Origin of the sequence: Salipaludibacillus daqingensis, from assembly GCF_029891575.1 — a bacterium.
Lineage (GTDB): Bacteria > Bacillota > Bacilli > Bacillales > Salisediminibacteriaceae > Salipaludibacillus > Salipaludibacillus daqingensis.
On sequence record NZ_JARZHF010000004.1, the window covers coordinates 288,358 to 401,014 of the forward strand.

Consider the following 112,657-nt stretch of genomic DNA (forward strand, 5'->3'; position numbering starts at 1 on the left):
CTTATCCACTTACCTCTATTCCATCGTCATTAGAACCAAGTATCGCTGGTCATCCAAACGCAATAATCTTTTTAACAGCTGATGCATCAGGAGTATTACCTCCAATTAGTAAATTGACACCTGAACAGGCGATGTATCATTTCCTTTCAGGATATACGAGTAAATTAGCTGGAACGGAGCGTGGAATCACATCACCTAAATCAGCATTTTCATCTTGTTTCGGTGAACCATTCTTACCTCTGCCGCCTGCAAGATATGCAGAAATGCTAAAAGATAAAATGTTAGAGCATAATACCGATGTTTATCTAGTGAACACAGGCTGGTCAGGTGGACCTTATGGTGTCGGAAGTAGAATGAGTCTTCCCTACACTCGAGCAATCATCCGAGCTGCTTTGAAAGGCGAACTAGATAATGTGGAAATGACAACTGACCCAATCTTTGGTCTTCACAGTCCACTTCAGTGCCCTGGTGTTCCAGATGAAGTTCTTCAACCAAAAAGCACTTGGACTGATAAAGATGCTTACGACAAAGAAGCGAGAGCACTAGCTGAGAAATTCAAAGAAAACTTCAAAAAATTTAGAACGCTACCTCAAGATATTGCAAAAGGTGGCCCAACAATTTAATTTTTACACCCTAGGCTTTCCGGCCTAGGGTTTTTGTTTTTCTAACAATTTTTCATCCAATCGCATGCATTCCTTGTATACGTTAATTGCTCTCTTACAGACAACAAGTGCCCCCTGTTTGAAATAATCCATTTATCAATTTTTACATTTTCATTATTATCTAATCGATTATAAAGCTGATAAGCATGCTCTACGCCAACGTGCTCATCTATTTCGCCGTGAATAATCAAGACAGGACACGATATTTTTTCCGCTAATGAAATAGGAGACCTAGCTAAGTATGTACCTTTCGATTGCTTTGGATCTCCTGAAAAAGATCGTCGAAGCATTTTTCGCAGGTCTGGCCTCTCTTCGTACATTAACGTACAATCGGACACCCCACCCCATGTAATCATGGATGTTGGGTTATATTCAGCTGCCACTAGTCCTGCCATAATACCACCACGAGAAAAACCGACAACATGAACGCGCTGATTTTCAACCATTGGATGGGAGCGAAGTAATTCATAGGCTGCAAAAGCGTCCTGTCGATCCTCTCCACCAAAATCTTCTTGCCCTTCGCCACCTTCATTTCCTCTATAAAACGGTGCAAAAACAACAAGACCTTCATTTGCATATTGCATGATTCTCGCTATCCTCACCATCCCTACTTTTTTTATCCCACCTCTTAAATAAACCATGCCATCATAGACCGCTTTTTTCTTCGGTTCAATTAAATATCCTTTTACTTTATAGTCTCCTGACCAATATGTCACAACGGAAATACGAAAGGCAGAAGATGGAGAAACGATCGATTCAGAATAGATTAAATGTTTCAAATAAATCCCTCATTTTTTTATGAAAACTATCGTAGTCATGACACACATTACCTTGCCTAATCATAGTTTATCACAATCAATATTGCATTTTTTAAGGAGGAAAACAATGAAAAACATACTTACAGTTATGTCGATCATGTTTTTAACATCCATTATGTTAGTTGGGTGTGGGCAAGATGATGAACAAACAGAAGTCAGAGTTGCCGAAGTGATGAGATCTATTTTTTATGCCCCTCAATATGTTGCGTTGTCGGAAGGTTTTTTTGAAGATGAAGGCTTGGATATCGATCTAACAACGACATGGGGCGGAGATACAACGATGACGGCATTGCTTTCTGATGGCGCCGATGTTGCTCTCGTAGGTGCCGAGACATCGATGTATGTGTATGCACAAGACGCGAACGATCCAGCCATTAATTTCGCGCAACTCACAAAAACAGACGGAACGTTTCTCGTTTCCCGTGAACCAGTAGAAGACTTTTCTTGGGATGATTTGAAAGGCACAACTTTCCTAGGTCAACGACAAGGTGGTATGCCTCAAATGGTCGGTGAACACGTATTAAGGAAAAATGGTATTGATCCACATGAAGACTTAGAATTAATTCAAAATATTGATTTCGGGAATATTCCTTCCGCTTTTGCGTCTGGTACAGGAGATTATGTTCAATTGTTCGAACCACAAGCAACACAATTTGAAGAAGAGGGCATTGGCCATATTATTGATTCTTTCGGCACGCAATCAGGTGAAATTCCATACACTGTATATATGTCAAAACAAAGCTTTATGGATGAAAATCCGGAAACAATCGAGAGTTTCACTCGGGCCATTTACCGCGCACAGCAATGGATTCAAGATAAAGATACAAAGGAAGTAGCAGAAACGCTTGCACCGTATTTCGATGAAACTCCCCTGGATGTCATTGAACAAGTGTTTGTTCGCTACCGTGATCAAGGATCTTATGCCACTTCGCCTCTTTTGGATGAAGCAGCATGGTACGATTTACAGTCCATAATGGATGAGAGCGGCGAACTCCCAATGGCTATTGATTATGACGAACTAGTTGATACGAAAGCGGCTGATAACGTAGTAAAAGAATAAAGTGATAGATGAAAAGGAGGGGCTCGATATGGCCTTTCTTGAACTCAACCAAGTAGAAAAAACATTTTTTTCACTTGAGACATGGACAACAGCAGTAGAAGATATTGAGCTTTCTATTGAAGAAGGCGAATTTATTTCGATTATTGGGCCGAGTGGTTGTGGTAAAACCACTCTTCTTTCTCTTATTTCTGGATTATTACATCCAACTAGTGGAGAAATTTTACTCGATAAAGAAATCATTGAAAGACCAACGCCAGAAACAGGTTACATGCTTCAGCAAGACTACTTATTTCCTTGGCTAAACATTAAAGACAATATTACGTTAGGTTTAACAACAATGGGGAAAACAACGGACGTGGATAGGCAACTTGCTTTTCAATTACTTGAAACACTAGGTTTATCGGACAAAATTGATCATTTCCCTTCTCAATTGTCAGGAGGAATGCGTCAACGAGTTGCTTTAGTTCGTATGCTATCGACTGATCCGAAATTATTACTGTTAGATGAACCTTTTTCTGCTTTAGATTATCAGACAAAATTAAAATTAGAAGACCTTGTTTTCTCAACGATTAAAGAGCATCATAAAACAGCCATTTTAGTCACACATGATATAGGAGAAGCGATAGCAATGAGTGACCGAATCATTCTTCTTACGGAACGACCAGGTAGAATTAATAAAGAGTTTGTCGTCCCATTACATCTAAAAGAAAAGCTCCCTTTCGATGTTCGAACTGACATCGAGTTCAATCCATTATTCCAAACGATATGGAAGGAGATGGAGCCTGATGAAGATGGATCGTAATGAAATGCAACAGCAATATAAACGCGCTGTTCTAAAAACAACACGAAATGTTCGAATGACACAGCTATCGATCCTTCTCCTCTTTTTTGCAGGTTGGGAACTGACAACATACCTACGATGGATCGACCCTTTATTATTCAGCTCTCCATCTAGAGTTTGGCATTTATTTGTTCTTCGTATACAAGATGGTTCTTTGTTTATGCACACTTCCGTTACTCTATTTGAAACGATCCTAGGGTTTTTGTTAGGTACATTTATCGGAACATTTATTGCCGGCCTTTTATGGTGGTCACCATTTTTATCACGTGTGTTAGATCCATATTTAGTCATCTTGAACTCGATGCCAAAAGTAGCCCTTGGCCCCATTCTTATTGTAGGTCTTGGTCCTGGTTTCACTTCTATCATAGCTATGGGTGCTCTCATATCACTTGTCATCACAACGATGGTTGTTTACCATGCTTTCAAAGAGGTTGATGAGAATTATTTAAAAGTCATTAAAAGTTTTGGTGCATCAAAAAAACAAACATTTTTCCGAGTTGTTTTTCCTGCTTCCTATCCAACATTGATATCGACGTTAAAAGTGAATGTAGGCCTCGCATGGGTTGGCGTTATTGTTGGAGAGTTTTTAGTTTCCAAACAAGGTCTAGGATATATGATCATTTATGGTTTCCAAGTGTTCAACTTTACTCTTGTCATGTTAGCACTCTTAATTATCGCCGTCCTTGCTACAGTAATGTATCATCTCGTAGAAATACTTGAAAAAAAACTCATTCGTCATGAATCATGACTGAATGAGTTTTCATTTATTTAACGATTTATTTTCGTGAAAATACCGTCGTTCAATTTCTTTCATACTTAAAGTTAATACATCATCTTTCATAATAAAACTGTATCGGTGATTTGATCGAATGTCATTTGGTAGTTTAAGCATAAGCTTAGGTCCTTTTGTTTCAAAATAGTTCTTTTTTGTAATCAATTCATTAATGATCGCAAAATAAACGTTTTTTATAACGGTTTCACTTTTACCTAATACTTTGTATTGCCCAACATAATATAGGTCTTTCACGATCCCTCCTGTTTCTTCAAACACTTCCCTTATTGCCGCTTCTTTTCCCGTTTCACCTGGTTCTACTTTTCCTCCTGGAAATTCAATTCCACGTGAAGGATGTAAGGTTAAAAGCCAACTTCCTTTATACCAAGCGACAACCCATACGTGTTTAGGTTTGTCCGAATAAGGGTGATCTTGTAACGAAAAGCTCACTTCATTATGATAGTAGTCATGAAATGACTGTTCTTTTATCATTTCTATCTAACCTCCAAACAGTAAGGACATCGCTAACTTATAAAATACTCCACCTGTATTCTAATAAAATGTCAGTCATTTGTCTAATTTTACAGACTTTTATCTAACAGTATAAAGCTTAGAAAACGTAAAAACCAACGCCTCGTATAGACGTTGGTAGAAAAAAATTATTCAAATTATTTTAAGTCATCCGTGAATTTTTTTGCTTCTTTTTTCACATCATCAATTGGTTCTGTTACATCACCAGTTAGTTCTTTCGTTGATTTCTTAAACTCTCTTAACGTTTGACCAGCTGCACGCCCTATTTCTGGAAGTTTTTTCGGCCCAAAAATAATTAACGCTAATACAAGAATCAATACTAATCCTGGAATTCCAATATTAGATAACATCGTAATCCCCCCTTTTCATTGCTAATTTTGTTATATATGGATACCTTTAGAATTTAAATATATATTGGTGATACGTTATTATCTACAGTATAACCGCCAAGTTTATGGACATTCTCTTTAAACGATTCACTATGCAACGTTTGTAATAACCGCTTCCCTTGCTCTCCTTGGAAAAAATCTTTTGTCATAAGCAAATCATAAGACTCTTCTTCAATCGGTATGAAATCCAATTCCATCGCTTTTGCAGCCGAGAAAATCCCCATTCCCACTGCTTTTTCATCCATTTTCACCTCAGCAGCAACACTTAAGTGAGTGAACATTTCTCTTTCATAACCCGTTATGTCACCTGGATCAATATCATTCTTTTTTAATAAATGATCAAACAGTATTCTCGTTCCTGCCCCACGCTGTCTATTCACATAATGAGCTTTTTTCTCTTTAATTTCATGAACAGACGTTAGTCCAAGTGGATTTCCAACTGGAACGATTAATCCTTGTTGTCTTTTTAGAAATGGCAACAGGACTAAATCCAATCCTTTCAAAAATCTTTCCAGATAAGGTAGATTGTACGTTCCTGTTTCCGGATCAAGCAAATGAATCCCTGCAACATGAGATTCTCCTCTTTTAATCGCCATCAGCCCAGCCATACTGCCTGTGTGACTAGCAGTCACCTTCGACCGGAAATTTATTTTTTTCATTTCTGATGACAGAACATCAATAGACAAATCATGGCTTCCGGAAAATAGAATAGATGCTTGAATCTCAGATTTCGGTCTCATTAATTCAGCGACAACTTCTTCACCTTGCTCCACGCCTAATTGACTTGCCGGAATGGTAATAACACCATCTGATTTGACAAGAGACATGGTCACACTTGCTGAACGAGTAAGCGGATTCGCCACGTACTTCCCATTTACATAACCTATATGCACACGAATAAAATCTTCTGATCCCATATTCGATACAATTCTTCTCCCTGCATAGACAGAGAGCGTTTCTTTTTCCGGAACGGCTATTTCAGAGAATTGATGAATAATTGGTTTGACAAACCACTCCATGACAAAGTAGGCAGAAACTGGGTATCCCGGAACCCCTATAACAATTGTTCCATTGATCTTACCAATAATCACTGGTTTTCCTGGTCGAGTAGCAATTCCATGTGTAATCACTTCTCCGAGTTCTTGGATAATATGAGCAGTATAATCTTTTGAACCAGCGGATGAACCAGCATTAATAATAACTAAGTCCGCTTCTAAGCTACCTTTTACTAATGCGGCGCGAATTTTGTCTGGATCATCTTTCACGATAGGATGAAGTTCAGGTTCCCCTCCCCATTCTTTCACAAGTTCAGAAAAAATCGTGCCATTAAATTCAATTAATTTCCCTGGTTGCAACGGTTCATTAGGCGGAACTAACTCACTACCTGACGGGAAAATATGCACTTTCGGTTTACGCATGACGGAAACTCTTTCAATTCTTGCTGCTAAAAGAGCCCCTGCATCAATCGGCCGAATTCTATGACCTTGTGGAAGAAGCATTTCACCAAACGTAATATCCTCTCCAATAGGTCGAATCCGTTGCCATGGAACAGCGGGTGCGATGATCTCTAGAACTCCAGGTTCTACCTCATTGACGTCTTCAATCATAATGACTGCATCAAATTCATGTGGAATTAAGTTACCCGTATCCACGTAAACAAAATCTTTATACTCAGCTAATTGTAATGGCGCACTTTCATGAGCTTCCTCTGTATCACTTGCTCTTACTGCGATCCCATCCATAGCCGAAGCATGAAAATGCGGGTTAGACGCCTGCGCATATATCGGTTCTGACGTTATTCTTCCGACAGAATCTTGTGTCGGAACTTTTTCTATTTTATCTTTGAAATCAATAAGCTGAAAACATTGTTCTAAAGCTTCTTGTCTTGGAGTATCTTCTAAATAAATCGTTCGCTCCCGTTTTGTTTTCATGGAATTCCCTCCCTATAGAAAATAGTGAACAGTGACTACATCCCCTTGCTTAACCCCTTCTTTTTTCTCTTCAATTTCAAGAAGGCCGTCACTTTTCACCAAGGTTTTGATTAACCCAGACTTTCCTAATACTGGGATTGCTTTCGGAAAGGGATTTCCTTCTTCAAGGGTAACACGAACGTAGTCGGTGCGACCGGGAGAAGAAGGAATATTTTGTGACACCACTGCCTTTGTTGAGACTTTTTTATAAGAATTACTTCCTTGCAAACGAGAAACGATTTCTTTTCCGAATAATTGAAAGATGATCATTGCCGATGCTGGGTGACCTGGTAAGCCAATGACTGGTTTTTTTGATGAAACGGACATAATTGTTGGTTTGCCTGGTTTGATAGACACTCCGTGAACAACGATGCCAGGGTCACCATTACCGAGAGATTGAATCACTTCCGTTGTATAGTCTTTTTCCCCAACCGAACTTCCACCTGAAATAAATAAGGCATCACATTCTTCAAATAACTCATTTGCTTTTTGACGAAAATCACTATAGTCATCATTCGCAATTTCACTTACTTTCACGTTTACTCCCCATTGCTCAGCCAATGCTGGAATGGTCACTCCATTAACATCACGAATTTTACCTGGCGATAGTTTTTTAGTGTCGTATGGGACAATCTCATCACCGGATGATAAATAACCGATCGTTAATTTTTTCGTTACAGGTACTTGATTGATACCTAACGACGCAAGAGCTCCTAACTCCTGAGGCCGAAGCCTTTTGCCTTTTTCAAGCAAAACTTCTCCAACTTTTGCATCTTCCCCTTCGCGAATGACGTTTTCGTTTTTCCCAACAGACCTTGTGATATTAAGTAAATCTTGCACCTGTTCACAGTCTTCAATCATGACAACGCTATCGCTACCTTTAGGAATCATCCCACCTGTCGGGACGTAAACCGCCTCTCCTGTTTGCACTACTTCTGTCGAAACCTTGCCCATTTCTACTTCTCCAACAACAGTTAGAAAACCAGGCATCGTCTCACTTGCCCCGTATGTATCTTTTGATTGAACGGCATATCCATCCACAACGGAACGGGAAAAAGATGGAACATTTTCTTTTGCAATAATATCCTCTGAAAGAATACTTCCTAGAGCATCTTTTAGTGAAATAATTTCATTTAAGTCTAATGGGTTGACGTACGTTTTAATTAAATCCATCATTTTAGCTACCGATTGCACTCGAAAAAAATCCATCCTCTAGTCTCCTCACTACTCAAAATTCTGTGAATTTGCCCATTTATAATCTTCTGGATGATTCATATTGAAAAACGCTTTTTCGATTTCTACGTCTGTCATCTTTGCTTTTAATAAATCATCTGTTGTAATCGCTTCCACTCTCAGTTGAGATAAAACGTCTCTAATCCTTCTTTTCCCTAGGCTTAGGTTCTCTTCCACTAATCGTAACGCACTTTTATGGTAAAGGGCATACAATGGATGTTCACGACCATCAATCACAGGCACAATCGCTTGGGCTTCAGGAGCAGCTTTAGCTTTTTCTATTAATACATGCACAACTTTTTCATCAAAAAATGGAAGATCGCATGCAACAATGAGGTTCCAATCCGTTTGACTTGTCGTCAAACCTGCTTCCATTCCTGCAAGAGGTCCTTGTCCTTTTTTTATATCTTCTATCATCGGCAATTCAAGAAAAGAAAAATTCTGAGGATCATTGGTGACAAGAAGCAAAACCTTTGTTATCCGCTCTATTTTCCTTTTCAATCTAACGATATTTCTTTCTCCTTCAATGACTAAAAACGCTTTATTCGTCCCCATTCGACTTGATTTACCACCTGCTAGTAATATGCCTGTTAACTCCATATTCATAATACTCCTTTATAAACCTATTCAGATGGTTCATCTCCATAACCTTCTTCTTGAGCAACAAAGTCAAAATGAATTGTTTCCAAATCAAGTAATGCAGCTGATTTTTTCTCCAGTATTTTTTCCGCTTCTACGATTTTCAAATAATTACTACACGTTTCACACACTTCAATTTTTGCCACGTCATCTTCTTTAATGTTTATATAGAATAAATGCTCTTGACGATCATCCCCACAGTGAACGCACGCCAAACGCTTTTGTTTCCATTGCGTTTCACAACGAGGACAATAAAGATATTTTTGCCCTTTTCCATCGATTTTCGCTAGTCGATGTGGCTCTCCACAACAGGGACAAGTCCCCATCACCTCAAACTCGTCAATAAAAGATTGGCTTTCTTTTGCTAGTAATTGCATAAATGGCCTTAGTGCTTGTTCTGCTAAAAAATGGGGAAGCCATTCCGATAACTCATTTTTTTGAGAATACGTTTGAAAATACACAGTGTTAAAAGTGATCGACTCTTTGATCCATTTCATCGTATCTTCCTCTGTTAAATTCGTCGTGATCTTTGATAATTCCTCTTTTAAACCTGGTTGAAATGGAGAAATAACGTTCGCAATCTCTTCAATAGATTCTCTATATAACTCACCTGGAACAGGAGACGTTTTCATTTGCGGTAAGATAGGAAAATCAAAATCAAATTCATCTTTTGTGATAGCAAGTTTCATTTTTCCACCGAAATACTCCCGTAACTCCTCTTGTTTGTTTATGATAGATTTCTGCAAATTCAAATACTCTTCAGACACAACGTTCGGGTTCATATAAATCCCTCCATGAATTAAATCTACTGCCTATTATATCGTTGTAATGGAAGGCCTGTCCACATGGGACAACCAATGAATGATAGCGGTATTTAGATTTATTATTTTCCTTTTCTTTCATTGTATTTATAGTAGATATTGTTACAATTTAATTAATGTTCAAATTTTTTCTTTCTCAGTGTAAGTTGGCGTTTAAATATAAAGTTAACGACAAACATTTTTCTTAAAAGGAGTCCGATCATGAAATCTCCTAAAGTATTCATTATAACCATTCTTCTCATTACAACTGCTTTTAGCTATCTTTCTCTTAACTATTTCATGGAGACAACCGACGACAGACATTCTTCTCTAACAAATGATGTTAAAACTAGTCGAAGTACACTAGACTTCTCAGAACCTCCATCAAAAATGGTTGAAACAAAAGAGAACACTGAACAATGGCGCAGTAACTTGGCTGATGTTTCTGAATGGGGAGAATTTGTATCTGGAGTAAAATCGAAAATGGAAACAGATGAGAAAGTGATTGCTCTAACGTTCGATGCTTGCGGAGGTCCGTTTGGAAATGAATATGATGAAGAACTGATTCAATTTTTAAGAGAAGAGGAAGTCCCTGCAACTTTATTTTTCAACGCAAGATGGATCAAAGAAAATGAGAAAATATTTTTAGAGTTAGCTGATGACCCCCTTTTTTCAGTACAAAACCATGGTACGAATCATTTACCTTTATCCGTTAATGGAAAAACGGCATGGGGAATTCAAGGAACAAGTTCTGTTGAAGAAGTCATTGATGAAGTCATGGATAATCAAATACTAATCGAGGAATTAACCGGAGAGACTCCTAAGTTTTTTCGTTCTGGCACCGCATTCTACGATGACGTTGCTGTAGAAATCGTTCAAAATCTAGGATTATCTGTTGTGAATTTTGATATTCTTGGAGATGCAGGAGCAACGTATACAGCAGAACAAGTGGAAAAAGCCCTTCTACAGTCTACTGAAGGATCGATTCCACTCTTACACATGAATCAACCTAATAGTGAAACGGCAGAAGGGGTAGCGAATGCTATTCCTATTCTGGAAGCGAAAGGATATACCTTTATCCTTTTAGACGAAAAACCATTACGGGAATAAAGTAACGATCAAAACTTGTCCGTTTACTTGATAACGAGTACATCTACAGTGGAGTAACGGACAATATTTTCTGCCGTACTTCCCATCACTAAATGATCGTAAGAGTCCATTCCATTGGAACCACAAACGACCATATCAGCCCCTACATCTTCAACAAGATCGTAAGTAATAGCAGTTTTCGGATTACCTTTTCTAATTTGAATAGAGTAGTTATTAAAGTTTTCTGCTTCTATTTTTGCTTTCATTATTCTTTTCATTTCCTCTGCATGTTCGTCTGCGAGTTCTTCCACTTTTCCTGGCTTATCTGGGAAAAGATGAGCTTCTCGCATATCAATAACATATGCGACCGTTAATTTAGCGTCATTTCGTTTGGCGATATTTACTGATTTAAACAACGCCTTTTCTGCATCCTCTGATCCGTCATAAGCGACAAGTACATGTTTGTAGTTTTCGTCTACCATTATTGATCCCTCCTCAGTCGTAATATATCCCTTCTCAATTATAACCTTATTCCATCTAAAAATAATGTGCTATGAAGAAAAATATAGATTTAACCACTCATATTTTTATATTTTAGTAAACCAACCTGCTCTTTTAGCTAGAAGGAGTAGGCTTTAAAAAGCCTACTCCTCAGTCCCCATTAGAAATGGAACATTACGTTGGCATCACCCAAATAATTTGCTGTATGCGGATAAAAAATGATGACTCACTCGACTGTACGACAATATGATCTGGTTTCACATCTGTTAATTGCCCACGAATATTCCCGTCACTCGTTTGCACAACAACCGTTGATCCTTGAACGGACTGCAACGTTTGCACGACAAACGGATCATAAGAAGTTACATATTTCACCGTATCCCCTTGTTGTTGTCTCGATTGATCATTATTGTACACTTAAACTCCTCCTTTACTAAGATAAATCCACTCCCATCATATGCCTATGAGACTTAATTAGTTCCTAATCTTTCATTTTCCATTATGAAAAGCCGTCTCCATTCTCAGAGACGGCTTTAAGTTAAACTTTCGATTTGATTGTAAAGGACCGAATGACTTGTTGTAATTCTTCCGCCATTTTAGCAAGTTGATTAGCCGATGCATCAATTTCTTCCATTGACGCATTTTGCTCTTCAGCTGAAGCAGCAACATTTTGTGTATAGCCTGCAGATTGTTCCGCAATCGTGGATGATTCTTTCACAGAAGCTTCCACAGAATGAACACCATCATCTATTCGTTCAATCGATGATGTTACTTCTGCCATTTGAGAAGATACTTGATTTATTGCATGTGTCAACTCTTCAAAAGAGTGACCAGCATCTTCCACAGAGTTCATTCCAGACTGAACAGCTTCACGACCATTTTTAGTGAAAAGCACCGACTCTTTCACATCTGTTTGAATGTGATCAATGAGAGTTTTTATCTCGTTTGTAGCAACTGACGTTTGTTCGGATAACTTTCTTACTTCATCGGCAACAACAGCAAATCCTTTTCCGTGTTCTCCTGCTCTTGCAGCTTCAATGGCTGCATTTAAAGCTAACAAATTTGTCTGTTCGGCGACTCCAGTAATTAATGATACAATCGAGCCAATTTTTTCTGATCTTTCAGCTAATTTGTTCACTGATTCATCGATTTCATCTGTAATGTCATGGATAACTTTCATTTGAGAAACCGCACTTCCAATTACTTCCGTTCCGTGATTTGCCTTTTGAGCAGAATCTTCCGTAGACCTGTTTACTTCTTTAATACTAATCGTTATACGATCAATACTTTTTGACATCCCATTAACCGTTTCTTCATTTTCACTAGCTTTTTCCACTTGTAGTTCTGCTCCTGATGCTACTTGTTGTATCGAATCAGATATTTCTTCCGCAGCACGACTAGTCTCATTGGCACTAGCAAGAAGTTGTTCTGAACTTGCAGCTACTTGGTCAGAAGTTTCTCCGATTTGTGAAATCATCCCTTGTAAACTATCTATCATTCTATTCACTGCTAGACTCATTTTACCTAATTCATCATTTGATTTCACTTCAAGTTTGTCAACAGCTAAATTCCCTTTACTTATTTCGTCTGTTGTAATCACCACGTTGTTTAAAGAAGTCGTAATTCCCCGAGCAACAAACCAGAAAATACTTCCACCAATCAGGATAACTGAAGCTATAATAATGACGAACGTAGTAATATTAGATGAAATGATCCCTATTACGTTCTGCTCAGATGCCTCCGCTTCTGCTAATACCATATCAGAAAGTAGTAACGAATTCTCAGTAATTTCTGACCTAATATCTGCCAATTCCTCAATTCGTCTATTTTGCATCGGACCTACATCATTCGGAATTCGATCAACTTGATCATCAAAAGACTGTACTTGGTTTTGTATTAATTGAAATAAGTCTTCCGTTTCATCTGTATACATTCTCAATTGCAAATCTTCCATATATTCATTAAGTATAGCTGATTGCTCATCATAAAATTGGAGGCTTTCTTCTTCTCCTACTCGTATATAATCTGTAACAGCAATATACTTTGATCGAACGAGAGAAGCAATATCCGTTACAACAACAGCACGTTCACTTTGTTGAGAGTATGTATCCATTTCCTCACTTATTTCTCCCATTTGAAAGTATGTTATCGTAGCACCAATAATAAGTAATAGAACCATTATAAAAAAAGTTCCAAATATTTTTATTCGTACAGAAAGATTCATTTTTTTCATAGCCCTTCTCCCTCTCAAACCTTTTTATGTTAGACTCCTTTAAAACTCCTTATTTAACACACTACATATGAACCATATTTATCATATCACAACATAACATAATGTAGGTACAAAAGACTGACTTAATTACAATTTATAATAGACAAACTGATTTTCCAGGTACTATTTTTTGATCATTATGTCTTAATTACTAGTTGAGTAGATCATACTTTTAAAGTGAAATTTATTTATATTCATCAAACAAGAAGCTATAAGGCTTCTAACCGTCGGTGCGACGGGGATAGCCTAATCAAAACTTTCGTTTACGAAGGTGTTCTTAGGAATCCCCCACTTCAAACAGTTCGCAAGAGCAGTTAAGTGGCGGGTAGTTCAAAAATAGTTATTAGAAGGAATATCTCTTTAGTTACAATTTTTCAAAAATTCAATAAAATAAGGACTACAATACTTATTTAGTTCATTGCTTTTTTTACAAGGAATGTCTATATATTCTTTCGTTTCAATCGTGGTATAATGAAATCACTTTTGATTTTCTATTGAGACAATCGTTTATAAGTAGATTGATTTTTAATACGACGGAAACTACAACGAATAATAGGTGTTAATCATCGGTGATCTTTATTCAAAAACTCTTATTTGAGGTGAATTCATGCAAAGAAATAAATTAATCATATTATCTATTGGTACCGTCATTTTAACGATATTAGTAATTGTTATGATTTTTTTGGAAAGAGGCGAGACAACTTCTAACGGAGCAGGTTCCAACGCCGTTGTAACGGATACTAATAGCAGTACGAATACAGCTTCAAATGAAGATAACGCTCAGCAAGATGACGAATCACTAAATGTTCAATCAGAAAACTCTATTGAAGAAGACGAAAACATCTATGACCTAAGTGAAGAAGAGTTAAGGGAAAAAGCTAGAGAAGCAATTGATTCTTCAACAATAAATGATTCCGAAACTGAGATGACAAAAGACTCTCTTTACAACCATTCTCTTTTAAATCAAAAGTTTAGGAACTCATTAGATGAAGAAACCAACTCTACAGAGGAAGATGTCGAGCAAAATGCCGAATGGCTATCGATTGAACTCATGGGATGGTATGACTACGCTCAAGATAAATATGATTTTAATTATTCAGAAGACCAATTCCTCTCTTTTATTGAAAATGAAAATTATATAGAAGATGAAGAAATGATGGCAATAGCTTTGTTTGAAGAATTAAAACAAATAAATGAAAATGCATATATACGCCAATTAGAAACAAACTATCTAAAAGCATTTATATGGGAAAGTATTCAAGATGATGTAGCATCAGAGATGTCCGATGATGTCTCAGGTATGGATAATGATAATGATAATGATGAAAATGAGTACCGATTATTTTTAGCCTTTGAACAAGAGATTATGTCAGACCTAGTTGAAAAAAATCCAAATTTAGTGGAATAATAAAAGATACCTTTTTCAGTATTCAAAAAACCTCGTCAGTGTGAACGAGGTTTTTTTATTATTCTAACATTATATTTCCGAGTTAGGAGTTTCAAGATCTTTCATTTTCCCTATTAGATCGTCTTGCATTTTAAGACATCGATACTTGCATTATGCATTATTTAAATTCACTGAAATCAACCTTGAACTGAGTTGATACAGAGGAATTTACTTTATCTTCAGCCACTACTATTGCTGATTGTGCAAAATCAAGATCTTCCACTTCAAGATAAATTGTTTTCAGTGTACCCGAACCTGATGTCATCGTGCGAATCGGTTCCACCTCTTCCTCACCTTGCTTTAGATGGATATCATAAACGTACCCTTTATTCTCATTAAATCGAACATGAATCGGTAAATACTGATCCATTAATTCCTGTTTAATTTCTTCTGGAATAGGCCTTCTTCCAAAATGATCATATAATTTTCTTGATTCCTTTATCGCTGAAAAGTAAGGGGTCTCTATATAAGCAAAAACTGCTTCTGAAAGCGTGGCTTCTTCTTCCTTTTCTAGTAAAAAATCTTCTACTAACTCAATGGAAGTTGTTCCTTTTTCAATTGCTTTTCGAATCTCTTGATCAGACAAATAAAAGTAATAGTCTTCATTTTCAAATGTCTTTTCTAGTTTATTTTCTAAAGAGCCCGTTCTTCCTAAAGTGTCCCCTACGGATTCATGAAAAAAATATACTAAACTCCCGACAATAAATATTGTCATGATTATCATGCTAATAAACATTTTTTTAAACATAGTAATCCCGTCCTCTACCGAGTAATTATACTAGAGAGAACGAGATCTGGAAATATTTATTTAGACTGTGATAACATTGATCTCATTAAGTGTTTGCAAAAGAGATTCAGCAAGCTGATCATTATTAGTGAAAATCGCGTCTGGATTGGTTTTCTCTATTGCCTCTGCAACCTCGTCTTCTCCATTATTTGAGAGAAGAAAAATATAATCTACATTCACACTGTCATCTGAATAAGATGAAAGAAGTCGATAACCTAATCGAGCCCACGCTTTTGCTTTCTCATTTCCTTCAATCTCTCCCCCTAAAACAAGAATTGCTTTTCTTCTAGGTCCAGCATCTGTATGTTCAATGGCAGAGCTTTTGGCTTCTGTAATAATCTGCGTTTTATTATCAATCGCACTAGCATCTTCTTTCCCAGTTGCCTGCAATAATGCTTGGTTAATATCTTCATAGATATCTTTGAAATCCTCAAGTCCAACAGATAGTCTAACTAAATCTTCTGTGACTCCTGTTGTCACTAAGTCTTCTTTTGATAATTGGAGGTGAGTTGTACTAGCAGGATGGATAATTAAACTTTTTGCATCTCCTACGTTAGCGACATGTGACCATAGTTTTACGTGTTTTATCAAATCACGCCCTGCCTCTAAGCCACCTTCAATTCCAAAATTCACAACAGCTCCAAAACCATTGTGTAAGTATTTCTTTGCTAACTCATGGGCAGAGTGCTCTTCCAAACCAGGATAACTTACCCACTTCACCGCAGGATGGGCTTGGAGTTTTTTAGCTATTTCTAAAGCATTTTCTTGATGCTTTTTCATTCTTAATGACAATGTTTCAAGACCTTGAAGAAGTTGAAATGCATTAAATGGACTCAAACATGCACCGATATCTCTCATTAATTGAACACGCAGTTTCAGAATAAATGCAAGATCTCCTAGATCTCTCGCATAAACTAATCCTCCATAACTGTTGTCTGGTTCATGAAATTCTGGGTATTTCTCTTTGTTCCATGTAAATCGTCCCCCGTCAATCACAACGCCACCAATAGTCGTTCCATGACCGCCAATCCATTTTGTAGCGGAGTGGATAACGATATCCGCTCCGTGCTGAAGAGGTTTACAATTGGCTGGGGAACCAAATGTATTATCGATGATGAGTGGAATGTTCGCCTCATGTGCCACATCAGAAATGGCTTCAAAATCCAAAACATGAAGACTTGGGTTTCCGATTGTTTCGGCAAATACCGCTTTTGTTTTCGATGTAATGGCTTTACGTACTTCTTCTGGATCTGTTACATCAACAAAGTGAACGTTAATTCCGTATTTCGGAAGAGTAACGGCAAATAAGTTGTACGTTCCACCATATAAATTTGATGCAGCAACAATGTCATCTCCTGCATGGGCTATGTTTAAGATGGATAACGTAATCGCTGACATCCCAGAGGCTGTTGCAAGCGCACCAACACCATCTTCTAAAATGGCCATTCGTTTTTCAAAGGCATCAACCGTAGGATTCATGATTCGACTATAGATATTCCCTGGTTCTTGTAATGAAAAAAGTCTCTCTGCATGATCCGCATCATCAAAAACGTAAGATGTTGTCTGATAAATAGGTACAGCTCTTGAACCTGTTGTTGGATCTGGAGCCTGTCCTGCGTGTAATAACTGCGTCGTTGTCCCGAACTGATTTACTTTTTGCGTCATGTAAACGCCTCCTTAAATTAGTGAATTAGAAAACTCCCTGTCAAAAGACAGAGAGTTGAATTCCCATGAAAAATCATAAAAAGTCATCTCTCTCATCTACCAAAGCAAATGCTTTGCAGGAATTGGCACCTTGCTATCCTTTTGATAGCTGGTTGCCGGGTTTCATCGGGCCAGTCCCTCCGCCACTCAAGATAAGAGCTGAGAATATTAAGGGTGATTTGGTTACATAAATGAGCTGATAATTATTTGAATATTATCACTTTTCAACTATTCCGTCAATGATTATATAATTCCAAAAAAGCTTTTCATTAAAAGAACAATGAAAACGATTGCTAATTTCTGAAAATATAAACTTTAAACGTTTCTCCATTTTGCCTGTTGGGTAGGGCTTGAAGCTGTGTTATACTTCGTCTGACTTAGAACATAAAGGAGGTTGAAGGGTATGGCTAGACTCTTTCAAGGGATTCAATTGAAGCCTATTATTATCATCATTATTGGTACACTTATTTTTGGTTTTGGTATTATCCATTTTAACTTACAGAACGGATTAGCTCACGGTGGTTTTACAGGTATTACATTATTACTTTATTACTTGTTTGAAATCGAACCATCCCTCTCCAATCTACTATTAAATATTCCATTGTTTTTAATTGGTTATAAGTTATTTGGAAGATTAATGCTGATTTATAGTTTGATTGGAACGGTCTTTCTCTCCATTTCACTGCGTTACTTTGAACTAAACCCTGTTACAGAAATACCACTTCAAGATGATATGATTTTGGTAGCAATTTTTGCTGGTGTTTTTGCAGGAACAGGGTTAGGATTGATTTTCCGTGCTGGTGGTACAACTGGTGGAGTTGATATCCTTGCACGTCTCGCTAATAAATATGTTGGAATGAGTATTGGTAAATTTATGTTCTCATTTGATGTAGTGGTCATCTCGCTCTCATTGATCCATTTATCATTAACTCAAGCGATGTATACTCTCGTCACCGTATTTGTTGCTGGTAGAGTAATAGACTTTATTATAGAAGGCGCTAGTGCAGCAAAATCAACGATGATCATCTCATCAAAAACCGATGAATTATCTAAAGCGATTATTCAGCGAATGAGTCGTGGATCCACTGTATTAACTGGTAAAGGTAGCTTCACCAGCGACGAACGCAGTGTCTTGTATTGTGTCGTCAATCGTAATGAACTGGTTCAACTAAAAAATTTAATTAAAGAAGTCGATCCATATGCCTTTTTCTCAATCAATGACGTAAAAGAAGTTTCGGGTGAAGGATTTACGTTTGATAATCAAAGGCAACCGCTTAAGCCAACAACATGATCAAATTCAAAAACCCTCTTAGAGATTCGTCGAGAGGGTTTTTGAAAGTCGCTAAACTCGCTTACTGCCTTTTTATAAAAAAAACTGTTTACAGATTAACTAATTTTCTATACGCTATTGTCTAACTACATAATTGAAGAAATGGAGAGGCTACGATGATCACCACGATATTTTTCGATTTAGACGATACGTTATTATGGGATGAAAAAAGTGTTCAAACTGCTTTCGACGCAACTTGTCAGTATGCGGCTTCCATTTACGACTTAGACCCAAACCAGTTGGAAGAAGCCGTTCGGGATCAAGCTCGTACGTTGTACGCGAGCTATGAAACCCATGCTTTTACGAAAATGATTGGAATTAACCCTTTTGAAGGACTTTGGGGAAATTTTGATGACGAAGGGGATATGTTTCAAAAAATGAAAGAGATCGTCCCTCAATATAGACGAGACACTTGGACACAAGGGTTAGCTAAGCTTGGAATAAATGACCCTCGTTTAGGTGCTGAACTGGCTGAAAGATTCCCTGCTGAAAGGAAAAATGCGCCGTTCTTATTTTATGATGCGCTACCTATTTTAGAACAGCTAAGCAAGGACTATTCTCTTTTGATGCTAACAAACGGTTCACCCGAACTACAAAACGTGAAATTGACAATCACTCCTGAGCTAGCACCTCTATTTAATGAAATCATCATTTCTGGAGATTTTGGTCGAGGCAAACCTGATGTTACGATCTTCGACTATGCATTGAAACAAGTGGATAAAAAGAAAGAGGAAGTCCTTATGGTTGGAGATAATCTCATGACCGATATTTTAGGTGCCAATCGAGCAGGAATTAAATCCATTTGGTTAAATCGTTTTGATAAAAAGGGCAATGACGTTAAGCCACATGCCGAAATCAAAAACCTTCATGAATTATTAGATCTGTTATCTTAACCTGTTACATTTGAATTTGTTTAGCACGATAATAAGCTGCGCTATTTATTTAAAAATAAGAAAAGCGATTGAGAGAGTCTCAATCGCTTTTACTCATTCCTATATTATAGTACAGGTTTTTTCCAGAATCCTATCATTAAAGCTGTTACGGCAGCACCTATCAATATTGCTAGAATATACATAAATGCACTTCCATAAACAATAGGGAAAACAAAAACCCCTCCGTGTGGTGCTGGTAAACCTATTCCAAACATCATCGTTAACGCACCCGCTACCGAGGATCCAACAATAATGGAAGGGATAACACGCCCAGGATCCGCAGCTGCGAACGGGATTGCTCCTTCGGTGATAAATGATGCGCCCATGATATAGTTTGTTTTTCCAGCATCAAGTTCTTGTTTCGTGAATTTATTTTTAAAGAATGAAGTAGCTAATGCAATACCTAATGGTGGCACCATACCACCTGCCATAACGGCTGCGTGTGGTCCAAAGTTCCCTGCATCAATCATCGCAATACCAAATGTGAATGCCGCTTTATTGATTGGTCCACCCATATCAACTGCCATCATCGCTCCTAATATAATTCCTAGGAAAACGATGTTTGTCGTCCCCATTCCATCTAACCAACTAACTAAACCATTATTAAAGGCTGATAGAGGACCAATAATAACATACATAATGAGACCAGTAGACAAAATACCAAGCAAAGGATAAATCAAAATTGTTTTAATACCGTCTAACGATTTAGGTAAATTAGCAAAGAGATATTTTAGTAAAACAACAATATAACCTGCTAAGAAACCTGCGATAATTCCGCCTAAGAAACCTGCCTCCCCAGTGGAAGCCATGAAACCAGCTATCATACCTGGAGCTAAACCTGGTCGATCAGCTATACTCATTGCAATAAAACCAGCAAGAATAGGAATCATTAGACCAAATGCATTCCCACCGCCTATCGTCATGAGTGCCTCTGCAATTGGAGAGTAAGAAGGATGGTCTGGATTTGCAGCTTCAATTCCAAACATAAAGGAAATCGCAATGAGAATACCACCCCCGACTACAAATGGTAGCATGTGTGATACACCGTTCATTAAGTGTTTATAGAAACCACTCTTCTTTTTAGTACCTTCCTCTTGACTCGATGAACCATCTCCACCATAAACTGGTGCATTACCTTTCATAGCTTTTGTAATTAATTCTTCTGGTCGACGAATGCCGTCTGTAACAGAAGCATCGAGTAACTGTTTTCCAACAAAACGTTGTTTTTCGACATTCATGTCCGCCGCAATAATAATTCCATCGGCCCGTTTAATATCATCTTCTGTTAATCTATTCTTCACACCATCTGACCCGTTCGTCTCTACTTTAATCGTTACACCAAGTTCTTTTGCTTTAGCTTTTAATGCATCAGCTGCCATGTACGTATGAGCAATCCCAGTTGGGCATCCAGTAACAGCAAGAATATATGGTTGGTTGCCTTTTGGAGAGGAAGACTGATCTTCGTCTGCTGAATCTAGCTTTTCTTTTTCTTTCTGATCAACCGCTTTTAAAATTTCTTCTTCTGAACGCGCTTGCATTAATGTTTGACGGAAATTTTCATCCATCAATAATGTGGATAATCTAGATAACGTTTGCAAATGAATGTCATTTGCTCCATCACTTGCTGCAATCATGAAAAACAAGTGACTTTTTTCTCCATCTAACGCATCGTAGTCAACTCCAGCTTTTGAACGACCGAATACAATCGTAGGTTCTGTCACTGACGCACTTTTTGCGTGTGGGATTGCAATACCATCACCGATCCCTGTTGAACTTTGTGATTCACGATGATGGATTTCTTCCATAAACGATTGTTTATTTTTCAATTTCCCTGCTTTGTCTAGCTTTGTTGCCAGTTCTTCGATGACATCTGCTTTTGTCGTAGAGACAAGATCCAAAATCATCGTCTTCTTTGTTAATAATTCTGTAATTTTCATTCATCTCACCCTTTCTTATATCATTTCAATTGATACTTCTTGCATCAATGATTGCACTTGATCTAAAGAACAAAATCCATCTGAAAATGCCGTTGCACTTCCTGAAGCAACACTAAAACGAAAAGCTTCCTTGATATCCATTGACTGCATGTAAGCATATAAGAAACCTGCAACCATAGAGTCACCAGCGCCAACAGAGTTTTTCACATTTCCCTTTGGAATAGTAGCTACATACGTATCATCTTTACTTACTAAAGCTGCGCCATCGCCAGCAAATGACATAAGTACGTAATTCACGCCCTTATCCAGCGTCTTTTTTGCTAATGTCACAGCAGAGGGAATATCAGTCACCTTCTGTTTATATAAATCTTCTAATTCCTGCTGATTTGGTTTTATTAAAAAGGGCCCCGCTTCCACTACCGCTTCTAAAGGTGCTCCACTTGTATCTACAAATGTTTTGACACCTTTTCTTTTTACACGTTCCACAATTTGTTGATAGAGATTTGTTGAAAGAATGGAAGGGACACTTCCTGAAAGGACTAATATATCCTTCGTCGTCAACAAATCTAGTTGTTGCAACAGTTCATCAATGTGCTTTTCTTGAATCTCCGGAGCCTTCCCGTTAATTTCTGTTTCTGTGTCGGTTTGTAGCTTCACATTAATTCTTGTTTGTCCCCCTGTCTCTATAAAACGATGAGCAACCGCTTCTTTCGTCAATTCTTCTTTTATAAATGAACCGGTAAAACCAGCAGTAAATCCTAGAGACTCTGAACTAACTCCAAAACGTTGTAGAACTCTCGAAACATTAATCCCTTTTCCTCCTGGCACCATCGCTTGTTCCGTCGCTCGATTGGTTGCTCCCCATTGAAAAGATTCAACACCAACTAAATAATCGACCGAAGGATTAAGAGTGACTGTGTAAATCATCGCTATTCACCACCTCTACTTTTGCAACGTTTGTTAGCTTTTCAAAAAACTCACGATCATCTCCTTCAGTTGTAATTAAAACCGCTTCCTCGAGATCAGCAACTCTCGCAAAAGTTGCATCTCCAAATTTGGACGGATCAGCTAAAACAAAAGATTGTGTCGATTGTTTCATTGCAAGTTGTTTAATTTGAGCTTCTTCAGGATCTGGAGTTGAAAAGCCAAAGTTAATATCAACTCCATTCGTACCAATAAATGCTTTATCAAAGCGAAATTGTTGAATCGAATCAACTGCTCCTTTTCCGATAAAAGCATGCGTACCAGATTTAACATAACCACCTACAACGTACGTTCGAAACTGATGTTGAAGAGCTTCTTGTATAATATTTAAACCGTTTGTAACGATTACGATATCTTTTGCTTGTATATAAGGAATCATTGCTTGTGTGGAAGTTCCTGCATCAATATATAGACAATCACCATCTTGTACAAAGCTAGCAGCCCTTTTCCCCATTTGTTTCTTTTCCTCTGTGAACTGCTGTTGTTTTTCCATCATAGAAGGTTCATCAACTTTGCTTTTCATTAATGAAGCTCCACCATGTATACGCTTTAATTTTTGCTCGTTTTCAAGAATAGTTAAATCTCTTCGTATGGTAGACTCAGATGCTCCTGTTGCTTCAACTAGGTCAGCAAGCTTAGTCACTTTTTGATCTTCTAATAATTGAAGAATTTTTTCATACCGCTCAAAAGTAAGCATATACTTCACACCTTTTCTCTTGTTAACGTTATTATACACAATAAATCAATCAATATCAACTAAAAATAATCAAAAACATTTATTTATTTTCAAAATCAATCAAAAACATTCAGAAGAAGGCATAAAAAAAAGAAAGCCACAAGTTAGGCTTTCTTTTTTATTATCTACTTTTTACTAACATTTTAATTGCTTCTTCAATAACTTCTTCTCTTTCTTCATCAGACTCTGCTTCTTTTCGGAGGCAGGTCTCAAGATTCCTAGCAACAACATATGCAGTAGCGCGGTCTAACGCCGATCGAATGGCCGTCATTTGCGTAATAATTTCTTTACAATCTTTTTCTTCATCCATCATACGCAAAACCCCTCTTACTTGGCCCTCGACTCGCTTTAACCGATTTTTCATATCTGAGGAATATTCCATGGTTACACCACCTTTTTATAATCAACCCAATTGAGTACATATCTAATCATTATCTACAACTCTCATTTAATTACCACCTTGCCTTATCATAATACTATATATTTGTACGTTAATCCAATGATACTAACTGAAATTTTCACAAAAACTTTTCAAAAAATGCTCGAGCCAATAGAATAGCTCGAGCATTTTTTGTATATTATTCTATGATACATTTTATATAAATAAGTTTACATTGCCATCTTCAGCTTCTGCTAAATAAGATGCTACACCAGCATACTCAATGCCGTCCATTAATTCTTCTTCTTTAAGCCCCATAACATCCATTGTCATCGTGCAAGCTACCATTTTCACATCTAAATCTTGCGCCATTTCAATTAACTCAGGTAATGTAGACACGTTGTGTTCCTTCATCATTTTCTTCATTAAGTGTGAACCTGCACCACCGTAATTCATTTTTGAAAGCTTCAATTTCTTAGGCCCACGAGGCATCATTTTCGCAAACATTTTCTCCAAGAAATTTTTATCTTTTATTTCAATGTGTTCTTCTTTTCGCAACACATTTAAGCCCCAAAATGTAAAAAACATCGTTACTTGTTTCCCCATTGCTGCAGCACCTGTAGCAATAATGAAACTAGCAATAGCCTTATCTAAATCCCCATCAAATACGATCATTGTTGCATTATTTTTCTTTTCTTCTGTTGACATGAAAAAATCCTCCTTTTATTTTATACCCATTGCGGTATTAATTACTATAGTCATAGTGTATACCCCACTTGGTATAATGTCAAGGGTTAGAACCAAGATTATTTCATAGCTGCGTGAGAAGAAGAATGAGCGGATTTATCTGTTGATTCTTTATATTTTTTACGTCTATATAAACGGAACAAGACGTAGCAACAAATGGCGACGACTATTCCTGCAAAAATAACACCTTGTGTTTGTTGAAAACGTTCAACGATTATTTCTAAATTTCCTAAAGTTCCCAAGTAAAACATAAGAACTGACAAAGGGTAGAAACCAATAAAAGTAAGTAATGCAAATTTCATTTTATTCATTTTACTTAACCCTGCAATATAAGTGATATAGCCCATACCGATGAACCGTCCGACGGCAATCATCCAATCTCCATATCTATCAATCCATTTTTGTGCAAACTTTAATTTTTGTTGCGGAAGTTTCTTCTTCACAAACCCTTCGTAACGAATGCTAATATAATATGGCACAAAACTAACAACGACATAAATCATTGTGGTAATAATCGAATAAGAAAAAATTTCTAACCAAGAAGGATTTAACAAGTACCCATATACAATGACAAATATAGCTGCTGGAAAAGGGATAGACAGTGCTTCTATCGCTACACCTAGCCCTAAGCCAATCCAACCTAAATTTCTCAACACATCTAATATCCACTCAACCATGAAATATGCTCCTTTTTGTTTTACTTCCAAATCATTCATTTACTGGAATCTACTGATGCAACGTTGGTTGCTTATTCCCGCTATTTAACTTCCTTAACCTTCATTTTATCGTAACGGTTATTTATTGAAAAATCACGGGATCACTCGGGTCGAAAGGTACTATACCCTCGCTTTGCTTCCCTTCGCATGCGATTTTCTGTCTGAAAGGCTCTATCACTATGCTTTGCTTCCCTTCACCTGATAACACTCTGACGAACGTTACTAAAACAAGTTACTAAAACAAAAAAGGATACCTATAAAGGTACCCTTCTCTACTAAATTACATCGACATTTCTACAGCATCATTTAAAGACACTGTAATTGTTTCTTCTTTATGTTTTAGTGTGAGGGATGTTCCCTCAACTAACGTATACGTTACTTTATCTTTCGTTAAACTAACAGACAGTTGTTGACCTTGGTATTGTACTTGAAATTGAAGCGAGTTCCATACCTCAGGTAGTTTCGGTTGAAAAGACAACCCTTGCTGTTTCATTCTTAATCCAGCAAAGCCATAAACTAACGCTAACCACGTTCCACCCATATTAGCCATATGAAGGCCATCTTTCGTATTTTTATGAGTATTGTCTAAATCTAAACGAGCTGTCTCATTAAAATAATGATACGCTTTTTCATCATATCCGAGCTTAGCTGCCATGATGCTAAATACGCAATACGACAAGGAAGAGTCGTGTGTCGTCACCTTTTCATAATAATCGTATGATCGACGAATCGTATCTTCATCCGCTTCATCTTCTAACAAGAAATGTCCAAGAATAGTATCTGCTTGTTTACATACTTGGTAGCGATATAACGTCAGCGGGTGATAATGAAGCAATAATGGAAACTTCTCTTTCGGAGTTGCCTCAATATTCCACACATCTTTATTTAAAAACGTATCATCCTGCGCGTGAATTCCTAATTTCTCATCATAAGGCAAGTACATGCGCTCAGATGCTCGTTCCCACTCGGCAATTTCTTCCTTTGACACAGATAGCTTACTCAATAATTCGTCATAAGCACCCGTGTCATGATCTTTTACGATAGACAACGATTGAACGGCCCAAGCCAAGTTATTTTTAGCCATCACATTCGTATAGAAATTATTGTTAACGATACATGTGTATTCATCAGGCCCTGTCACATCATCAATGCGAAATTTACCATCTTTTTCGTGCCCCATATCTATCCAAAGCCTTGATGTTTCTACTAACAGTTCCGCTCCATACTCTTTCAAAAACTCCCAGTCGCCCGTTACTAAGTAATATTGTACAAAACTATAAGCAATATCTGCACTTATATGATATTGAGCTGTTCCTGCTGGGAAAAAGCCCGAACATTCTGTTCCAGTGATCGTTCGCCATGGGAACAGGGCTCCTTTATGATGACCAACCTCTATTGCTCGTTCTTTTGCAGCACCCAAAATAGAAAAACGATGAAGGAGAAGTTGCTTTGCTATTTCAGGTTGCGTCAATAAAAAGACAGGAAACATGTAAATTTCAGTGTCCCAAAAGTAATGTCCTTCATATCCTTCTCCAGAAAGACCCTTTGCTGAAATATTACTTACAGAATCTTTACCAACAGATTGTAATAATTGGTAAAGATTAAATCGAATCCCTTGTTGAAGATCATCAGCTCCTTGAATTTTGATATCTGACTTTTCCCAAAAGGCATCTAGGTATTTTTTTTGACTTTGAAGTAAATCGTCAAATGATTGTGATTGCATCTTGGCATGAATTTTTTCAGCTGACTTTTTTACATTATCCCCATGTCGATACGTATCTGTGTATACATTATATTTCGTGAATTCAATGACTGAATTTGATTGAAAATGATACTTTTCTTCAACAGCAAAATCTAGAAGGTTAACCTCATATGTTGTGGTATCTTGATTTGCTTCAGATCTCGTCATACAACATACTTCTAGTTTTGTTTCATACGTTTTATTCGTCACACTATGCGTGTTTTCCTGTTGATCCACATCGATGACGTGCAGTCTTTTCGCATGACCGGAAGCAACACGCGGATCTGAAGGGTCCACAAAATTTGATATATCTCCATTAACGTTTGAGGTGATCACAACGTCATTAATCGAGGATATTGGTTGAATATGAACAGATTGCAAAAATAATTCTTTGTCTACAAAGGAAATCAATCGACGAAAACGAATTTCCACTTCTTTTCCTTTAGGTGACTTCCAATGAACTTTACGCTCAGAGTATCCTTTATCCATATGAAGAGTTCTCGTGAATGCGAGCACTTCTCCTTCAAACATCGAAAAACGTTCCCCATCAATATCAATTGTTATCGACTGACTGTCTATGACATTTACTAATTTTTGCTGCGTTTCAGGAAAACCATGAAGTTTTTCCCCATATTCTATAGAAGTCTCATCATGAAATGCATTGATGTAAGTTCCTCTAATTGATGTCATGTTGTCCTGGTAACCTTCTTCAAAGTTACCACGTACTCCAAGAAAACCATTCCCCTGTGAAAACAAACTTTCATTAACTAAAAGTTGGTCTTGGTCGAGCTTCTGATCTAATATACTCCAGCCCATTGAAGTCACTCCTTTTTACATTAATAGCTACCTATAACAAATTCGTATATACATATGAAAACCTTTTCATATTTTAGAGTGTATCAAATGATTTCAGTTTTTTCTATATAATTCATGAGTTTTTCATGAATTCTTTAAGTGATAAGGCTTTTCATCACAAAAAGCCCATATCATTATAAAAATCTATTGTTGAATAATCACAAAAAAGAAGCCTAATACATGATATCGATTTCACACACCGTAAAAAACAAACTAAAAGACGTGAACAAGTATTCTCTCATTCACGTCCTTTTATTTGTTAATTTCTCATTGTTAGTTTTAACAAGCGATCATCGTTCTCCTTAGGCGTTCCACGGCCGTCTGTATTGTTTGTGATGAGATAAATCGCCTCATCAACAACCGCTACATCACGAAGTCTTCCTTCTCCTTGAAATACTTCAACCATGTCGTTTTGTTCTTCATCGAAGTAATAAAGACTCTCGCCTCTTAAACCAGCAACGAGAAGCTGATTATCCCAAAATGCGATTCCTGAAGGCGCCCATGTGTCATCACCAGAATGAATAAGGGGTTCTTCCATGCCATCGTTCGTTTGATCACCTTCAATGACAGGCCAACCATAGTTATTTCCTGGTTGAATAAGATTGATTTCATCTTGGGCAACTGGTCCATGTTCTGAACTGTATAATTCTCCCTCTTCATTCCATGCTAAACCTTGTGGATTACGATGCCCGTAACTATATACATAAGAATCTTCGGTAGGGTTATCGTCTGGTATTTCTCCTTCCATCGTCATCCTTAGTATACTGCCGGCCAAATTACTATCATCTTGAGCATCACTTGGTATATCTGCATCCCCTGTTGTGACATAAAGGTTATCATCAGGTCCAATCGCTAACCGACCACCATTATGAATGCCAGCACCAGGAATATCGTCTAATAAAATTTCTGTTTCTGCCCATCCATCATCTTTTTCTACTTTAACGACACGATTTGCAAGAGACCCTTCCTCTGACTCAAACGTATAATAAGCAAAACCTTCATTAGAAGTACCGAAATCTTCGGCTAAGACAAAACCTAATAGTCCCCCTTCTCCCTGATGCGCTATAGGGGAAGACGTTTCTAATGTCGTTTGCTCTGTTTCTCCGTCATTTACTTCCAATATGTGACCATCCCGATCCGTCATATAAATGATTTTTTCATAAATATTTAATGACCATGGGATATCAAGGTTTTCAGCTACAGTTTCCACTTCCCAATCTTCCGTTTTCATATCTCCCAGTTTGTTGTCTTGCTCGTCTTGGGGCTCTTGATTTTCTAGATTATTCGCTTGATTTTCCGTTACTTCATTCTGTTCTGTTTGATTATTTTCTTCATTGAGGACCTCGTCATTTTCTACTGATTGACACGCCGCAAAAATTAAAATCATTCCGATAATAATAAAGGATAAACGATACGTTTGTTCATTCATCTTGCAACCTCCTTTCACAGGAACTATACCCTAGTTAGACAATAGAAAAAACACGAAACCATATCGTGTTTTTTCATCTGTTTTTACTTTTAGAAGCTTTCCGTATTAGATCTATCAACTTGTTGCTAATAAAACAAGTTGGAATCAATCGACTTCGATCACGCCCTCGTTTTATTGTCAGTTGACAGGATTCATGTACTCCACTGCTGGAATCATCTGTTTTAACGTCATTCCCATTTCTAAACCAATAGCAATCGCCGCAAGGATGTGATACACATTTTGTTTACCACGCAATTTTGTTTTTAGACTCCCTGTTTCTCCAGAAGCAAGTGTAACTGTAAACCATACTCCTTTGGAACGATAGTCTATTTCACTTGCTTGGATATCTAAATTATCACTGTCTATGCCATAATACACTTTTCGACATTGGTTTTTCACTTGATAAGATTTGATATTCTCGTCATCTTTATTTAAAATCGCTACACCTTCTTTTTCTGGCAATGTTTCGACGATTTCATATTGTGTTTTCTCTATATTGTCTAGCGTTTGAAAGGTTTCCAAGTGTTGCTCATCTAAGCCTGCTAGGATTCCATATTGGTGGTCAAGGATTTCACATATTTCTTGAATATCTCCTTCTTGCTTTACATCTATTTCCGCAATAAAAATATTGTGGTAATGTTTCAATTTTTCATTGATTGTTCTCGCAACACCTAACCTCGTATGATAATTTTCTGGTGTTAGCAGCACGTTATATTTCGTTGACAAAATCGCATGCACGAAATGCTTGAGGTCCTTTTTATCATCACTTCCAGTAATCCCAACAATTTTCAAATCAGGAGAAGCTTTTATTAAACGTTTTGCATCGTTAACAATCCCTTCGCTGATTCTCTTTTCGATTGGACTATTTATTGAATTCGCTAGTCGAACCGTATAAAACGGTAACACGGCAGTTCCGATTAACAAGAGGAAGACAAAAATAATGTTAGCAAACGCTCCTATAACAATCGCAGCTGAAGCAATCACCCCATACAAAATGTAGTTCGTTGCTAAAAGTCGCTGCACTTGTTGTGTATAAACAAGTTTTATATTTTCTGCAGGTTTGTTTTTCCACAATACGAAAAACGCTAACGCAAATACAACGATCGCAGAAATTAATACAACAATCTCAGAAGGTGAAACGATCGCGAGAAGAAGAGGAATAAGATATAGTCCTTCCAATAAATGAAATGTATTAGGACGGTTTATACTCATCCATTTATCATACTGCTCATTTCGATACGAATGTAGCTGAAGCATATGCACACTTCGTTTCACCTTTATTGTAATCGGCAAAATCCATGTCGCAAGAAGAAGAATATAAAAAACGGTCAATAGAAACATAGTTAGTGGCTCCTTCCTATTCGTGAGGTAAACGCTCGTCTTTGCAGGTTCTAAGGTCATTTATCTATTCGATTTCATCAAATAAGGTGTCAGAAGCGGTTCACTTAACCGTCTGACACCTTATCTTATCATTCTATCAATTCATACATTACTTTTTTCAGTGGTCCTAGTCGAGTCGTTGAAGCGATCGACGCTTTTAAAATCTTCTCTTTGTCAACTCTTGACCAGTCAATGTTATAACCTTGTTCTAATGCTATTAAACGTATCATTTCACGGCACGACCTTCCATTGCCATCACGGAAAGGATGAAGGACATTTATTTCCGCCAAATAAAATGCGAGTAAATCAGCAAAATCTTCTTTACTCGAAACATTCCACGACTCTGCTTGCAGACGTTGAAAAAGATTTAGCCCGCTCTCTTCAAGGTGAAGAGCTGGAGCAAAAGAAAAACCACCTTTAGAAATATTCTCCGTTCTTAGTTTTCCGGCGAACGGATATATATCTTGAAAGATATAGTAGTGAATATGTTTTAAATGTTCAAAACTAAAATTGCCTTTTACGGGCTGAATTTGTAATTCAGAAAGTCTCTGTGACGTTAATATGGCATCTAATTGAAGAAGACGATCTTCTTCTCGTATATCAAAGTGATTAATTAAAACACCTGTCCCATCATAGCAATACGTTGACTTCCCTGATCCATACCTACTCATTTGCAGATAGTTCCAAGGCTTTTTCAATAAAAACTTTGTGGCTAATCCTACCTAAAAGCTGGTCTTTAACCAATTGCTCTTGTTTCGAGTTCAATGAAAGACCTTCTACTGCTAGTGAGCCTTTTGCAGATTTCAGTGCCTTTTCAACTTGATCTATTGTTCTCACAGAAGATTACACACCTTTCTTTCTTTTACGCTATACTTCATTATACTCTATTTTTTTCGTGAATTAAAATGACGTTTGCTTCTTTTTAGCATAAACATGATGAGCTACCGCGTTCGCTAAGTATAAAATTGCAAGCACACCAAAAAATGCATTCCAACCAACGACATAGTAAAAGCTATAATCTCTTAAGTTAGGAAAATTCAAGTGTGCTGGATCTGTCCAAGTGGATAAGAAAAAATGATAGATTGCAACGGCAACTAAAAACGTAAATATGACTTGAAAAGTAATGTAAAATGTTGATTTAATTTTCGTCATTTGAATTCTATCAACTAATACATAAAACAAGTAACCAACACTTATGAAGTTAAACATCATAAAAACAACGAGAAGAATCACTAAAGTAGCTTCATTTATCATACAAACACCTCTTTATATTTTTATAAAAGATACTTATTCTTTTAATCTTATGTAGAAAAGGGTAAAGATTGAAAAGTCCAATCAAGTTTTAAGCTCACTTCTTCCATTATATAGGAATTTCTCGGTAAAAGCGATTTATAATAATAAAAATATTAAAACAACAGAGGGCTATTTTTACATAGTTTAGTAATCTCCATTTTTAGTACCTGAAATTAATACTTGGTATAAAAGGAAGAAGCTTGTATAATAAAACTACTAGACGTATCACAGAAAGTGAGATGAGCACATGACAAAGAAACGAGTTGCATGGGTTACAGATAGCACCGCATTTTTAACAAAGGAGCTTTTGGATCATCCGGACGTTTACGTTCTTCCTCTTGCAATCATATTTGATGGAGAAGCTTTTGACGATGGTATTGACTTAACGACAGATGAACTATATAAGCGGATCCGATCTAACAAAGAAGTACCCAAAACATCTCAACCTTCTGCAGGTAGATTTGCCGAATTATACGAAAAATTAAAGGAAGATTATGATTCCGCAGTTGCCATTCATATTTCCAGTAAGTTGAGCGGTACACTTGATAGTTCAGCCGCCGGAAAAGAAATGTCTGGCTTTGATGTAGAATTAGTGGACTCCTACTCTATGTCTTATGCAATCACAACATTAATGGAAAAAGGAATGGCTTTAGCTGAACAAGGAAAAACAGCGAAAGAAATTCAACAACACCTGCAACCTGCTGCTAAGCGATCTGAAAGCTACATTTTACTTGGAAGCTTAGAACAATTCTATAAAGGTGGCCGAATGTCTGGTACCCAATATTTACTTGGTAACTTATTGCAAATTAAACCGATTATCCGTATTACACCCGAAGGCGAATTTGATTTATTTCAAAAAGTACGCTCTGAAAAGAAAGCGGTTAAACGTATGTTAGAACTACTAGAAACATCAATGAACAAATACCGTATAGATCAAGTCCAAATTATGCACGGAAATGTCATTGATAAAGCTCATGAACTTCGTCAATTAGTCCGTGAGAAATATCCTGATTTAGATATCTTCGTCGGTGAAATAAGTTCTTCCATAGCTGTTCATGCTGGTGAAGGCACAGTTGCTATGATTTGGCATAACAACGACAAGTAACGAACATTTTAAATTTCGTTTCAAAGAGAGTATTCTTTTCCTTTAAAGGAGAGGTACTCTCTTTTTTAGTTTTAGACTGTTTGCTAGCGACATGTTATCTTTGAGTAGATGCTGTAACGTCCTTTTCGTCATAGCAAATCTTTAAAACAACAAACCCTTATTCTCTGTTACAAAGGAGGTGGCAATTGTTTTGCCTACACGTCTTGCATATTTCATGGTCATGTTAGGTGCTGCCCTTTGGGGAATCACTGGCCTATTTGTTCAAAATTTATATACATATGGTTTTACACCATGGGAAGTGGTTGGCATACGTTTGATTTTTTCAACAGTCCTTCTGTTCCTCTTCTTATTTGTCCTTAAGCGGTCTCTTTTGAAGATCCAGTTAAAAGACATCCCTTTTTTCATTGGAACAGGAGTCATTAGTATTGCATTTTTTAATTATTTTTTCTTCACCGTCATGGAAGAAGCCACGTTATCACTTTCTGTTGTCCTTCTTTATACAGGACCAGTTTTTGTGACAATCATCTCTAGATTTACGTTCGGTGAGCCTTTCGCTAAATATAAAATGATTGCCCTTTTCTTGATGCTTATTGGTTGTAGCCTGACAGTAGGTTTTCTTCCAATGGGGCAACTTTCCGTTGAATTAAAAACAGTATTGTTTGGAATTGCTTCCGGATTTTTTTATGCGTTATACAGTATTTTTGGTAAATACGTAAGCAGTCGTTATCATACGTTAACTATTACCGCTTACTCGATGTTTTTTGGCGCCTTGTTTTTGTTTCCAACAAGTCAGTTATGGCAAAAAGCAACGTTATTTTCTAGCAGCGGAGTAATTATTAATGGTCTTGGCTTAGCATTATTTGCAACGGTTCTTGCATATGCTTGCTATACATATGGACTAACGTATGTTGAATCAAGTCGAGCGGCAATTCTTTCAACCATTGAACCTGTTGTAGCCATCATTATTGGTGTTGCGATATTTTCTGATTCCCTCTCTATATGGCAAAGTTTTGGAATCGTCTTTGTGTTGCTATCGGTCTTACTTACTGTGAAAAAAAAGAAAGCAATAAACGTTGACTATGCGGAGCCACTTCATAAAGAAAATGGTTAAGTTCAAGTTGTGAGGGGGATTGGATTGAATCGGAAATCATACTAAAAAACATACTTATATCGCAAGAAATTGAAACTCGTCATCATCTGGGTCACTAGCTGCATCCTCTTGTGACCGTCTTTGCTTTTTTTTATCTCTCATGGGTCACTAGTTGCCTCCTCTACTGACCCTTCTTTGCTTTTTTCTTCTCTCATTGGTCACTAGTTGCCTCCTCTACTGACCCTTCTTTGCCTAAATTATCTCCATTGGTAACTAATCGCCCTTCCTCAAATGCACGCACCAAAAAAACGACTGAACATGTACGTCCAGTCGTTTTACTCCATATGATTCAAGCTCTTATGCTCCCCACATATTTGTTATTTTAAAACAAACAACTTTTGGCTCCGTCATTTCATTCATTGCGTGACGAACGCCTTCTCTTCCCAAGCCCGATCCTTTTACGCCACCGAAAGGCATTTCATCAATACGATAATCACTGCTATCGTTCACCATCACCCCACCAACATGAAGATGTTGAATGGCATAAAATGCGTGGTCTAGATTTTTCGTGAAGATGCCTGCTTGCAGCCCGTAGTTCACATCATTCGAAAACTTGACCGCTTCTTGTAATCCTTTCACGGGTTCAATGATGACAACAGGTCCAAAAATCTCTTCTTTATAAATTGTCGATGAATGAGATACATTCGTTAATACAGTCGGTTCAAAAAGCGCACCATCCCGTATTCCTCCGGCTTCGATGACTGCTCCTTCATACACAGCTTCTTGAACCCATGCTTCCACACGCTCCGCTTCTTTTTGATTAATCATCGGCCCCATATCGGTCCATTCCGACATTTTATCGCCAATCTGCAATTCTTTTGTTCTTTCTACGAAAGACCGAACAAAGTCATCATAGACGGGTGATTCAACGAAAATCCGCTGAACACCTAAACAGTTTTGACCAGCGGCAGCAAATGCTCCTGATACAGATGCTTTTACTGCTTCGGATAAACAAGCGTCTTTTAAAACAATGACTGGTGAATTGGAACCTAATTCCATACTAATTCTCTTTAATCCAGCTTGATGAGCAATTTTTTCCCCTGCATTTAATCCCCCAGTAAATGAGATCATTTTAACCGCATCGCTTGTCACTAAAGGTTCGCCAATTTCCCGACCTGCACCTGTTACGACAGATAGAAACCCTTTGGGAACTCCAGCATGAATGAATGCTTTTGCTAACAATAAGGCACTTAACGGTGTCATAGATGCTGGCTTTACTATCACTGGATTCCCAGCAGCAAGCGCTGGACCGACTTTATGAGCTACTAAATTTAACGGGTCATTGAAAGGAGTAATTGCACCTATCACACCTATTGGAAAACGATACTCATATCCAGTTCGATTTTCACTTCCTTCTCTTTGATCAAAATTTATCGTCTCACCTTTAAGCCTTCTCGCTTCTTCTGCACTTATGCGAATCGTTTGAACAGCCCGCTTCACTTCACCACGAGCTTCAGTAATAGTCTTACTTCCCTCTAAAGCAATCGTTTCAGCATAAATATCGTGATGATCTTCCATATAATCTGCTGCGCGATTCAATACTGAAATTCTTTCATGCGTTGGCCATGATGATAAATGATGAAACGCTGCTTCAGCCTGATTAATCGCATCGATCATATCTTCTGCTGATGCTGCTGGAACATTTGCAATGACTTGATCATTTTGTGGATTTGTCACTTGAAAAGACTTTCTTCCGTATTTCCAATCTCCTGCAATTAGCATTTTCTCTGTGCGCACTTTCGTTTGCATCTGTGATGCACCACCTTTCTTATTGTTTCATTAGCACCCTCTCTTTTTGGTAGTGAATCAAATCTATCAACAAAGAATAACCTGTTTCGATTAAACCGGCTCCAGCACCTGTTAACATAATTGGTCCTGCAAGATCACATTCATAAACGATTGCATTCGTTGCCCCTGAAATTGTCGCTAACGGATCATCTTTATGAAGCAATTCTGGTTTAACAGACGCTTTCACACTTTCCCCTTCTCTTGTCATTCTTGCAACTAAACGCCAACGTTGATTATTTTCAATGGCGTTATTTAGATCTTCTAATGTTAATGAGGTGATCCCTTCACACGTCACATCTTCCGCCCGAACAGGAGAATCCATCACAACATTCGATAAAATAACTGCCTTATATCTAGCATCATATCCTTCTACATCGCTCGTAGGATCTGCTTCAGCATAGCCTTTACTTTGAGCTAACGTTAGGGCATCTTGATAACTCAATCCTTTTTCCATCTCCGTCAGCATAAAGTTTGTTGTCCCGTTTAATATCCCTTTTATTTCAGAAATTTCATTGCCCGCTAAGGTCGTAAAGGGAAGGCGTAGGGCAGGTGTACCGCTCATGACAGTTCCTTCAAATCCCCAGTAAACACCGTGTTCTTTTGCCAACTTCGATAGTTCTTGATAAGCAATGGCAACAGGTCCTTTATTTGTTGTCACAACACTTTTATTATTTTCAAATGCCGCTTTACAATGATCAATTGCCGGCTGACCTGTTTGAACGTTTGTAAACGTCACTTCGATAATCATATCTGCATTCGAATCTTTGATTGTTTTTAAACTATCCCATCCTTTAATTGCTGTACCATTGTCAGGATAATGATCAAGATGATTGTGTTCAGCTATCGTTTCAAGTAGCAGATCTTCATCTAGTCCATTCGGGTCATAAACGGATCCTTTCATCACATCAGAAACGGCAACAACTGTTGTATCCATGTCATATTTATCATGTAAGCTCTGTCGTCGATCACGAAGTAACTTCACTAACGCCTGCCCAACACCACCAAAACCAATAAATGCTATTTTCATATGTTCGACTCACCTCCGAGTTAGGAAACTGACCTTTCTTCCTTCCAGACAGATCGCTACTTCCCTACAAATAAATGTTCTGGAAGGGCTTGAAACGCCTGATCTAAATCACCTAGAAGATCCTCTATATCTTCTATGCCCGCTGAATAACGAATGAGTCCTTCTGGAATACCCATTGCAGCTCGTTCTTCCGGAGTGCATTCTACGTGACTTGTTGTTCGTGATGGTCCAACGATCGTTTCCACTGCTCCAAGATTTGCCGCCCTATTGGCAAATTTTAGTTTAGGTAACAAGTGCCTGACCGTATCGACTCCACCTTTCACAGAAAAACTTAACATTCCTCCAAAACCACTCATTTGTTTTTTTGCAATGTCATGACCAGGATGCTCAGGGAGTCCTGGATAAAATACTGATTCTATACCGTCAATCGTTTTTAAATGCTCGGCAACTTTCATTGCATTTTCGTTTTGCTTATCAACTCGTAGCTTCAACGTTTTCATTCCTCGTAAAAGTAAATAAGCAGACATCGGATCCATCGTTGCACCATTTATTTCTCGATAATGATACACTTTCTCGACAAGTTCTTTCGATCCACATAGGGATCCTCCTAGCGCATCCGCATGCCCTCCTAGAAACTTTGTTGCACTATGAATCACTAAATCCACACCATAATCTAATGGATTTTGATTCACTGGAGTAGCAAATGTATTATCAACAACAACTATCGCACCAGCAGATTTCCCTGCTTTTACCATTCGCTCAATGTCGGTGATTTTGACCGTTGGATTCGTTGGTGTTTCTAGATATAAGACTTGGCACCCTTTAGCAATTTCTGCTTCAATGGCTTCATGATTCCCCGTTTCACAAAGAACGACGTCGATGTTTTGCTTAGGTAAAAACTCCGTGAAAATCTTATTCGTTCCCCCATACGTATCTTTGATGGAAACAACTCTATCTCCAGGGAAAAGGAATGTTCCTAATGTGTTACTAATTGCTGCCATCCCTGTTGAGAAACTCGTCGCTGCTTCTGCTCCTTCAAGAATACGAATCTTATTTTCAAACGCCTGCACGGTTGGATTCGTGTTTCTCCCATAAATATGCCCTTCTTTATTTCCGATCGCCACTTCATACCATTCATCCATGTCATCATATCCATATGACACGCTATGAACGACAGGTACTTGTGTCGCTCCAAATGCTAAATAATCACTTTCTCCTGCCCAAATTGCTTTTGTAGACATTCTTGGTTCTTTCATGTTTAACGCCTCCCCATATATTCTTTATTCATTCAAAGGCGCTGTTGAAACGTATGATGTTGAAAGTATGCTCCCTTTTTGCATAGATCATTGAGCTTCTTCCAAAATAACGTTTCACAGCGCTTTATCAATGCAGCTCTATATTATGATATTTCTCCGGCATGTTGATTGATGATAAAGGGATGTTTGATCGTCAACTCTCTCGGATATTTCGTAAATGTTTCGCTACCTTGTGACGTTATTTTAAACGTCTCGCTAATTTCAATTCCATAATTATCAAACCATAATGCTGGAATAAGGTGGAACGTCATATTTGGTTGTAAAATAGTCGGGTCTCCTTTTCGAATACTCGCCGTATGCTCACCCCAGTCAGGTGGGTAACCCAATCCTACGGAGTAACCTAACCTCGCTTCTTTTTCAATCCCGTATTTACCGATTGTCTTTCGCCAAACCTCTTCTAGTTCCCCGCAAGTTAACCCTGGTTTTGCAGCTTGCAATACTTCATTCACTCCTTCAATGACAATCGGAGCTAATTTTTCTAAGTTTGGTGAAGGACCTCCAATATTTACTGTCCGGGCAAGTGGAACATGATAACGGTTATAACAACCCGCTAGTTCAACAATGACCGAATCCCCTTCTTCAAATTGCCGATCTGTCCAAGTTAAATGAGGGATTCCTGTATTTTTCCCAGAAGGCAATAACGGGACAATGGATGGATAATCCCCTCCATATTCAGCTGTTCCAGATACCATATAATAATAAATATTTGCTGCTGCATCACACTCTCGAACACCTGCCCGAATACTTTCTACTCCGTGATACATCGCTTGATCGGCAATCGCTGCAGCGCGGTTCATATATTCTATCTCTTGATCGGATTTTATAATCCGGACTTTATTAACAATTAAATCGCCATCTTTAAATGTAGCATTTGGTAAGGATTTTTTTAGTCTTTCAAATGCTTTTGCAGAAAAATAGTAGTTATCCATTTCTACACCAATATTACGCGTCCCTTGGCCTATTTGAGTTAAAATCTCTCCAATGAAGTCCATTGGATGATACGTGTCTGAGTGTACATAATAGTCAGGATAAGCAATCACATTCTCATCATAAATCCATGTTTTTGCTTTTGCACCATTGGCATCCTGAAACCTGCCTAACCAAATTGGCTGAGGTTCATCAATAACAATGGCCACCATTTGATGAACATAAAATGACCACGCATCATACCCTGTTAAATAGTTCATGTTAGCTGGATCTGTTATTAATAAAACCTCAATGCCTTTTTCCTCCATACTTTTCTTCGTTTTATGAAGACGTTCTTGATATTCCAAAATATCAAACGGTAGCATCCTTTTCCACCTCTCTTTATTCTGAATATTTAATTAATTAATTTCAGTATATGAAATCGATGGCTAAATTGTAATGTGCAATGTGTATGAAGTTTTATTACGTCCTTTATACACATTACTATCATGGGTATATTATTTAACATACTATGTTCATAAGTTCACATTATTCATCAACATTTTTCCCATCAAAAAAAGAGAGGAGATCCCCCTCTCTACTAAAAATCATTCAATTTTATGCAACAACCAAAGTCGTATGCTTAGTTCCAACAAAAACACATCATCCGAATTCACCAACGACAATTGAGTTAGCGATTCAATATTGCGTAACCGATATAATAATGACTGCCGATGCAAATTAAGAGCTCTCGCTGTCTGACTCACATTCGCTTTGTGTTTATTGTAAGCCATAAACGTTTTAATCAAATCCGTCTGTCTTTTTTCATCATAATCAATTAACGGTTGAATCGTGTCTTTTACTATTTTCTTGATATCTTCGTTGGCGGAAATCGTCATTAACAAACGGTTTATACGCGTATCCTTGAAAAATGTTCTTTCCCCAGGTCCTACATTCTGTTTCCCAATTTCTAAGGCCGTTTTTGCTTCTGAGTAACTGTTATGAAAACCACCATTTTCATTTTTATGAGAGGCAATTCCCCACGACAGTTCTACTTCCGTTAATAATTCATTTAACCTTCGTTCAATCGTGTCCAAAAACTGATTTGCTGTTTCCGTATGCAAATGATGGTCCGTTTCCAAATAAACAATAACTTCCCCCTCGTCAAAGGTAGCCATTGTTTTTCTACCTAATAAATGAGCAGCATTTGTTATCTCTTTTTGGATATAATAATTCAAACTTTGTAACGATGATGTTGGTGGATTATCTCTTTTAAATTTCGGAAAAGTTGCCGATTCCTCTCTTAATCTAATTTCTCCAACAATACATATATACGTTAAATTAAGGTCATACCCTAACAATTCGGCTTTTGAGTTTATATGCTCTCGTTCATTGTTTTTTTGTTTCGCCAATTGCAAAATAAAATTATCCTTCAAGCGTATTTCCGTCATCTCTATTGCATTTTCTTTCAAAAAATACAGTGCACAAGCAGTCAGTGTGTGTTCCAATATATTCATCACAAACCAGCTTAATTGTTTGTCTCCATCTAATTGAAACCACAAAAATCCTTGTTTTCGATGATTTGTTGCAATCAGAATTTGATACCACGCTTGCCCGTTCACTTCATACTCCTCAATGTGAGGATATAAGGGGTGTTCAATAAACGATACATTTGGTGAGGCTCCGCTTGATTTCACTAGTTTCAATTCTCTGTTTTGAAAGAGTTCTAACGTGTCATCTCCTACTTGTTTAGAAGCTTTCACTTGTCGCGTGTAATCCGTAATGACAACTGGAAGTTGAATATAGTTATAGAGAGCACTAGCAATATCAGCAGGCCCTTTATTTTGCAAAACATCATTAATTAGTTCTTGTCTTATTTCTTCTGTTCTTTGCCGTTCTGATTTATTATCTTCGTTAATTTCTTCTAACACCATTTGCATAATATCGCCGAAACGAACTTCCCAAGGTATATCGATAATAATGAAGTGATGGTCATTGGCTAGTTTAATGATTCGATCTGGAATATCAAATACGTATCTTCCCGTTGCAAAACCTAAGGCCGTAGCACCTGATTGAATGACATCTTTCACAAACTGTTCTAACAATTTAGGATCGCCATGACAACCTATTCCTGTCGTTAATACAAATTCATTTTCACGGACAAAATTTTCTACAGGCATTTCAATTACTGAAATCCATTCAACGCTTCTTTTAGCTAATTGATCTTCCCCTGCTTTTAAAGTGGCCGATTGTAAGATTGGTAACTGAATAATATCCTTTGCGGTTAATGCCATTTTTTCACCCCACTTTTACACTTTTCGTTCCATTTATTAATTATTTCCAACGAAAAAGAGGAAAATTCCATATTGTATTTTGATGGAAAACATACGTAACTTTGGTAAACTCACGCATTATTTTAGAATATTCAGTTAAAAAGATTTTCTCATGAAATGACTTTTTTTACAATGACTTAGAACTACGCTATTACCGGCTTTGTGCGAATATTCTCCCTTAATTAAAATTTTTCATAAATTAATCAAAATAAACTGACATTTTAGAATACAATTATGATATAGTATTGATTACATTATTTTTAACACTTCAACGTTTTAAAGGAGGAAATTTTATGAATGATTTAAAGGAAGGTCGAGAACAATGGGGCTCTAGGCTAGGTTTTATTTTAGCTGCCATGGGTTCCGCCGTTGGTCTCGGAAATATTTGGCGCTTCTCCTATGTAACTGGTGAAAGCGGTGGTGCAGCATTCTTATTAATTTATATTTTATGTATCTTAGCCATAGGGATTCCTATTTTAATGGCTGAATTTACAATTGGACGCCGAGCACAAAGCGACGTGGTTGGTTCTTTCGAAACATTAGCACCAGGAAAACCTTGGGTGTTAGCTGGATTTTTAGGAGTCGCTTCTGCATTTATTATATTATCATTCTATGCTGTTGTTGCTGGTTGGTCGCTTCATTATTTCGTTCAATATTTATCAGGCGGTCCTTCTATCGATGCAGAAGGAGGTTACGGTGGCTATTTTGGAGAGTTTATCTCCAGCCCTCTCCAACCATTGTTTTGGCAATTTGCTTTTATGGTTCTCACTGTTGGAATCGTATTTGTTGGTGTGAAAAAAGGAATCGAAAAATCGAACAAAATTTTGATGCCATTATTAGCAGTTTTAGTTCTTGTTTTAGCCGGATATAGCATGACGTTAGGTGGTGCTCAAGAAGCCATAGCTTTCTTATTCACACCTGATTGGAGCTCGTTAACAGATCCAAATGTTTATTTTGCCGCACTAGGACAAGCATTCTTCTCCCTTAGTCTTGGTATGGGGGCATTGATCACATATGGTAGTTATTTATCCAAAAAAGATAAGCTTCCTGGAGCGGCGGTAAGTGTCGCAGGTTTAGATACGTTATTTGCTATCGTAGCAGGACTAATGATTTTCCCAGCTGTATTCGCTTTTGGAATTGAGCCTGACTCCGGTCCTGGACTTGTTTTCATTACCCTCCCCGGAATCTTTGATAGTATTACAGGTGGCGGAATATTTGGTCTAGCTTTCTTCTTCCTATTATCTGCTGCAGCCTTGTCATCAGGTGTATCTCTGTTAGAAGTAGCTGTCGCTTACTTTATGCGTAAATTTCAATGGTCTCGTCAAAAAACGGCGATTTTTATTGGTTTTATTATTTTCATATTAGGTATTCCTTCCTCCCTTGGACTAGGAATTCTCTCTGACGTTCAAATTTTTGGCAGAGATATCTTTGATACGATGGACTTCATTGCTTCCAACATCTTCTTACCTATCGGAGGTCTAATTATTGCACTGTTTGTAGGTTGGGGTTGGAAAAAAGCCGATGCACTGGACGCATCAGATTTTGGAGATACCCTTATAGGGAACGGATGGATTCTCATTTTACGTTTCTTCGCACCGGTTGCTATTTTTATCATTTTCTTAAGTTCAATCGGAGTTCTATAATATCAATAAAAGCCCCTGCTATTTGCAGGGGCTTTTATTTGGCCGTTATTAGACCATTTCATCAAACATTTTCTCCATTTTTCCTTCATTAGCTTCTACATTATGATGGATTGAAACAGTGATTGAAGAGAAAAGTTAAACTAGATTCAATAGTATGGAATATGTGATAGGATACATATAAAACCATTTAGAAAGTTGGCGTTACTATGAGTAATCAATGCAAAGTTAATCAAGAACTCTCAGATTGGATCATTACCCAACGTCGCTATCTTCATCAATATCCAGAACTATCCCATCAAGAAAAACATACACGAGAATATTTAAAAAGTCGTTTGGAAGAACTAGCATTAGTCCCCACTTCATATACTGGAAAAGATGTGGTCGCAGATCTTCATGGAGACTACCCAGGACCTGTTTTTGCCATACGTGCTGATATAGATGCTCTAGAAATTAACGAAGAGACCAACCTTCCTTTCGCTTCCAAAAACGTAGGGTACATGCATGCATGTGGTCATGATGGGCATATGGCCATTGTTTTAGGAGTAGCTAAACTTCTTTCAACGAAACGGACTCAAATACATGGAACTGTCCGTTTTATTTTTCAACACGCAGAAGAGACTGTTCCAGGTGGTGCCGAAGAATTAGTTAAAAGTGGGGTGCTTGATGATGTTTCCGCTATTGTCGGTTGTCACTTATGGGAACAGTTAGAAAAAGGTTATGTAGGTTTCAAAGAAGGACCACTCATGGCAGGTGCAGATCGATTTGAAGTAACCATTCAAGGCAAAGGTGGTCACGGGTCCATGCCTCATTTAGCTGTCGATCCCGTACTCGTTTCCACCCATGCCATCCAACAGTTATATTCGATTGTTAGTAGACAATTAAATCCGTTGCACCCAGCCGTTCTTAGCATAGGAGAATTGAAAATGGGATCAAGTTATAATGTCATACCCGATAAAGCTTTTTTTACTGGAACCGTCCGTTATTTTGATCCCATTATTCAACAATCTATTCGAGAGTCCATTCAAACCATGTTGGACGGAGTCTGTACCTCTTTTCATGCGTCCTATGATTGGAAATATGAAGTAGGTGAACCTCCACTTGTTAATGACCCATCTCTCACTTCTTTTGTTGAAAAAGAAGCGAATAAAATCGTTTCTCTAGAGCAGATTGTTCAAGCAGAACCAAGTCTTGGTGGAGAAGACTTTGCCCACTATACAAATGAAGTTCCAGCGACATATTTCTTCTTAGGAATTGGAGAAAAAGGTCATTCATTCGGTCATCATCACCCTAAGTTTGATATTGATGAATCCATGATGATCGTTGGTACAGAAATTCTTTCTCAAGCAGCCTTAACGTATTTATCTGCAAAAGAATAGGGTTCAAATAAAACGAGAACGGATCCAACGATGAAATACTGGATTCGTTCTCGTTTTATTAAACCACTTCATGGTTGACTTCCATTCCTAAGATGACTTTTATGAAGAAATGATAGCCCTCCCCTTAAAATCTTCATTAAAAAACATCTCCAACTTATCTCCATTATGGACTTCTCCTACACCTTCAGGAGTTCCGGTAAACAAGAGATCTCCTGCAGCAAGCCCAACATGATCATGAAAATAATCCAATAATACGTCCAGCGAAAAAATCATCTGCTTTGGATCTCCTTTTTGCACTTGATTTCCATTAATGTCTAACGTGAATGTAGATCCATGTACTTTGTCCATTCCGAGAAATGGGAAGAAGTCCGTGACGAGTGCTGCATTTGGAAATCCTTTCGCTAAAAGCCAAGGATGACCTTTCTTTTTAAGTTCATTTTGCACCTCTCTTAACGTGAAATCTACTCCAACAGCCATCTGTGAAATACAGTCGTTTGCTGACATTCCTTTTTCATATGAACGGTTCAATTGAAAAACTAGCTCAACTTCATAATCGATACGTCCGCTGTTACTAGGTAGCTTGATTTCTTGCCCTTTTGCTTTTACAAGAGAATGTGAGGGTTTACTAAAAATCATTGGATAATCAGGAACAGCATTCCCTAGTTCATCTGCATGCTTTTTATAATTTCGGCCAACACAATAAATATTTTTCATGGTAATCCCCCATCTCGTGAAAATATAGATAGATTCATGACACATTCATGCAATCGATATATTCGCCTTTCTAGTAGACTATATTCCGTCGTTTCTCTTTATATACTAAAGTTACTTGCTTCCTATTAAAAAATCAAACGTATGATCGTTCATAAAAAAGATTGCTATTCTGAATCCAGAACAGCAACCTCCATCACGACATTTTAGAGATCTTCTAATTTTTCCAATATCTCATCACTGTTCTCGCCGACAAGGTAATCAACTTCTGTGATCATCTCTCCAGTCTCAGCGTTTACAGCAGTATATCCTCGGAATATTTGTTGAGCATCTAAGTCAATAAAACCTAACTCTTGTCCAACATTTCCATCCACATCTGTTAAAACGTCAAATTGTAACCCTTGTCCTTCAACGAGTACTTCATGGCTACCTGGGTCACTTGGACTTATCCCATATACGTTATAACCCATTTCCTCCATATCGTCCACATACGCATTCAGCTCAACTAGCTGAGAAATACAAATGCTTCAGTCGACGCCCGTGAAATACAAGTAAAGAGCTTGCTCACCTTCTTGAAATAATTCAACTTCTTCTCCACTTGTGCTAATAGCACTCAAGTCATAATCACTTGGATTATAATTACCTGCTGATTCTTCTTCATTATTAGAGCAGGCAGCTAAGATGAACAGCATGCTAATAAAAACAAACGATACAAGTTTTTTCAATTAAATCCCTCCTTCTATGTGAAAACCCTATTTTATAGAATATCATTGAAAGGTACAAATCAAAAGAAACATGAATCAAAAATGAACAAAAAAATTTTTATTCCATTTTACTCTATAGAGATCGAATACCATTTATTTCATTATCGACTGTTCCTCCCCTGTATAAATATTTATTATTCAAGGAAAGATAGAAACGTAAGCACATTAAAATTAGGAGGAATTCATTCATGCAACAAAACCCTCAACAAGCAGCTCAGCAAGCTCAACAAGCCATTCAACAGGCACAACAAACGATTCAACAAGCAAGTCAACAAGCAAATCCTCAAGCTATTCAGCAAGCGCAACAGCAATTACAACAAGCCACTCAGCAATTAAAGCAAGCACAAAGTAGTGCTCAACCTCAGCAACAACAACAATTTCAACAAGTGGAGCAACAGTTACAACAAGCGTCACAACAGCTTCAACAAGCTGGCCAACAGCAGCGACAACAACAAAATAATCAACAACAGTAAGCGAGAAAAAATACACCTGGACGCCTTGATTTTATTCAAGGCGTCCATTTTAGTTAAACTTATTTAGTATCATCTGCATCCCATTCTTCATCGGTAGGCGGATACGTTTTCTTTATTTGGAATGAGAAGATCAATGCGATCACAGTAAACAGACCGATTAGACCAAATGATACAATCGCCCCAAGAATATCTGGGTTTGCTACTTCCATCGTTGCATCGGCCGTTTGTTCTGTTGTTGTCATAACGGTAACAAGCATGGCCGTGCCGATTGAGGCTGACATTTGCCGAACAGTATTCGTTACAGCTGCTCCATGTGGAATGAGTTTCCTTGGCATCTGATTTAGTCCGGCTGTATTCGTCGGCATCATAACCATCGAGAAGCCAAACATCCGAATGGCATACATGACTGCTAAATAGACAAGTGAAGTTTCCGTATCTATAAACAGAAACGCAAAAGTAGATATGGTCATGAGAATAAGACCGGGTACAGCTAATTTTTTAGCACCAATCTTATCAAAAATCCTGCCGGTAATAGGAGACATTAATCCAGCAATCAATGCACCAGGTAATAGAACCATTCCAGCTTCAACTGCTGTAAAACCACGCATATTTTGCATGTATAACGGAATCAACGTCTCTAAACCAATTAAACCCGTAAATCCGATACTTGTAATGATGACGGAAACGGTAAACACACGTTTTTTAAAGACTCGAAATTCGAGCATCGGGTGTGCCATCCCCATTTGGCGCTTAATAAACGCGAATACCCCTATGACCGCAACAATCAAAACAACAATTGTAATCGGACTTCCCCAACCGTTATTTCCAGCACTCGTGAAACCGTAAAGCAGTCCACCAAATCCGAACGTCGATAAAATAATCGAAATTGGATCAACCTTCGGGTTTTTCAATTCTGTAACATTTCGCATAATGAAATAGGCAACCACGATCATGATCAGTGAGAGAGGAAGTATTCCCCAAAACAAAAAGCGCCAATCATAATTTGATGTAACAAAACCTGAGAGCGTCGGACCAATCGCCGGAGCAAACGAAATAACAAGACCGATATAGCCCATGGCTGCTCCACGTTTTTCGACTGGAAAAATCAGTAGAAATACAGTCTGCATGAGCGGGAGCATGACACCTGCTCCCGCTGATTGAATAACCCTACCTGTAATAAGCATCGGGAAATTAATAGAAAGAGCGCCAACCAAAGTTCCAATAGCAAAAATACCCATGGCACTCATAAACAGCTGCCTTGTCGTAAACTTTTCTATTAGAAACGCTGAAATAGGAATCATAATACCGTTAACGAGCATAAATACCGTTGTCAGCCACTGGCCCGTATTGGCTGTGATATTCATCTCCTCCATAAGAGGAGGAATTGCTGTAATCATCAATGTTTGATTCAGAACAGCAATAAACGAGCCGGCTATTAACAAGCCAGCTATCAACACTTTACTGTAGTTTTGTTCATTGTCCATCGAGAGAACTCCTCAAATCTATCATTTTAAGTTTTCTATCAGTCAATTTAAATGTTCGTAAAAATAACCAATTATGTTACAACTTTAGACATATACTTCTCTTAATATAGAAACGGTTCTTTCCTTTTGTTTATAAATATTATATCTTTCTATGTAAATGAAAAAAATAGATAATATGCTGAATACCAATACTATTTTGCTATTTAGCCAATGAGCATTAGCATTTTCTGGTCGCCTTTGAAATAATCTACAAAAAAGGAGTTGATAAATTGATTATGATAGATGAGTAGATAATAAAAAATAATAGCACAGATAAACCCCCTTGATAAGTAATTGGTGTCTAGTCGTATAAAACGACACTATTATTTACTTACCAAGGAGAATTTAATATTGAATAGATATTAACAACGCATTTTTATTTTATCGCTTGTGGATGTGTTTCCTTTACAAGATCAAGATCTGCCGCACTAGCATTTAACCTTACTTGTTCAGGGTTTTTACAACCAGGAATAACCGTTGTTACGGCTGGGTGCTGTAAACACCAAGCTAACGCCCATTGCGCCATATTTACTCCTTCTGGCACTTCATTTCGTTGGATGTCTTCCACTAGTTTCAATTTTTCTACTACTTCTTGCTGATCATGTTTATGTCGAACATCTTGTTGGCCAAACGTTGCTCCTGGCTTATACTTTCCACTTAAATATCCACTTGCTAATGGGACACGAGCAAGCACTCCAAGGTCTTGCTTTTCACAAGAAGGAAATACTAGTTCCTCTGGTTCTCGTTCTAATCGATTATAAACAACTTGAATCGCACTAGCATTCACTTTTGATGCTAAATCTGTTTGATGAACATTTTGGTTACTTCCGATAGAAATACCTAAATGACGAATCTTCCCTGCTTTTACTTGTTTGTCCAAAGCAGTCCATAATTCATCATTATTAAATACCTCATCACTTCCTGAATGAAATTGATATAAATCAATATAGTCTGTACGAAGATATTTTAAAGAAGTTTCCAGCTGTTCAATAACTTCTTTCGCAGACCAATGATTTGTACGCTCAAAGTTGTTATGAAAATGATGACCAAACTTCGTAGCTAATACCCAATCTTCTCGTTTATCTTGCTCAAGAAACTTACCGATGAATTTTTCCGATAAGTGGTCACCGTAACATTCTGCTGTATCAATGAGGTTAATTCCACATTCTTTTGATGTTGTTAATATGTCGTCTACTTCTTTTTGTGTAAAATCCATTCCCCACTCTCCGCCAAATTGCCAAGTTCCAACACCAACTGTTGAAACTTCTAACTCTGTTTTTCCAAGTCTACGATACTTCATGAACATTCAACTCCTTTTATTTTTCTTCGTGCTAGTTATTAACGTTAACTTAAAATATCCTCTATTCTTTCTTGGACATCCACAGGAAGTTTCAAGCCTGATGCTTTTACATTCATTTCCACTTGCTCAGGTTTACTCGCACCAATTAACGCACTCGATACATTCGGTTGCCTTAAAACCCAAGCCAAGGCTAACTCTGGTAAAGTTGCGTCAAGATCTTTTGCCACGACTTCTAATTGAGCCACTTTGTTTAACACATCTTCATTAAGCATCCCTTTAATGAATCGATTGATAGATTCATTAGCAGCACGACTATTAGTTGGGACTTGACCTGTTTTATATTTACCGGTTAGAACACCTTGAGCTAATGGAGAAAATACAACTTGCCCTATCCCATGCTTCTCACTAACAGGAATAATTTCCTTTTCAATCGTGCGATTAAACATGTTATATTGAGGTTGATTGACAACAATACGATCTAATAGTTGTTTATCAGCGACTCGCACTGCTTCTTCCAATTGGGCAGCACTCCACTCACTAACACCAGCGTAAAGGATTTTCCCTTGACGAACCAAATCATCAATTGTCTTGAGAGTTTCTTCCACAGGCGTTTCAGGATCATACCTGTGACAATAAAAAATATCGACATAGTCAAGTTTCATTCGTTTCAAACTTGCATGGAGTTGTTCTGTTATATGCTTCCGTGAAAGACCGCCGTCATTTGGTCCTTCGCCCATGGGGAAAAATGCTTTCGTAGTGATCACATATGATTCTCTAGGATACTCTTTAAGCGCCTGAGCCATAACACGCTCGCCTTCTCCACGCTCGTAAACGTTTGCAGAATCAAATGAATTAATTCCTAATTCATATGCTTTATGTATCGTTTTTTCCGCAATGTTGTCTTCTACTGATTTACCGTACGTTAACCAACTTCCTAAACTAATTTCACTTACTTTTAAACCTGTTTTACCTAGTCTTCTATATTGCATCGTACCCCTCCTATGTTTTCGTGTTATCCCTATTGTACTAAACAGGATTTGTTTATATAAGTAGGCAATTATATTAAACTTAATTACCGATACTACAGTAACTATATTTATGATAGTAGGTGTAATTTTAATTGTGTTCCGTAAATTATTATCAAAGTTTGACTATCAGTAATATTGTTGTGAATGAGATACTAGTAGATAAAAATGCTAACTACAGTATCTCAACAATAAATATTCTTCCAATGGATTCATACAACATCTTCACAAAATAGCTAGAATGTGAAATTTCATTGGTCATAAAAAGAGAGAAGTGCCAACAATACACTCCTCTCTTCCTTGCTATCATGCTTTAAAAAGATCCATTAACCGATCCCAAAATCCCTTTTGTTCTTCTTCTTGCTCTTCATTAGATTCTTGTTCTTCCTTTTCAATACTTTCTGTTTTTATCACAAATTGTACCGAGTTGATTTTTTCATTTTCAGCGGAGACAAATGATACGGTATCGACATCAGATTTATCATAATCAGCAATCATCTCGTCGACTTCCTCTTGCATTTGATCAGGCATATCCTTCGTAGATTCATATAATGTATCTGTGCCGGTGTCCAGCTCTTCTACACCATCTTCTAATTCGCCTGTTCCACCTGACAATTCCACAATTCCAGCATGGATATCCTTGTACGAACTAGATAATTGCCCAACACCATTTGTATAACTTACGAGTCCATCATGAAACTCTTTATAATTATTAGACAATGTCGCCAATCCTTCTTGCAGCTCTCCTATAGAGTCGGCTGCATCCATATCTTCTACCGAAGACCCAATCTCAGTTGCCATCGATTCCATCGTGTTGGCCATTTCCTCAATCGATCCACTCACTTCATCAAGCGATGGTTCAACGGCGGCAAAGGCTTCTTTCACAGCGGAATAAGTTCCTTTGGCCGTTCTTGCAGCAGCATACGTCTCGACCAGTTGATCCACGACATCACTATCTGCCCCGCTCATATATAAAGCTTCTATTTCTTCTTCCGTAATATCATAGTCAGGAATGGCCACCATCGCTTCATCTAACGTGCTATAAGCAACAGTGTAGTTCTCGTTTAGGTTATCTAAACCATTTACTGTTTGATGAAGTCCATCTGCTAATTGTGAAAGTCCATCAGGTAGTTCTCTCAACTCCGTTACATCCATCTCACCTGAACTTTCATTAAGAGAAGTACTCATTGTAGCTAGGCCTTCGTCAATGGATTCCGAGGCATCAATAAGTTCATAAGAGGCTCCGTCGATATCTGAAATACCCTTTTCATATTCCCCAGAACCATCACGAAGACTCGCTACCCCGCTGTTTAAATCAGAAACACCGTTATTTAATTCTCCAACTCCATTGCTTATCTTTTTAATTGCATCCGTCAATGACGTTATCTCACCAGTCATATCATCCATATCTGGTGCATCAATTGACATCGATTGAGGAACAGCAACAATGTCCATTCCCTGTAGCTCGAAATCCACGACATCCGCTTTCATAGTAAGCTCTCCCGCTTGTTCAGGCATAACAGTAAATGTTACTTGCTTGTTTTTACCAGCATTTGCAACCACTCCATCTTCCGTCTCGATGTTATCAAAAATTTCAGGTTCTAAGTGGAGCGAAATTTGTAAGAGATAGTTGTCAAAAAATACACTATCGACATTCTCATTGGCAGACGTTTGAATCTTTATTTCTGCATCGCCATCTTTGCCGGCAAGTTCCTCTGGATCTATTTTGTTACCATCTAACAAATAAGAAATCGAAATATCCCACGGTAAGTATGCATCATTCTTATCGCCTTGGTAATAAAATTTCCCCTCTGGTGCAGTAAACTCGACCGTATCTTCTTTTTGTTCGATTTCCGATAGGTCAGTTAAATTTTTCAGATTAGAATACGTACCAAAATCGCTTATGTTTCCTTCTTGCATCACATCAAAAATATTTACCACATAAACTTCTTGCCTTTCTCCAGAAGGACTTAGCGTTGCATACACGACTTCATCCTTGGAAGAATATTCGCCAGTATTTTCTGATGTATCTTCTGCCACTGCCACATGCTCATTTGAAGCCCCAGTTACTAAAAATGATGGCAATATAAGGACTAGCACCATTAAAATTCGAAGTATCCGTTTGTTTTTCATCATCCATTTCCCCTTTAATAACTCTTTCATTAGTGGGCCTTTTGCTTTTCCCCGTCTATTCGATACTATTTATAAAATTTTGCTTTCCATGTCGTTTTATCAATCACTTTATCAAATACTAAAAGCATTGCTGGGAGGAAAAAAACAACCATAATAAAGGCTAGTAATGCACCTCTTCCAAGCAGTAACCCGATCGCTCCCACAATCGGATTCGTAGAAGTAATCCATAAAATAAAGCCAACACTCGATAAAATCGAAGCCGAAATCGCTATGGAAAAAATTTTCTCATCGATTGTTTTCTTAATTGCATCAAGCGCAGTCATTTCCTTCCGATACTCTTTGTACGTTTCCATAAACAGTATCGCATAATCGACCGTCGCAGCAAGCTGCACGGTGCTGATAATTAAGTATCCCACATAAACCAATGCTGAATCAGTAAAGTAAGGAACAGCTAAGTTAATCCAAACAGATGACTGAATTGTTAAAAGCAAAACCAAAGGAATGGAAATCGATTTAAATGTAATTAACAGAACAATGGCGATCGCAATGATTGTCAGCCAATTGACAAGGGTGTTGTCTTTTTGGACAACATGTTTCATATCATATAAGGTCACGCTCTCCCCGAGAGAATAAGCCTCATCACCATAATAGGAAGCAGTTGTCTCTTGAACAGATTCGACTAGTGAAAAGGCCTTATCCCCCTCTGTTCCTGCATCCGTATGAAGAATAATCCGACTGTAGTTATCAGAATAAAATTGCTCTGTGATTGATTCGTCTAAATACTCTAGCGGAATCGCAGAGCCAATTGTATTAACATAAGAAAGAACACTTGTGACAGGTCCAAAAGTTTCTAGCTCTTGGACGAGTTCTTCTTCCTTTGCCACATCCCCTTTTGGAACGAGTAGCACCATTGGAGTATATTCTCCAAACGTTTTTTCTACTTGGATTTTGTCACTACCTGCTCGAGTTTCTTCTGGTTGCTCCCCGTTTCCGTAAGTGAAATTCGTATTGTTCTGTGCTAAAAACGCTGGAACGATCATGATAAATACGAGAATCAACACAGCAATTCTTACTTTTACAACACGTTTACCAATATGATTGAAGCTTGGCAACAACGGTTTGTGCTGTGTTTTATCAATCCATTTATAAAACATGACTGTGAGTGCTGGTAAAAATACCATGACACTTATGAAACTTAAAACAATCCCTTTAACAAGATTTAGCCCTAAGTCTGAGCCAATCTCAAAGTTCATAAATGTAAGTGCCATAAAGCCAAAGAACGTCGTCGCCGCACTTGCTGCAATCGCAGGGAACGATTTCTTCATTGCAAGTCGCATCGCTTCTTTAGGATCGGCAATTTTTTTCCGATAATCTGAAAAACTATGAAGGAGAAAAATAGCATAGTCGAGTGATACCGCAAGCTGCAAAATTGGCGCAACCGATTGGGTTACGAATGATACTTCCCCGATAAAAATGTTTGTTCCTAAGTTAATCAGAACGGAAACCCCAATGGCAGTAAGGAAAAACACCGGTTCTAGCCAAGACCTTGTCGAAACAACTAAAATCAAAATAATAATTGGTATTAATAATGCCGCAGCATACATTGATTCAGATCCAGCCATTTTTTGTGCGACCGCCGTATCGAGTGCTTCTCCCTCCAACGCATTTTCTTCCCCTATTCGTTCATAGATCGCATCGGTTACTGCTACTTCGTCCCCTTCTCGAATACTAAAGGAAATGATTGCTTTGTCATCTTTGTAATACGTTTCTACTGTATCCTTATCCGCTATTTCAAGCGGTGTTTTTATATCGATGGCATCATCTAACCACGTGACATCGTTCACGCCGTCGATGGCAGCAAGATTTTCTTTCATGTGAAGTGCTTCTTGAACCGTCACATCGTTGATCATCACTCTTGTATTAGGAACAGAGCCTTCAAACTCCTTTTCCATAATGTCCATTGCGGTTGTTGATTGTGCATCATCTGGCAAGTAATCTACCATATTATAATTGACAGAAACAGAAAATTGCACAATAGAACTGATAACGGCAATGACCATAAAAACAATGACAACCGATTTTTTATGTTTTAATATTCGTGCTGCTAAGTCGATCGAAACCCTCTCCTTCTTGCATCCAATTCCTCATCCAATTATAATGACACCGTGTTGGATTATCAACAAACAGTTTATTATCATATGTTATTTAAACAACAGAAACGTATTTTTTGTTGGATATGTAGAAAGAAAGGAATGTTTCCCATTGAATTCTAAATTAGACAGACGAAAAAAGTACACAAGAATGGTGTTAAAGAACAGTTTAATGACATTATTAAAAGAAAAGTCTATTTTGGCTGTCACAGTAAAAGAGATCTGTGCCCTTGCAGATATTAACAGGTCTACTTTCTATTCTCACTTCCAAGATCAGTTTGACTTACTTAATCAAATAGAGGAAGAAATCATTCATGATATGAATGAAACACTTTCGGCTTATAACTTCAACCAAGGGGAAGAAACGTTGCAAATGACGGAAAAAATCGTCGAGTATGTGGCGGAAAATAGTGATGTTTGCATCACCCTCTTTAGTGAACATGGTGATTCTAACTTCAAAAAAAGAGTGATGATGGTTGCTAGTGAGCATACGATAAAAAACGGATTATCGATGTACCCAATTGATTCAGAAATCACAGAGTATGTCAGCATGTTTGCCATCAGCGGTAGTATTCACGTGGTGGAGAACTGGCTAAAAAATGGGATGGATAAATCTCCAAAAGAAATAGCTGAACTTATCAATAACCTCACGAACAAAGGGCTTTCCTATTTAAACGAATAATGTATGAGGCGATATCATTTTCGGTTGAATCAATTTAATATGTATTCTTATCACATCACGAAGTCCAATAACCGTAGTGGGATCGAACCGCTGACCTCTGGGCGGCCAGATGGAATCGGAATATATTTAGAGTCTACAATGTGTATGAATGAGCACAATTTATGATATCGACAAAAACCAGCATTTTTTGTGATATAATCCTATTAAAACTAACTTTTAAGGAGAAAATGGCTGTTTCTTTTGTCACAAGCCATAAATGACCAATTTAATGAATTTTGTCACTTTAGTACTTATCATCTTAATTCAATTATTATTAGTTTTCTTCTCTATTATTTCAATCGCAGGCTTAAAGGATAATGCTCTTGATATCATTGGGGTCCCAGTTCACTTAATTTTCGTTGTTTTATTAAACATTCTATCTCTCTACATATTAGGGAAAATCTTTAAACGCGATGAGAAACGAAAAGTTTATAATGCTGAATCTACTCATGTCAAAGAGTTCCAGTCCTTAGTTACTTCCGTTCGATCTGACCGACATGACCTTAACAATCACTTAACGGTTATTTCCGGATTAATGAAAATAAAAAACTTTGATGCCGCTGATAAATACATTCAAGAAATGATCGGTAACATTAATATTAATAATAAGGCGTTGACGATAAAAAACCCTATTCTTTCTTCAATGCTATATTCGAAAATGGACAAATACCAAAGAGCAGGCATACCTTTTAGCGTGAATATAGTAAATGAAGAAATTGAAACTATTTTATCTTCTACTGATTTAATACGATTAATTAGCAACTTGCTTGATAATGCCTATGAAGCAACACTTGAAATGCCTAATGCAGAACGCAAAATCGAATTAGAAATTGTGAAAGTCAATGAAACAGTGAAATTAGTCGTAAGAAATACCTCTATTTTGAAAGAGATTACTGAAAATCATTTCAAAAACGGTTATTCTACTAAATCGATATCAGATAGGGGATACGGCTTAGCAATTATCCAAGAAGTTACTGAGAAATATAATGGTTATTTGGAAGTCGATACTAAAGATAATGTAGTAAGTATTGAAATTTCATTTTCGAAATTGGTGGAAAAATGATCAACCATATTAGCGAAAGAATAGCCAAAGCATTAGGTATTTATGTTGATAAAACTACCGAAGTTAAGCCACCGGTCAAACGATAGCTTTTTTTCTAGTCAAAATCCTAATATTAATGCAAAAACAGCAATTCAGACCTAAATATTCCATAGTATGCTAGTTTTAAAATATCGCTTTCCCCCCAAAAATTTTATACTACTAATATCATTAATGCTTTACAACAAGAAAGGAGTTATTATGGAGTGGTTTAGTTTCTTTTTATTATCGTTTCCAGAAGCATTTTTAATGCTCGCAGTTTCTTTTGCTCTTCTTGGTATTTCAATCAAGGAGAACTTAAAACCTATGATTATTTTCTCACTGTTATATGGAGGAGTAGCTTTTACTTTAAGTTTTTATATGATGGATTCAATCAAACCTTTAATTAACTTAACAGTGTTCGCATTATTAATAGTGATTATTTTCCATTTTAAAATACTTCATGGTTTTATTATTGGTATCATTGGGTTTATTTTGTTAGTATTTTTTGAAATCATTTTACTTCTTCCTCTTACACAGATTATTCCATTTGAACAAATTGCAGCTAGTCCGTGGTTACGAATCTTAGCTGGTATTATGACTATACATATTCCATTGTTAGTCACTCTAATAGTTATACAAAGGTTTAAGCTAGTAATAAAGATTCCTTTATTAAAATAAACAAAAATTATAAAAAAGGTGCCCAAATTAATTTACCTATTAATTTGGCACCTTTTTTTAAGAGTTCTACACTTTGTTATTATTTTGTATAAAGCTCCAAAAAATTTGTCGATTCATAAGAATCATTGTCGAACTGCTTAACAGGTATAAATACTTCTATATAATGGTCTATGTTATCTAATTTTATTTCTTAAAGCAGGAGTATGGTTATGGATAAAAGGGCCTTAATAGTAGAGTTGGAATACAAAATTGATACATTACGAATTCGTATGATTAAGTTAGCTCAATCAAAAGGATTTAATCATCATCATACTATTAAATGTAGCCAAGAGCTTGATGTTTTCCTAAATAAATACGAACGATTGAAGTCTAATTAAAAAACTTCTAATATTCCTTATAGCCTAGCATTTTGCCTAGTTAAATGGTCCTCACACAACACATGACAAAGGGGACCTTCCCCTAGGTTATTGCTCTAACTCTGTTAGAGTTTAACCCCCGCCCTCAGCCTTTGCTGCAAGCGGGGGTTAATTGTTTATATCCTCCTTCCCTGTTCTTTCTTCTTAAAAAACTCCTTCTTCGCGTGATAAGAATCGCTTTCTATGAGGATATTATGACGGAAGCGCTCATCAGTGTGGAGTGACGGGTGTGTTCGTTGAGCTAAAGGGGATGTACTTGTGTTAAATTTATTAGTATTGACAAGTTTTTTAGGAATTTACGCTGTTTTTTTTAATCAAACAATCACACCTGATTGCTACATATCCGCTTCATTAAATTAAATGTTCAACTAGGGCATCCTGTTCAAGAAGGATTTACCTGTAATTTGGTAACCTTGCTTTCTAAGTTCACCTTTGTTATTTATTTCTAAATCAGGATTCAACTTCTCATATTTTTCTTCATTTGTCATTTCCCAATTAAATCTATTTTTAACCTTGTTAGGTTTAGGCTTCCCTTTTGATAATTAGTAAAAGGTTTTGTATGGCCAATTTGAACTGCATAATCAGTGGAGAACACTCTTGGACCACTCTGATTATTGTTTATTTTCTTATATACTTTTGAATTTTGTTCTTGAAGAACTGAAGTTTTAATTTCCATAATCCCTTGGACTATAAAAAGAAAAGTCCAAATAATAGCAAAAATAATAACAAGGACAATAACCGCTAATAATTTAGTGGGGATTGGTTCCATTTCCATACCCTCCTTATCATATACAAATTAGACCTAAAACTGCTGACAAGACTTATTCTACATCTTACTAATTCATGTCTTCTTCAATACCTTATATAATGACAGGTAAATAAAGTGTATAAAACAGAAAATATCTTTTAAAACTTTTTCTGATCAAATATCTCACATTTCTTCAGACAGATTTTTCGACAAGTGACTGGACACTCCAGATACTTACATTCGGTTCTTTATTATTGGATTTGAACAGGATTACCACCTGACTAATCCATTATAAAGGACTTTTTCTTTGTGCAAGATATAATATTGACCTTTTTCAGTTTTCCGGATATGAAGTTAAATTAATGCAACTTCAGTGTAAAAACGATACAAATAAATTAAACAAGAACTTGACAATCCACATTAGCTCACATATAATCAAAAACATAAGTTGCACAAAAGATTTATCAATTGCACAAACGTGCAAAATGAGAGGTGAATATAAATGTCATTATGGCAAGAGCAACGTCTCATAGTAAAAATTTCTAAAATGTACTACGAACAACAATTGACTCAAAGTCAAATTAGTAAAGAGTTAGGAATTTACAGAACTACTATTAGTCGCATACTAAAAAAAGCAAAACAGGATGGTATTATAGAAATCAAAATTAATTCTGATTTTGAAGACGTTTACCAACTTGAAGAAGATATTGAACAGAAATATAAACTCAAAGAAGTCATTGTCGTTCCTTCTTTTGATGATTCCGAAGATATTATTAAACAAAGATTAGGTTTAGCTACAGCAAATTATTTAAAACAAATAATTAAAGACGGAAATACTCTTGGATTTGCATGGGGAACAACTTTAGCAAATGTATCAAACCAACTAATTAATTGTGAAAAAAAAGAGATTGATATTGTCCCATTGGTAGGTGGCCCTGGTGCAGTAGATGCAGACTATCATGTAAACACAATAGTTTATAAAGCTGCTCAAGCTTTTCAAGGTAAAGCACACTTCATTGATTCCTCTGCCATTGTTAATAAAAAAGAAACTCGACTTGATACGATTAATTCCCAACATTTCAGAATAATCCTTGATTATTGGTCGAAATTGGATATTGCAGTATTAGGAATTGGAGCTCAATTAAAATCATCTAACCTCATCTGGACTGGATTTTTTGGAAATGAAGAAATAGAAGAACTAGATAAAGAAAATGCAATAGGAGATATTTGTTCAAGATTCTATGATTCTAATGGTCAAGTTATCCATTCTGAATTAGCAGATCGAACCATTGCTATTGAATTACCAAGTCTCAGAAGCGTTCCTTACTCCATTGGAGTTGCTGAATCAAAAGAAAAAGTTCCATCAATTTTGGGTGCTTTAAAAGGCCAGTTCATCAATGTACTTATAACCGATGAAGAAACAGCTAAAGAATTATTATAGTACTTTTTGAAAACGCTTAAGAGGAGTGGGGATATGATTATTTATCTAATTATCTTAATTGGGCTTGCTTGGTTAGTACAAAGCTTTCTAGGATTTCTTCAAATTAGACATTTTAATAAACATTTCGTGGAGATGAGAAGAGTCGGTAAAGTAGCAATCGGTCGAAGACGTGGACTATTTCGCGCAGGAACTGTTGTGATGTTAGGAGTTAATTCCCGAAAAGAAATTATTGACGCAAGAAAAATGCAAGGCGTGACTGTATTATCAAAAGTAAAGCCACTTAAAGGGTTAGAGCAGAAAAACATATTAAAAATCACAGAGGCAGAATTAAAGAAATTTGACGTTTTGACAGCAGCATCGATTCAAGATGCAGTTGCCCAATATAAAACGGTAGTCTTACAAGGAGGTGAAGTGAAAGAACAGCCGAGTCTATTCAAGAAAATATCTAATAAGTTCTTAAAATTAAAAGAGGGGTGAAAAAATGGTAGATTTAATTACAAATTTCGCTGATGGTTTCATAGGATTGTTCGAGGCAGGTGGTGAGGTTTTTGTTGATTTTGTTACAGGAATCATACCTTTATTAATCTGTTTACTCGTTGCAATGAATGCCATTGTAAAGTTTATTGGTGAAGAAAGAGTAGAGAAATATGCTGCTAGAGCAGGAGGAAATATTTTTTCGCGCTACTTTATTTTACCAGTTGTGGGAACTTTCTTTTTAGCAAATCCTATGACATTGTCACTTGGAAGGTTCTTACCTGAAAATCGAAAACCTAGTTATTATGCTGCGGCTTCGTTTTCATGTCATTCTCATAATGGATTATTTCCTCACGTAAATCCTGGAGAGTTGTTTGTATTTTTAGGTATTGCTAGTGGGATTACGACACTTGGATTACCTGTAGGAGAGCTAGCGGTGTTTTATTTCTTAGTTGGTATTGTTACGAACTTCTTCCGTGGATGGGTGACAGACTTTACAACAGCTTATGTCGAGAAACAGCAAGGCATTAAATTAAAAACAAAAATGGAATTATAAAGGGGTGTTAACATGAGTCAAAATCAATATCGACCTATTAAGGTAACGAAGGGACAAGGTGGATTTGGCGGGCCACTTCATATCCACGTAGACGAGAACAAAAACAAAATTGTTTATATCACAGGTGGGGACAGACCCGATGTTGCAGATCGGATTGCCGAGCTCACTGACTGCGAATTAGTTGACGGATTCAAAACAAGCGTTCCCGAAGAAGAAACCGCTTGTGTCATCATCAATTGTGGCGGTACACTCCGGTGTGGAGTCTACCCCAAAAAACGAATTCCGACAATAAACATTGAGTCTACGGGGCAAAGTGGCCCACTAGCTAAGTATATCACAGAGGATATTTATGTGTCAGGGGTCCGACCAACAAATATTTCCTTATTAGATGATCCTGAAAGTGCCTCCGCACTAGAGAATAGTTCTGAACCTGAACAAGAAAGAAAATATACTTCTGACAAAAAAATAAGTGAACAACAAAAACCAAGAGGACTAATGACAAAAATCGGGATGGGAATGGGAAATATTGTGAACACTCTATTCCAAGCTGGTCGAGATACGATCGACACTGTATTAAAGACCATCCTTCCTTTTATGGCTTTTGTAGCTATGCTTATCGGGGTTATTTTAGAAACAGGAATCGGGGACTTATTTGCCCAATTCTTATCTCCATACGCTGGTTCTCTACCTGGTCTATTAGTCATTTCTTTAGTCGTTTCCTTTCCATTACTATCTCCATTTTTAGGGCCTGGTGCTGTTATTGCTCAGGTAGTAGGAGTATTAATTGGTACTGAAATAGGAAGAGGGAATATTCCCCCTCAACTTGCTTTACCCGCATTATTCGCAATCAACTCTCAAGCTGCGGCTGACTTTGTGCCAGTAGGTCTCGGTCTTGCAGAAGCTGAACCCGAAACAGTGGAAGTTGGTGTACCATCCGTCCTTTATTCTAGGTTTTTAACTGGAGCTCCGACTGTATTTGTAGCTTGGTTGGCCAGTTTCGGATTATATACAAATTACTAAAACAATAATTAAAGGGGTTATTTATGATGACAGTCATCTATGAAACAAATGTCGTTGAACTTGGAGATATGGTGGAGTCTTTTTATGATGATCAAATGATTATTCTATTTGAAATCGGAGCACCAGAAGAAATGAGAGAGTATTGCGTCTTACACGAAAAAAATCAACTTCATGATGAGATTCAAGTTGACGACACCCTTTACATTGGAGAAGAGTCTTACAAAGTAACAGCCGTTGGAAGTGCTGTAAATAAAAATCTAAATCAATTAGGTCATATCACCCTTAGCTTCTACGGGAAAACTGAACCGGACCTACCTGGTTATCTTTGTCTTGAAAATAAAAAGATTAAACCAGTTATAGAGGGGAATTCAATTAAAATCTTACGTGGTTAAACATAATGGAGGTGCCTCATGAATAAGAAAACAGCTATTATTGCAGGTGGAGGTCAAAGTCTCGGTGAAGCACTGTGTCATCGCCTCGCTGAAGAAAACTATCAAATCATTGTTGTTGATATAAATAAAGAGAATGCTCATAAAGTCGCTACTGATGTAGCAAATAATTTTAATGTTCCTACATTATCCATAAAGTGTGATGTTACAAAAGAGGACGAAGTCCGAGAGTTAGTTAATCAAACGAAAGAAAAATTCACAACGATCGATTTATTAGTTTACAATGCTGGTATCGCAGTCAGTAAAAAAATAAATAGTTTTGAAGTAAATGATTGGGATAAAACGGTTGATGTAAATCTAAAGGGATATTTTCTATGTGCTAGAGAAGTCTCTAAAGTCATGATCGAACAAGGATTTGGTAATATAATTCAAATAAATTCTAAGTCCGGTAAAGTTGGAAGCAAGCACAATTCTGCTTACTCTGCATCTAAATTTGGTGGAGTCGGCTTAACACAAAGTCTTGCTCTCGACTTAGCTGAACATAACATTCGTGTAAATTCGATAATGCCTGGAAATCTTTTGGATTCTCCAATGTTTCAAAGTCTTATCCCTCAATATGCAGCAAAATTGGAAATAAAAGAGGATGAAGTGCTTGATGTCTATAAAAATAAAGTTCCATTAAAAAGAGGCTGCACTTATGATGACATTGCAAATGCTGTAATATTCTACGCATCAGAAAAAGCATCATATATGACAGGACAGACCATTAATGTAACAGGCGGACAAGTGATGCATTAAAACAATAAAAATGAGCACGCAAATTGTGTGCTCTTTTTTGTAATCTAATTCATTTGCTAGGAGTGGGGTACATGAAAATCTATATTGATTCTGCTAATATTAATGAGATAAATGAGTTAAACAACTTAATGCCTATTGATGGTGTCACAACAAATCCATCTATTATCTGTAAAGAAAATCGTAACAACTCTTTAGAACTATTAAAACAAATTCGAGAAATCCTACGTGATGATCAACTCTTATTTACACAAGTTATTGAAGACAATTACGATAAACTTATTGACCAGGCGTATCAGCTTCTAAATTTGCTCGGTAAAGACACTGTGATTAAAATACCTGTTACATTTAACGGTTTAAAAGCTATCCAATATCTCGAAAAAAATAATATTAATACTTTGGCCACTGCAGTGTTCCACCCTCAACAAACAAATTGGGCCGCAAAAGCAGGTGCTAAGTATGTTGCACCTTATGTTAATCGAATAGACCATCACGGAGGGGATGGAATAAAAGTTGTCAAAGAAAGTCTTTGTATAATTAAAAATTATGATTACAAATCTGAAGTAGTAGCCGCTAGTTTTAAAAATACGAAGCAGCTACATGAATGTGCATTAATAGGAACACATTCGATCACGGCTAGCCCAAACATTCTCAAACAATCCTTTTCACATTTGAGTTCATCATCTAGCGTAGCGCAATTTCAACAAGATTGGATAGATAAATACGGGAGTAAAAAATTAACATAATTTATGTAAATTTGAGGAGTGACAAAATGTTGCTCCTTAAATGGATTAATATAATAACCTTAGTTTTGCAATTAAAACGAAATTATCATAAAAAAACGACACCATTCCTCGATAGGACGAAGAACCGCGTCGTTGATAGCGTTATGTATGGTGCACTTTCCAAGTACTACTATGTTCATTCGCTTCGTAGCTTCTCGACGTAGTGTAGCTCACTTAAATATGGTGCACCCTAAGGGCACTACTGATGTTCGTTTGCTTCGCCGAAAACTCGACGTTGCTAAGCAAACATTAAATATGGTGGAGCATAGCGGGCTCGAACCGCTGACCTCTTGGCTGCCAGCGTAGAAAGTGTAGTTTCCTATGATGATTTGAGATTATCTAGATGCCTCTACAATCAACAATATTTAGGTTATGTTAATCAAAATAGAAACTACAATATCCTTTGATTACCGATAGTGCGTTACCATATTGTGACCAAAGAGTAAGATGTAGTAGCTTTGCCAACTTTTAAATACTTAGTCTATAATATAGTTTTATTTCTACATTCGACACGACTGGTGTACTGACTATAGATAACAAAAACTAAAGATGTAAGTAGTGTTCACCTAAATATGAGCAATAATAATAATTAAATGAATGAATCATAATTTATTATAATATGATTGTATTAGTTTCAAATTAAATAGTTAAAATATAAAGTAACTGTTAGGATTTATGAAAATAGTGATTAATATTACATTACTTTCTAAAACAGTCCAGAAAACCACTATATACAATATAAATTAATTTTTCCAAAAGATACTAACTTAAAATTAGAATGATAATATTCTAGCCAAGAATATATGGAGTATTAGAAAAATTCACATGTTAAATAATCGTTCTATTAGGGTAAGGAGTGAAAAAATGGAACAACCGAAAGTAAAAGTTTTTGGGCAAGTATATAATGTAATTGTAATTGAGTTTGATAAAAAATCAGGTCAAATAACAAAAATTGTGTATCAAGTAAGTGAACACCAGAACAAAACAATATTTAGAAGTAAAGATATGATAACCAAATCATTAACATCTAAATTTAAAATTCAAGGGTTAACACCTCACCCTTATTATAATTATGCATATGCACCTCAACTAGAATGTTTGCTTGTCTAAAGTAATGACAGAATCTCGCAAAGTCTTTGCGAGATTAATGAAACAGTTTAAGGAAAATCTATAATGCAATTATTGTTAAGATTAATTAAAAATATTTATAGCCATCTGAAAAGCAAGTTAAGAGAATAATTTTATGTTTTTAAATTTTTTTCAAACGGATGAATTTCGCCGAATATTCCCTTTATTCCATTTTCAAAGTTTGATACATCATCAATATATAAAATTCGCAAGTTTCTAATAGCCCTAGAACAAGAAACGTATAGTAGATTTTGTGTTTGTTCAAATTTTTGTTTATCCCTATCTTCTAAATCACCCGAATTTGCTATATTTTCAAAAAAGTGATTAAAATAATTTCGGTTCAATCCAAAGGCATTCTCCATAATAATTATAACATTATCAAACTCAAGCCCTTTTGTACCATGGTATGTATGATAAATAACTTTCTCCACTTGTTTTTCAGAGATAAATTTATACCATACCTCATACTCATCAATATTTATTTTTAGTAATTTTTCTATAGTATTGTTTGCATGCTCAACATCATCGTCCGATTTATTGTTGAATAATCTTTCAATAAGATAATTACTAAATAGTTCATGTGTGATTCCTTCAAATCCCAATGTCCAATCTACTAATTTTTTATATTTATTATTATTGTTGTTGTTGTTATATATAGCTGACATTGATACTATATACTCTCCTAACGTTTTCCCCTCAACTTGATTTAAAGTATTAACTAATTCTTTTAATTCTTCTAACTTCATATCTTCAAAAAAGTTACTTCTAGGTAATATATCAATGACCGGAGTGTTTATATTCTTGAGGTTATTGTATAATCTAATAATATTAAAAAGTAACTTTGGGATCTCACCAAGCTTATATAAATCATTACTTAAAAGTTCCGTATTAAGTTGATTATATTTAAGCCCTTTATATTTATCAGTCTCTTTAAAAGCTTCATATATATTCTCAAACCCACTATATTGTGCAACTGTCTTATTCGTTAATACAAGGCAATGCAATTGATTTTTTTCTGTTATATCCCATTCCTCTATATACTTGTTTATAAATTCCCTAACATCAACCTGAGTTCCTTCATAAAACTTTACACTACCACCTTCACAATCATCATAAATGGATCTTTGTTCAATTTCATCATTTCTTATTTTATTTATAACCTCAATAACCTCTTTCGTAGACCTTCTATTAAACTCTTTAATAATATAATTTAAATCTGAGTGAATTTCTGTTATTTTACTTCCTACACCTTTATCATAAATATTTTGAGCAGTATCCCCAAAATATCCAATTAAACTCTTATGACCAATATTTTTTGCATACTTTTCTAAATAACTCATTATTGACACGACTGTTTGATCAGTATCCTGATACTCATCAATAAAAATTAGAGGATATTTATCTACGATTATCTGTTTTAATAGGTCATACCTTTCGATAATTTTCAAACCATAATCTAACAAGGTATCATGGCTAATTTGCATATTATGAAGTAGGTCACTATTATAAATAGAATTGTATTCTACAGATTCATATCCTTTTTCATTTGATTTTATATTTTTATAACATTTGTAATAATTTTCTACTTTGTAAACAGTGCTGACTATTTTTCTAAAATGGCTAACGTTTCTAAGTATATCAGAGTATTCTTTTAATAGAGGATGGAACACCTCTTTCAATGGTGCTGCTTTAACACTATAATTTTGATAAAAAAGATCCTTATTCTCGATCATAATTTTTTTAAAGTTTTCTTTTTGTGTAGTATCTAATTGTTGATATTTTCGATATTCTTCACCAAACTTCAATTTCTGATTTAAACTATAAATCTCTTCTCTTAATTTTTCTGTATGGATTTCTACTAATTCTTTCTGATAAAATCTTATAAGCTCCCATACTCTTTCATGTATTGTAGAAACTAAAACTAAATCAGTGTTACCAAGCCTTTCTTTAACTTCTCTAGTAGCAACATTTGTATATGTAATACAAATTACCTTTTGATTGTGTTTCTTTAAAATTCTTTCGTAATTTCTTATTACATATTTTAAACTCTCAATAAGAGCATATGTTTTTCCAGAACCCGCACCAGCATTAAAAATGAAACTTTCACTCTTATCGATGGAATTAAAGATTGCTTTTAATGACTTCTGTTCCTTTTGTTTATTTAGTGTAGATATTTTCAATAAATTCATTATTATTCCTCCTCTCCTAATTTTCTGAGTAACCACGTAAGCCCTTTTTCTATATATTCTGGCAACGAAGGAAACCTTTCATCTTCAGTTTCAATTATAAGCTGATATAATAATGTATTAGCAAAATCACTTTTATTATTAGTTAACTTTCTTTGAAGTAAAAAAGAACTTTCCTTAACGTTCCTAAATCTTTTATTTTTTTTTATTATATTTTTATAAATGTCTGGTTTAATTTTCAATAAAACTCTATTTAAAATTAAATTGTTATAGTTGGTTAAAATAAAAGCTTCTTCAAAACTTGTTGCATAATACCCTTCAATTTTATCCTGATATGTAATATACATGTTATTAATGTTAAAATTATTGTCTTGTAATGTACCTAATTTATAATCACCATTATACTTTTTAATTGTTTCATTTGTTGTAACTCTGTCTTTCAAGTCACATATCTGTTTAAATCCTTTCTTTTCTTCCTCATTTCTTTTAATATCTAGATCGGTAATAATTAAAGCAGGTACTTTTAAAATGCTAATCAGATCGTGATAAACTAAACCGTGAGCGCCATCAATGTTAAAGATTGATATATAGTATTTATTGAGCTTTTCATTATTATCAATATAAAATTTAAGGAGAGTTTCTTCAGTCATTCCTTCAACAAAAATAATAGCATCTGAAAAAAATAATTCTGATACTTTATATTTAATATGCTTTTTAAGAAATTCAAGATCATTCTTCCTTTCAATACCTCCTTTTTTACTTTTGGGGATAATTGTGTCATCCTGCAAATTCACTACATTTGTATGATTATCTTTTATTGATATGTAATTTATATTATTAAAAGTATTACCACTATGTATTTTACTGTTCAGTATATGTGATGAATGTGTTGTAATTATCAACTGACTATTTACGTTCTTGTTCCTATCTTTCAATAGAGAAGCAATGGCTTCATTTATATTTTTAATAAATAACTCTTGCATTTGCGGATGCATAAAAGTTTCAGGCTCTTCAATTGAAATAATATTAACTTTACTATTAAAAGAATTTTCAGGATATTTCTCCATATAGTCAATTAGATCCGCTATTATCATCATCAATTTTGTATAACCTAATCCAAATTGATTTTCAGGTATATTCATACCACGCTCGACATATTCATATTTGATTAAAGTATTCATCATCTTTTGAAAATTTAAATCTGCACTTAAAAGTACTTGAAGTTTTTCATTTGATTCGATTTCTCCTAAAGACTCATTTAAACCATTTGTATGTTTTTCACTTATTAACCTTGTAAGATCATTATTAATATCACTTATTTTAGAATTGATTTCATTTTCTTCATTCCCAAGTAGTGTATTATAACGATATTCTATTATTTTACTAAATGCTTTAGAAAGTGACTTTTCACTTTCAATATTATTTGCTTTAATTGGCCTCAACTCAATTAGATTTCTTAACTTAAAATTCTCAATTTTATTTAGATCTCTATTGTAGTAGTTAATATTAAAACTTGAACTATTAATTAGATCCAGAAAACCTCTAAAACGAACTGTTTGATTATGTTTTTTTTCTAACAATTTTCTAACATTGCTAATAAATACTTCTTCATCTTCCAATTCTACATTTACTATTATATTTAATTCCGAATTATTAATATCATCTAATCTCATAAAGTGTACTATATTAGTTATTAGATCATTGTTAGCATCTTCAATCCCAATATCAATGTTAAATTGCAGATAAGGGGTATTAATTTTTTCACTTGATCTATCTCCATTAAATATTTCATCATAATATTCAAGTAGTTTTTTTAAATATGTGAAATTAAAATCATTTGCTTTAAATGCATCTTTATTATGGTTTATAAGGTTATCTAATGCTTTGACGATAGTAGTTTTTCCACCGTTATTCTTCCCGACAATTAACGTAGTTGTGGGAGCTATATTTAATTTCTTTTCGTTTTGTTGCTTTTGATAACTTTTGGCATCAACAAATTTTACCTTGTTATTTTCTATTCCAAATTTTCTGAAGTTTTTAATCATTAAACTTTTCAAATACATAATATTGCCTCCATTTTTTAGTAATTTTCAATATATTTATTATCTTGTATTACTTTTATCAACTACTTAAATTTTTTTCTCTAGAACTTCAATTCAGTATTTAGCTTTTTCATTCATACTTCTAATTTACTAGACTACTTCCCTTATAAACTGCAGTTCAAGTATAATTTTCGACTAAATAATGTAAAATCCCTCCTTTTTATAAAAAAGAAACTACCAAATTCTTAAAAATCCTACTTTTTCTTTTATAACAATCATTAAAGAAGAGTGAAACCTTCCCAGCTTGTCAGGTAAAAACAAGACTAGTTCACTCTTTTAGGACAAAAATTATTCAAGCAGACCTCATAACTGGAAAGGTAGTGAACCTTTATTTGCCCATACGTCGGTACCTTTGCTGAGCGTATCGTCATAAGTTGTTGAAAAGAAGCTAGTCTGTTTAAGTTTGTATCAACGACAACAGTCATGCTAGAGCAGGAAAAAAAGAGAGCTCCTTGAACTCTCTTTTAATCTCTCTCTTATTATTTTTTCGCTCCAAATCCCAACATTCTCTATATGACTAGAGCTAACTGTAGACAAAGAGATAATAAATATGTGTAGATGTTGCAGTGTTCACCTAACTATAATTACAAATATAAAATCCTTAAGCTTTGATGACCTATTCATCCTAATTGCTGACATGTTTATACCGTCTTCCTTTCATTATATCACTAACTAATTGACGACTAATTCCAAAATCTTTAGCAATCATTTTTAAACCTTCTATTCTCCCTCTAGAACGAATTTCTAATATGTCACGTTCTGATAATCTTCCTAATTTAGTTTTTCCAGCTGGTAGTGGAGATAAATCCTTAAAGCGTGATTTCGAATGACCTAAACTGCCTCTTCTAATAGCTGAAATGATACTGGTACTTACCTTAAATTTTTTAGCTAGGATTGTACCAAATGCACCATCTATAAGTTCTTTTCTTATTGTTAAAACCTGTTTTTCATCTAATTTAGTATTACGTGGCTTTACTTTTGAGAGTGCAAGATGTTTATACGACTTACCATTTACAAGGTTTTCAATAGTGCTTCCACTAACTCCTAAATCTTGAGCAATTCTTCTGCATGATTCACCGCTTTTTCTTCTTTCCCATGCAGAAATGGCTTGCGAATCAGTAAGTGCATTTCTTTTTCTCCTAGGTAGTTTTTTGCTTTTGTTTTGTACGGATTCCATATTAGTATTATTACGTTGTAAAAAATCAAAGAATTGTTCGGGAGTGTTGTTATCCTTTGTATAAATACTATGGAATTCTTCATGTACATGCTTTTCAAGAGGAACTCCAAGAGGATATCTGTAGTGTATTTCTAAGCATTTAACTGACATAGCTTTTAATTGATCATTAGAATATTCACTTATTGATTCATACAACTGGTACTTTAATTCGATAAGTACTTCAAGGACTATACTTTGAAAACTATACAGATGATGAATAATTATATTAGAATCGGCGCCTGTAATTATACATTTTTCTCCATAATATGCTAGGCTATCCCTTTTCCAGTTATTAATATAGCGCCTTAAATAAGTGGACAATGTTGATATTCCCCCTTTCCAGTTAGGGTGATTTTCTCCATGTATGCGTTTTTCTTCCCAACATTTACCGCACCTATCACCTGAGTTATTAAACTTATCAAATTGTACAAAATAATCGTGATATTCCGGACACTTCAGGTGTAACGTTTCATGAACACCCTGATAGCTTTCAGATATAAGTTTATACCCTTCATTCTCTATGTTCGTTCGAACTTCATTTAAGCTGTACCTTGTATTTCTTCTTCCACCACAATCTGTACACCTCCTCCCCCGATTTTTAAAATTATCAAATGTAGTTGGATAATGGTGTCCATCGGGACAAATTAGTAAAAGCCCAGCTTTTGTTCCTCTATAATTGGATTCTGAATGTAATTTATACCCGAACTGAGAAATATACTCTTCAACGTATTCTTGAGTATGTGGTTTGTTAATATCACAACATTCAGAGCACCTTGAACCTCGTTTACCATTAGACTTATCTTGGAATGCATTAAAGCTAACAGGATAATCGTGCCCATTCGGACAAATTGTAAGTAGTTTGGTTTTAGCATTTTGATATCGAATAGATTTCAATAGATAACCTCTATCATTAAAATACTCTTTAATATATTCATAATTGTGGGGGTGCATTTTTATCTTTTCCTTTTAATATTTTTACACTTAATATCCCCATTCAACTAAGAAAAAATACAATCTAACTATTTATAAAAGGACGACGTATAAATAAACGTCGTCCTTTTATTAGCCCTTACCTCTAACGAGTAACTATTGCAATAATTTTTATTTTTGATGTTTCTTTTTACTAGTAATACATTAAAATAAAAAATATATAAAGCTTTATATCCATCACATAAGCCTTTACCTGAATACCTTCTTTTGACAATTCTTTTGCTTACTTATCAAACTTATCCCTCGCCTCATTTAAATTGATTTTTGGAAGTGTTCTTTTTCTATTTTCATCTTTCCAATCATCACTATAAAACCATCCAACAAGATATAGTCCATGTCTACAAGTATTATCATTCAAGTAACGATTCACGAGTTGTGTTTCCATTGCTTTGTTTAATTCTGGGTGCCAATTACCTTTCAATTCAATAACAACACTAATCTCCTGTATCTCATCTTTACTGATACCACTTGCTACAGCATTAACTTGTATATCTGTTCTCTGTCCTTTGATCCCCCCCATGACTTCTGCGAATTTCTACTTCTCTGTTAACTACCACATGCTCGAAGATCAATAATTAAAGTTTGCTCATTGTTGATATAGGCTTCTTGTTCTTTCTTCATTGCATATGTTTTACCTGCTCCAGGCTCTCCTAATAACACTAGACATTTCATGTAAGAAATTGAGGCAAACGTAACTACGTCAGAATTATAAATCCCCCCCCCCATTCTGACTCTGGATTATAGAGAAATCCTTCTCTTGTTAAATTGATATTGCCCTCCCTAGAACACCAAAATCGAATCCAAGGATAGATTAATTCACTCAACGATCTCCCCCCTTAACTTTTATACTTAGTATGTAATAAATTAATTTCACCTATAAAACAAAAGCTGTTGCTACCAATATATCACAATATTTTCACAACAATACTTAATCGAAAATTTAATGATTTCATTGTGTTGAATTGTAAATCAGCCTTATTTTTGAAATAACGAGAGAATACCTTCAAAATTATTCGATTTATAGACCTCAGAGGCACATAGATTAATAGCAATTACCCTTGTTTGATTAGAATCGCTCGAGAACTCGTTTCCTATATTAAAGCATTATCAGTACAATAAAACTATGAACAGCTAAGCAAAATTACACCGGTGTAAAGGGGTTCATATAAAAAGCTTGTAAATAAATAACTTGATGAATAGTGATTAATCTGACGAAAATATAGAATCTAAGAAATGAAGGTGTGTTCTAATGAATCAATATACAAAAGCTGTCTTTAGTAGTAATTACGTCGAAGTCACCCAACAATCACAACAACCGATTATAGGAAGAAGCTCTTCTGGTGGTCGTAAGTCTTTCTCTACCCAGAGTACTGAAAATTATGAAGCAAACTTAAAAACTAGTATCCGACGTGCTAAGAAAAAAATACGCCGCTTACTGGAATGCAACTTCACAGACTCTTATACCTTCCTAACACTTACATTCAAGTCTACTGGAGAGATAGATATTACCGATATTAAGAGCTGTGCCAAAAAGTTTAGCGCTTTTAAGAAAAGGCTTTCTTACTATTTAGATAAGCATAACTTGCCCAAGTTCCAGTATATAGGTGTAACAGAATTTCAGGATGAAAGTAGACAAGGAGCTATTCACTACCATCTTGTCTGTAACTTATTAGATATTCCAACTGAAACCATACAAGAGCTTTGGATATATGGATTTATCTACAAGTCGCCTGCTACACCTGATCCTACGAATAATGAAAAAATGGCCTACTATTTAAACAAAGGGATTCATGATCACCGACTTAATGGTAATAAAAGATATTTTCATTCACAGGGACTCAAACAACCAATTCCTTTAGATATTAAAGACTCTGCAGAGTTTCACAAAGTCCTTGATAAATGTGAACCATGGCTAACACAAAACGAGGCCTATCACTCCCCATATACGGGTGAGACGAGATATGACACCTACTATGTTAAAAACGTTAAGGAGCTGATCGAATATGCGCAAGAACAATGATGATTATCCAGACATTCTAAATGTTTCAGATATTCAACAACTACTAGGAATCGGCAGAAAGCAGGCTTACGAACTGGTCCATTCAGGAGAATTCAACGTGACTAGAATTGGTACACGTCTTAAAGTGTCCAAAAAAAACTTACTTAATTGGATTGAAGGGGGAAACTATCATGAAGAAGAAACATACTAAACTAGTTGATTGTGGTTCCACAGTTTTTGTTTACGATTATGAAAGTAAACGTGACCATAATAAGTTTAAATTCGAAGTTAATACTGATGGTCAGATTACTAACCTTAAGAGGCTATTCATTAAAAATTTCATAAATGAGCATCTCAATTTAAATTTAAGTTTTACACTTCATTTGGAAATGAGCGACTTACCTAATCTTCAGGTGATATTAGATGAGTTTACGGCCTCACTAAAGAAATATTTTGATCTGTCCGCTGTTAAATACCTTGCTGTATTAGAACTTCCAATAGAAGATGAAAGTAGTCATCCTAAAATAAACATTGTGACGGATATAGACTACTTTCAGGGTACAATGTCATTAATGTCATTCTACAAGGACCTTTCTGAAGAAGATATATTAACTAAGTTACAAGAGCAAGTTAATTTACTCTCAAGTAAAGAAGTATTTGTAGACTACGATGATACAAGCATGATGATGGATACATTTGTTGAGATCTTAACCACTACTCTTAAAAGTCCATTATGCACTATCAAAACACGTTCAGTGTTTAAGTACAATTTAAAAAATCCTAAAATTCGCCGCAATGAAAAGGCTGAAGACCATATAAAGAAAAGAGGCTTACTTAGTTTCCCCTATCAGGAATCAGCAGAGATATATGACAAAAGAGGTGGATTCATTAATGTAAATGTATATTCTAAAAATATTAACAACTCGGACTACCCAAGTAGTATCTTTGAAGACCAGGAAGACATTTTAATGTTTAATAACTGAGCAGAGTCTCTAACTTTTTATAGATGAGTGGACGTACAATTGATGTTCGTCAACTACTTTTTATAAATATCCAAAAAAGAATATAGATAAAGAAACGATCTTCTCTAATAATAAGGAGATAGTATAGCAAAAAAAGTCCCTAATTAGAGGGACTTTACTTCTTAACCTTATAAGCCTTGATTATATTCTGCATTTCTTTATCTGCTTCTTGACGTTGTTTTTTTAATTTAATTGGAAAGGCAAAAATGCCACCCGTTGATTCTTCTGCTAAGTCGTGGAGTTTCTCAATATCGTGGTTTACTTTATATCTACTTGTCATGAGAGCACTCTCCTTTATCAAATTATAACTGAATCAAGTTCTCAGAAGCAACTATATCAAAGTACATCTGTTGTCGTGATGCATACTTAGTTACAAGGCTCTCTAAAATAATAATACGAAATCAGCTTGCTGTTCTTATTGATATCAACAACAACAAATCCGTCATAACCTAAAACAAAACTTCCCTTACATGATATAAGTAGGTAGAAATGTGTCTACTCGCAAATTATCGGTCTTTGTTGAAGTATTGGGAGCTTAGTTGATTAGACATCACCAAAACGAGCGTATCTCTCCATCTTCCAAATACTCTAACCTTTAGTTTAATAAAATTCTGATATTTTAATTACACTCAGGGCACTTCCACCCCTCATTCGTTGTTGTTCGCCTGATAATCTTATCTTCCCAATCATGATTGCAAGTAGGGCACTTCCACCACACGGTTTTTCCCGACTTGATTTTCACTTCACTTGGTTTTACTTATTCTTTGTTAGATGCCATTGGCTCGCTATATTTGATTTTACATACTCTAGACTTTCCTCGTACAACACTCGTTTTCCTGCGCAATAAGCACACCCTCTGCCTGATTTTCGCTGATGTGGACTTGCGTCATAAACATGTCGTTCATCTTTTGGACAATTCCACCATACATAGCGATTGGATCCAATGCTGATTTCGGTAGGTTTGATTCCGATTTCATCATTTTTGTCATAATTCCACTCTTCAAGCAAGTTAGGCATTAATTCTGCAAAGCTCTCTTCCACAAGCACTTTTTGACCTGTGCAATATAGGCATCCTCGATTCCCCCCCCTCGTTTATCAGGAGAGGATTCCCAAACATGTCGTTCATCTTTCAAGCATTGCCACCAAAATTTCTGATTTGAATACGCTGCAACTTCATAAGATTGCAACTCATTTAATGTAGGATGCCATTCTTTCACAAGATGAGGGAAAACACCCGCAACCGAAGTTTCAAACATAAGGATTTTCGCACTGCCTTTTCCATAACAATACGGGCATTTCGTGCTTTCTTTTGCACGTTTAGCAGGACTTGCATTATACTCATGACCTTCTGAACATAGCCAGTAGTATTTATCATGTGTATAAGCATAGACATCATATGGTGTGACGTCACCATTTCGTGCTTGATGCCATTCATCAATTAGACTTGGAAACAAATAACCCAAGCTCTTTTCTTTAGGAACTTCATTGATAAAAAGATGAGCCTCTTTTCGTTTATCATAAATATTAATCAATCTCACTTTTTTAATTTTCTCTTGTACATCAATTTCTTGATAAGTTTGTTCCATGAAATCAAGTAATTGGTCATAGCAAACTCGTAAGGAATCGACCTTATTAATGTTATATGGGATGATATGACAAGAAGAAGGTTCTAATTCAATAGACTCTTTTTCATGGATCCGAACTAACTGAATACCTTGTTCTTCAAAAGCATAATTCTTTTCTTCATCATTCTTTTTATGATTTTCCGTTCTATGATAATATTCCCCGTCATATTCAATGGCCAGCATTAGAGTGGGGATATAAATATCCGCTTCTTTCTTTTGTTTAGTGAGTTTTTCACCACTCTTTGTATCAGAGAATACATCAGCAAGAGCAAGATAATACGTAAGCTCTGTTACCGAATTTTGATTGCTACTGCCACAGTATCGGCAACCATTCCCTCCTATTGCTCGACTATTCACCGTTGCATCCCATATATGCTTCGTTTTATTAGAACATTGCCACCATTTTTTTTGTTACTACCTTTTGTCACGTCATACGGTGTTAGCTCTCCGTTTAAGGTGGGATGCCATTCTTTTGCAATGTCAGAGTGAGTTGTCGCTAAACTTTTACATTTCTTGCATTGGTTATTTTTCTTGTTTCGACTATATACGGTAGCTTTCCATCGATAACCACACGTTTGGCAATCCCACCATACTTGGGTTCCAGCATTAGCAGAGACGTTAACAGGAGTTAGATCGCCATTCAATTCATAGCATCATTCTTCTGCAATTTTCGGATTCACCCAAGCTAGGGATTTACAGTTTTGGCATTTACACTGACCTTTTAACCGTGCATATATTTGTGCCTTCCATTGATGACCACACTCTTTGCATTTCCACCAAACAAGAGCAGCGGTTCCCACATCGTTAGGTGTTAATCCATCATTTAATTCATAACAAAACTCATTTGCTAATTTTGGGGATCGTTCTGCTAGAGTCTTTCCTCTTTTCATGATACCTCCCTCTCCTTTTTCGTTTTCTCCTTTCCAAATTAGCCTATGATTAAATAGTACCATATTACTAGTTTTTTCAGCACTTGAGGCACCATCTTAATGATCTTTCTTTGCTAAATCGGCTAAGAAGACTTCATCGAGAATACTTATTCTTTGATTCCCTCTGTCAATGTCAATTATACTCTTATCTCAAAGGAATTAAGCGCTTCTTATCCCTGTTCACCTGACTTCTTCTCCTTTATAAAATAGATAGCGATAATCTAAACAATATTTCTTTTCAAGGAGCAAAATATACAAGGGGGGTGGTCACAAACGTTACAAAAGACAATCATACATATGTATAATGTCTACTCATTTTTATATGGTTTTTACCTCTATACAAGCATTCCAGATTATGGGTACTGTTGTAGTAGGAATTTTGGTATAGTATTGATAGATACATAAAAAGTAACTGACCTAATGGAGGAAGAAAATGAGTAAACTTACGTTACAACAACTAGAATCACATTTGTGGGAATCAGCTAACATCTTACGAGGAAGCATTGACTCTTCGGACTATAAAAATTACATATTCGGATTGCTGTTTTTAAAGCGATTAAATGATGTATTTGTTGAAACAGCAGAGAAGATTGAGAAAGAAGAAGGCGACGATTACGGGTGGCATGATCCTGATGAACACCAATTTTTCGTTTCCGAACGTGCTCGTTGGAAGAACATCCAAGCGACAACTCAAGACATTGGTGACATGATCAATAAAGCATTTGAATCATTAGAGGAAGAAAATCCATCACTGCAAGGTGTGTTGGCAAGTATCGATTTTAACGACAAAGAGAAGCTCCCAGATAGCTTGCTGTTACAACTAGTTCAGCATTTTACAGCGATTGATTTACGAAATGACCATCTATCTGAACCTGATATGTTAGGACGAGCCTATGAGTATCTCATCAAGCAGTTTGCCGATGACGCTGGGAAAAAAGGTGGAGAGTTTTATACGCCGAGTAAAGTGGTTGAGCTTATTGTCAACCTGATTAAACCAGAAGAAGGCATGAGAGTTAGTGACCCTACGGTTGGATCAGGCGGAATGCTCATTCAATCGGTCGATTACATCAAGTCAACAGGAGGTAACCCACGGAACTTGACCCTCCACGGTCAAGAGCGTAACTTAAGTACGTGGGCTATCTGTAAAATGAACTTGCTCTTACATGGCATGAGCGATCACCGCATTGAAAGAGGCGATACGATCCGTGATCCTAAATTGTTAGAAGATGGAGAACTCATTCTTTACGATCGTGTCATCGCCAATCCTCCCTTTAGTTTAAGTAACTGGGGAAGAGAAGAAGCAGAAAGTGATCAGTACGGTCGTTTCCGATTCGGTATGCCTCCTAAAGACAAAGGTGACTTAGCGTTTGTTCAGCATATGGTATCTACACTTAATCATGAAGGAAAAGCTGGAGTGGTGATGCCGCACGGGATTCTTTTCCGTGGTGGTGTAGAAGGAAAGATTCGTCAAGGGCTCCTTGAAGAAGACTTATTAGAAGCGGTCATTGGTTTACCCTCTAAGCTATTCTACGGCACTGGAATTCCAGCTTGTATTCTCGTATTGAACCGTAATAAAGATGAGAGTAATAAGGGGAAAGTATTCTTTATCCATGGCGCAGATGATTATCAAGAAGGAAAGAATCAAAATATACTTCGAGATCAAGATATTGAGAAGATTGTATCAGCTTATGACAATGGTGAAGAATTAGAGAAGTACTGTCGTGTTGTTCCGTTAGCTGAAATTAAAGAAAATGACTTTAATTTAAACATTGCAAGATATATTGATACAACAGAAGAAGAAGAACAGATTGATGTACCTCAAGCAATAGCCGAACTTCGAGCATTAGAGAAAGAACGAAATCAAATTGAAGAGAAGATGTACGATTACTTGAAGGAGTTGGGTTATGATGAATAATTTTATTCCTAAAGATTGGACTTTCTCTCCATTAGGTGAATACTTAAATTTAATAGGAGGATTTGCTTTTAAAAGTCAAGATTTTAGTGAAGAGGGTACAGTACCAGTGTTAAGAATTGCTAACATTAAAGAAAATGGAATTAACTTAGATAATGCTGCATTTGTTTCTAATAAAGTGGCAGAAAATACTAATAGATATAGCCTTAAAGAAGAACATATCGTTATTGCAATGTCAGGAGCTACAACGGGAAAGACTGGACAAGTAATCAGTGACAATCTTCCATTGTTATTAAATCAACGTGTTGGAACTTTTGATATTAAGGATGAAAATAAGTTATCAAATAATTTTTTGAAATTCCTAGTTCAAAAGGATAGTTTTAAAAACCTTATTAACGTCGATGCTGTTGGAGGAGCGCAGCCTAATATTAGTTCTAAACAAATTGAATCGATACACGCACTTATCCCACCTATAAATCAACAAAATAAAATCGCAGCAATCCTTACTTCAGTTGATAACGCCATTGAAAAAACAGTAGCGATCATCGAGCAAACGGAAAAAGTGAAAAAAGGGTTAATGCAACAGCTTCTTACAAAAGGAATTAGACATACGAAGTTTAAGGAAACGGAGATTGGTGTGATTCCTGAAGAATGGGAAGTAGTTCAACTAGGGGATATTTTAGAATTAGTAAAGCGGCCGATGAAAATGAAGGATGATGAACTTTATCAACTTGTTACTGTAAAACGAAGACATGGTGGTGTTGTTCCAAGAGGCGAATTGTACGGTCATCAGGTAAAAGTAAAAAATCAGTTTTATATTAAAAGTGGTGACTTTTTAATATCTAAACGACAAATCGTCCACGGTGCTTGTGAAGTTGTGCCACCATCTTTAGATGGTGCAATTGTTTCTAATGAATATCATACATTATTAGTAAAACATACATTGGAAATGGACTTTTTCAGGTGGTATATTCGCCATCCAAAAATAATACATTATTTTCTTTTATCAAGTGTAGGTGTTCATATTGAAAAGATGTTATTTAGAGTTGAAGATTGGTTTAAGCGAAAGGTTGCTATACCACCGATTGAGGAACAACAGAAAATAGCAACAACTCTTACTTCTATTGAAAAAACATTAGAAGTGAATAAACAACATTTAAAAAGACTTCAGTCTATTAAAATAGGTTTAATGCAAGTCCTACTAACTGGCAAGATTCGTGTCCACGTAAATGAAATGGAGGTAACAAGATGACCTCAACTTCAGAATGGAATGAAAAGCAACTCGTTGAAAATAGATTGATCCAACAGCTTCAAGGAATGGACTATGATTATCTTCATGGTCCTTCTTTGGATACTGAACGGGAAACAGCGAATGATGTTATTCTTAGGGATCGTTTAGCCCGTGCGTTGACACGTTTGAATCCATGGATGAATGAAAACAATGCTCGGAAGGTATTACGTTCTATCCTCTACATCGAAGCGACTAGCGTCATGGAAGCAAATGAAAAGTTCCATGATATGCTGGTGAACTACATATCTGTACAACAAGACCTTGGAAAGGGCAAAAAGAACCAAACGGTCAAGCTGATTGATTTTGCTAATCCTGAAAACAACGAGTACCTTGTCGTTGATCAGTTTAGCATTACGAATCCCAAGGGCAATATCCGACCTGATCTGATTATTTTTGTTAATGGCCTCCCTCTTGTTGTGATTGAATGTAAAAGTCCGATGCTAAGTATTAATGAACAAATTGGCCAAGGAGTCAAGCAGTTAACCCGTTACCAAGACGAACAGGAGCGGCTATTTCACTACAACCAGTTCATGGTCGTTTCAAGTAATGATCGTGCTAGAGTAGGAACGATCGGAGCACAGGTAAAGCATTACGGTCTTTGGAAAGATCCATACCCGTTAACAACAGCTGAAATTGGTGATACTCCAACACCACAAGATATTTTAGCAGCTGGCATGCTGACAAAACAAAGTCTCCTCGACCTCGTGCAAAACTTCATTGTTTATGAACCTGAAGGGGGTCGAATGATTAAGAAGTTGGCCCGTTACCAACAGTTCCGTGCCGTGAGAAAAGCGATCGATCGCATTCTTTATGCGAAATCAGCAAAAGATCGTGGTGGTGTTGTATGGCATACGCAAGGCAGTGGTAAGTCTTTAACAATGCTCTACCTGGCCGTGAAACTTCGTCGCCTCGAAGCGTTGGGAAACCCAACTATTGTTCTTGTGACAGACCGTAAAGACCTGGATACTCAAATAACAGAGACCTTTCGCCGATGTGGGTTTCCTAACCCTCAGCAAGCAGAAGGAGTCAAGCAACTGAAGGGGTTGCTTTCTCAAGGACCAGGTTCCACAATTATGACGCTTGTACAGAAGTTCCAAGAAGATAAAGAGATGGGATCCTATCCTGAGCTTTCGACATCGGAAAATATCTTTGTGATGATCGATGAATCTCACCGTAGTCAGTATAAAGGGTTAGCGATGAACATGCGCACAGCGATGCCAAATGCATGTTACCTTGGTTTTACAGGGACGCCAATTGATAAAGAGGACAAGAGTACGACAGCAACATTCGGTCCTTATATCGATAAATATACGATTGAACAAGCCGTAGATGATGGAGCGACCGTTCCGATCTTTTATGAAGCTCGTCTATCGAATTTGCACGTTCACGGGGAAACTCTTGATCAATTATTTGACCGAAAATTCCGTGATTATGATGAAGACACCCGTGAAGAAATCAAAAAGAAATATGCCAATGAGCAAGCGATTATTTCCTCACCAAAACGGATTGAACAAATTGCGTTAGACATTATCGAACATTATCAAACTCATATTGAACCAAATGGATTTAAAGCACAGATTGTCGCTGTCTCTCGTGAAGCAGCGGTGATGTACAAGGAAAAGCTAGATGAACTCAGTGACTATGAATCCGTCGTTATCATATCTGGAGGACATAATGACAAACCAGAGATGAAAAAGCACCATTTGGCTACGGATGATGAAAAGAAACAGATTGAAAACTTTAAAAAACCTTTTTCAAAAAGTAAATTAGCCTTTATTATTGTTTGCGATAAGTTGTTAACAGGGTTTGATGCCCCGATTGAACAAGTGATGTATTTAGACAAGCCAATTAAGGAACATAACTTGCTTCAAGCGATTGCAAGAACGAACCGAACCTATGATAAGAAAGATTATGGCTTGATCGTCGATTATTACGGCGTGTCTCGATTTTTAGAAGAAGCTCTTGGAATTTTTACGAAAAGTGATATCCAAGGGGCGTTACGCCCGATCGATAGTGAGATTCCACGTTTACAATCTCGCCACCGTGCGGCGGTAAACTACTTTGATTATATTAATAAAAGCAATCCAGATGCGTGTGTGCAAGTGCTTGAACCAGAAGATGTTCGAAACGAATTTGAGACAGCGTTCAAACGTTTTGCTGAGAGCATGGACATGGTGATGCCGAATCCAAAAGCACAATCTTATGTGGATGACTTGAAGTTTCTCGGAAAGGTTCGCCAATTGGCCAAGTCTCGGTACCGTGAAGAGGGGATGGACATCACAGAGTGTGGGGAGAAAGTTCGCCAATTAATTGCAGAACATTTACATGCATCTTCAGTTGAAATATTACATGATCCGATTGATATCTTATCTAATAAATTCGAAGAGAAATTAAATGAAACGCAGAGTGAAGATGCAAAAGCATCCGAAATGGAGCATGCGATTCGTCATGAGATCAAAGTAAAGATGGACGAGAATCCCGTGTACTATTCCTCCCTGAAAGAAAAATTGGAAGATCTGATTAATTCAAGACGAGCGAATCAGATGGAGATTATTGACCTGGTGGAATCATTACGTGAGATGGTCAATGATATGCGTCACACCACACAAAAAGGCGAAGAACACGGCTTTACTCGTGAACAGTATCCCTTTTTCCAAATGCTTGAACATGAGTTGCCAGACGAAGAAAACGAAGATTTGAAAGACTTTACGTTTATCGTGACAGGAATCGTACAATCCAAAGCGGTGATCGAGTGGACAGAGAAAGACGATGTAAAGCGTGAGATGAGGAGTGAAATCAAAAAGAAACTTCGAAACAAAGTGGACAAAAAGAAACTAGAAGCCGTCACCCAGCAGCTAATGGATTTAGCAGCGGTGCATTATAGAAAGTAAAGTAAGAAGCCCTCACGTTGTCATATGAGGGCTTTTGTGTTCGATGGTTAACCTTGGCCCGTTTACTCGAAGCCACTCCTTACGCTGTTCATAATCAGGTATGATGGACCTTACTAACCGCCAGAATTCTTTTGAATGATTTGGGTGTTTTAGGTGAGCAAGTTCATGAACTAAGAGGTAATCAACAATCGGAATAGGAGCCATAATGATTCTCCAGTTTAAATAGAGAGACCCATTAGGTGTGCATGTCCCCCATCGCATTTTCTGCTCTTTTAGCTTCACTTTCTCAGGAACAATGTTCATCTTCTCCGTATATATGGCAAGTCTTTCATTTAATTTTTTTTCTCCTTGCGTGTTGTACCACTTTTTAAAAGCAGTAGAAAATTCCTCGTTTTTCTCTTCTTCTGAAAAATGGGCGGGAACTTCACTTATGAATTTCCCTCTGTTAAAGGCAAGACGAACATTGTTTATTTCCTCTTTTTTATGTACCTTCAAACGATAGTTCCTTCCTAAATAAGTGAATTTCTCACCACTAACAAATTCCTTTGGTGCTGGCTTATCTATGATTTCATTGAATGCCTTCCATTTAGTTAGAATCCATGGTGCTTTCTTATGTAACAACTTTTGAAGTTGTTGCTCATTTGTATCACGAGGCGCCGTTACTTTCACACCATTTAGCCATTCCACGGTTATGAGAATATCTTTACTGTCGGAGCTGTATTCAAGTTGATAGTCTATTGTTGTTTTCCCGAAAACAAAGCAGGGCATTGATACAACACCTCTTTCTATATAAATTGTAGCTTGTCTTATTATGAAGGTCAATTGAGTAGTGAAAGTAATGAAGCATCTTTCTCTATAAAACCTTCTAATAAAAAGGGGGGGCACCGAACTTCAATACCCGAAGGGTTTAATTAAAACTATTAGCCCTCAGAATTTTTTTGAAATTTTTAGATCCTACAGTAATTTTAAAGCTATTCCGAGAAAAATGGAGAAATTAGTTAAAATTAACACCCTACATCCGTGCTTCTATATCTTCATCACTGTGAATCTATGTAGAATACCTGAAATTAAGCCCTACTCGATTATGAGGAATCGACTATTAAAAGTTATAATTATCATTAGAAATCAGCTGAAATCATTATAAATCATTGTAATACATCATTAGCATTATTAGGGTCTAGACCTCAATAAAATATTAAAATTTTCATCATTCAATATTCTTAGTCAAATAATCTAAAGTAAGGAGTTTTCACATGCGAAAATTAAATAACTACCCGGAAGTATTAAATGTAAATGATATTCAAGAAATATTGGGTATTGGTCGTCGACAATCGTATGAGCTAGTAGCCTCGAATCAGTTCCACACAGTAAAGGTAGGTAAAAGAATTAAGATATTAAAATCAGTTTTTTTACAATGGCTTGGTGAAGAAACTCCGATAAATATCCATGATTAAATCACATATACAGAGAGTTCTGTTGATTAATCGAACTATAATTATGTATAGTAGAAGTGGCAAATGCTGCTACATCTCAATGTTGAATAGAGATGTGCTGCAAGTTATGCACTCTCTTCTATACAAGTGCTTGTATACCAAATTCATATGAGGGACAAGCACTCTTTCAATTTAAGAAGAGGTGAGAGAAAAATGACTGGATCAGTTAAGAAAGAAGGAAACAGTTGGTATTATGTATTTAGTTTGAAAGACTCTAATGGAAAACGTAAACAGAAGAAGAAACGTGGTTTCAAAACTAAAAAGGCGGCTCAACAAGCCTTAACAGAATCATTAAACTCTTATAATAAGGGGAGTTTTATCGAACCTTCAAATGCCTGTTATAACGACTATTTGACTGAATGGTTTGATACAAAGAAAAATACGATCGGGATACAAACGGCACAAGTTTATGAAATTTACCTTAACAAACGTGTAATACCAAGTCTAGGAGATTATAAATTATCTGAACTATCTACAATGCAGATACAATCCTTCATTAACAAACTTCATGAAGAAGGGTTATCGAGATCCACGATCAAAAAAAACTATGAGATAATACGTAACTCATTAGAACATGCCGTAGACTATGATCTATTAACTAAAAATGTTTCATTAAAAGTTAAGTTACCAAGAGTAACACAAAAGGAAATGAACGTGTGGAACGAAAAGGAATTAACTCAATTTCTTGAAGTTGCAAAGGAAGATCAAATGAATATGGTCTTTTTTTTAGCATTAATGACAGGAATGCGCCAAGGTGAAATATTAGGTCTACGTTGGAAAGATATTGATCTAAATAAACGATTACTAAGTATAAAGCAAACACTAACCCACGATGGAAAAACTTTTTTAACTGGTGCAAAAACTAAGTCAAGCCTAAGAACCATCTACTTATCAAAAATTACTGTAAAAGCCCTTCAATCGCATAAAGCTAAAATTTCAAAGCAAAAAGAAAGCTTGGAGGCTATTTATACAGATTACGATCTAGTTGTTTGTAGTAATCATGGTACACCTTTAAACCCTGCAAATGTAAGAAGATCTTTAAATCAACTTATCGTTGAAGCTAAAGTGCCTAAAATACGTTTTCATGATTTAAGACACACACATGCTACATCACTCCTCTCTAAGGGAATTAATGTGAAAGTAGTATCTGAGAGACTAGGACATAGTAATATTAAAATCACACTAGATACTTACTCACACGTACTTCCTACAATGCAAGAGGATGTAATGCAAAAATTAGATGAAATGATTTTAACGTGACCAAACCGTGACCAAAACGACAAATAAAAAAACGACACAATTCCTCGTAAAGACGAAGAACTGCGTCGTTGATAGCGTTATGTATGGTGGAGCATAGCGGGCTCGAACCGCTGACCTCTTGGCTGCCAGCCAAGCGCTCTCCCAGCTGAGCTAATGCCCCATAATGAGTCAATGAGAGAATGTGACTCACAAGAATAAATTATATACAGAATGTTGTCGATTATCAAGAGTTTTTATCAATTTTGTTAAAAAATTATAAATAAGATGTACCAAGCAAAACCTGCAATAATCGAAGCAATCAATCCTGAAATGACATTTTCCTTAATGATCTTCTTATGTTTTATGGCATCAAAAAATACCCATCCAATAAATATCGTTATCATAAACACAACCGCTTGAAACATGTACCTTCCTCCTTCACCTTTCTTATCGTAACAAACTAACGAATGGATTGCATTCCTTTTTGACAATACTAAGAGATGTGAAAACGAGAATTTAATATTTTTAACAGGAAGGAAAGGGGGATATCCCATGTTTCGAGAAGGGTTATTGTCGACTCTCTATTCTAAAAAACTTGTGTTAGTGAAAGTAACAGCAGGGATCCTTTTATTCGTGTTTCTCATTGGCACGCTTATCCATTATATTGAACCTAACGAATACCCACATGTGTTTGATGGAATGTGGTGGGCGATCGTCACGATTTCCACAGTAGGTTATGGTGATTTCGTACCTCAAAGTATCACAGGTCGAATTCTTGGTATGATCCTCATTCTTGCAGGCATCGCTATTTTTTCTTTTTTTATAACAAACCTTGCCGCTTCTACGGTTGTCTTGAAAGAACAGAAAGAAAAGGGGTTCGGGTCATTTAAGAATAGTGGTCATTTAATCGTCATTGGCTGGAACGAACGAAGCCGAATGTTGATTCAAGATATGCACAAACTATACCCTTATCGAGAAATTGTGCTCGTAGACGAGACATTGCAGAAGCTCCCTCAGGGCTTTGAATATGTCCGATTCATTAAAGGAAGCCCTAGAGGGGACGAAGCATTAAATCGAGCCAATCTTGAAGAAGCAGGAACTGCTGTCATTACTGCTAGTCATCATATTGAAGAAAGAACAGCCGATGCAAATACGATTTTGTCGCTTATTTCTATCAAAAGCCTTGCCCCAGATGTTTATACGATAGCTGAAGTCATCACCCACGACCAAGTAAAAAATGCGCAACGCGCTGGAGCTGATGAAGTGGTGGAAGCTTCTTATCAGATTAGTTTATTACTGATGAACAGTACGCTTTACCACGGGTTGACAGATGTCGTGACGAAAATGCTAGAACATGAGCAAAAAAATCATTTAAGTATCCACCTACTCTCCAACGAGTATATAGGTAAAACATTCGGTGAAGTTATCCATTATGAAAATTCATCCACTCAATTTTTACTAGGTCTTCGCCGCGATCATCAAACACATCTTCATCCATCAGACAACTTCTTTTTACAAAAAGAAGATGAACTTATCTTTGTAAGACGATAAAAAACTATTCTTGGGAAGTAACGTCCATATTGTGTAACAAAATTTCTTCTACTTCTTGAACATACTCTTGACCAGATTGTATCCATTCTTCAGGGAATTCCGCATCAGAATCTTGTGGTTCAGAAAATTGATTAAATAATGGATTTGGATCTTGTGCGTGGTCGTCTAATCCTCTTTGGTATTTATGTGCTAGTAAAAATGGTCGACCAAACGTAACGTGAACGCCTTTCACATCCAACTCTTCCCCATCTACTGCTGAAAATGGAAGCCGAACAAACAAATAACTTCCATCGTCCTCCATTTTATAATCAAAATATCCGTGGTCATACTCCCAGCCCCCACCAATGACATAACCAATTGGTTTTAGTTTTTTTTCTACATCAATTAATTTAAATGTTTCATTTTCTAATCGTGATGGCACTTCGATCATGATATGATTCCTCCTTTAGAAAAGTAACCATAGTTTCTCCCGAAAGATGTGGTATTATAAATAGCCTCAAATTGTACAAAACAAAAGCACGTCCAATTGGACGTGCTTAAGATTGTTTATTTTTCTTTTAGTCGTTTTTCTAGTTCTGCTTTTTCTGCTTCAAATCCTGGTTTGCCTAAAAGAGCAAACATGTTCTTTTTGTATGCTTCTACACCTGGTTGATCGAATGGATTCACTCCTAACAAGTATCCACTGATTCCACATGCTTTTTCAAAGAAGTAAATCAACTGACCGAAGTGATATTCGTTCAATTCTGGAATGTTAATAATGAGGTTTGGAACGCCACCGTCTAAGTGAGCTAATAAAGTTCCTTCGTAAGCTTTTTCATTAACAAAACTCATAGTTTGTCCAGCTAAGTAATTCAAGCCATCTAAATCCGTTTCTGCTTTTTCAATCGTCATTTCTTCTTGAGCAGTTTCCACGTGCAGAACTGTTTCTAGAAGATCACGACGACCGTCTTGGACATACTGACCTAACGAGTGAAGGTCCGTTGAAAAATCAGCCGCTGCTGGGAAAATTCCTTTTCCATCTTTTCCTTCGCTTTCTCCATACAACTGTTTCCACCATTCTCCAACGTAGTGAAGAGCTGGTTCATAGTTGACCATAAGTTCCACTGTTTTCCCTTTATTATAAAGCGCATTTCTTACCGCTGCATATTGGTATGCTTCGTTTTTCGCCAATTCAGGAGAACTGTATTCTTCCCGAGCATCAGCTGCACCTTGCATCATCGCATCAATATCAAGTCCGGCCGCTGCAATAGGAAGTAAACCTACCGCTGTGAAAATAGAGAAACGTCCACCTACATCATCAGGGATAATAAATGATTCATATCCTTCGTCGGTTGCTAACTGCTTAAGCGCACCTTTCGCTTTGTCTGTTGTCGCATAAATACGCTTGCGAGCTTCTTCCACACCGTATTTGTTCTCAACGTAGTCACGAAGAATCCGGAATGCAATCGCTGGTTCTGTTGTTGTTCCTGATTTAGAAATAACGTTAAGCGAAACGTCTTTTCCTTCGATTACTTCAAGTAAATGACGAGCGTAAGTGGAACTAATGTTATTACCTACGTAAAAAATTTGTGGTGTTTTGCGTCCAGAGACAACATTGTAAAAAGTATGCGTCAAGGCATCAATTGCGGCTCTAGCACCTAAATAAGATCCGCCGATTCCGATTACAATAAGGACGTCTGAATCTGATTTGATTTTTTCTGCTGATTTTTTAATACGTGAAAATTCTTCTTTATCGTAGTTGACAGGTAAATCGATCCATCCTAAAAAGTCACTTCCTGCTCCTGTTCCGTTGTGAAGAGCTTCGTGTGCTGTTTTTACTGCGTCTGTCATATAATCCACTTCATGTTGAGCTAAAAAAGATGAAGCTTTTGAATAATCAAATGATAGCTTCTTTGTCATAAGTTAATCTCCTCCGTTTTTTAAAACTACTTCCACCCTTTACTTTATTAAAATGAGAGACAAGAATCAAGTAAACTCAGGAAGTAAGCGCTTGCAATTTTGAACTTTTTCTGAAATGTGTCTATTTCAAACTAATGAATGCTGAAAATCATATTTTCTTTTCGACCATTCACCTCATACAGCTAAATAAACTCTTTATTAAATAAATGAATATAAATATTTCCATAGTCTAAAAAGAAAAACTGTTCCTAAAAGTTATTTTAGGAACAGTCAACAATTTAATATGCTAATTTTCTTCTATTGATATAAAGAAGGATTCCACCGAAAAGAATTAGTAATCCTCCTACTATATAATTGTAAATTGGAGAAAGTAATCCTGTTTGTGGTAGCTCTCCTGCAATTGCTGTCTCATCCTTTTCTTCTTCTTCTTTTTCAACTCTTTCTTCTTTCTTTTCTTGTTTATCTACTTTTTCTTTCTTATCTTGTTTCTCTTCTTCTTTTTCTTCTTCAGGTTTTTCTGGGTCTGGGTCTGGGTCTGGATCTGGGTCTCTAGAATCACACTTCTCTCCACTACTTGCTTTCACATCGACTTGTTTCCCATCTACGAAAAGACGGACCGTGTTGTCTCCCTTTTCTGTATCTGTTTCAAAGTAAAAGGTTTCTCCCGCTTCTACTGTTCCCTCTCCTGCTTGCTCTGTTCCATATACGTCATACGTGAACGTGACATCTTCGTCATTTGAATTCGTGACGCGCCATTTTCTCGTATCTTCTGGATCATCGGAGCATACCGACGTTAATTGCAGTTTCAACGGTTCCTCAATCTGTTGCTCACACTTTTCTCCGCTACTTGCTTTCACATCGACTTGTTTCCCATTGACGAAAAGACGGACCGTGTTGTCTCCCTTTTCTGTATCTGTTTCAAAGTAAAAGGTTTCTTCCGCTTCTACTGTTCCCTCTCCTGCTTGCTCTGTTCCATATACGTCATACGTGAACGTGACATCTTCGTCATTTGAATTCGTGACGCGCCATTTTCTCGTATCTTCTGGATCATCGGAACATACCGACGTTAATTGCAGTTTCAACGGTTCCTCAATCTGTTGCTCACACTTTTCTCCGCTACTTGCTTTCACATCGACTTGTTTTTCATCTACGAAAAGACGGACCGTGTTGTCTCCTTTTTCTGTATCTGTTTCAAAGTAAAGCGTTTCTCCCGCTTCTACTGTTTCTTCTCCTGCTTGCTCTGTTCCATACACGTCATACGTGAACGTGACATCCTCGTCATTCGGATTCGTCACGCGCCATTTTCTCGTATCTTCTGGATCATTGGAGCATACCGACGTTAATTGCAGTTTCAACGGTTCTTCTATCTGTTGCTCACATTTTTCTCCGCTACTTGCTTTCACATCAACTTGTTTCCCATCTACGAAAAGACGGACCGTGTTGTCTCCTTTTTCTGTATCTGTTACAAAGTAAAAGGTTTCTCCCGCTTCTACTGTTCCTTCTCCTGCTTGCTCTGATCCATACACGTCATACGTGAATGTGACATCCTCGTCATTCTCATTCGTCACGCGCCATTTTCTCGTATCTTCTGGATTATCGGAACATACCGACGTTAATTGCAGTTTCAACGGTTCCTCAATCTGTTGCTCACATTTTTCTCCGCTACTTGCTTTTACATCGACTTGTTTCCCATCTACGAAAAGACGGACCGTGTTGTCTCCTTTTTCTGTATCTGTTTCAAAGTAAAGGATTTCTCCCGCTTCTACTGTTCCTTCTCCTGCTTGTTCTGATCCATACACGTCATACGTGAACGTGACATCCTCGTCATTCTCATTCGTCACGCGCCATTTTCTCGTATCTTCTGGATCATCGGAGCATACCGACGTTAATTGCAGTTCTATAGGCTGTTCTACTTTACATTCTAAATCGTTAACCGTTACCGCATTAGACCAAAGTTCGCCTATGCCTGGATGCCCATCTTCTTGATAAAATTTCACCATATAATTCCCCATTTTGTTTGGTGAAAATTCTACAAATGTCTCTTCACCAGTTAATAATGGTCCTATGGTTCCTTTTTCAATGTAGTCTCCATTTTTAGGATTTCCTGTCTCTGCAAAATATACTTTGTATTCTACAGATCCAGTCATATCACCATCACCTGTATTTTTTACATAAGACATTATTTTAGCTTCATCGTCACAAATATACGTTATTTTTCCAGCAGTTAATGAACTTCTTCCCCAATCGTTTTTATCTTGGTTTTTATTGTTTTTTTCGTCTTCAAGGATTTCTTCTTCCCTATTTTCATTTTCACTTATTTGATTTTTATTTTCATTCTCAATACCATCTAGCTCTTGTTCCTTATCGGAGTTTTGATCCATTTCTTCATTTTCATTTTCTCTTCCCTCATTTTCACTTTCATCATTACTATCCTTTTCATCCGAGCTCGTTTTAGTATAGCTCTCCTCATTATTGGTTTCAGTTACGTTTTCTTTATTTTCATCCGTTTCTTCAGACTCTTTATCGTCTTCTTGACTACTCTCATTCTTTTCACTATCTTCTACCTGATCAGTATTATCGTGATCATTCGATTCTCCATATGTGGTCATCATTGGAAAAATCGGACTAAACATTAACAAAAATATAAAAAATGACAATATTACCTTTTGTTTTGTATTTGACATACAAATCGCCTCCTTTGTTTTATATAACGAACAGAATGACCAAAAAAAATACACTTAATTTCTAAAACCAGCCTCCTTTTCCGTATGAAATACCTATTATTTTGTTAATTATAATGATACACGAGATTATTTGTTCTATATATAGTTCTTTAGTTCCTTTTTGCGTTCTTTAAATAGAATTAAAATAACAAACATCATTTTTATTTAATTCTTTATTACGAACGTAAAGGGCAAAAAGGAGTAACTTGGAATAAACATTAAGTAAATAACTCCCGCGTTTAGACCGATTCATTTCCCCTTCCTTTATGAACCGCTCCAATCTGAACGTTTAGACCGATTCATAAATATCATCTCGGTACTCTTCAGTGAAACGCGGATCATGCAATTCCCAAAAACCACTATTTTTTTATCACACCATCAATGTTACTCATTTGAGCCCCTTCCTTTATGATCACGATACTCAAAACTTAAACTTGTCCACAACTCAAAAATCTATCATTTCCTTAACAACTAAAAAACCCGAATCATGAAGTGACTTTTTTCAAAGTCCCCACGATTCGGGTTTATTACGTATCATTCTTATCAACATAAAGTTTATGTTATTTCAGGCAATTATAAAGACGCTTTTAATATCGCTAGTACATCCTCTTTGTTTAACTTGTTAAAGTTTCCAAAGGATCCATTGATCATCGCTTTATCTGCTATGACATCCAATTGTTTATCATCAATCTCATAGTCAGCTAAGCGATTTGGAGCACCTAGTCCAGTCCAGAATTTCTCCAGTTGTTGGATACCTTCTTCTGCGACTTGTTGGTTTGTTTTACCAGTTGGGTCTACTCCCCATACTCTCGTAGCTAACTGAACTAATTTTTCTTCCCCGATCGTTAAGTGGTGTCTCAACCACTGTGGAAAAAGAATCGCTAATCCACCTGCATGAGGGATGTCATAAACGGCTGAAACAGCATGTTCAATGTTATGTGATGCCCAGTCGCCTTTTGTACCCATTTGCAACGTTCCATTTAATGCAACAGTTCCTGAGTAAAGAATCGTTTCTCGTTTTTCTACATCATCTAATTTTTTCACCAAACCAGGTCCCGCTTCGATCACCGTATGTAATACAGCTTCGCATAACCTTTCTTGTAACGGTGTATTTTTCTGAGCATGAAAATATTGCTCTAAAACATGAGTCATCATATCAACGATGCCATAAATTGTATGATCTTTTGGAACAGATAACGTGTTTTTCGGATCTAAAATGGAGAACTTAGGAAATACGAGTGGGCTACCCCAGCCATACTTTTCATGTGTTTCCCAATTTGTAATAACAGACCCTGCATTCATTTCTGATCCTGTTGCAGCTAGCGTTAAGATCGTTCCGAATGGTAATGCTTCTTTTGGCGTTTCTTTCTTCGTTACCAAATCCCAAACGTCTCCATTATATTTTGCTCCTGCAGCAATAGCTTTCGTACAATCAATGACACTTCCTCCACCGACAGCAAGTATGACATCGATGCCTTCATTTTTACAAATATCTACTCCACGGTGCACGCTTGACAAACGCGGGTTAGGTTCCACACCCGCTAGTTCTGAAACGGTAAAACCATTATCATTTAAAAGGGAAGTCACTTCTTCGTAAAGGCCATTTCGTTTAATGCTTCCTCCACCATAAACGAGTAGAACCTTTTTTCCGAAATTTTGAAGTTGGTCAACGAGTTGATTTTTCACTTGATCATGACCAAAAATTAACTTTGTTGGGTTTTGATAAATAAATGAATCCATATTATCTAACTCCTTTCTATATTCAATCGTTATTATCTCTTATGTTTTCATGAAAATGCAAAAGATAACGTTTATCTTTATTATTAATGCATAATTTGTAGCTACTTTTAACACTCTATATACAGAAGCACATTTGCTTCAGAACATGACTAATTTACCCCTTATAAGGAGGTGAGGAGCGCATGAACGGAATTCAGAGAACAGCGCTTGTATTAACAGTTATTGGTGCTGTAAATTGGGGCTTAATCGGATTTTTCCGGTTTGACCTAGTAGCAGCAATATTCGGTGGGCAAGCAGCCGGTTTTTCCCGCTTCATTTATGCCCTCGTAGGATTGGCAGGGTTGTATTGTATTTCTTTATTATTTAAGCCATCAGAAGAAATGGAAAGAAGCCCCGAACCACAAAGATAATGCGTTCCATTTAAGTAATAGAGGATTGCCAAAGGGCAACATCTATCAATGAAACCATTCGAATGCTTCCATGACTCTATGGTTGAAGAACAAACAATCCGATGGAACATGAAAGAAAAGAGGTAGCCCATTATGAGCTACCTCTTTATCGTTTCAGCGAAAAGTATAAACCAATTATTTTTTGATGCGTTTGTTTAAATCCGCTTGAATTTCGTTAGATTGCTTTAACCAATCTTTTAACTTGTCTTCAAGCGTATTAAAACCTTGCGTTTGGTTTTGTTGCGCGCCACCTTGACGCTTGTTTCCTCCACCGCCGCCGCCACGTGGACCACTGCTTTGAGGGCGTGGACGTTCTGTGCGTTCTGGTTTTGGTTGAGTTTCTTTTATTGATAGAGAAATTTTGCCAGACTCTTGATCAACAGAAAGAACTTTCACTTTCACTTGATCTCCAACAGTTAATTGCTCATTAATATCTTTCACGTATCCGTGAGCAATATGGGAAATGTGAACAAGTCCTTGCTTTTTTTCATCTAACGCAACAAAGGCACCAAATGGCTTTATTCCAGTTACTTTTCCTTCAACGATACTTCCTACTTCATATTGACCTGACATGAAAACAACTCCTAATTATTTATTAACTGTGTAATTATAACACAGGTTTGTGATGTTGACAAAAACTTTGTATAAAAATATAAAATTTTCTTTTCTTGACATGTTTCCTTTTCAGATTTATATTAAAACAATTGTCCTAAAGGTAGAAAATCCGAAGAATGGTTCATCTCGGCTTTCGTAATAACTTATCAACAGTTTACAAAGGCTTGTCAATCATATCACAAGTGGATTTATTTATCTTACTTTATTTATACGTTTTTGCATAGGAGGTACTTATTAACATGTCACAAAAAACAGACCAATGGACATCGAAACTTGGATTTATTTTAGCCGCAGCAGGATCTGCTATCGGGTTAGGGGCTATCTGGAAACTTCCTTACGTAGCCGGTACGAGCGGTGGAGGAGCCTTTTTCATCATCTTTTTACTATTCACTATATTATTAGGGCTTCCATTGTTACTAGCTGAGTTCACCATTGGTCGTCACACACAAAAAGAAGCCGTATCAGCGTATCGATCGATTGCACCAGGTAGCAAATGGCCATGGATCGGTAAATTAGGTGTTGCCACGTCATTTTTATTACTTTCCTTTTACAGTGTTGTAGGGGGATGGATTGTCGTTTATTTATATCGAGCGTTTACCATGAATATCAAGGGAATAGCACCGGATGAATTTGCCACGATGTTCGAACAAACGATATCCAATCCTTATTTAGCTATTTTTGCACATTTCATCTTTATATTGATGACCATTATCATCGTACAAGGTGGCGTTCAAAAAGGGATTGAGCGTTCATCGAAACTGATGATGCCTGCGTTATTTATTCTATTTATTCTTATCGTATTACGCTCCGTTACTCTTGATGGTGCGATGGAAGGTGTCAAATTTTTCTTGTTACCTGACTTCACTTCTGTAACGGGAGAAACGGTATTATTTGCCTTAGGACAAGCATTTTTTTCATTGAGTTTAGGAGTTTCCATTATGGTTACTTACAGCTCTTATTTAAAGTCAAAGGAGAGTTTACCACGCTCCGCCGTATCCATCGTTGGATTAACGATTTTCATTTCTCTTTTAGCAGGTTTAGCGATTTTTCCAGCTGTTTTTGCTTTCGGACTTGAACCAACAGAAGGACCACCTTTGATCTTTATCGTATTACCCGCTGTATTTAGTAGTATTCCATTTGGAAATGTGTTCTTTATTTTATTTATGGCACTATTATTGTTTGCTACATTGACATCTGCGTTTTCCTTATTAGAAATGGTTGTGGCATCTTTAACAAAGAACGACCCTTCTAAGCGTAAAAAGTCGTCTTGGATAGCTGGAATTGCGATATTTGTCATGGGGATCCCATCAGCTCTTTCTTATGGCGTATTAGCAGATCCTGTCTTTTTCGGACTAACATTTTTTGATTTTCTTGATTTTCTTGTAAGTAATATTTTATTACCTTTAGGTGCCCTTTTAATTGCCATCTTCGTTCCATTAAAAATCAATAAAAAAACCCTTGCTGCCGAAATACAACAAGGGTCAAATATGAAAATGATTTGGTTTCACATCTGGTTTAATTTAGTTAAATACGTGATTCCGGTAGCCATTAGTTTAGCATTTTTGAACGTACTAGGGATTATCTAAGCTGCCATATTCTATCTTAGCTTTTGTATAAAAAAGGTTAACTTGGTTAGAATATATTCGTACAACCTAGTATTCCCCCTTTTGTGAAGAGTCCGTGTATACGGATTCTTCTTTTTTTCGTTCATTGGGGGAATTTGTTAAGAATGTGCAGCAATCTCACTATTATAATGACTTCAAAAAAGCATCTATTCGCTCGATTGCTTCTTCTAGCTGTTTCATTGATGCAGCATAAGAGCAACGAATGTGTCCTTCTCCACCTTCACCAAAAACATGACCAGGAACGACAGCTACTCGTTGATCGATTAATAACTTTTCTGCAAACTCTTCCGATGTGAGTCCCGTCGATTTAATCGATGGAAAAGCATAAAATGCGCCGCCTGGAGTATGACACGTTAACCCAATTTCTCTTAAAGACTTCACAAAGAAATTTCGTCTTTGACGATAATTCGTTACCATTTCTTCCATTTCATCTCGGCCATTTGTCATTGCTTCAAGAGCTGCATATTGTGCCATCGTTGATGCACACATCATCGCGTACTGATGAATTTTCAACATCGCTTTCGCGTAAGGTTCAGGTGCTGCCACATATCCTATGCGCCACCCTGTCATTGCGAAAGCTTTCGAAAAACCTGAGATAAGAATCGTTCGTTCCCACATTCCGTCTAAAACAGGAACGCTAACGTGTTCTGCATCATAGGACAATTCTGCATAAATCTCATCAGATAAAACGATCAAGTTATGTTTAATAACCACTTCAGCAATTTTTTTAAGACCTTCCATTCCCATCACGGCACCCGTTGGATTGTTCGGGAATGATAACATCAGTGCTTTTGTATTGTTTGTTATTCTTGCTTCTACTTCCGCTGCGTCCACTTCAAAATCCGTTTCAATCGATGTAGGAATAGGAACTGGAATCCCCCCAACTAATGAAACCAAAGGAGCATAAGAAACAAAACACGGTTCTGCAATAAGCACTTCATCACCAGGGTTGAGGATTGCACGTAGTGCTAAATCAATTCCCTCACTGGCACCTACTGTCACAACCACTTCATTTTCTGGATCATAAGAAACTTGAAACCGCTTCTGCAAATAACGGGAAATCGCTTCTCGAAGTTCTATTAATCCAGCATTGGCTGTATAGGATGTCACGCCACGTTCAAGCGAATGTATACTCGCTTCACGAACGTTCCAAGGAGTGGAATAGTCTGGCTCTCCTACGCCTAGTGAAATAATATTATCCATAGAAGAAGCTAAATCGAAAAAACGGCGAATTCCAGATGGTTCAATACGATTGACGGCGTCTGACAATTGAGGGTGATGACTCGTTTTGATCGATGTCATGGAGAAACCACCATTCTTTTGTCGTCATCCTCATCTTCTCCGAATACAACACCGTCATGCTTATATTTTTTCAATTGGAAATGTGTCGTTGTTGAAATAACAGAATCTAACGTCGATAATTTTTCAGAAACAAAATTTGCAATTTCGGACATGGAGCGTCCTTCAATCACAACAGACAAGTCATACGTTCCAGACATCAAGTAAGTTGCCTTTACCTCTTTAAATCGATAAATTCTTTCTGCAACCTCATCAAATCCGACGCCTCGTTTCGGAGTAACTTTCACATCAATCATCGCTGTGACTGTTTCTGCAATATTAACTTTAGTCCAATCAATAATAGCAGAATAACCAAGGATAATTTTTTTCTTTTCGAGTGAACGTAGCATAGATGAAACATCTTCTTTTGATGTATCAAGCATTTTCGCAAGTGTCGCTTCTGCCATTCTGCCTTCTTTTTCAATTAACAATAATAATTCCTGTTCTTTCTCTTTCATTTCATCATGCCTCCTGCTTTATCCAACCATTCTTGTTTTAATTCTCCTAATAAGGGAAACATAGTTGTTACGAATGGTAATATAATGTTTGAATATTTGTTGATTTCACTATATTCTACACGACCTTAACCGTTCATACTAGATCTAATTTAATTGAAAAGGAGACTACTTTATGGAATCTGCTAATACAAATCCACATGTGAACGATTTTCAACACGTAGCCATCCTTTTAGTAGACATGATCAGTGACTTTGATTTTGAAGATGGCGATCAATTATATAAGCATACATTACCCGTGGCAAAAAACATTTCATCCCTCAAAAAACGTGCGAAAGATCTAGATATACCAGTACTTTATGTTAATGATAATTATGGACGTTGGCAATCAGATTTTCCAGGAATAGTGAATGAGATGAGCCAATCAGAACGGGGCAAAAAAATTGTCGAATTAATCAAACCTGAAGACGACGATTATTTCATACTTAAACCACAATATTCAGCTTTTTTTATGACTCCGTTAGAGCTCTTGCTCGAATATTTAAATGTCAAATCATTGATTATTGCAGGTGTTGCTGGAAATATGTGTGTGCATTTCACAGCAAACGATGCGTATATGCGAAACTTTCGTCTTTATATCCCTTCTGATTGTACTGCATCTAATTCTAATCAAGAAAACGATGAAGCCCTTCACCTTATGGAACAAGTATTAAAAGCAAACACAACACCAAGTGCCGATTTAGACTTAGAAAAAGTAAAATATGAATGGAGTGATTCGACGAATATCAACAAATAACCTGAAAATTCTTTCTATTATTCTCATCCTTTACGATTACTTATGAATAAGCTATAATAACACTATGTCTACAGTGTTAAAGTAATCTTTGCCGAACGTAACATTTAATCTTTTGTTTACATGGGAATCGTTCCTATGTAAAACAAAGACCTCGAGAATACGATCTCGAGGTCCCTATTTTTATTTGTTTATTACGCTAACCTGAAGACAATTCCGTGTCCGCCTTTAGGATATTCCCATTTAATATTTTGATGTGGACAACCAATACGACAGCTTCCACATTCGTGACAACCTTCATATCCTACAAACATGCGATCGCCTTCCCACTTATACACATCTGCGGGACAGAAAATCGTACAATCTTTATCAGGGCATGACGTCGCACAAACCTGATGATCCAATACTTCAAGGTGAGATTTTTGATCACAGTTAAAACGAAGTAAATACTGCTTATCTTCTAATGTTTTTGCCATATTACTTCACCGCCTTCCATGCTCTATACATGTCTTTTGCAAATCCAATTTTTCCACGGCCGGCCGTCATTTTCTTCATGATCTTCTTTTGTTTCTCCCATTTAGGTGTTCCATCAACGGTAAAGAACGTATTCATTGCTTGGTTCATCATTGGTACATACTCTTTGAAATACTGTGGATTCTCTTCGAACGTGTGAGCTGCATCTTTATATTTCTTTAAGTCTTTCCCTATAAAGCTGTCATAAATTTCTGTTCGATAAGAATCAAGCGAACGTTCTGAGAAGTCTCCTGTTTCTTTTGCTTTCATCACAGTCTCTGCTGCAATTTTACCAGAAGACATTGCCATGTTAGATCCTTCACGATGAATGGCATTAACAAATTGTGCAGCATCTCCTGTAACAATAACGCCATCTCCAACAAGTTTCGGTACTGTGTTGTATCCACCTTCAGGAATTAAATGGGCTAAATACTCCTGTGATTCGCCGCCTTCTACATAAGGTTGAATCATCGGATGATTTTTCACATGCTCCAATAATTCATGCGGCTTAAGCTTATGCTTAATCATACTTGAAAGTGTGGTTCCAACACCGACGTTAATACTATCTTTATTCGTATAAAGAAATCCTGTTCCTAATAATCCATGTGTGGCATCCCCAAACATCTCTACAGATACCCCTTGATTATCTTGAACGTTGAATCTTTCGTTGATTGTTTTTGGTGGTAATTTCAGCACTTCCATAACCGTTAATGCAACTTCGTTTGGCTTCCATTCTTTATGGAATCCTAGCTGTTTTGCTAGTAAAGAATTCACTCCATCTGCTAAAACAACAACGTCAGCATACACTTCACCATCAGGACGATCTGTTCTTACTCCAACAACTTTTCCATCTTCCACAATGCACTCTGTAACGACCGTTTCGTTAATTAACAATGCACCTTGCTCCACTGCTTTATCTGCAAACCATTTATCAAACTTAGCTCTTAAAACAGTGAAGTTATTATATGGTTCTTTTCCCCACTCTAATCCTTTATAACTCGTTGTAACCATGGACTCTTTATCCAAAAACCAAAATCTTTGCTCAACAACAGGACGCTCAATAGGTGCTTCTTTCCAAAATTCTGGAATGATTTCTTCTAATTGTTTTCGATAAAGAATTCCACCCATAACGTTTTTTGAGCCTGGAAATTCTCCTCTTTCAATTAACAACACTTTTAGGCCATTTTTAGCTGCTGTAAATGCACAACTTGTTCCTGCAGGTCCAGCACCAACTACGATTAGATCAAATTTTTCAGACATCTGAGGTCACCCCTTCTACTTCTACGCCTTTTAATGCTTTACGGAATTCTTCCGTTAGCATTGGTACAATTTCAAATGCGTCCGCTACAATCCCGTAGTGTGACGCGTTGAAAATCGTTGCATCAGGATCATTATTAATTGCAATAATCATGTCTGAATTTTGCATTCCAACGACGTGTTGTACCGCACCTGAAATTCCAATAGCAAAATAAATTTTCGGTGTAACCGTCAAACCTGTTTGCCCTACTTGATGATCGTGTCCGCAAAGTCCAGCTTCCACTAAATCACGGCTTGCACCTACAGAAGCATTTAGCACATCTGCTAGTTCTTTCACCATCGCAAATCCTTTTTCATCTTTGATACCTTTTCCAGCTGCGACAATAACGTCAGCATCTTCTAAATTCACAGCTTTTTGAGTATCTCTTACTATTTCCAGCACTTTTGTACGAAGATCTTCTTCTTTTAAAGAAATCGATTCTTCAATAATTTTACCTGTACGACCTTGTTCTGGCTCAGGCTTTTTCATCACTTTTGGACGAACGGTAGCCATTTGTGGCCGATGTTTTTTACACAAAATCGTCGCCATAATATTTCCACCAAAAGCAGGACGACTTGCTTCAAATAAACGCTTCTCAAGGTTAACATCTAGCATCGTTGTATCAGCAGTAAGTCCTGTCATGACCTCTGTTGCAACAGCACTAGCTAAGTCTTTTCCGTTTGACGTAGCACCGTAAACAAAAATTTCTGGCTTATACTTTCGAACGAGATCTCCCACTGCTTTCATATACGTTTCCGTTCGATATTGTTCCAAAATAGGATCATCAATCACATAAACAATGTCTGCACCATAAGCATATAACTCACTTGCAGAGTCTTTGACTTGATTACCTAATAATACACCGCACAAATTCACTTCTAATTTGTCGGCCAATTCTCTTCCTGCCCCTAGTAATTCCAGACCAACGTCAATGATCTGCCCCTCTTGTTGCTCGATAAACACCCAAACGTCCTTGTATTCTTCTATATTCATGCTTTTCCCCCACCTTTCACACCAAACAACTCGCGTTTTTCAAGAGTAACTGAAAGCAATCTATCCACTTGTTCTTTCGTAGTTCCTTCAATCATCTCTGCTCCGGAGCTTTTTTCTGGTGGCCACATTCTACCTACTATGGTTGGTGACCCTTTCAATCCCAATTGCTTGATATCCACATCGTCTAAGTCATCCACCGTCCATACCGTAGGTTCATATCGTGCGGCTCTCATCATGTTTGGCATTGGTGAATAGGCAACTTCGTTCATTTCCTTTTCAACAGTCAATAGACTTGGTATCGTCGTTTTAATAACTTCATAACCATTCTCAATCTTTCTACGTACTTTCATTTCTCCGCTCTCCGTGTTGATTTCGTCTACCTTAATCACATTTGTAATTGGCGGAATTTCTAGTCTTCGAGCAATCCCTGGGCCAGTTTGCCCCGTATCTCCATCAATCGCGTGCTTCCCACATAAAACCAAATCAATTCCTTCTTGCTTTTGCAACTTTTCTATAGCTTTGTATAAAGCGTAACTTGTTGCTAATGTGTCAGCTCCTGCAAAACGGCGATCGGAAATCAAATAACCTTCATCCGCTCCAATTTCCACACATTTGCGAATGGCCATTCTCGCTGTAGGAGGTCCCATAGAAAGGACAATGACTTTCCCACCATGCTCTCCCCTAAGGCGTACAGCTTCTTGTACCGCATGTGCATCATAAGGATTCAAAATAGCTGGAGCACTTGAACGATCCAATGTGTTCGTTTTAGGATTTACTTTAATAATCTTCGTGTCAGGTACTTGTTTAATACAAACAAGAATATTCATTTTGTTCCCCACCCTCTTTTCATTCATATGAAAAACTAAACCTTGATTAACCGAGTCAACAAATTATTATTTTCTTGCTTTTTGGCAATGGCTCTTCATTTGAATCACAATGTCAACTGAGAAAATTCCCCTTTTCTCTTTTTACATCGCACCCCTTCATTTTCATGTGAACCAATTATTCTCATCTTCCAGCATTCGATAAAACGATTGTTCAATCATTCACGAAACTACTTATAGTTGTTTTCACAGCAATTTACGATCTACTCATTCAATGATTCTTGAATCTCTTCATCTATATTGCTGTGAATCTAGAAAATTGTTTTTTCATTCATGCGTAACGATAAGGGATATGCCGTTCAAAGATTTGTGATCGTTTGTACGTTGATGACTTATAAATCCATTCTGTATGTTGCCAAATGCCTCCCTTCGAAAAATCTCCCATCAGTAGAACATTAATAAAAAATCTTTTTTGAGATAACTCACTTATTAAACTTTTTAAACACAAAGGTTGGAAAGCGATTTCCTTAGTTTATTTATATCAAAAATAATGTTAGCAAACAACCTCATTTTTACGATTTCACGAAAAAGTCAAACTTTTTCAACTTTTTACTTTAATAATAATGTAAACGCTTTAATCTATAAAAATAGTGGATAGACTGATCTATCCACTTAAAATGATTATAATTAACTTGTTTTGCTTTGTTATAATCAAAGAATCAGAAATATAATAAAATTTTAGTTCCAATTTTTATATTTTTTATTTCCCTGTCCATTCTTAGTTAAAATTATCCATTTATTGTACATCTTTCGCAAACTCTTTTTTATTAAATAGGAAAATTGTTGCTATCATCATTGCTAAAATCAGTCCAAGTGTCACAAAAATACTGATCCAAAATCCTGATTCTACTTCCCCTAAATAAAAGAATTGTTGACTATACGTTGCTAACATTCCAGGTGTTCCTTTCATAAGATCCGGAGCATACAAGCTGAAAATACTAAATAAAATCGCTGTACCAAGAGTAGCAAACGCGACGAAAGCAGTACTATTTAGTAACGCACTTAGACATAACACAATCGTCATGACAAACGTAATCCATAAGGCATAAACGAGTGCTCCGTTCACGACTTGAGATATCGGTATTGTATCAATTAATAGGAACGTGTAGTAAACAGACATAACAAAGCCTAAAACAAAGGAAGTTAAAGATAATATCAACAAATGTACCCATTTAGCAGTTAAATAGTTCACATATGATACAGGTTTTACTAACACCATAATGAGAGTCCCTTGATTTTTTTCCGTTACAACTGTACCCATAAATGCTAAGACGAGAACTAGGAACCCTATTTGACTAAACTGTCCTAACGTTCCGGTTAATACTTCAGCACCGCTTGGTGGAGGGAGCTCCATAACCGTCCCTTCTGGTAATCCTCCAAACTGTTCAAGTATATCTGCAATATAATAGGACGTTATCGGTTGCATTAATCCTAATAACACAAACACCGTCGGTATCCACAACCACTTGAAATTTCGTATCGACTCTCGAAACTCTTTTTTAAATAGGATGATCCACTGACTCCTCATTTCATCACCTTCATAAACAAATCTTCTAATGACGTTTTTGCAACTTCAAATTTGATTAGTTTTAATTCTTGCAGTGTTTTATCTGACAATAATTCTGTTCGGGCTGTTTGTAAATTTTCTACAGTTAGGGTTGCTTTGTTTTTATCTACTTTCACATGTCGAAGCCATTCTTTTTGTTTGATCGTCTCTAACCAATTAGCCATTTCCATTTCAGTTTCGATAAAAAACGTCGGTTGTTGGTAAGTGTTTTGTAGTTTTACCAAACTCCCTTCAACTACAATTTCTCCTTTTTTCATGATAAAAATATCGTCAGAAACTTCTTCTGCATCATGGAGAACATGTGTGGAAAAAAGAATCGACGTACGAGTTTTTAACTGCTTCATTAGTTCAAGAACTTCCCTTCGACCAATCGGATCTAGCGCAGATACTGGTTCATCTAAAATAATTAATTTAGGTTCGTGAACGAGTGCTTGCGCAATTCCTAATCTTTGCTTCATGCCACCAGAGAATCCCGAAACTTTTTTATTTCCACCTTCAGCTAACCCAACTAATTCCAACATTTCTTTTGCTCTAGATTTAGCCGCTTCTTTCGATAATCCCGCTAATTCAGCTGCAAACACTACATACTCTAATCCAGACATCCACCCGAAAAATTTTGGATATTGTGGAAGATAACCTAGGTACTTTCTTCTGTCTCCTGAATAGTCTTCATGAAAGTCAATCGATCCTTCTGTCGGATTCATTAACCCCGTAAGCATATTTAACGTTGTTGTTTTGCCAGCACCATTGGGTCCAAGGAGCGCTGTACAAATTCCTTCACGAATAGATAAATTTATACCTTTAACTGCAACTGTTCCATTGAATTTTTTTGTTAAGCCTATCGTTTCAATTAAATGCATTAATCATTCCTCCTGCCAAACAAAAAATACAAAATCGGTCCGAAAAAATTAACAAAAACAATGACTAATATCCAAATCCACTGAGGTCCATTTGTTTTATCATGTTTAATACAATCAATTAACGCAACGATCATCAGTACAAGAGACAAAATCAGTATCGGGGCGATAAGTGGCCAGTTAACTTCTTGAAATGACTCGATGATTTCATTCATTGGGGTCTCACATCCTCTTTTATACTATTATTCATAACGACACTTTAAACTATTATCAATATTGATAATATTATCATAATCGACATTTATACTTTTGTCTATATCTATTTTCCCTCTAAAATTGAAAAAATGTTGAACATTATAATTAAAAATATTTACTAAAAAACGTAAATAACTCTTCATTATTATCTGGAACACATGTAAAATAGTGGATGTTGCAAAATTGCCGAAATGAAACTTTCACCCGGCTTAATCGTATCTAGGAAAAGAAATATATAATGGAGGTCATGATGATGAAAAGAAAAGGAATAACAATCGTTTCCGGGTTAGCCTTATTGACATTGACAGCATGTGGGGAGGTCACATCAGAAGATGGAATGAGTGTAGAGGATATTCTCAATCAATCTATTTCTGCTATGGAAGATCTAGACTCTTATTCTATTACGATGGATATGGCGCAAGTGATGAACATAGGGGAAGAGGAGGGGGTAGACCTTGATTCTTCAGGAGAAATTTCTGTAACAATGGACCCAATGGCTATGATTCAAAAATCAACCGTCAATATGGGGGAACTAGGTATGGGTGATGAAGAGGAATTAGAGTACATCTCATACTTTACTGAAGAAGATGGTTTCTATGTCGAAGATCCTATGATGGGTAATTGGCTGAAACTTCCTGATAGCTTAATGGAAGACATGGTAGCAATGTCAGACGCACAAATGAGTCCTGAAAAGCAACTGGAACCATTTAAAGATTATATTTCTGATTTGTCTATGGAAACGACTGACGATACCTACGTGATTACTCTAGCCGGTGATGGCATCGACATGAATGAATTAATGGACCAAATGGGTGGAATGGGTCTTGAAGGAATGGATCCAATGGTAAGTGAAATGATGGGAGAACTCGATATCGAATCTCTGAACTATGAATTTGTGATTGATAGAGAAACTTTCTATCAATTAGAGTCTACCATTGACATGAAGATGAGCGTTGATTTCATGGGAGAATCGATGACCACAGAACAGACTGTTCACATGGTGATGACCGATTTTAATTCTATTGAAGCCATTGAAATTCCGCAAGAAGTATTAGAAAATGCGGAAGAAATGTCTGAAGAGGATATGATGGGTGGAGGATTCTAAAGCGATACAAAATATGAAGCAGCTCTAGGGATTTGAATATCTAGAGCTGCTTTTTTCGTTTTATAAATTTAACACTAACACTTTGTCACGCAACATGGAGTCAATGCTTCTTCCAATACCTTGAACACCTTGACCAGAATTTTTCACTCCGAGGAATGGAAAATGATCTGGTCCTCGTGACGTTTTTCCGTTCACTTGAACAGTTCCTACATTCAAACGGTCAGCAATCGTAAACGCATTTTCAAGATTTTTCGTAAAAATACTAGCTTGAAGGCCATATTCATTGCGTCTTTCTAAATCAATGGCTTCTAGCTCATTTTCAACACGCATAATTGGAAGGACAGGACCAAACTGCTCCTGCCAAGCAACATCCATGTCTTCTGTCACATGATCTAAAATCGTAGCGCCAAGAAGGTTTCCATCTTGAATACCCTCAGATACTACCGTTGCTCCTTTTTTCTTTGCATCTTCAATTAAAGATACAACAAAGTCTGCTGATTTCTGATCAATCATTGGCGTAATATTGGCATCTTCCGTTGATTTACCTACCGTTAGTTTTTCAACGTTTTCTTTTATTTTTGCAACAAGTTCATCAGCTACGTTATTATTAACCATCACTCTTTTAATCGCTGTGCAGCGTTGACCAGAATAACTCAGGGCGCCACTAACGATTTCTTTCGCAGACTTATCTAAATCTGCATCTTCTAAAACAATCGCTGGATCTTTCCCACCTAATTCTAGAACAACTGGGATCATGGAAGCTTGTTTTGCAATATGTTTACCAGTTGAGGTTCCACCTGTGAAAGTAATCATATCAATATTAGGATGTGTCACTACAAAATCACCAATGACAGATCCTCTCCCTGTGACAACATTCAATACGCCACTTGGTAAACCTGCATTTACCAAAGCTTTCACCATTAATAAACCACTGATAGCTCCTTGTGTTGCTGGTTTAAATACTACAGTATTTCCTGTAATTAACGCTGGTGCAATCTTTGATGCTGCTAAGTTAACGGGATAGTTAAACGGTGAAATCGCTAGTACGACACCGTGAGGTACTTTTTGAACCATTGCTTTTGTTGATTTAGACGCTCCTGGAAATGCATCTCCTTGAATAAAACTTCCATGAGTGCGTAGCCCTTCTTCTGCCGTATGGCGAATGAGTTGAGCCGTTCTTTTCACTTCACCCTTCGAAGATGATAATGTCTTCCCAACTTCTGCTTGGATCATTTCCCCTATTTCATCTGTCATTTTTTCTAATTCATCTGCCCATCGATGGAGAAGTTCGGAACGTTCATGACCTTCTGTAGCTTCCCAATTCGCTTGAACATCCGCTGTACTTTTAACGGCTTGGTCCACTTCTTCTTGTGTCATAGCCGGTACTTCACCAACAACTCGTCCATCATCAGGTGATTTAATTTGAACTGTATTCCCACCTGAACTTTTTTTCCATTCATTATTAGAAAGATATGGATAGACTGTTTTATCTTGACGTAATTCCATGTTGATCACTCCATTTCTTTAAAGTAAGAAAGCATATTTGCTTTCAATGTTTTATATTAAAACATGTGAAAACACTTACAAACAAGGGATATGCTTCATTTTCCTAAAATTTCTGAATTTAATGGAGTTTTAGTCATTCGGTTGTCGATTATACCAAGCAATCATCGTAGCTAATAGAAAAAATAAAAGCATGATAAAAAGAATTTCGTTATAACGACCAAACGAATCATAAGCGATTCCAAAAGGTAATGGACCTAAAGATGATGCAATGACCGTCGTTGTCATTCCAGCCCCTTTAATACTTCCTAAATGAGCCCTTCCAAAATATTGTGGAATAATTAATGCAATACATAATGTTCCCAATCCACCGGCAATGCCTCTTAGTAAACCAAACAGTAACGCAAGCATATATGAATCCATGTATATCAGAACAACAAGTGCTATAGACTCAATAACAAATGTTAATGCAAAAAGTTTATGTAATGTCACTTTCTCTAATATTAACCCCGCAATAAAACTTACTGGAAAAGCAACAAGAGCCATCAAACTTAAGATAAAAGCCGCTTGTCCCCTAGTCAGATTACCTTCTCCTAGTATAGAAACAATATGAAACGTCATGCCTGTGTTCGCCATGGCTGGCACTGCTATACAAAATAAGACTCCCCAAAACACCTTACTTTTTAACGCTTCATTTAACGTCCAATTTGGTTCATTATCAAAATAAACTGTCTCCTTTGTATTGCTTTTTGTTTTGTTAATCACCTCTCCATCTGGAGCTATCCCATAATTTTCTGGACGATTACGAATAAGTAACCATGCTAACGGTACAAAACTTATCATAATGATCAATGCCCAAAACTGCCATGCTCCTTGCCAACCATACTGAGTGATTAACCAGACATTTAATGGAGGAAGAGCAGCAGAGCTCAGATAACCACCAACTTCCATAAAAGCAAATGCCCGTCCGCGTTTCTTTACAAACCATTGTGGAATTAATGTGTTAGGGATTAGTTCCATTAACCCTTGTCCAAATAACCGTATTAAAAAGAATCCGACTAATAACATAAATGGTCCTGCTATCAAACTGTTTACTAAACAAGCTATCGCTAACATAGTTCCAGCAAAGACAGACATCCAACGTTGGCCCGATCGGTCGATTAATTTACCCATAAATATCATTAATAAGCCGGAAGCTAAAGTTGCTGACGAATATAATGTAGAAATTAACGATCGACTCCAACCAAATTCTTCGACATATGCATCGATAAAAATGGAAACAGAGTACGTTTGTCCTGGACCTGATAAAAATACGGCCCACGCTCCCATGACAACGATCACCCACCCATAATAAAAAGGGGTCTTATTAACAAAATTACGTGGTTTCCTCTCTTTCATATGCCCTCCTTGTGAGTGTATTATGATAAAAACACTATTCTAGTATTTTACTAGTGATCATTCCTCCAAACAATCTATTATAAAAGAATTAGAAAACAAAAAGGAGTAACTTGAAATAAACATTACGTAAATAAATGCCGGTTAGACCGATGCAGTTCCCTTCCTTGAAGAATTACTCCAATCTATACGATTAGAACGAATCATCCTCCTTCACAACCGCACCTTTCTCGCTTCGGACACTATGACCTTCTTTTACTTCCCTTTGCTCGGCGCGCAGCAACTGAAAGGCACTATCTAGATCACTTAGTTCCTTTCACAACCGCACCTTTCTCGCTTCGGACACTATGACCTTCTTTTACTTCCCTTCGCTCAGCTGGTAGCAACTGAAAGGACTTACCAGATTACTTAGTTCCTTTCACAACCGCACCTTTCTCGCTTCGGTCACTATGACCATCCTTTACTTCCCTTCGCTCGGCGTCCAGCAACTGAAAGGTACTAACTAGATCACTTAGTTCCTTTCACAACCGCACCTTTCTCGCTTCGGGCACTATGATCACCCTTTACTTCCCTTCGCTCGGCGTCCAGCAACTGAAAGGCACTATCTAGATCACTTAGTTCCTTTCACAACCGCACCTTTCTCGCTTCGGGCACTATGACCATCCTTTACTTCCCTTCGCTCAGCGCGCAGCAACTGAAAGGCACTATCTAGATCACTTAGTTCCTTTCACAACCGCACCTTTCTCGCTTCGGGCACTATGATCATCCTTTACTTCCCTTCGCTCAGCGCGCAGCAACTGAAAGGCACTATCTAGATCACTTAGTTCCTTTCACAACCGCACCTTTCTCGCTTCGGGCACTATGATCATCCTTTACTTCCCTTCGCTCAGCGCGCAGCAACTGAAAGGCACTATCTAGATCACTTAGTTCCTTTCACAACCGCACCTTTCTCGCTTCGGGCACTATGATCATCCTTTACTTCCCTTCGCTCAGCTGGTAGCAACTGAAAGGACTTACCAGATTACTTAGTTCCTCCTTCGATGAAACGCTCCAACTTGATTGCTAAATACTGTATTATAAATATCATTTACAAACGCTTTATGGAACCGACGATCATATAATTCTCAAAAATGACTAATTTGGACTATTAGAATTTTTTTATCACACTACCATTGCCACCGTTGTTACTCATTTGAGCACCTTCCTTTACGATAATGTAATTTTCTAGACAAAAAAAAGCATTCCTAATCAATAGGAATGCTGGAATTATGTATATGGTGAGCCATGAAGGACTCGAACCTTCGACCCTCTGATTAAAAGTCAGATGCTCTACCAACTGAGCTAATGGCTCGTAGCTTGTTCAATGAGGTTTACTCATGATGCTTACGGACGAAGCGATTGCTTCGATGTCTTACCTGTTTCTTCCTCTTCTAGCTTTTCAATGATGACCATGCGTCGAAACAACTCGTAGTCATTTCATAGATGCTTTGCTCGTCACTGAGCTAATGGCTCGTAACTTATCAATGAATTTAATCATGATGCTTACGAATAATATTACGCTTTGTTGTTTTCATTGTCAATCAACTGCGAATCCGTTCGGCAGCTGTACTTATTCATTTAACTTATAATAAAAGTGGTGACCCGTACGGGATTCGAACCCGTGTTACCGCCGTGAAAGGGCGGTGTCTTAACCACTTGACCAACGGGCCAAACAAAAAGTGGCGGAGAAGGAGGGATTTGAACCCTCGCGCCGCTCACGCGACCTACACCCTTAGCAGGGGCGCCCCTTCAGCCACTTGGGTACTTCTCCTTAATGGCTCCACAGGTAGGATTCGAACCTACGACCGATCGGTTAACAGCCGATAGCTCTACCACTGAGCTACTGTGGAATATGGTGGGCCTAAGTGGACTCGAACCACCGACCTCACGCTTATCAGGCGTGCGCTCTAACCAGCTGAGCTATAGGCCCATTAAAAAATAAAAATGGAGCGGGTGATGGGAATCGAACCCACATCATCAGCTTGGAAGGCTGAGGTTTTACCACTAAACTACACCCGCAAATAAAAAAATTATGTAATTATTAAAGATGATATGCCCAAGAAGTTAAACTCCTAACTTTCTGATCCTGAGTCCAACACTCTATATGATTGAGCTAAGGGTGCTCATGGAGCGGAAAACGGGATTCGAACCCGCGACCCCCACCTTGGCAAGGTGGTGCTCTACCACTGAGCTATTTCCGCTTATAACACGATTTAGGTTATCTATCCATTTCGTAGGACGATAAATATTTATTAGTATTATGAAATTTCAATAAAATGGCAGGGCTAGCAGGATTCGAACCTGCGGGTCACGGAATCAAAATCCGATGCCTTACCGCTTGGCTATAGCCCTCTAAAATAATTATGGGGCGGCTGATGGGAATTGAACCCACGAGTGCCGGAATCACAATCCGGTGCGTTAACCACTTCGCCACAACCGCCTTAATAAAAATGGCAGGGGTAGCAGGAATCGAACCCACATCAAAGGTTTTGGAGACCTTCGTTTTACCGTTAAACTATACCCCTAAAGAGAATGGTGGAGGGGGGCAGATTCGAACTGCCGAACCCGAAGGAGCGGATTTACAGTCCGCCGCGTTTAGCCACTTCGCTACCCCTCCATATATAATTACAAAATATATAGCTTAGTAAATCTTCCTATTTAAAAAAAGTACAAATAAAAAAATGGCGGTCCCGACGGGAATCGAACCCGCGATCTCCTGCGTGACAGGCAGGCATGTTAACCGCTACACCACGGGACCTAGAAAAAAATGGAGGAGGAAGAGGGATTCGAACCCCCGCGGGCTTTGACACCCCTGTTGGTTTTCAAGACCAATCCCTTCAGCCAGACTTGGGTATTCCTCCTTGATATATGGTAGCGGCGGAGGGGATCGAACCCCCGACCTCACGGGTATGAACCGTACGCTCTAGCCAGCTGAGCTACACCGCCACAATTAAATGGAATCATTTTACATTAATATGGTGGAGCCTAGCGGGATCGAACCGCTGACCTCCTGCGTGCAAAGCAGGCGCTCTCCCAGCTGAGCTAAGGCCCCATATATAATTGCCCAGCGACGTCCTACTTTCACAGGGGGAGATCCCCCAACTATCATCGGCGCTGGAGAGCTTAACTTCCGTGTTCGGCATGGGAACGGGTGTGACCTCTCCGCGATCGTCACTGGACATATGAAATTGACAGGTC

The 112,657-nt window shown here is 36.9% G+C and carries 104 protein-coding genes, 16 tRNA genes, 1 rRNA gene and 1 riboswitch (1 of these 122 cut by a window edge); of the genes, 38 read left to right on the top strand and 83 right to left on the bottom strand.

Annotated elements, in window-relative coordinates; translation table 11 throughout:
- Positions 1-623 carry the 3' portion of a phosphoenolpyruvate carboxykinase (ATP) gene (pckA, locus tag QDN89_RS10070; RefSeq protein ID WP_425335389.1) on the top strand. The gene continues 961 nt to the left of window position 1, outside the view, so the window shows 623 of its 1,584 coding nt (coding positions 962-1,584); its start codon lies beyond the left edge, outside the window; its stop codon occupies positions 621-623.
- Positions 624-664: 41 nt separating this feature from the next.
- On the opposite strand, the gene QDN89_RS10075 is transcribed toward pckA, so the two are convergent.
- The gene (locus QDN89_RS10075) at positions 665-1,441 is read right to left on the bottom strand and encodes an alpha/beta hydrolase family protein (protein ID WP_280770002.1); all 777 of its coding nucleotides are present in this window, start codon (positions 1,439-1,441) and stop codon (positions 665-667) included.
- A 106-nt stretch (positions 1,442-1,547) separates the two neighbouring features.
- Between QDN89_RS10075 and QDN89_RS10080 the strand changes: the two genes are divergently transcribed.
- The 3 genes from QDN89_RS10080 to QDN89_RS10090 are packed head-to-tail and all read left to right on the top strand — an operon-like array spanning position 1,548 to position 4,129.
- Positions 1,548-2,540 (top strand): ABC transporter substrate-binding protein, encoded by a 993-nt coding sequence (locus tag QDN89_RS10080; protein ID WP_280770003.1) that lies wholly within the window; start codon positions 1,548-1,550, stop codon positions 2,538-2,540.
- A 28-nt stretch (positions 2,541-2,568) separates the two neighbouring features.
- Positions 2,569-3,342: an ABC transporter ATP-binding protein gene (locus QDN89_RS10085; RefSeq protein ID WP_280770004.1), complete on the top strand. Its 774-nt coding sequence runs from the start codon at positions 2,569-2,571 to the stop codon at positions 3,340-3,342.
- Entirely contained in the window at positions 3,332-4,129 is a 798-nt protein-coding gene (locus tag QDN89_RS10090) for an ABC transporter permease (protein ID WP_280770116.1), read from the top strand. The genes QDN89_RS10085 and QDN89_RS10090 overlap by 11 nt, the downstream gene beginning before the upstream one ends.
- Positions 4,130-4,141: 12 nt before the next feature.
- On the opposite strand, the gene ytkD is transcribed toward QDN89_RS10090, so the two are convergent.
- The 6 genes from ytkD to QDN89_RS10120 all read right to left on the bottom strand — a co-directional run bounded on the left by ytkD (position 4,142) and on the right by QDN89_RS10120 (position 9,697).
- Entirely contained in the window at positions 4,142-4,645 is a 504-nt protein-coding gene (ytkD, locus tag QDN89_RS10095) for an RNA deprotection pyrophosphohydrolase (protein WP_280770005.1), read from the bottom strand.
- Positions 4,646-4,821: 176 nt separating this feature from the next.
- Positions 4,822-5,034: a twin-arginine translocase TatA/TatE family subunit gene (tatA, locus tag QDN89_RS10100; protein ID WP_280770006.1), complete on the bottom strand. Its 213-nt coding sequence runs from the start codon at positions 5,032-5,034 to the stop codon at positions 4,822-4,824.
- A gap of 53 nt (positions 5,035-5,087) precedes the next feature.
- Positions 5,088-7,004: a molybdopterin biosynthesis protein gene (locus QDN89_RS10105; protein WP_280770007.1), complete on the bottom strand. Its 1,917-nt coding sequence runs from the start codon at positions 7,002-7,004 to the stop codon at positions 5,088-5,090.
- Positions 7,005-7,016: 12 nt separating this feature from the next.
- A complete protein-coding gene (locus QDN89_RS10110; protein WP_280770008.1) occupies positions 7,017-8,252 on the bottom strand; it encodes a molybdopterin molybdotransferase MoeA in 1,236 nt (411 codons plus the stop codon).
- 15 nt (positions 8,253-8,267) lie between these two features.
- Complete coding sequence (mobA, locus tag QDN89_RS10115) at positions 8,268-8,876, bottom strand: molybdenum cofactor guanylyltransferase (protein ID WP_280770009.1); 609 nt, start codon at positions 8,874-8,876, stop codon at positions 8,268-8,270.
- A gap of 23 nt (positions 8,877-8,899) precedes the next feature.
- Positions 8,900-9,697, bottom strand: a complete 798-nt coding sequence (locus QDN89_RS10120) for a formate dehydrogenase accessory protein FdhE (RefSeq protein WP_280770010.1) — start codon at positions 9,695-9,697, stop codon at positions 8,900-8,902.
- 240 nt (positions 9,698-9,937) lie between these two features.
- Here QDN89_RS10120 and QDN89_RS10125 point away from each other — a divergent pair, with 240 nt between their 5' ends.
- Positions 9,938-10,825, top strand: coding sequence for a polysaccharide deacetylase family protein (locus tag QDN89_RS10125; RefSeq protein WP_280770011.1), 888 nt, complete (start codon positions 9,938-9,940; stop codon positions 10,823-10,825).
- A gap of 23 nt (positions 10,826-10,848) precedes the next feature.
- On the opposite strand, the gene QDN89_RS10130 is transcribed toward QDN89_RS10125, so the two are convergent.
- From QDN89_RS10130 to QDN89_RS10140, 3 genes are all read right to left on the bottom strand, one after another.
- Positions 10,849-11,286 carry a universal stress protein gene (locus tag QDN89_RS10130; RefSeq protein WP_280770012.1) on the bottom strand — a complete coding sequence of 146 codons (438 nt, stop codon included), beginning with the start codon at positions 11,284-11,286 and terminating at the stop codon, positions 10,849-10,851.
- Between the two features lie 193 nt (positions 11,287-11,479).
- A complete protein-coding gene (locus QDN89_RS10135; protein WP_280770013.1) occupies positions 11,480-11,722 on the bottom strand; it encodes a YuzF family protein in 243 nt (80 codons plus the stop codon).
- 121 nt (positions 11,723-11,843) lie between these two features.
- Positions 11,844-13,538, bottom strand: coding sequence for a methyl-accepting chemotaxis protein (locus tag QDN89_RS10140; RefSeq protein ID WP_280770014.1), 1,695 nt, complete (start codon positions 13,536-13,538; stop codon positions 11,844-11,846).
- Between the two features lie 646 nt (positions 13,539-14,184).
- Here QDN89_RS10140 and QDN89_RS10145 point away from each other — a divergent pair.
- Complete coding sequence (locus tag QDN89_RS10145) at positions 14,185-14,985, top strand: hypothetical protein (protein WP_280770015.1); 801 nt, start codon at positions 14,185-14,187, stop codon at positions 14,983-14,985.
- A 157-nt stretch (positions 14,986-15,142) separates the two neighbouring features.
- Here QDN89_RS10145 and QDN89_RS10150 read toward each other — a convergent pair whose 3' ends face one another.
- The gene (locus QDN89_RS10150; RefSeq protein ID WP_280770016.1) at positions 15,143-15,772 is read right to left on the bottom strand and encodes an ABC transporter permease; all 630 of its coding nucleotides are present in this window, start codon (positions 15,770-15,772) and stop codon (positions 15,143-15,145) included.
- Between the two features lie 60 nt (positions 15,773-15,832).
- Positions 15,833-17,476, bottom strand: coding sequence for an O-acetylhomoserine aminocarboxypropyltransferase/cysteine synthase family protein (locus QDN89_RS10155; RefSeq protein WP_280770017.1), 1,644 nt, complete (start codon positions 17,474-17,476; stop codon positions 15,833-15,835).
- Positions 17,477-17,565: 89 nt separating this feature from the next.
- Positions 17,566-17,674, bottom strand: a riboswitch (SAM riboswitch).
- 244 nt (positions 17,675-17,918) lie between these two features.
- On the opposite strand from QDN89_RS10155, the gene QDN89_RS10160 reads away from it, so the two are divergent.
- Both QDN89_RS10160 and QDN89_RS10165 read left to right on the top strand, forming a co-directional pair.
- Positions 17,919-18,806, top strand: coding sequence for a YitT family protein (locus tag QDN89_RS10160; protein WP_280770018.1), 888 nt, complete (start codon positions 17,919-17,921; stop codon positions 18,804-18,806).
- A 155-nt stretch (positions 18,807-18,961) separates the two neighbouring features.
- Positions 18,962-19,738 (top strand): HAD family hydrolase, encoded by a 777-nt coding sequence (locus tag QDN89_RS10165; RefSeq protein WP_280770019.1) that lies wholly within the window; start codon positions 18,962-18,964, stop codon positions 19,736-19,738.
- 104 nt (positions 19,739-19,842) lie between these two features.
- On the opposite strand, the gene QDN89_RS10170 is transcribed toward QDN89_RS10165, so the two are convergent.
- From QDN89_RS10170 to QDN89_RS10225, 12 genes are all read right to left on the bottom strand, one after another.
- Positions 19,843-21,714 carry a PTS fructose transporter subunit IIABC gene (locus QDN89_RS10170; protein WP_280770020.1) on the bottom strand — a complete coding sequence of 624 codons (1,872 nt, stop codon included), beginning with the start codon at positions 21,712-21,714 and terminating at the stop codon, positions 19,843-19,845.
- A gap of 15 nt (positions 21,715-21,729) precedes the next feature.
- A complete protein-coding gene (gene pfkB / locus QDN89_RS10175; protein ID WP_280770021.1) occupies positions 21,730-22,641 on the bottom strand; it encodes a 1-phosphofructokinase in 912 nt (303 codons plus the stop codon).
- Positions 22,619-23,395 (bottom strand): DeoR/GlpR family DNA-binding transcription regulator, encoded by a 777-nt coding sequence (locus tag QDN89_RS10180; protein WP_280770022.1) that lies wholly within the window; start codon positions 23,393-23,395, stop codon positions 22,619-22,621. Before QDN89_RS10180 ends, pfkB begins: the two co-directional genes overlap by 23 nt.
- Positions 23,396-23,555: 160 nt before the next feature.
- On the bottom strand, positions 23,556-23,816 hold the full coding sequence (locus QDN89_RS10185) for a metal-sensitive transcriptional regulator (RefSeq protein ID WP_280770023.1): 261 nt from the start codon (positions 23,814-23,816) through the stop codon (positions 23,556-23,558).
- A 213-nt stretch (positions 23,817-24,029) separates the two neighbouring features.
- A complete protein-coding gene (locus QDN89_RS10190; RefSeq protein WP_280770024.1) occupies positions 24,030-24,521 on the bottom strand; it encodes a DsrE/DsrF/DrsH-like family protein in 492 nt (163 codons plus the stop codon).
- A 98-nt stretch (positions 24,522-24,619) separates the two neighbouring features.
- Positions 24,620-25,237: a DedA family protein gene (locus tag QDN89_RS10195; RefSeq protein ID WP_280770025.1), complete on the bottom strand. Its 618-nt coding sequence runs from the start codon at positions 25,235-25,237 to the stop codon at positions 24,620-24,622.
- A 319-nt stretch (positions 25,238-25,556) separates the two neighbouring features.
- Positions 25,557-27,833, bottom strand: a complete 2,277-nt coding sequence (locus QDN89_RS10200; RefSeq protein WP_280770026.1) for a glycoside hydrolase family 65 protein — start codon at positions 27,831-27,833, stop codon at positions 25,557-25,559.
- 298 nt (positions 27,834-28,131) lie between these two features.
- On the bottom strand, positions 28,132-29,301 hold the full coding sequence (locus tag QDN89_RS10205) for a PQQ-dependent sugar dehydrogenase (protein WP_280770027.1): 1,170 nt from the start codon (positions 29,299-29,301) through the stop codon (positions 28,132-28,134).
- A 177-nt stretch (positions 29,302-29,478) separates the two neighbouring features.
- Positions 29,479-30,681 (bottom strand): Mur ligase family protein, encoded by a 1,203-nt coding sequence (locus QDN89_RS10210; RefSeq protein WP_280770028.1) that lies wholly within the window; start codon positions 30,679-30,681, stop codon positions 29,479-29,481.
- Between the two features lie 128 nt (positions 30,682-30,809).
- Positions 30,810-31,391, bottom strand: a complete 582-nt coding sequence (locus QDN89_RS10215; RefSeq protein ID WP_280770029.1) for a Fic/DOC family protein — start codon at positions 31,389-31,391, stop codon at positions 30,810-30,812.
- Positions 31,384-31,557 carry a hypothetical protein gene (locus QDN89_RS10220; protein ID WP_280770030.1) on the bottom strand — a complete coding sequence of 58 codons (174 nt, stop codon included), beginning with the start codon at positions 31,555-31,557 and terminating at the stop codon, positions 31,384-31,386. Before QDN89_RS10220 ends, QDN89_RS10215 begins: the two co-directional genes overlap by 8 nt.
- Before the next feature lie 63 nt (positions 31,558-31,620).
- Positions 31,621-31,974, bottom strand: coding sequence for a hypothetical protein (locus QDN89_RS10225; protein ID WP_280770031.1), 354 nt, complete (start codon positions 31,972-31,974; stop codon positions 31,621-31,623).
- Positions 31,975-32,260: 286 nt separating this feature from the next.
- On the opposite strand from QDN89_RS10225, the gene QDN89_RS10230 reads away from it, so the two are divergent.
- Together QDN89_RS10230 and QDN89_RS10235 are read left to right on the top strand one after the other, a co-directional pair.
- Positions 32,261-33,118, top strand: coding sequence for a DegV family protein (locus QDN89_RS10230; protein WP_280770032.1), 858 nt, complete (start codon positions 32,261-32,263; stop codon positions 33,116-33,118).
- Between the two features lie 190 nt (positions 33,119-33,308).
- Positions 33,309-34,229: a DMT family transporter gene (locus QDN89_RS10235; RefSeq protein WP_280770033.1), complete on the top strand. Its 921-nt coding sequence runs from the start codon at positions 33,309-33,311 to the stop codon at positions 34,227-34,229.
- A gap of 336 nt (positions 34,230-34,565) precedes the next feature.
- On the opposite strand, the gene QDN89_RS10240 is transcribed toward QDN89_RS10235, so the two are convergent.
- From QDN89_RS10240 to QDN89_RS10260, 5 genes are all read right to left on the bottom strand, one after another.
- Positions 34,566-36,017 (bottom strand): aldehyde dehydrogenase family protein, encoded by a 1,452-nt coding sequence (locus tag QDN89_RS10240; RefSeq protein WP_280770034.1) that lies wholly within the window; start codon positions 36,015-36,017, stop codon positions 34,566-34,568.
- A 19-nt stretch (positions 36,018-36,036) separates the two neighbouring features.
- Positions 36,037-37,083 (bottom strand): homoserine dehydrogenase, encoded by a 1,047-nt coding sequence (locus tag QDN89_RS10245; protein WP_280770035.1) that lies wholly within the window; start codon positions 37,081-37,083, stop codon positions 36,037-36,039.
- A gap of 56 nt (positions 37,084-37,139) precedes the next feature.
- Positions 37,140-38,339, bottom strand: a complete 1,200-nt coding sequence (locus tag QDN89_RS10250) for a cystathionine gamma-synthase family protein (RefSeq protein WP_280770036.1) — start codon at positions 38,337-38,339, stop codon at positions 37,140-37,142.
- Positions 38,340-38,482: 143 nt separating this feature from the next.
- Positions 38,483-39,691 carry a M24 family metallopeptidase gene (locus QDN89_RS10255; RefSeq protein WP_280770037.1) on the bottom strand — a complete coding sequence of 403 codons (1,209 nt, stop codon included), beginning with the start codon at positions 39,689-39,691 and terminating at the stop codon, positions 38,483-38,485.
- Between the two features lie 222 nt (positions 39,692-39,913).
- Positions 39,914-41,599: a PucR family transcriptional regulator gene (locus QDN89_RS10260; RefSeq protein ID WP_280770038.1), complete on the bottom strand. Its 1,686-nt coding sequence runs from the start codon at positions 41,597-41,599 to the stop codon at positions 39,914-39,916.
- 332 nt (positions 41,600-41,931) lie between these two features.
- Here QDN89_RS10260 and QDN89_RS10265 point away from each other — a divergent pair, with 332 nt between their 5' ends.
- Positions 41,932-43,281: a sodium-dependent transporter gene (locus QDN89_RS10265; RefSeq protein WP_280770039.1), complete on the top strand. Its 1,350-nt coding sequence runs from the start codon at positions 41,932-41,934 to the stop codon at positions 43,279-43,281.
- A gap of 206 nt (positions 43,282-43,487) precedes the next feature.
- Positions 43,488-44,657, top strand: a complete 1,170-nt coding sequence (locus QDN89_RS10270) for a M20 metallopeptidase family protein (protein ID WP_280770040.1) — start codon at positions 43,488-43,490, stop codon at positions 44,655-44,657.
- A 99-nt stretch (positions 44,658-44,756) separates the two neighbouring features.
- Here QDN89_RS10270 and QDN89_RS10275 read toward each other — a convergent pair whose 3' ends face one another.
- From QDN89_RS10275 to QDN89_RS10285, 3 genes are all read right to left on the bottom strand, one after another.
- On the bottom strand, positions 44,757-45,371 hold the full coding sequence (locus QDN89_RS10275; protein WP_280770041.1) for a fumarylacetoacetate hydrolase family protein: 615 nt from the start codon (positions 45,369-45,371) through the stop codon (positions 44,757-44,759).
- A gap of 203 nt (positions 45,372-45,574) precedes the next feature.
- Complete coding sequence (locus QDN89_RS10280; RefSeq protein WP_342394380.1) at positions 45,575-45,892, bottom strand: peroxiredoxin family protein; 318 nt, start codon at positions 45,890-45,892, stop codon at positions 45,575-45,577.
- A 3-nt stretch (positions 45,893-45,895) separates the two neighbouring features.
- The gene (locus QDN89_RS10285; RefSeq protein ID WP_280770042.1) at positions 45,896-46,093 is read right to left on the bottom strand and encodes a hypothetical protein; all 198 of its coding nucleotides are present in this window, start codon (positions 46,091-46,093) and stop codon (positions 45,896-45,898) included.
- 227 nt (positions 46,094-46,320) lie between these two features.
- Here QDN89_RS10285 and QDN89_RS10290 point away from each other — a divergent pair, with 227 nt between their 5' ends.
- Positions 46,321-46,605: a hypothetical protein gene (locus tag QDN89_RS10290; RefSeq protein ID WP_280770043.1), complete on the top strand. Its 285-nt coding sequence runs from the start codon at positions 46,321-46,323 to the stop codon at positions 46,603-46,605.
- 59 nt (positions 46,606-46,664) lie between these two features.
- Here the strand turns inward: QDN89_RS10290 and QDN89_RS10295 are convergent, their stop codons facing one another.
- The 5 genes from QDN89_RS10295 to QDN89_RS10315 form a co-directional block, all read right to left on the bottom strand.
- Positions 46,665-48,089, bottom strand: a complete 1,425-nt coding sequence (locus QDN89_RS10295; RefSeq protein ID WP_280770044.1) for an MDR family MFS transporter — start codon at positions 48,087-48,089, stop codon at positions 46,665-46,667.
- Positions 48,090-48,504: 415 nt separating this feature from the next.
- Complete coding sequence (locus QDN89_RS10300) at positions 48,505-49,428, bottom strand: aldo/keto reductase (RefSeq protein ID WP_280770045.1); 924 nt, start codon at positions 49,426-49,428, stop codon at positions 48,505-48,507.
- A gap of 44 nt (positions 49,429-49,472) precedes the next feature.
- Complete coding sequence (locus tag QDN89_RS10305; RefSeq protein WP_280770046.1) at positions 49,473-50,417, bottom strand: aldo/keto reductase family protein; 945 nt, start codon at positions 50,415-50,417, stop codon at positions 49,473-49,475.
- 342 nt (positions 50,418-50,759) lie between these two features.
- Complete coding sequence (locus QDN89_RS10310) at positions 50,760-52,586, bottom strand: YhgE/Pip domain-containing protein (protein ID WP_280770047.1); 1,827 nt, start codon at positions 52,584-52,586, stop codon at positions 50,760-50,762.
- Positions 52,587-52,651: 65 nt separating this feature from the next.
- Positions 52,652-54,646 carry an efflux RND transporter permease subunit gene (locus QDN89_RS10315; RefSeq protein WP_280770048.1) on the bottom strand — a complete coding sequence of 665 codons (1,995 nt, stop codon included), beginning with the start codon at positions 54,644-54,646 and terminating at the stop codon, positions 52,652-52,654.
- Positions 54,647-54,848: 202 nt separating this feature from the next.
- Between QDN89_RS10315 and QDN89_RS10320 the strand changes: the two genes are divergently transcribed.
- The 4 genes from QDN89_RS10320 (at position 54,849) to QDN89_RS10335 (ending at position 57,593) form a co-directional block, all read left to right on the top strand.
- Positions 54,849-55,418, top strand: coding sequence for a TetR/AcrR family transcriptional regulator (locus tag QDN89_RS10320; RefSeq protein ID WP_280770049.1), 570 nt, complete (start codon positions 54,849-54,851; stop codon positions 55,416-55,418).
- A gap of 268 nt (positions 55,419-55,686) precedes the next feature.
- Positions 55,687-56,520 carry a sensor histidine kinase gene (locus QDN89_RS10325; protein ID WP_280770050.1) on the top strand — a complete coding sequence of 278 codons (834 nt, stop codon included), beginning with the start codon at positions 55,687-55,689 and terminating at the stop codon, positions 56,518-56,520.
- 237 nt (positions 56,521-56,757) lie between these two features.
- Positions 56,758-57,216, top strand: coding sequence for a hypothetical protein (locus QDN89_RS10330; RefSeq protein ID WP_280770051.1), 459 nt, complete (start codon positions 56,758-56,760; stop codon positions 57,214-57,216).
- Positions 57,217-57,425: 209 nt separating this feature from the next.
- Positions 57,426-57,593: an aspartyl-phosphate phosphatase Spo0E family protein gene (locus QDN89_RS10335; protein ID WP_342394379.1), complete on the top strand. Its 168-nt coding sequence runs from the start codon at positions 57,426-57,428 to the stop codon at positions 57,591-57,593.
- Between the two features lie 523 nt (positions 57,594-58,116).
- On the opposite strand, the gene QDN89_RS10340 is transcribed toward QDN89_RS10335, so the two are convergent.
- The gene (locus tag QDN89_RS10340; RefSeq protein WP_280770052.1) at positions 58,117-58,407 is read right to left on the bottom strand and encodes a hypothetical protein; all 291 of its coding nucleotides are present in this window, start codon (positions 58,405-58,407) and stop codon (positions 58,117-58,119) included.
- Positions 58,408-58,882: 475 nt separating this feature from the next.
- Between QDN89_RS10340 and QDN89_RS10345 the strand changes: the two genes are divergently transcribed.
- The 8 genes from QDN89_RS10345 to QDN89_RS10380 all read left to right on the top strand — a co-directional run bounded on the left by QDN89_RS10345 (position 58,883) and on the right by QDN89_RS10380 (position 64,950).
- The gene (locus QDN89_RS10345; RefSeq protein WP_280770053.1) at positions 58,883-59,821 is read left to right on the top strand and encodes a sugar-binding transcriptional regulator; all 939 of its coding nucleotides are present in this window, start codon (positions 58,883-58,885) and stop codon (positions 59,819-59,821) included.
- Positions 59,822-59,854: 33 nt separating this feature from the next.
- Positions 59,855-60,298, top strand: a complete 444-nt coding sequence (locus QDN89_RS10350; protein WP_280770054.1) for a transcriptional regulator GutM — start codon at positions 59,855-59,857, stop codon at positions 60,296-60,298.
- 4 nt (positions 60,299-60,302) lie between these two features.
- Positions 60,303-60,851, top strand: coding sequence for a PTS glucitol/sorbitol transporter subunit IIC (srlA, locus tag QDN89_RS10355; RefSeq protein WP_280770055.1), 549 nt, complete (start codon positions 60,303-60,305; stop codon positions 60,849-60,851).
- Between the two features lie 12 nt (positions 60,852-60,863).
- Positions 60,864-61,871, top strand: coding sequence for a PTS glucitol/sorbitol transporter subunit IIB (srlE, locus tag QDN89_RS10360; RefSeq protein ID WP_280770056.1), 1,008 nt, complete (start codon positions 60,864-60,866; stop codon positions 61,869-61,871).
- A gap of 26 nt (positions 61,872-61,897) precedes the next feature.
- Positions 61,898-62,263 carry a PTS glucitol/sorbitol transporter subunit IIA gene (locus QDN89_RS10365; RefSeq protein WP_280770057.1) on the top strand — a complete coding sequence of 122 codons (366 nt, stop codon included), beginning with the start codon at positions 61,898-61,900 and terminating at the stop codon, positions 62,261-62,263.
- Positions 62,264-62,281: 18 nt separating this feature from the next.
- A complete protein-coding gene (srlD, locus tag QDN89_RS10370) occupies positions 62,282-63,058 on the top strand; it encodes a sorbitol-6-phosphate dehydrogenase (RefSeq protein ID WP_280770058.1) in 777 nt (258 codons plus the stop codon).
- Between the two features lie 71 nt (positions 63,059-63,129).
- Positions 63,130-63,801: a transaldolase family protein gene (locus tag QDN89_RS10375; protein WP_280770059.1), complete on the top strand. Its 672-nt coding sequence runs from the start codon at positions 63,130-63,132 to the stop codon at positions 63,799-63,801.
- 903 nt (positions 63,802-64,704) lie between these two features.
- Complete coding sequence (locus QDN89_RS10380) at positions 64,705-64,950, top strand: hypothetical protein (protein ID WP_280770060.1); 246 nt, start codon at positions 64,705-64,707, stop codon at positions 64,948-64,950.
- Positions 64,951-65,081: 131 nt separating this feature from the next.
- On the opposite strand, the gene QDN89_RS10385 is transcribed toward QDN89_RS10380, so the two are convergent.
- The 4 genes from QDN89_RS10385 to QDN89_RS10400 all read right to left on the bottom strand — a co-directional run bounded on the left by QDN89_RS10385 (position 65,082) and on the right by QDN89_RS10400 (position 71,982).
- The gene (locus QDN89_RS10385) at positions 65,082-67,157 is read right to left on the bottom strand and encodes a UvrD-helicase domain-containing protein (protein ID WP_280770061.1); all 2,076 of its coding nucleotides are present in this window, start codon (positions 67,155-67,157) and stop codon (positions 65,082-65,084) included.
- Positions 67,158-67,159: 2 nt separating this feature from the next.
- Positions 67,160-69,217: an ATP-dependent nuclease gene (locus QDN89_RS10390; RefSeq protein WP_280770062.1), complete on the bottom strand. Its 2,058-nt coding sequence runs from the start codon at positions 69,215-69,217 to the stop codon at positions 67,160-67,162.
- Positions 69,218-69,881: 664 nt separating this feature from the next.
- Positions 69,882-71,366, bottom strand: coding sequence for a hypothetical protein (locus QDN89_RS10395; protein ID WP_280770063.1), 1,485 nt, complete (start codon positions 71,364-71,366; stop codon positions 69,882-69,884).
- Positions 71,367-71,685: 319 nt separating this feature from the next.
- Positions 71,686-71,982, bottom strand: coding sequence for a hypothetical protein (locus tag QDN89_RS10400; protein ID WP_280770064.1), 297 nt, complete (start codon positions 71,980-71,982; stop codon positions 71,686-71,688).
- A 729-nt stretch (positions 71,983-72,711) separates the two neighbouring features.
- On the opposite strand from QDN89_RS10400, the gene QDN89_RS10405 reads away from it, so the two are divergent.
- From QDN89_RS10405 to QDN89_RS10415, 3 genes are read left to right on the top strand one after another with little or no spacing between them, the layout of a single operon-like run.
- Positions 72,712-73,482: a rolling circle replication-associated protein gene (locus QDN89_RS10405; RefSeq protein ID WP_280770065.1), complete on the top strand. Its 771-nt coding sequence runs from the start codon at positions 72,712-72,714 to the stop codon at positions 73,480-73,482.
- Positions 73,466-73,672 carry a helix-turn-helix domain-containing protein gene (locus QDN89_RS10410; RefSeq protein ID WP_280770066.1) on the top strand — a complete coding sequence of 69 codons (207 nt, stop codon included), beginning with the start codon at positions 73,466-73,468 and terminating at the stop codon, positions 73,670-73,672. Before QDN89_RS10405 ends, QDN89_RS10410 begins: the two co-directional genes overlap by 17 nt.
- Positions 73,653-74,444: a hypothetical protein gene (locus QDN89_RS10415; protein ID WP_280770067.1), complete on the top strand. Its 792-nt coding sequence runs from the start codon at positions 73,653-73,655 to the stop codon at positions 74,442-74,444. The genes QDN89_RS10410 and QDN89_RS10415 overlap by 20 nt, the downstream gene beginning before the upstream one ends.
- 154 nt (positions 74,445-74,598) lie before the next feature.
- Here QDN89_RS10415 and QDN89_RS10420 read toward each other — a convergent pair whose 3' ends face one another.
- The 6 genes from QDN89_RS10420 to QDN89_RS10440 form a co-directional block, all read right to left on the bottom strand.
- The gene (locus QDN89_RS10420; protein ID WP_280770068.1) at positions 74,599-74,763 is read right to left on the bottom strand and encodes a hypothetical protein; all 165 of its coding nucleotides are present in this window, start codon (positions 74,761-74,763) and stop codon (positions 74,599-74,601) included.
- Positions 74,764-75,102: 339 nt separating this feature from the next.
- Positions 75,103-75,225, bottom strand: coding sequence for a zinc-ribbon domain-containing protein (locus QDN89_RS21995; protein ID WP_425335390.1), 123 nt, complete (start codon positions 75,223-75,225; stop codon positions 75,103-75,105).
- An 11-nt stretch (positions 75,226-75,236) separates the two neighbouring features.
- Positions 75,237-75,500 (bottom strand): zinc-ribbon domain-containing protein, encoded by a 264-nt coding sequence (locus QDN89_RS10425; protein ID WP_425335395.1) that lies wholly within the window; start codon positions 75,498-75,500, stop codon positions 75,237-75,239.
- On the bottom strand, positions 75,500-76,480 hold the full coding sequence (locus QDN89_RS10430; RefSeq protein WP_425335396.1) for a zinc-ribbon domain-containing protein: 981 nt from the start codon (positions 76,478-76,480) through the stop codon (positions 75,500-75,502). Before QDN89_RS10430 ends, QDN89_RS10425 begins: the two co-directional genes overlap by 1 nt.
- Entirely contained in the window at positions 76,462-76,752 is a 291-nt protein-coding gene (locus QDN89_RS10435) for a zinc-ribbon domain-containing protein (RefSeq protein WP_280770071.1), read from the bottom strand. Before QDN89_RS10435 ends, QDN89_RS10430 begins: the two co-directional genes overlap by 19 nt.
- Positions 76,753-76,761: 9 nt before the next feature.
- Positions 76,762-76,998, bottom strand: a complete 237-nt coding sequence (locus QDN89_RS10440; protein WP_280770072.1) for a zinc-ribbon domain-containing protein — start codon at positions 76,996-76,998, stop codon at positions 76,762-76,764.
- 472 nt (positions 76,999-77,470) lie between these two features.
- Here QDN89_RS10440 and QDN89_RS10445 point away from each other — a divergent pair, with 472 nt between their 5' ends.
- Genes QDN89_RS10445 through QDN89_RS10455 form a run of 3 tightly spaced genes read left to right on the top strand, consistent with a single transcriptional unit; the run spans position 77,471 to position 83,131 of the window.
- Positions 77,471-78,952 carry a type I restriction-modification system subunit M gene (locus QDN89_RS10445; RefSeq protein WP_280770073.1) on the top strand — a complete coding sequence of 494 codons (1,482 nt, stop codon included), beginning with the start codon at positions 77,471-77,473 and terminating at the stop codon, positions 78,950-78,952.
- On the top strand, positions 78,942-80,201 hold the full coding sequence (locus tag QDN89_RS10450) for a restriction endonuclease subunit S (RefSeq protein WP_280770074.1): 1,260 nt from the start codon (positions 78,942-78,944) through the stop codon (positions 80,199-80,201). The genes QDN89_RS10445 and QDN89_RS10450 overlap by 11 nt, the downstream gene beginning before the upstream one ends.
- Positions 80,198-83,131 (top strand): type I restriction endonuclease subunit R, encoded by a 2,934-nt coding sequence (locus tag QDN89_RS10455; RefSeq protein WP_280770075.1) that lies wholly within the window; start codon positions 80,198-80,200, stop codon positions 83,129-83,131. The genes QDN89_RS10450 and QDN89_RS10455 overlap by 4 nt, the downstream gene beginning before the upstream one ends.
- 12 nt (positions 83,132-83,143) lie before the next feature.
- Here QDN89_RS10455 and QDN89_RS10460 read toward each other — a convergent pair whose 3' ends face one another.
- Positions 83,144-83,899 (bottom strand): M48 family metallopeptidase, encoded by a 756-nt coding sequence (locus QDN89_RS10460; RefSeq protein WP_280770076.1) that lies wholly within the window; start codon positions 83,897-83,899, stop codon positions 83,144-83,146.
- Between the two features lie 485 nt (positions 83,900-84,384).
- On the opposite strand from QDN89_RS10460, the gene QDN89_RS10465 reads away from it, so the two are divergent.
- Entirely contained in the window at positions 84,385-84,585 is a 201-nt protein-coding gene (locus tag QDN89_RS10465) for a helix-turn-helix domain-containing protein (protein WP_280770077.1), read from the top strand.
- Positions 84,586-84,777: 192 nt separating this feature from the next.
- A complete protein-coding gene (locus tag QDN89_RS10470; protein ID WP_280770078.1) occupies positions 84,778-85,884 on the top strand; it encodes a tyrosine-type recombinase/integrase in 1,107 nt (368 codons plus the stop codon).
- Positions 85,885-85,968: 84 nt separating this feature from the next.
- Here QDN89_RS10470 and QDN89_RS10475 read toward each other — a convergent pair.
- Together QDN89_RS10475 and QDN89_RS10480 are read right to left on the bottom strand one after the other, a co-directional pair.
- Positions 85,969-86,044, bottom strand: a tRNA-Ala gene (locus QDN89_RS10475).
- An 85-nt stretch (positions 86,045-86,129) separates the two neighbouring features.
- On the bottom strand, positions 86,130-86,288 hold the full coding sequence (locus tag QDN89_RS10480) for a hypothetical protein (RefSeq protein ID WP_280770079.1): 159 nt from the start codon (positions 86,286-86,288) through the stop codon (positions 86,130-86,132).
- Positions 86,289-86,415: 127 nt separating this feature from the next.
- Here QDN89_RS10480 and QDN89_RS10485 point away from each other — a divergent pair, with 127 nt between their 5' ends.
- Positions 86,416-87,414: a potassium channel family protein gene (locus QDN89_RS10485; protein WP_280770080.1), complete on the top strand. Its 999-nt coding sequence runs from the start codon at positions 86,416-86,418 to the stop codon at positions 87,412-87,414.
- Positions 87,415-87,418: 4 nt separating this feature from the next.
- Here QDN89_RS10485 and QDN89_RS10490 read toward each other — a convergent pair whose 3' ends face one another.
- The 4 genes from QDN89_RS10490 to QDN89_RS10505 form a co-directional block, all read right to left on the bottom strand.
- Positions 87,419-87,844, bottom strand: a complete 426-nt coding sequence (locus QDN89_RS10490) for a YugN-like family protein (protein WP_280770081.1) — start codon at positions 87,842-87,844, stop codon at positions 87,419-87,421.
- A 116-nt stretch (positions 87,845-87,960) separates the two neighbouring features.
- Positions 87,961-89,313: a glucose-6-phosphate isomerase gene (locus QDN89_RS10495; RefSeq protein ID WP_280770082.1), complete on the bottom strand. Its 1,353-nt coding sequence runs from the start codon at positions 89,311-89,313 to the stop codon at positions 87,961-87,963.
- A 278-nt stretch (positions 89,314-89,591) separates the two neighbouring features.
- Positions 89,592-91,997: a hypothetical protein gene (locus QDN89_RS10500; RefSeq protein ID WP_280770083.1), complete on the bottom strand. Its 2,406-nt coding sequence runs from the start codon at positions 91,995-91,997 to the stop codon at positions 89,592-89,594.
- A 612-nt stretch (positions 91,998-92,609) separates the two neighbouring features.
- The gene (locus QDN89_RS10505; RefSeq protein ID WP_280770084.1) at positions 92,610-93,776 is read right to left on the bottom strand and encodes an iron-containing alcohol dehydrogenase; all 1,167 of its coding nucleotides are present in this window, start codon (positions 93,774-93,776) and stop codon (positions 92,610-92,612) included.
- Between the two features lie 182 nt (positions 93,777-93,958).
- Here QDN89_RS10505 and QDN89_RS10510 point away from each other — a divergent pair, with 182 nt between their 5' ends.
- Complete coding sequence (locus tag QDN89_RS10510; RefSeq protein ID WP_280770085.1) at positions 93,959-94,186, top strand: DUF378 domain-containing protein; 228 nt, start codon at positions 93,959-93,961, stop codon at positions 94,184-94,186.
- Positions 94,187-94,360: 174 nt separating this feature from the next.
- On the opposite strand, the gene yugI is transcribed toward QDN89_RS10510, so the two are convergent.
- A complete protein-coding gene (gene yugI, locus QDN89_RS10515; RefSeq protein ID WP_280770086.1) occupies positions 94,361-94,798 on the bottom strand; it encodes a S1 domain-containing post-transcriptional regulator GSP13 in 438 nt (145 codons plus the stop codon).
- 281 nt (positions 94,799-95,079) lie between these two features.
- Between yugI and QDN89_RS10520 the strand changes: the two genes are divergently transcribed.
- The gene (locus QDN89_RS10520; protein ID WP_280770087.1) at positions 95,080-96,426 is read left to right on the top strand and encodes a sodium-dependent transporter; all 1,347 of its coding nucleotides are present in this window, start codon (positions 95,080-95,082) and stop codon (positions 96,424-96,426) included.
- A 162-nt stretch (positions 96,427-96,588) separates the two neighbouring features.
- Here QDN89_RS10520 and QDN89_RS10525 read toward each other — a convergent pair whose 3' ends face one another.
- Complete coding sequence (locus tag QDN89_RS10525; RefSeq protein WP_280770088.1) at positions 96,589-97,767, bottom strand: aminotransferase; 1,179 nt, start codon at positions 97,765-97,767, stop codon at positions 96,589-96,591.
- The gene (locus QDN89_RS10530; protein ID WP_280770089.1) at positions 97,764-98,261 is read right to left on the bottom strand and encodes an Lrp/AsnC family transcriptional regulator; all 498 of its coding nucleotides are present in this window, start codon (positions 98,259-98,261) and stop codon (positions 97,764-97,766) included. The genes QDN89_RS10525 and QDN89_RS10530 overlap by 4 nt, the downstream gene beginning before the upstream one ends.
- A 172-nt stretch (positions 98,262-98,433) precedes the next feature.
- On the opposite strand from QDN89_RS10530, the gene QDN89_RS10535 reads away from it, so the two are divergent.
- Positions 98,434-99,054 carry a cysteine hydrolase family protein gene (locus tag QDN89_RS10535; protein WP_280770090.1) on the top strand — a complete coding sequence of 207 codons (621 nt, stop codon included), beginning with the start codon at positions 98,434-98,436 and terminating at the stop codon, positions 99,052-99,054.
- A 191-nt stretch (positions 99,055-99,245) separates the two neighbouring features.
- Here QDN89_RS10535 and QDN89_RS10540 read toward each other — a convergent pair whose 3' ends face one another.
- The 7 genes from QDN89_RS10540 to QDN89_RS10570 all read right to left on the bottom strand — a co-directional run bounded on the left by QDN89_RS10540 (position 99,246) and on the right by QDN89_RS10570 (position 105,377).
- A complete protein-coding gene (locus QDN89_RS10540; protein ID WP_280770091.1) occupies positions 99,246-99,527 on the bottom strand; it encodes a ferredoxin family protein in 282 nt (93 codons plus the stop codon).
- A gap of 1 nt (position 99,528) precedes the next feature.
- Positions 99,529-100,824, bottom strand: a complete 1,296-nt coding sequence (locus QDN89_RS10545; protein WP_280770092.1) for an FAD-dependent oxidoreductase — start codon at positions 100,822-100,824, stop codon at positions 99,529-99,531.
- On the bottom strand, positions 100,817-101,854 hold the full coding sequence (locus QDN89_RS10550) for an electron transfer flavoprotein subunit alpha/FixB family protein (RefSeq protein ID WP_280770093.1): 1,038 nt from the start codon (positions 101,852-101,854) through the stop codon (positions 100,817-100,819). The genes QDN89_RS10545 and QDN89_RS10550 overlap by 8 nt, the downstream gene beginning before the upstream one ends.
- Entirely contained in the window at positions 101,851-102,681 is an 831-nt protein-coding gene (locus QDN89_RS10555) for an electron transfer flavoprotein subunit beta/FixA family protein (RefSeq protein ID WP_280770094.1), read from the bottom strand. Before QDN89_RS10555 ends, QDN89_RS10550 begins: the two co-directional genes overlap by 4 nt.
- A 793-nt stretch (positions 102,682-103,474) precedes the next feature.
- Positions 103,475-104,266 (bottom strand): ABC transporter permease, encoded by a 792-nt coding sequence (locus QDN89_RS10560; RefSeq protein ID WP_280770095.1) that lies wholly within the window; start codon positions 104,264-104,266, stop codon positions 103,475-103,477.
- The gene (locus tag QDN89_RS10565) at positions 104,263-105,165 is read right to left on the bottom strand and encodes an ABC transporter ATP-binding protein (protein WP_280770096.1); all 903 of its coding nucleotides are present in this window, start codon (positions 105,163-105,165) and stop codon (positions 104,263-104,265) included. Before QDN89_RS10565 ends, QDN89_RS10560 begins: the two co-directional genes overlap by 4 nt.
- Entirely contained in the window at positions 105,165-105,377 is a 213-nt protein-coding gene (locus tag QDN89_RS10570) for a PLD nuclease N-terminal domain-containing protein (RefSeq protein WP_280770097.1), read from the bottom strand. Before QDN89_RS10570 ends, QDN89_RS10565 begins: the two co-directional genes overlap by 1 nt.
- A 290-nt stretch (positions 105,378-105,667) precedes the next feature.
- Between QDN89_RS10570 and QDN89_RS10575 the strand changes: the two genes are divergently transcribed.
- Positions 105,668-106,522, top strand: a complete 855-nt coding sequence (locus QDN89_RS10575; RefSeq protein ID WP_280770098.1) for a DUF6612 family protein — start codon at positions 105,668-105,670, stop codon at positions 106,520-106,522.
- Positions 106,523-106,582: 60 nt separating this feature from the next.
- Here QDN89_RS10575 and QDN89_RS10580 read toward each other — a convergent pair whose 3' ends face one another.
- The 18 genes from QDN89_RS10580 to rrf all read right to left on the bottom strand — a co-directional run bounded on the left by QDN89_RS10580 (position 106,583) and on the right by rrf (position 112,638).
- The gene (locus QDN89_RS10580) at positions 106,583-108,028 is read right to left on the bottom strand and encodes an NADP-dependent glyceraldehyde-3-phosphate dehydrogenase (protein ID WP_280770099.1); all 1,446 of its coding nucleotides are present in this window, start codon (positions 108,026-108,028) and stop codon (positions 106,583-106,585) included.
- Positions 108,029-108,157: 129 nt separating this feature from the next.
- Entirely contained in the window at positions 108,158-109,423 is a 1,266-nt protein-coding gene (locus QDN89_RS10585; protein WP_280770100.1) for an MFS transporter, read from the bottom strand.
- A gap of 1,272 nt (positions 109,424-110,695) precedes the next feature.
- Positions 110,696-110,771, bottom strand: a tRNA-Lys gene (locus QDN89_RS10590).
- 283 nt (positions 110,772-111,054) lie between these two features.
- A tRNA-Glu gene (locus QDN89_RS10595) sits at positions 111,055-111,129 on the bottom strand.
- Between the two features lie 10 nt (positions 111,130-111,139).
- Positions 111,140-111,230, bottom strand: a tRNA-Ser gene (locus tag QDN89_RS10600).
- A 4-nt stretch (positions 111,231-111,234) separates the two neighbouring features.
- Positions 111,235-111,309: transfer RNA gene (locus QDN89_RS10605), tRNA-Asn, on the bottom strand.
- Positions 111,310-111,312: 3 nt separating this feature from the next.
- Positions 111,313-111,389 (bottom strand) — tRNA-Ile (locus QDN89_RS10610).
- A gap of 15 nt (positions 111,390-111,404) precedes the next feature.
- A tRNA-Gly gene (locus QDN89_RS10615) sits at positions 111,405-111,478 on the bottom strand.
- Positions 111,479-111,585: 107 nt separating this feature from the next.
- Positions 111,586-111,660: transfer RNA gene (locus QDN89_RS10620), tRNA-Gly, on the bottom strand.
- Between the two features lie 76 nt (positions 111,661-111,736).
- Positions 111,737-111,811: transfer RNA gene (locus QDN89_RS10625), tRNA-Gln, on the bottom strand.
- Positions 111,812-111,823: 12 nt separating this feature from the next.
- Positions 111,824-111,899: transfer RNA gene (locus QDN89_RS10630), tRNA-His, on the bottom strand.
- Positions 111,900-111,910: 11 nt separating this feature from the next.
- Positions 111,911-111,984: transfer RNA gene (locus QDN89_RS10635), tRNA-Trp, on the bottom strand.
- An 8-nt stretch (positions 111,985-111,992) separates the two neighbouring features.
- Positions 111,993-112,076 (bottom strand) — tRNA-Tyr (locus QDN89_RS10640).
- 65 nt (positions 112,077-112,141) lie between these two features.
- A tRNA-Asp gene (locus tag QDN89_RS10645) sits at positions 112,142-112,217 on the bottom strand.
- A gap of 10 nt (positions 112,218-112,227) precedes the next feature.
- Positions 112,228-112,320 (bottom strand) — tRNA-Ser (locus QDN89_RS10650).
- 8 nt (positions 112,321-112,328) lie between these two features.
- A tRNA-Met gene (locus QDN89_RS10655) sits at positions 112,329-112,405 on the bottom strand.
- A gap of 30 nt (positions 112,406-112,435) precedes the next feature.
- Positions 112,436-112,511: transfer RNA gene (locus QDN89_RS10660), tRNA-Ala, on the bottom strand.
- Positions 112,512-112,521: 10 nt separating this feature from the next.
- Positions 112,522-112,638, bottom strand: a 5S ribosomal RNA gene (gene rrf / locus QDN89_RS10665).
- Positions 112,639-112,657: the final 19 nt, after the last annotated feature.

Coding starts and splice junctions, on each gene's coding strand:
- QDN89_RS10545 (WP_280770092.1), bottom strand. CDS start 100,824: ATGTCTGAAAAATTTGATCTAATCGTAGTTGGTGCTGGACCTGCAGGA.
- QDN89_RS10105 (WP_280770007.1), bottom strand. CDS start 7,004: ATGAAAACAAAACGGGAGCGAACGATTTATTTAGAAGATACTCCAAGA.
- QDN89_RS10440 (WP_280770072.1), bottom strand. CDS start 76,998: ATGAAAAGAGGAAAGACTCTAGCAGAACGATCCCCAAAATTAGCAAAT.
- QDN89_RS10140 (WP_280770014.1), bottom strand. CDS start 13,538: ATGAAAAAAATGAATCTTTCTGTACGAATAAAAATATTTGGAACTTTT.
- QDN89_RS10195 (WP_280770025.1), bottom strand. CDS start 25,237: ATGGTTGAGTGGATATTAGATGTGTTGAGAAATTTAGGTTGGATTGGC.
- QDN89_RS10570 (WP_280770097.1), bottom strand. CDS start 105,377: ATGAATGAAATCATCGAGTCATTTCAAGAAGTTAACTGGCCACTTATC.
- QDN89_RS10255 (WP_280770037.1), bottom strand. CDS start 39,691: ATGCTACCGTTTGATATTTTGGAATATCAAGAACGTCTTCATAAAACG.
- QDN89_RS10110 (WP_280770008.1), bottom strand. CDS start 8,252: ATGGATTTTTTTCGAGTGCAATCGGTAGCTAAAATGATGGATTTAATT.
- QDN89_RS10520 (WP_280770087.1), top strand. CDS start 95,080: ATGTCACAAAAAACAGACCAATGGACATCGAAACTTGGATTTATTTTA.
- QDN89_RS10460 (WP_280770076.1), bottom strand. CDS start 83,899: ATGCCCTGCTTTGTTTTCGGGAAAACAACAATAGACTATCAACTTGAA.
- QDN89_RS10485 (WP_280770080.1), top strand. CDS start 86,416: ATGTTTCGAGAAGGGTTATTGTCGACTCTCTATTCTAAAAAACTTGTG.
- QDN89_RS10540 (WP_280770091.1), bottom strand. CDS start 99,527: ATGGCAAAAACATTAGAAGATAAGCAGTATTTACTTCGTTTTAACTGT.
- QDN89_RS10400 (WP_280770064.1), bottom strand. CDS start 71,982: ATGGGGGGGATCAAAGGACAGAGAACAGATATACAAGTTAATGCTGTA.
- QDN89_RS10330 (WP_280770051.1), top strand. CDS start 56,758: ATGGAGTGGTTTAGTTTCTTTTTATTATCGTTTCCAGAAGCATTTTTA.
- QDN89_RS10495 (WP_280770082.1), bottom strand. CDS start 89,313: ATGACAAAGAAGCTATCATTTGATTATTCAAAAGCTTCATCTTTTTTA.
- QDN89_RS10215 (WP_280770029.1), bottom strand. CDS start 31,391: ATGAGTAGGTATGGATCAGGGAAGTCAACGTATTGCTATGATGGGACA.
- QDN89_RS10385 (WP_280770061.1), bottom strand. CDS start 67,157: ATGAATTTATTGAAAATATCTACACTAAATAAACAAAAGGAACAGAAG.
- QDN89_RS10410 (WP_280770066.1), top strand. CDS start 73,466: ATGCGCAAGAACAATGATGATTATCCAGACATTCTAAATGTTTCAGAT.
- QDN89_RS10210 (WP_280770028.1), bottom strand. CDS start 30,681: ATGTTTCTATTGACCGTTTTTTATATTCTTCTTCTTGCGACATGGATT.
- QDN89_RS10505 (WP_280770084.1), bottom strand. CDS start 93,776: ATGGATTCATTTATTTATCAAAACCCAACAAAGTTAATTTTTGGTCAT.
- pfkB (WP_280770021.1), bottom strand. CDS start 22,641: ATGATTTACACAGTCACTCTTAATCCTTCGGTCGATTATTTAGTTGGT.
- QDN89_RS10405 (WP_280770065.1), top strand. CDS start 72,712: ATGAATCAATATACAAAAGCTGTCTTTAGTAGTAATTACGTCGAAGTC.
- srlE (WP_280770056.1), top strand. CDS start 60,864: ATGAGTCAAAATCAATATCGACCTATTAAGGTAACGAAGGGACAAGGT.
- QDN89_RS10265 (WP_280770039.1), top strand. CDS start 41,932: ATGAATGATTTAAAGGAAGGTCGAGAACAATGGGGCTCTAGGCTAGGT.
- QDN89_RS10185 (WP_280770023.1), bottom strand. CDS start 23,816: ATGGAATATTCCTCAGATATGAAAAATCGGTTAAAGCGAGTCGAGGGC.
- QDN89_RS10160 (WP_280770018.1), top strand. CDS start 17,919: ATGGCTAGACTCTTTCAAGGGATTCAATTGAAGCCTATTATTATCATC.
- QDN89_RS10555 (WP_280770094.1), bottom strand. CDS start 102,681: ATGAATATTCTTGTTTGTATTAAACAAGTACCTGACACGAAGATTATT.
- QDN89_RS10530 (WP_280770089.1), bottom strand. CDS start 98,261: ATGAAAGAGAAAGAACAGGAATTATTATTGTTAATTGAAAAAGAAGGC.
- QDN89_RS10165 (WP_280770019.1), top strand. CDS start 18,962: ATGATCACCACGATATTTTTCGATTTAGACGATACGTTATTATGGGAT.
- QDN89_RS10585 (WP_280770100.1), bottom strand. CDS start 109,423: ATGAAAGAGAGGAAACCACGTAATTTTGTTAATAAGACCCCTTTTTAT.
- QDN89_RS10500 (WP_280770083.1), bottom strand. CDS start 91,997: ATGTCAAATACAAAACAAAAGGTAATATTGTCATTTTTTATATTTTTG.
- QDN89_RS10560 (WP_280770095.1), bottom strand. CDS start 104,266: ATGAGGAGTCAGTGGATCATCCTATTTAAAAAAGAGTTTCGAGAGTCG.
- QDN89_RS10180 (WP_280770022.1), bottom strand. CDS start 23,395: ATGCTTACTTTTGAGCGGTATGAAAAAATTCTTCAATTATTAGAAGAT.
- QDN89_RS10080 (WP_280770003.1), top strand. CDS start 1,548: ATGAAAAACATACTTACAGTTATGTCGATCATGTTTTTAACATCCATT.
- QDN89_RS10470 (WP_280770078.1), top strand. CDS start 84,778: ATGACTGGATCAGTTAAGAAAGAAGGAAACAGTTGGTATTATGTATTT.
- QDN89_RS10250 (WP_280770036.1), bottom strand. CDS start 38,339: ATGAAAGAACCAAGAATGTCTACAAAAGCAATTTGGGCAGGAGAAAGT.
- QDN89_RS10380 (WP_280770060.1), top strand. CDS start 64,705: ATGGAACAACCGAAAGTAAAAGTTTTTGGGCAAGTATATAATGTAATT.
- srlD (WP_280770058.1), top strand. CDS start 62,282: ATGAATAAGAAAACAGCTATTATTGCAGGTGGAGGTCAAAGTCTCGGT.
- QDN89_RS10205 (WP_280770027.1), bottom strand. CDS start 29,301: ATGAATGAACAAACGTATCGTTTATCCTTTATTATTATCGGAATGATT.
- QDN89_RS10575 (WP_280770098.1), top strand. CDS start 105,668: ATGATGAAAAGAAAAGGAATAACAATCGTTTCCGGGTTAGCCTTATTG.
- QDN89_RS10150 (WP_280770016.1), bottom strand. CDS start 15,772: ATGTTTAAAAAAATGTTTATTAGCATGATAATCATGACAATATTTATT.
- QDN89_RS10375 (WP_280770059.1), top strand. CDS start 63,130: ATGAAAATCTATATTGATTCTGCTAATATTAATGAGATAAATGAGTTA.
- QDN89_RS10300 (WP_280770045.1), bottom strand. CDS start 49,428: ATGAAGTATCGTAGACTTGGAAAAACAGAGTTAGAAGTTTCAACAGTT.
- QDN89_RS10345 (WP_280770053.1), top strand. CDS start 58,883: ATGTCATTATGGCAAGAGCAACGTCTCATAGTAAAAATTTCTAAAATG.
- QDN89_RS10365 (WP_280770057.1), top strand. CDS start 61,898: ATGACAGTCATCTATGAAACAAATGTCGTTGAACTTGGAGATATGGTG.
- QDN89_RS10425 (WP_425335395.1), bottom strand. CDS start 75,500: ATGCCTAACTTGCTTGAAGAGTGGAATTATGACAAAAATGATGAAATC.
- QDN89_RS10085 (WP_280770004.1), top strand. CDS start 2,569: ATGGCCTTTCTTGAACTCAACCAAGTAGAAAAAACATTTTTTTCACTT.
- QDN89_RS10260 (WP_280770038.1), bottom strand. CDS start 41,599: ATGGCATTAACCGCAAAGGATATTATTCAGTTACCAATCTTACAATCG.
- QDN89_RS10315 (WP_280770048.1), bottom strand. CDS start 54,646: ATGGTCATTGCCGTTATCAGTTCTATTGTGCAATTTTCTGTTTCTGTC.
- mobA (WP_280770009.1), bottom strand. CDS start 8,876: ATGGAGTTAACAGGCATATTACTAGCAGGTGGTAAATCAAGTCGAATG.
- QDN89_RS10450 (WP_280770074.1), top strand. CDS start 78,942: ATGATGAATAATTTTATTCCTAAAGATTGGACTTTCTCTCCATTAGGT.
- QDN89_RS10155 (WP_280770017.1), bottom strand. CDS start 17,476: ATGACGCAAAAAGTAAATCAGTTCGGGACAACGACGCAGTTATTACAC.
- QDN89_RS10510 (WP_280770085.1), top strand. CDS start 93,959: ATGAACGGAATTCAGAGAACAGCGCTTGTATTAACAGTTATTGGTGCT.
- QDN89_RS10580 (WP_280770099.1), bottom strand. CDS start 108,028: ATGGAATTACGTCAAGATAAAACAGTCTATCCATATCTTTCTAATAAT.
- QDN89_RS10490 (WP_280770081.1), bottom strand. CDS start 87,844: ATGATCGAAGTGCCATCACGATTAGAAAATGAAACATTTAAATTAATT.
- QDN89_RS10275 (WP_280770041.1), bottom strand. CDS start 45,371: ATGAAAAATATTTATTGTGTTGGCCGAAATTATAAAAAGCATGCAGAT.
- QDN89_RS10145 (WP_280770015.1), top strand. CDS start 14,185: ATGCAAAGAAATAAATTAATCATATTATCTATTGGTACCGTCATTTTA.
- QDN89_RS10290 (WP_280770043.1), top strand. CDS start 46,321: ATGCAACAAAACCCTCAACAAGCAGCTCAGCAAGCTCAACAAGCCATT.
- QDN89_RS10350 (WP_280770054.1), top strand. CDS start 59,855: ATGATTATTTATCTAATTATCTTAATTGGGCTTGCTTGGTTAGTACAA.
- QDN89_RS10240 (WP_280770034.1), bottom strand. CDS start 36,017: ATGCAAACGAAAGTGCGCACAGAGAAAATGCTAATTGCAGGAGATTGG.
- QDN89_RS10390 (WP_280770062.1), bottom strand. CDS start 69,217: ATGTATTTGAAAAGTTTAATGATTAAAAACTTCAGAAAATTTGGAATA.
- QDN89_RS10170 (WP_280770020.1), bottom strand. CDS start 21,714: ATGAAAATTACAGAATTATTAACAAAGAAGACGATGATTTTGGATCTT.
- QDN89_RS10120 (WP_280770010.1), bottom strand. CDS start 9,697: ATGAACCCGAACGTTGTGTCTGAAGAGTATTTGAATTTGCAGAAATCT.
- tatA (WP_280770006.1), bottom strand. CDS start 5,034: ATGTTATCTAATATTGGAATTCCAGGATTAGTATTGATTCTTGTATTA.
- QDN89_RS10310 (WP_280770047.1), bottom strand. CDS start 52,586: ATGAAAAACAAACGGATACTTCGAATTTTAATGGTGCTAGTCCTTATA.
- QDN89_RS10125 (WP_280770011.1), top strand. CDS start 9,938: ATGAAATCTCCTAAAGTATTCATTATAACCATTCTTCTCATTACAACT.
- QDN89_RS10480 (WP_280770079.1), bottom strand. CDS start 86,288: ATGTTTCAAGCGGTTGTGTTTATGATAACGATATTTATTGGATGGGTA.
- QDN89_RS10225 (WP_280770031.1), bottom strand. CDS start 31,974: ATGATAAATGAAGCTACTTTAGTGATTCTTCTCGTTGTTTTTATGATG.
- QDN89_RS10295 (WP_280770044.1), bottom strand. CDS start 48,089: ATGGACAATGAACAAAACTACAGTAAAGTGTTGATAGCTGGCTTGTTA.
- QDN89_RS10090 (WP_280770116.1), top strand. CDS start 3,332: ATGGATCGTAATGAAATGCAACAGCAATATAAACGCGCTGTTCTAAAA.
- QDN89_RS10230 (WP_280770032.1), top strand. CDS start 32,261: ATGACAAAGAAACGAGTTGCATGGGTTACAGATAGCACCGCATTTTTA.
- QDN89_RS10270 (WP_280770040.1), top strand. CDS start 43,488: ATGAGTAATCAATGCAAAGTTAATCAAGAACTCTCAGATTGGATCATT.
- QDN89_RS10340 (WP_280770052.1), bottom strand. CDS start 58,407: ATGGAAATGGAACCAATCCCCACTAAATTATTAGCGGTTATTGTCCTT.
- QDN89_RS10420 (WP_280770068.1), bottom strand. CDS start 74,763: ATGACAAGTAGATATAAAGTAAACCACGATATTGAGAAACTCCACGAC.
- yugI (WP_280770086.1), bottom strand. CDS start 94,798: ATGTCAGGTCAATATGAAGTAGGAAGTATCGTTGAAGGAAAAGTAACT.
- QDN89_RS10465 (WP_280770077.1), top strand. CDS start 84,385: ATGCGAAAATTAAATAACTACCCGGAAGTATTAAATGTAAATGATATT.
- QDN89_RS10415 (WP_280770067.1), top strand. CDS start 73,653: ATGAAGAAGAAACATACTAAACTAGTTGATTGTGGTTCCACAGTTTTT.
- QDN89_RS10335 (WP_342394379.1), top strand. CDS start 57,426: ATGGATAAAAGGGCCTTAATAGTAGAGTTGGAATACAAAATTGATACA.
- QDN89_RS10305 (WP_280770046.1), bottom strand. CDS start 50,417: ATGCAATATAGAAGACTAGGTAAAACAGGTTTAAAAGTAAGTGAAATT.
- QDN89_RS10200 (WP_280770026.1), bottom strand. CDS start 27,833: ATGGGCTGGAGTATATTAGATCAGAAGCTCGACCAAGACCAACTTTTA.
- srlA (WP_280770055.1), top strand. CDS start 60,303: ATGGTAGATTTAATTACAAATTTCGCTGATGGTTTCATAGGATTGTTC.
- QDN89_RS10535 (WP_280770090.1), top strand. CDS start 98,434: ATGGAATCTGCTAATACAAATCCACATGTGAACGATTTTCAACACGTA.
- QDN89_RS10550 (WP_280770093.1), bottom strand. CDS start 101,854: ATGAATATAGAAGAATACAAGGACGTTTGGGTGTTTATCGAGCAACAA.
- QDN89_RS10245 (WP_280770035.1), bottom strand. CDS start 37,083: ATGAAAATAGCATTTATTGGTTTTGGTGGTGTTGGGCAGGCGTTAGTG.
- QDN89_RS10130 (WP_280770012.1), bottom strand. CDS start 11,286: ATGGTAGACGAAAACTACAAACATGTACTTGTCGCTTATGACGGATCA.
- QDN89_RS10525 (WP_280770088.1), bottom strand. CDS start 97,767: ATGACATCGATCAAAACGAGTCATCACCCTCAATTGTCAGACGCCGTC.
- ytkD (WP_280770005.1), bottom strand. CDS start 4,645: ATGATAAAAGAACAGTCATTTCATGACTACTATCATAATGAAGTGAGC.
- QDN89_RS10325 (WP_280770050.1), top strand. CDS start 55,687: ATGAATTTTGTCACTTTAGTACTTATCATCTTAATTCAATTATTATTA.
- QDN89_RS10565 (WP_280770096.1), bottom strand. CDS start 105,165: ATGCATTTAATTGAAACGATAGGCTTAACAAAAAAATTCAATGGAACA.
- QDN89_RS10445 (WP_280770073.1), top strand. CDS start 77,471: ATGAGTAAACTTACGTTACAACAACTAGAATCACATTTGTGGGAATCA.
- QDN89_RS10455 (WP_280770075.1), top strand. CDS start 80,198: ATGACCTCAACTTCAGAATGGAATGAAAAGCAACTCGTTGAAAATAGA.
- QDN89_RS10190 (WP_280770024.1), bottom strand. CDS start 24,521: ATGTCAACAGAAGAAAAGAAAAATAATGCAACAATGATCGTATTTGAT.